Genomic DNA, 111,460 nt, shown 5'->3' with positions numbered 1-111,460 from the left:
CTTCACGAGCGTGGTCTTGCCGGCGCCGTTCTCGCCGACCAGCGCCAGCACTTCGCCCGGTCGCAGGGTGAAGCTCAGGTGCCGAACGGCCCAGTGGCGCGCTCCCGGATACCTGAATCCCGCATTCTCGAAACTGAATCCCTGCAGGATCGGCCTCGGAAATGACAATGCGCCGGGCGCAGACGCAATCTCAGGCTCGATCCGGAAGAAGCCGAACAGGTCGTCCAGGTACAGCGCCTGTCCCGCCACCTGGGACACGCCCAGCAGCAGGCCTTCCAGCAGCCCGCGCAATCGCTGGAACGATCCGGCAAGAAACACCAGATCTCCGATGCTGAACTGGCCGGCCAGCGTTTGCCAGACCAGGTAGGCGTAGGCGGCGTAATAGCCCAGCGTGCCGACGGCGGTAAGCGCACCGCCCCAGCCTGCCCGCCGGACCGCGAGCAGCTTGTTGGCCTGGTAGATGTCGCCTGACAATTTGCGGTAGCGCTCGATCAGGAACGCATTCAGGCCGAAGATCTTCACTTCCTTGGCGGTGTCCACGCTGGCCCCGGTCTGGCGTACGTAATCGAGTTCGCGGCGCTCGGGCGTGCGGGTGAAGGCCAGCGCATAGCTCTGGGCGTTGAAATGGGCCTCGCCGATGAACGCGGGTACCAGGGCCGCCAGGAGCAACAGGATCAGCCAGGGCGCATAGACCATCAACCCGGCGGCGAAGCTGACGACCGTCACCACATCCTGCGCCTGCGCGAACATCATGCTCATCAGCGACATGCGGCCGGCCGCCTGCCGCCGGGCCCGGTCCAGCTGGTCCTGCAACTCGCTGTCCTCGAAATCCTTCAGATCGAGCGTGGCGGCATGCTGCATCAGACGGATGCTGGTCTCGTTGCTGAAGCGTTCGGATAGCAATCCATCGAGCAACGCCACCAGCCGGCCAAGCAGGTCAGCCACGACCGCCAGGCCGAATTCGAGGGCAACCAGCCAACCCAGCCTGCTGAGCAAGCCGCTATCCAGCCATTCCTGCAGGCCGGGCGCTGCCTCGGGAAGCCGCGTGAGGAACACCACCTCGTCGATGATCAGCTTGGCGACATAGAGCGCGATCACCGGCAGCAGCGCGCGGACCAGCCGCAGGGACAGGGTTGCGGTTGTCAGCCCCGGGCTGGTGCGCCAGACAAGCGCAAGAAATGGCGGCAGGTTGCGCAGCGCGCCGACCCGCTCCCGCCAGGTCTGCGACGGCGTCCCCTCGCCCGGCCCGGATCGTTTCGCTTCAGCCATGGCGCGATGATGCCATGGCCGGTATGGATGGACCAAGCGGCGCCGCCACGGTTATGGTGGCGCATGCCCTTGAAATTGCTGATCGCCGATATCTATTCCGCCAATGGCCGTACAGGCATCGTCGCGTCCGGGGGAACAAAGGCCGGGGACATGTTCGACCGGGCGGTCCGGCTGCACCGCCCGGACGCCGAGATCTCGGTGTTGACCTTCGATACGGCGTCGCCCGACATGCCCGGCCCCATCGAGGCGTATGACGGCGTCATCTGGAGCGGGTCGAACCTGACCATTCACCGGCCCAATCCGCTGATCGACGCGCAGATCGAGATGGCGCGCACGGCTTTCGACCGCGGCGTACCGCAATTCGGCGTCTGCTACGGCATCCAGCTCGCCACGGTCGCCGCCGGCGGCAAGGTCGTCGCCAACCCCAACGGCCCGGAAATCGGCTGGGCGCGCGGCGTGACGCTGACCGACGCGGGGCGGAACCATCCCATGTATCGCGGCAAGGTCGACCGGTTCGACGCATTGTGCTGGCACAACGATACAGTCTGGGAATTGCCGGAAAACGCCGACCTGCTGGCCGGCAACGCCCATTCCGATGTCCAGGCCGCGATCCTGCGGCGCGGTCGCGGTGAGTTCTGGGCGGTCCAGTATCACCTGGAGTTCGACAGCGACGAGGTGGCCAGGCTGGTGGGCGGCAACGCACCAGCCCTTGTCCAGGCCGGGACCCTGAGCGAGGAAGGCGCGGCGGCCATTGTCGCCGACATGCAGGCGCTGTCCGCGCTCGCCGCAGACCCATCCGCCGCGCCGGACGCGCTCAAGCCCGTCGTCGATCCGCTGACCCGCACCGCCGAACTGGGCAACTGGCTGGACCGGGTCGACGCACTGGGCGGCCGCTGACATCCTGAAACCGGCATTGCTGTCGAAAACCGGGCTTACGTCTGACCATCTTGTCGGGATACAGTCGCTTCCGCTGAACCGCCAAAGACAACGTGGGAGACGAAACCTTGCGCGCAGCCCCTTTCTTTCCTGGCCAGACCATGAGCACCGCATACGCCGTCACGGTGGATGATATGTCGCTGCATTTCGACCCGGCCAAGCTGACCCCGAAACAGCGCAAGGACGAGGCCGAGAGCGCCGACCTCATGGGCTTCCTGCAGGTGGTCTATATCGGCCTGGGCAAGCCCGCCGACTACGTCATGATGTACGAGGAGTTCGGCGTCGCCCCCTGGCCCGAACGGCTGGCGGCCATCACCGAATTGTTCAAGCGCATGGGCATCGATCCCGTGCCGCCCGAGCACCGGCCGTTGCACCCGAAGACCGATTTCTACCCGTCGATCGCGCGCAACCTGCCGCCGACCGACAGCATCACGCTCTACATGACCAGCGGCACCAACAGCGTGTTGCACAACGATCCCGAAGCCTACCGGGTCAGCCAGAACGTCAACTCCAAGATCCATTTCGCCCGCAACGCACCCGGCTTCGGCATCCCGGTGCCCGAGACCATCGTGCTGACCAAGGGCACGCTGGATGCAGCCGAGGCGCGCGACTTCATCGCCAGGCACGGCAACAAGGTGATGATGAAGATCCTGGGCCTGGCCGGCGCGCGCAACGTCACGACCGTGACCAGCATCCAGGAGGCGAAGGACTACGTCGCCGAATACGAGGACAGCATGGAGCTGATCCTGCAGCAGCGGCTGGATCTGACCCGCTTCACCGAGATGACCGTCGATTTGCGGGTGACGCCGGACGAGATCGTCATCGCCAACGTGCGCAAGATCATGTTCGCCGACGGCGTCTGGGTCGGCAACCTGATCGGCCCCGACGTGATCCTGACTGACGCCCACAGGGAGGTCCTGCTGAACGTGGGCGCCTATGCCCGCGCCCAGGGCTTCGTGTGCCCGGAAGGCATCAATTGCGGCATCGACTATTTCATCGCCGGCGACGAGGTGATGGTCACCGAGATCAACTGCCGTTGGACCGGCGGCCTGTTCCCCACCGAGATGATCCGCAAGGTCGGCGCCCAGAACGAAAGCTGCGTCGCCTTCGTCGACCTGGTGCGCGAGGACAAGTTCAACGACTGGCTGGACTTCATCGACCGCCACCTGTGGAAGGAGACCAAGGGTCCCTTCGCCATGATCCCGCTGGGTTTCAGCCCGATCCCGCAGGTCATCAACGGCGTCGACCATTTCCTGACCTGGCAGGTCGTGGCGGGCGATTTCGACGCGTTCAAGGACGCGCGTCGCAGCGAACTGGGCGACGGCGCGCTGATGCGTGCGGATTCGATCAGCCTGGAATTTAGCTGAGCCGCTGATTTTAATCAGCGGGTCCAAAGCGGTATCCAACCGGCCGCGCCTGCCTTAGGGTTTGGCGCGACCGCTCCACCGCCTATATGGGACCCATGACCAAATATTCCGTTCTCGATCTCTGCCCCGTCGTCGAAGGCGCGACGCCGGCCGACGCGTTCCGCAACTCGCGCGACCTTGCCCAGCATGTGGAGCGGCTCGGCTACGAGCGGTTCTGGCTGGCCGAGCATCACGGCATGCCCGGCGTGGCGAGCGCGGCCACGTCGATCGTCATCTCGCACGTCGCGGCCGGCACCTCGACGATCAGGGTCGGCGCCGGCGGAATCATGCTGCCGAACCACGCACCGCTGGTGATCGCCGAGCAGTTCGGCACCCTTGCCTCACTCTATCCGGGCCGGGTCGAGCTGGGGCTGGGCCGCGCGCCGGGTACCGACCAGATGACCGCGCGCGCCCTGCGCCGGCATCTGGATTCGGATGCCGACGAGTTTCCGCGCGACGTGATGGAACTGATCAACTATTTCCGCGAGCCGGAACCCAATCAATATGTCCGCGCCATCCCCGGCGAAGGCACCCATGTGCCGGTGTGGATACTGGGCTCCAGCCTGTTCGGCGCGTCGCTGGCGGCGGCGCTCGGCCTGCCCTTCGCCTTCGCCTCGCACTTCGCGCCTGCGCAGATGATGCAGGCCATCGATATCTACCGGAGCAAGTTCAAACCGTCCGAGTTCCTGGAAAAATCCTACCTGATGCTGGGCTACAACGTGTTCGCCGCGCCGACCGACGCCGAGGCGCGACTGCTGGCCAGTTCCATGCAGCAGGCGTTCATCGCCATCCGCACCGGCCGCTCGGTCCGGCTGCAGCCGCCGATCGAGAATTTCCAGGATATGCTCGGCCCGTCCGAACTCTACCTGCTGGAGCAGACCCTCGACCGCTCGGCGATTGGCTCCCCCGAGACGGTGCGCAGCACGCTGGAGGATTTCGTCGGCAAGACCGGCGCCGACGAGGTGATGATCGCCTCGCAGATCTACGACCACGACCTGCGCAAACGCTCTTATGCGATTGCCGCAGAAGCCACCGGGTTGATCGCCCCGGTTCAGGAAAAAGCGCCCTGACTAAATACAATTGGAAATAAAACGCACCCTGGCGCCGGTATTCGGCAACAGGCACTGGAACAGTTTGTTAAGAATTTATGAACTGACCTCATTTCCATTGACCCCTCACCGACGGTTCCGCCATTAAGAACGTCCAGGCCTGCCACAGGCCCGCTCCGCCTGCTTGGGAGTTAATCGCGGTGACGGATATCAGCCTGTACGGCGCCGAGCCAGAGGAGCCGGGATTCGATCGCGTACATCCCGGCTGGGTTGCCCGCCGCACCCGGACATCCCGGTTGGCGGGGCGAGAATCGCCCACCGTGATTGTCGGTCGCGCCCACAATTTCCCGGCCAGCTTCGAGGCCATGCTGGTCGGGCTGGATCATGCGTTCCAACCCATCGTGAACAGCCATTCCGGCGTCTGTTTCGGATATGAGGCACTGTTACGCAACGCCGATCGCTATGGTTTCGAGACGGTACAGGACTTCTTCGACGCCTGTTACGCCGCCGGCATCCTGTCCGAAATGGAAGCGGCGCTGCACGAGAAGGCGATCATCAAGTTCTCGCAGCTGCCACACGCCGACCGGGTGAAGCTGTTCCTCAATGTCGACAACCGGGTGATCGACCGTCTGCCATTGCCCGGCAAACCCCTGGACCTGATTCTGGAAACGCTCGGCCTGTCCCGCTCCGGCATCGTCTTCGAGATTTCAGAGCGGCTGCCGGTCCGACAGGACCAGGAGATGCTGCAATCGCTGGAGCGCATCAAGGGAGAGGGCCTGAACATCGCCATCGATGACTTCGGCGTGGGATATTCCGGCTTGCAGCTCCTGTACCGGGTCGAGCCCGACTACATCAAGGTGGACCGCTATTTCATCGAAGGTATCCAGAAAGACAATCGCAAGCGCTTCCTGCTGTCCCACATTGTCGACATAGCTCGCCTGCTCGGCATCTCGGTCATCGCGGAAGGGGTCGAGACCGAGCGGGAATTCCTCGTCTGCAAGGAACTGGGCTGCGATCTGGTCCAGGGCTACCTGGTGCAACGGCCCACGTCGGATGTGGACGCGCTACGCATACATTATGAGGACATCACGACACTCAGCGCGCGCGAACGCCGGCGCCGCACCTCGGATTATCATTTCATCAAGGACAACATGGAAACGATCGAGGCGATCTCGATCGGTACGCCCATGCTGACGGTCCTGCAGAAGTTTTCCGATCGGCCGCGATTCGCCTATTTTCCCGTGGTTGATGCCATGGGCGTTCCGCTGGGTGTAGTGCGCGAGACTGACGTCAAATATTACGTCTATTCCCGGTTCGGCCGCGACCTGCTGTCGAACCGGAGTTTCGCGGTGACGCTGGGCCAGATCGTCAGCAATTGCCCGGTCGTCGACATCAACAGCCGGGCCGAGAAGATCCTCGAGGTGTTCTCGGTCGACAATCCGGCCCAGTGCGCCATCGTCACCGAGAACATGCATTATGTGGGGACGCTCGATGCCCAGTCGCTCCTGGGTATCCTGACCGAAAAGAACCTCGCCCAGGCGCGAGACCAGAACCCGTTGACGCGCATGGCCGGCAACACGCTCATCGAGGAGTTCATTTCCGAGGCGTTGATGGACATCGACGAGCAATACGTCTTCGCGTATTTCGATTTCGACTATTTCAAGCCTTTCAACGACCGTTTCGGCTTTCGCAATGGCGATCGGGCGATCCTGATGTTCTCGGAAATCATGCGGCGGACGCTCCGAGACGCCTCGTTTCTTGGCCATATCGGTGGCGATGATTTCTTCGCCGGGTTCCGCACCACCGCACCGGAGGCCGTTCTGGTCTCCGTCGCCCAGGCCCAGGCTGAATTCGCCCATGAGGTCAGCAGTCTGTATGGCCCGGAAGACCGGGCAGCCGGATCGATCATGGGCGAGGACCGCAGCGGCAAAGCACGCTCGTTCCCGCTGATGCGGGTCAGTGCGGCGGTCGTGCGCATTCCGGCCGAGCGCGGTATCCGCACGACGGAAGAACTTGTCCAGTTGATGACGTCGCTGAAAAAGGACGCCAAGCAGGCGGCCGACAATTTGGGCTATGTTGCGCTGGCCGATCTGGAATCCCGCGTCTAGCGGCTCCGATTCACATTCCGTCATGATTGCGCAAGCCATGCGGGAGGCGTAATGTCGTGCAGCGAGGCTGACGGTTGTCCGTCGGGGGACGGACGGCCTTCCTTCATCCGGCATGTTCCGTGGCGCCATTTGCGCCATGGGTGGGAGACAGCCAATGAATCGCGCAGCCCTCGTCCTGCTCGCATCTGCATTCGCCTTGTTCGCCTTCGAGGCCGCGTCCCAGCAAGAGGACGCCCCTGCCAGACGCCAGGCCGTTCCAGCCGACCGGTTGCAGGCCCAGCCCAACCGCAGCGACGCCGTACGGCAACCCGGCCGTGGCGAAATCATCGGACAGCCCGTCCGCGGTGAGACCATGCGGCAATCCGGGCGACCAGCCGCGACCATCAAGGCCGAGGACGACTCGCCCTATCAAATATCGCGGGGTGCGTTGCAGAAACTCAAACCGGGCATCGCCACCATGAAGACTGTCCAGCAGCCGATGTTCGACCTGCCCTATTTCGGCGACGATCTGGGGCCTGGCGAACGCTACTATGTGGGCAAGAAAATCCATTCCTCATCCGGCACCCAGAAGTGGGGCTATGACGTCGGCGCCATGCGCAAGAAGCCTGGCAGCGACCAGTGGTCCGAGGTCAAGGACGGCACGGACTGGAAGAAAATCAAGAACAGCGACTATTATGTGTGGGGCAAGCCGGTCTATGCCATGGCCGACGGCACCGTGATCCGCTGCTGGCGGAACGCGCCGCAGAACCCGCGTCCGTACAGTTCATCTCTCGGCGACGACTTCGACGAGCCATTCGAGGATCGCGACTGGCTGCACCAGAAATGGCGGGACAAGATGATGTCGGGCGCCGGCAATCATCTGCTGGTGCTGCAGGACAACGGCAATTTGGTGCTCTACGCCCATGCCCAGACCGGGACGATTCCCTCCAGTCTGTGTCCTCACAGCCAGGCGCTCTATTCCAAGACCGAAGCCGACGACGAAGCGGATGTGCCCGCCGCCCAGCAGGCCCGGATCCGCGCCGGAGACAAGCTTTACCTGACTGGCAACAGCGGTAATTCCAGCGCGCCGCATCTGCACGTGCACCAGCAGGACCCGGACGGCAATCCGGTCCAGTTCAAGTTCCGCCGCGGACTGTCGACGCCGGTCATGGACGGCAAGAAAGCCGATATCGACAAGTGGACGCGTTTTGCCGGCAGCCGCATTCCCGACGGGCCCGTGCTGTTCTGGCCGCCCGAGAAGCTCGTGGCCGAGAATTCCCGTCATGGCTACGCTGCTGCCGATTTCCAGCGCTGGTTCGATCATATGGCGGATTCTGGCTATTGGCTGGAGTGGCTCGACGCCTACAGTGTCGGCGGCAAGGCATACCTCAACCATGTCTGGCGGCCGGCCAAGGGGGAATGGCGCGCTTTCTTCCTGCTGGCGCCCGCCGCATATCAGGCCCAGTTCACCAAGGCCGAGAACGAGAAGTTCTTTCCGGTCATGATCGACAGTTCCCTGGTGGGCGGACAGACGCGCTATTCGGTGATATTCGTCAGGAACAAGCCGGGAAAGTATATGGCGCGGCACGGCCTGACCTATGATCAGCACATGGCCGTCATGGACGAGGCCAAGGGAAAAGGCCTCAATCCGGTCAATATCTCGGTCGTTTCGTCTGCCGGCCAGGAACGCTACACGGTGCTGTGGCGCTCGGAGAAAATCGGCAGCTGGGTGGTGAAGTCGAAAATTCCGGAAGGCGGCTATCAGGCGCTCTACAACGCCCAGTCCAGCGAGAACCGCAAGCCCTCCTACGTCAACGCCTACATGGACAATGGCAAGCCCACCTACACGGTGGTGTTCGCGCAGGTTCCAGGCGCCCGGAAGGACCGGCATGGCATGAGTGCGGCCCAGTATCAGGCTGAATTCAACAGCGCAAACCTGCCGACGCGGGCCGTCTCGGGCTATGACGGCGCCCAGCAGAACCACAAGTTCATCGCGTTCTGGCGGCAATAGGACTCGCGCGCCCGGCGCCTGGTGCTCAGGCGCCGAGCGTGGCGCGCAATCTGTCCTGGTAGAAGTCGGCCAGGCCTTCAAGCGCCGCAGCGCAATCGCCGTTGAAAGACGAGCCATGCATGAGCGCCAGGGTCTTTGGCCGGAGTGCTGCCAGAGACCGGATCGTGGGGGCCGTCGACGGCGTCAGCGCCGAGGCGAGGAACACTTCTTCGGCCTGGGCCGCCGGGCCGACAATATCGGCGGAGACCAGCGGCGCCACATCACCCACATGGGTGAACAGGTCGCCGCACAGCAGCGTGCCTGTCACTTCCTCGTACATCACGCCTGCCTCCCAGCCATGCGGCACGTGCGGCGTGTCGATGTAGCGGACCCGTCTGCCGCCCAGATCGAGAACGGTGCCGTCCGCCAACGCTTTCGGCGGCCTGTCGGCCATGTCCTCGAGCGAGACCATGGAAGCGGTCATGCCGTGCGCCACCTCGGCCTGCGGCGCGGCGTCCAGCCAGTCGTTCATGGCGCCGCATTCGTCAGCCTCGATATGGCCAAAGCCAACCCAGCGCAGCCTCTCCACCGGCATCACGCGGGCAAGCGCATCGGCGATCAGCGGAAACATGCGGCGATGGCCGCAATGGAACAGCAACGGCTGGTCGGCATCGATCAGAAACTGGTTGAAGGTGAAGCCGGCGGGCGCCGCCACTTCGGGGACGAACGTGGAAAACCGGTAGATGCGGTCGGCGATTTCGGTGACATGGGTCTGCACGGCGCTCTCCCGTGGATCAGTCCCGCTTCATGGCCGCGCGGGCAATGGCGGCGGGCGATTGTGCCATGTCGATCCAGCCACCGATCATGCCCGCCGTCAAGCCGCCGTCGACAACGATATCGACCCCGTTGAGCCAGCCACAATCGCCCAATGCCACGAAATCGATGATCCTGGCGATGTCGTCGGGTGCCGCGGCCCGGCCGACCTGCGCGTCCAGCCAGGCGACCTGCGCTGCGCCGATCTGTTCGGTGAAATTCCCGGTCAGCCGGGTCAGGGTCGACCCCGGACTGACGCTGTTCACGCGCACGCCGTACGGGAGAGCCAGCCCGGCGCCGCGATAGGTCCAGGCCACGGCGCATTGCTTGGAAAAGGTGTAAGGGTCCCGGTCCCAAAGACCCGTATTGTCCCGGCACCACGCCATGCCGGCGGCGAAATCCGGCGTGTCGAGCAGGCCGTTCACCGCGGCCGCGCGCCTCATCCAGTCACGTCCGGCCGTCGAGGCAATTGTTGTCACGCTGCCGCCTGCCCGGATGCGGGGCAGCATCCGTTCGGTGAGATGGCGCATACCCAGAAAATTGACCGCGACAACCTGGTCTGCAGGCGTGGGGCCGGGAATACCCGCCACATTGACCAGCGCGTCCCAAGGCCCCGGCAGCTTGTCCGGAACCTTGTCCAGTGCAGCCGGATCGGACAGATCGCACGGGATGAACCGGCCGATGCCGTGAACAGGTTCGGCAACGTCGAGTATCGTGATATCGGCCTCTCTGGCGGCCATTCGTGCCGCACAGGCTGCGCCGATGCCGGTGGCACCGCCTGTCATCACTATCCTGGCGGTCATGAGGCTCGTCTCCTGTGCTCGGCAGCGTTTCCTACTCAGGCGCGTCCGGCTGTGCGGGCCCGCGATTGGGTCCGCCTGATCGCCCGCAGCGCCTGTTCGGCAACCTTGCCCCTGTCGATCTTGCCGTTGGCCGTTCGCGGCAGCGCATCCGTATATGCCAGGGCGCCGGGCCGCTTTTCGGCCGGCAAACTGGTCTTGCAGTGCTGCACCAGATCTTCGTGCTGGGGTTCGCCCTTGGCGACGACAAGGGCGACCACTTCGCGGCCGCCCTGACGCGTCGGCAGGCCGACCACGACGACCTCGCTGACCGAGGCATGCACACGCAGCAAGGCTTCGACTTCCGCCGGGTAAATTTCGACGCCGTTGCGGGTGATGATATCGCCGACACGGCCTTTCAGGTGCAGAAACCGGCTGCTGTCGAACATGGCCAGGTCGCCCGGATAGAACCAGCCGTCCCGGTAGCCTTCCTCGCCCGTCTCCTCGGGAACTACATAATTATAGGACGTCGTGGCGCTCCTCAGGCGAAGCCGGCCCACGGTATTGGCCGGCAGTGGATTGCCTTCGCCATCGACGATCTCGACTTCCATGCCGGGTACCGGACGTCCGACACTCTCTGATCGCCGTGCCATGTCTTCGGGGTGCAGGACAGAAACCCAACCCGCCGACGAGGTCCCGTAGAGTTCGTGATAGTGCGCCGTGACACCGGTCAACATGGCCCTTTTGCTTTCCGGCGCCAGCGGCTGTCCGCCACTGACAAGCGCCCGGATCCTGGGGAACAACAAGGCGCCCTTCTGCACGCAGGACAGAAAAACCGAACACAGGTCCGGCATGATCATGGCCACCGCATCGTCGTAGTAGCTGAAGTTGCGCACGATATCGTAGAAGCGCGAGAATTCCGGCAACACCACGACCTTGGCTCCAGACAGAATCTGGTAGAGCAGGAAGGCGTGAAACCCGGCAAATGACATGCTGCCGACCATCAGGACCGTCGGCGGATCCTTCTCGGACAGTATCCCGGTGTTGCCGTAGCCCGCCAGATATTCACGGTAGCGGGCGATCATCTGGCTGTGATGGATGACGACGCCCTTGCTTTCCCCGGTGCTGCCCGACGTGAGATTGGCGAACCATGGATCTCCGGACGTGTCGTCATGGCGCACGTCGCCGTCGCATTGCTGGATTTCAGCGCGCCAGTTGATGTCGATCGGAATGGCGCGCGCACCCCGATAGGTTTTCATGGGCGGCTCGACGAACAGCGTCGAGAACGAAAACTTGCGGGTAATCGCCTCAAGCTGCTTCGGCGTGTGGTTGGGCGATAATTCGAACTTGACGGCGCCGATGCGCAACAGCGCCAGGGACAGGATCAGGTGGTCGGCGCTGTTGGTCATGCGCACACCCACATGGTCACCGGATTTGATCTTCTGCTGCGTCAGCCACACGCTGGTCCGCGCGATGAGGTCGGCGAAGGCAAGGAATGTCAGCGCCGTAGGACCCTCGACAAGCGCGACTGCCGTGGGCTTCGCCCTGGCATGGTCGAAGATCGCGTCCGTGATATTCGTCCAGGCAGACGCCATGTCGGTTGTTCCTCGTAATGGCTATGCGCCGCCGCGTTAAAGGCACGATCACGTGGAGGCCGCCTCAGACCTGTAGCCGTTCCACCGGGTCGCTGCTTGATTCATAGTTCAGCCGCACGGCACCGCGCAACCGAACCGTGGAACCAGCATCCAGGTTGTAGCAGATGGCAAAGGCCCGGCGTGCCGAACCGGGTTCGGGACACCTGCTGCCGGATCGGCTCCTGCTGCTCTGCCGGGGCCGCCCGCCTTACAAAGGATCGATGTCGCCCGCTTGCTGCATGGCATGGAAATCCGTCGCGAAGGTGCCGAGTCCGCCCACAGCGATCGCTGCGCGCATGCCGGCCATCAGGTCCTGATAATATTGCAGATTGTGCCAGGTCATCAGCATGGCCCCGAGGATTTCACCGGCGCGCACCAGATGGGCCAGATAGGCGCGGCTGTAGTGCTGGCAGGCCGGACATGCACAGGCTTCATCGAGCGGGCGCGGGTCATCCAGATGACGGGCGTTGTTGATGTTGACCGTCCCGCGCCGGGTGAACGCCTGGCCGTTGCGGCCCGAGCGCGTCGGCAGCACGCAATCGAACATGTCGATGCCCCGCTGCACCGCGCCCACCAGGTCAGACGGCTTGCCGACGCCCATCAGGTAGCGTGGACGGTCCTGCGGCAACAGCGGCGCGGTGAAGTCGAGGACGTTGAACATCATCTCCTGTCCCTCGCCCACCGCCAGGCCGCCAACGGCATAGCCTTCAAACCCGATGTCCTTCAGGGCGCTCACCGATTCCGTGCGCAGGTCTTCGTGCACGCCGCCCTGCACAATGCCGAACAACGCGTTCTGGGCCGCGTGGGCGCCGCCGGCATCGAACGCATTGCGCGAGCGCCGCGCCCAGCGCATGGACAATTGCATGGATCTTTCGGCCTCGTGCTTCTCGACCGGGTACTTGGTGCACTCGTCGAATGCCATGACGACGTTGGCGCCCAGCAATCGCTGGATTTCCATGCTGCGCTCGGGTGACAGGCTGAACGCCGTGCCGTCGATATGCGACTGGAAGGTGACCCCCTCCTCGTCGATCTTGCGCAGCTTGGAGAGCGACATGACCTGAAACCCGCCGGAATCAGTCAGGATCGGCCCCGCCCAGTTCATGAACCGGTGCAGGCCGCCCAGTGCTGCAATCCGTTCGGCGCCGGGCCGCAGCATCAGGTGATAGGTATTGCCCAGGATGATCTGCGCGCCAGTGGCAGCGACGCTTTCCGGCAGCATGGCCTTCACGGTGGCGGCGGTGCCCACAGGCATGAACGCCGGAGTCTGCACGTCGCCGCGCACGGTATGCAAGGTACCGCGCCGCGCCTGGCCGTCGGTGGCGTGGAGTGCGAAGGAAAAGCTGTCTGTCATGCGCGCGTCGTGTCCGTGGCTATTGCCGGCACGGCCTATCAGACATTCGCGCCGCCGTCAGCCACGATCCCCTCGCCGGTCACGAATGCCGACAGCGGGCTGGCGAGGAACAGGGCGATGCCGCCCATCTCCTCGGGCGTGCCCCAGCGGCGCAGCGGGGTGCGCTTGATGGAGGCTTCGTAAAGCTCAGGATTATCGCGGGTTACCTTGGTCAGTTTGGTGTCGACCAAGCCTGGCAGGATGGCGTTGACGCGGACGCCCGCCCGGCCCCAGGCATTGGCGAGAGTGCGGGTCAAGGTCAAGCCGCCGCCCTTCGAGGCGCTGTAGGCCGGATTGCCCGGCGTCGACCGGAAGCTGGCGACGGAGGTGACGTTGATGATCGACCCCTTGGTCTCGACCAGCATGGGATGGAACCTGGTGCACATGTGCATCATGCCCATGATGTTCACGTCCATCACCTTGCGGAAAGTTTCCATCTCGTATTCCTGCCGCCGGTAGGCCACCGTTCCCGCCGAATTCACCAGAACGTCGAGCCGGTCGATGCCCGGGTCGAAGGCGTCGACGGCCTTGTCGTCGCCCACGTCGAGCTGAAAGAAGCGCATGTCCGCGCAATCGGTATCGTCATAGTCGGCGGCCGAGGCACGCGTGCCGGTGATCACCACCGACGCGCCGCAATCACGGAAACTTCGGGCGATACCGTTGCCGATGCCGCTGGAGCCACCGGTTATGAGCACCGTCTTGCCGGTGAAGTCGAGGGCGTTTCTGAACATGATCCTTCCCGCTTTCCGTGTCGTATGAGTTACAGTTGCGCTGCAATGTAGACGACCAAAAACCGGGGACAATCGAAAACACTCATGCGTATCGGACTCGCTCTGCCACAACTCGGCCTCGCCGCCACGCCCAGGGTCATCAAGCGTTTCGCCATGGACGCCGAGGCCGCCGGCTTCGACAGTCTCTGGGTTCACGAACGTCTTTTCAATCCGCAACATCAGCCGCGCCCCGACGCACCCGGGCAGGACCTTGCACCCATGGAACTGCTGTCTTTCGCGGCGGCGGTGACCAGCAAGATCCGCCTCGGCACGTCGGTGATCACGTTGGGCTATCACCGGCCGATCATGCTGGCCAAGCAGGCGGCCACCCTGGACGTATTGTCGGAAGGCCGCGCCATCCTGGGCATCGGCCTTGGCCTGAGCAAGGAGGAGTACCGGCAGAGCGATGTGGATTTCCATACCCGCGGCAAGCGCAGCGCCGAGTTCATCCACGCACTGCGTGCCTGCTGGAAGACCGACCCCGTCGAGTTTCGCGGCGACTTCTTCGAAATTCCGCCATCCGCCACCAGTCCCAAGCCGGTCCAGCGTAATGCGGCGGGCGAGCCCGCCATCCCGATCATCGGCGGCTTCAGTTCGAAGCCGGGTCAGCGCCGCACCGCCGAGCTGTGCGACGGCTGGCAGACTGCCGGCAAGGATCTCGAGACCGCCATGGCGGACTACGCCGAGGCCAACCGCGCCTCCCAGGAAGATTTCGGCCGTGGCCGCCTGCCCTGCTACTGGCGGGTATGGGCGATTCCACCGTTCTCGAAACGCACCGCGCCGAAGCAGTTGGGCGACCGGATTGTCGCCTACTGGATGGGATCGATCGAGGAAATGGCCGAACAGGTCCGCGCAGCGCGGGACGCCGGTGTCGACGAGGTCATCATGGACAGTAATCGCTTCCTCGACGACGGCACCGAAGATGAATGGGACCGGCAGGTCGACGGGTTTTCGTCACTGGTCAGAGTGGCGCATGGTGAATGATATTTTACGTTAGGAACTTGTCCTAACTAATTGCCAAACTTTGCTGTATTCAGCGTTCCTGTGCGGGAAAGATCAGGCTGGCGTCGCCATAGGAATAGAACCGGTACCCGGCATCGATGGCGTGCCTGTACGCGCCCTTCATCACCTCCAGTCCTGCGAACGCGCTGACCAGCATGAACAGCGTACTCCTGGGCAGATGGAAATTGGTCATCAGTACGTCGACCGCACGGAACCGGTAGCCAGGCGTGATGAAGATGTCGGTCTCGTCCGCGAATGGCTGGATGGTCCCGCTTTCGTCCGCGGCGCTTTCCAGCAGACGCAGCGACGTGGTGCCGACGGCGACGATCCTGCCGCCGTTACGCCGGACATCGTTCAGATGCCTGGCGGTTTCCGGCGTGATCTCGCCCCATTCCGCATGCATCCGATGGTCACGCGTGTCCTCGGCCTTTACCGGCAGGAACGTGCCAGCGCCGACATGCAGGGTCAGGGTCACATGGCCGATGCCGGCTTCGGCCAGGCGGCCCATCAGCCCTTCAGTGAAATGCAGGCTGGCGGTGGGCGCGGCCACGGCGCCGTCACGCGCCGCGAACATGGTCTGATAGTCGGCGAGGTCGCCTTCGTCGGTCGCGCGCTTGCCCGCAATATAGGGCGGCAGCGGCATTTCTCCGGTCTCCAGGATGGCAAGATCGAGATCGCGGCCCGATCGGTCGAACCGCACGAGCAACTCGCCGCCGTCACCCTTCATCATGACCGTCCCGACCAGATCGCCCATATGGATGTCGTCACCCGGCCGCAACCGCTTGCCGGGGCGCGCGAAAGCCTGCCACTCCTGCTCATCGACGCGCTTGTGCAGCAGCAATTCGATCCGCGCCTCGCCGCGCGTGCCATCGGCCCGGCGAATGCCGTAGAGGCGCGCGGGGATCACTCTTGTATCGTTGAACACCATGACGTCCCCGGCGCACAGCAGGCCGGGCAGGTCGGCCACGCCGGCGTCCAGCAACTCATCCTCGCTAATCACCAGCATGCGCGCCGCATCACGCGGCCTGGCCGGACGCAGGGCGATACGGTCTTCAGGGAGATTGAAATCGAAGTCGGAGACTTTCATGGCGCACCGTGAATGCCGGAATGGCTGCCGGAAGTGAAGGACATTCTTTCCCTATTTTACCCGGATGATATTGACAGCATCTTTATACCCGGGTAATTCACCCGGAGGCATCGGGAGTTTGATTTTGCGAACCACGGAACGACATACCTGCACCGCGTTCATCGGCACTGCTCGCATCGCCACTGGCGACTTGACCTGGGTTGCCCTGGCGGTCAAGGAGGCGCTGGAGGCCGACAATGAGGCACAGGCGCTGATTTTCGACGACAGCACCAGCCGCATCATCGAGATCGACTTTCGCGGCAACCGGGACGATGTGCTGCGCAGCGTCGCGGCCCGCGACCTGGCCGGGGAAGCTGCGTCGACTCCCGAAGCGCCGCTGCGCCGGCCGGGACGGCCGAAACTGGGCGTCGTATCCCGCGAGATTACGCTGTTGCCGCGGCACTGGGACTGGCTGGGCAGCCAGCCGGGCGGCGCATCGGTGACACTGCGCCGCCTTGTCGAGGAGGCGCGGCGCTCATCCGATTCCAAGGACAAGGTTCGACAGGCGCAGGACGCCGCCTATCGCTTCATGATGGTGATGGCTGGCGACCTGCCCGGCTTCGAGGAAGCAACCCGTGCGCTGTTCGCCGGCAACCTGGAACAGTTCAGGCATCAGTCGGGCGGATGGCCCGTAGACGTGCGCGATCATGCCTACATGCTGGCCGCGCACGCCTTTGACGAGCGTGCCGCCTAGATCGTATCGGCGGCGATCGTCGCCTTGAGGATGGTGTCCGGGTCGCTGACCGAGCCATTGGCGCGGCTGTCGCCCTTCTTGATGCCGTCCACATGTTCCATGCCGTCGGTCACCTGGCCCCAGGCCGTGTACTGGCCGTTGAGATGCGGCGCATTGGCAAGGCAGATGAAGAACTGGCTGTCGCCGCTGTTCGGATCCTGCGCGCGGGCCATGGAGACCGTGCCCCGGCCATGCTGTATGTCGTTGAATTCGGCCTTCATCTTGCGGCCCGAGCCACCGGTGCCCGTGCCATGCGGGCAACCGGTCTGGGCCATGAAGCCGTCGATCACCCGGTGGAACTTGAGTCCGTCGTAGAAACCCTGGCGCACCAGTTCCTTGATACGGGTGACATGACCTGGCGCCTTGCCGGGCAGCAGTTCGATGGTGACGCGGCCACCCTTGAGGTCCAGGTACAGCGTATTCTCGGCATCCATGATTTCTCTCCTGTTCGGCGGCGCGCGGGCGCCGCTGTGCTATTGTGGCGCGGCTTCGGCCGGCGCGGGTGTGAGAGGCGCAGACGGCCCTCGCTCCTCGGGCGTCAGATCGGCGGCGACCCTGAGCGAGGTGATGCTGTCCGGAAAATCGACCTTGCCATTGTTGCCTTCGGTGCCCTGACGGATCTGGTCCACGGCTTCCATGCCGTCGACCACGCGTCCCCAGACCGTGTACTGGCGGTCCAGCGACCGCTTGGCATTGAGCATGATGAAGAACTGGCTGTCGGCGCTGTCCACGTTGCCGCCCTCGCGGGCCATGGAAACCGTGCCGCGCAGATGCCGCAGGTTGTTGAACTCGTTCTTCATTTCCCGGCCTGACCCGCCCGTGCCGTCGCCCTTGGGATCGCCGGTCTGGGCCATGAAATCGGGGATGACCCGATGAAACTTCAGGCCATCATAGAAGTTCTGGCGTACCAGTTCCTTGATCCGCGCGACATGATTGGGCGCCTTGTCGGGCCGCATCTCAATGACCACCCGGCCATGCGACAATTCCAAGACCAGGGTGTTCTCCAGGTCAAGCGCTTCCCAATCCACGGCGAACGCCGGCAAGCTCGCGCCCATCATCGCCGCGGCCATCATCAGAGTGCGAAACATGCGCATGGTTATTTCTGCTCCTTCAGGCGCGCCAGCGTGCGAGTCTTCACGTCCGGCGGGACGAAGTGTCCGATCTCACCGCCCATCACGGCGATCTCGCGGATCAGCTTGCCGGCGATGGACTGGAGTCCGCTGCTTGCCGCCAGGAACACGGTTTCAACCCCGGGATTGAGCTGGGCGTTCATGCCGTTCATCTGGAACTCGTAGTCGAAGTCGGTAACGCTCCGAAGTCCCCGGACAAGCACCGTTGCCCCCACATCGTCGGCGAACTGGACCACGAGACCGCTGAACGGCCGCACCTCGATGGCGCCGTCGACCTGCAGCCGGCTGGTCTCGAGGCGGACCATTTCGACCCGCTCCTCGAGCGAGAAGACCGGCCCCTTTCCGGCATTGATCGCCACGCCGATCACCAGCCGGTCCACCAACCGCAATGAGCGGCCGATAATGTCCATGTGGCCGTTGTGGATTGGATCGAAGGTGCCCGGATAAAGCCCGACGCGTTCCTTTGCCATGAATATCCTCCGTCTATTCCGCGCTGTCTTCCGTGTCGCCGCCCTCTTCGGAAGCAGCCTCGGACGAGACGTCGTCGTCTTCGGCACCGTCCTCGTCACCCATGTCGGCGAGGCGGGCCACCGACACCACCTTTTCGTCCTCCGCAACCTTGAACAGCGTGACGCCCTGGGTGGCGCGGCCGACGACCCGAATGTCGTGCACGCCCATGCGGATCAACTGGCCGCCATTGCTGGTCAGCATGATCTCGTCACTGTCCTCGACCGGGAAGCTGGCGACGACGTGGCCGTTCCGGCCCGAGGTCTCGATATCGATGATGCCCTGCCCGTCGCGGCCCGATACCCGGTATTCATAGGCGCTGGTGCGCTTGCCGAAGCCGTTCTCGGTGACGCTGAGGATGAACTGCTCCTGCGCCTCCAGTTCGGCCGCCCGGTCTTCCGTGATACCTACGAATTCGATGACAGTGTCATCGGGCTCGCCCGCTTCTTCCCGGCGCTTCGCGGCGCGCTTGGCATTGGCGACGCGCAGATAGGCGTCGCGTTCGTCCACCGATATCTCGTTATGGCGCAGGATCGACATGGAGATGACCTCGTCGCCCTCCGTAAGACGCATGCCGCGCACACCCTCGGAAGAGCGGCCAACGAATACCCGCACCTCGTCGATGGGGAAGCGGATCGCCTTGCCGAAGCGCGCCGACAATAGGATGTCGTCGTCGTCGGTGCAGGGCTGGACCGCGATCAGACGATTACCCTCCTCCAGCTTCATGGCGATCTTGCCGTTCGACATCACATTGGTGAAATCGCCCAGCGTATTGCGCCGGACCGAGCCGCGGGATGTAACGAACATGACATGCATGTCGCCCCAGCTGGTCTCGTCCTCGGGAAGCGGCATGATGGTGGCGATGCCCTCGCCGTCCTGCAGCGGCAACATATTGATCAGCGGCCGGCCGCGGGCCTGCGGTGTGCCGACGGGAAGCTTCCAGACCTTGATCTTGAACACGATGCCCCGGTCGGTGAAGACCAGCAGCGGCGTATGCGTGTTGGCGACGAACAGCTGGGTGACGAAATCCTCGTCGCGGGTCGACATGCCGGAACGGCCCTTGCCACCCCGATTCTGGGCCCGGTAGGTGTTCAGCGGCACTCGCTTGACGTACCCCGCATTGGTGACCGTCACCACCATGTCCTCGGGCGCGATCAGGTCCTCGTCCTCGAAGTCGAACTCGCTTTCCTCGAACGCTGTGCGGCGCGGTGTCGCGAACTTGGTCCTCATATCGACCAGCTCGTCGCGCAGGATGCCCATCAGCTTGGGATGGCTGCGCAGGGTCTCCAGGTAGTCGAGAATGTCGGCGGCCAGACCCTTCAGCTCGTCGCCGATTTCGTCGCGGCCAAGCGCTGTCAGGCGGGCGAGACGCAGGTCCAGGATGGCGCGGGCCTGGATTTCGGACAGCCGGTATTTGCCGTCCACGACCATGTAGGACGGATCGGCCACCAGTTCGATCAGCGGCGCCACATCGTGCGCGGGCCAGTCACGGTCCATCAGCCCCTGGCGCGCGGTGGCCGTGTCCGGTGCGGCCCGGATCAGCGCGATCACTGCGTCGATATTGGCGACGGCGATGGCAAGGCCGACCAACACATGCGCCCGGTCGCGGGCCTTGCCCAGCAGGAACCGGGTGCGCCTGGCAATCACCTCGGCGCGGAACTCGACGAAGGCGGCGATCATCTCCTTGAGCGTCATCTGGATCGGCCGGCCGCCATTCAGGGCCAGCGCATTGACGCCGAACGAGGTTTGGAGCGGCGAGAACTTGTACAGCTGGTTCAGCACCACCTCGGGCACGGCATCGCGCTTCAGTTCGACAACGACGCGGATGCCGTGGCGGTCCGACTCGTCGCGTAGTTCGGAAATACCCTCGATCCGTTTGTTGCGGTGCATTTCCGAGATCTTCTCGACCATGCCCGCCTTGTTCACCTGATACGGGATTTCGGTGATGATGATCGCCCGGCGATCCTTGCGGATGTCCTCGAAATGGACCTTGCCGCGCATCACGACCGAGCCGCGCCCGGTGCGCGCCGCCGAACTGGAACCGGATCGGCCGAGAATGATGCCTCCGGTCGGAAAATCGGGGCCGGGGACAATCTCGAGCAGCCGGTCGTCGGTCACCCCGGGATCGTCCACATATTCGCAGCAGGCGTCGATTACTTCGCCCAGATTGTGCGGCGGAATATTGGTCGCCATGCCCACGGCGATGCCGCCGGCGCCGTTGACCAGCAGATTCGGGAACCGGGCGGGCAGCACCACTGGCTCGCTTTCGGAGCCGTCGTAATTCTCGACGAAATCGACGGTGTCCTTGTCCAGATCGTCGAGCAGCGCCTCGGCCGAGAGCGCCATGCGCGCCTCGGTGTATCGCATGGCGGCGGGCGGATCGTTGTCCATGGAGCCGAAATTGCCCTGGCCGTCGATCAGCGGCAGGCGCATGGAGAAATCCTGCGCCATGCGGACCATGGCGTCATAGACCGACTGGTCGCCGTGGGGATGGTACTTACCCAGCACCTCGCCGACGATACGAGCGGATTTCCTGTAGGCCTTGTCGTGACTGTACCCGTTCTCGTTCATCGCGTGCAGGATGCGGCGATGCACCGGCTTGAGACCGTCGCGTACGTCAGGCAGCGCACGGGACACGATCACGCTCATGGCGTAATCGAGATACGAGCGGCGCATCTCGTCTTCGATGGTGATCATGGGATAGAGGGGGCCGCTGGCGGCAGGCACCTCGTCAGGCGGGTCGGGTGGTAGGTTGGTATCGTCCATCAAGACTAAGGACTGCCTTCCAGAAATGCAGTGCGCCGCGAATGCGCGGCGCAAGATGTGGTAGAGATGAGGTTGCCACTATACCAGCCGCAGGGATGGGGGACAAGGATTCCCGCTCCCTCTAAGCCACTGGTAATGCGCGCTTTTCAGCGCGGCGTCACGGCACGTTGCGGGTCACAACCGTATAGGTGAAGGTGGTCTGCCCCTCGGCCGGCGCACGCACATTCCAGACCGCCATGTTGGCCGCCTCCTTCTGGTGTGGCCGGCTTTCGGCGGTAATCCTCCAGTCGCCCTGCAGCAACTCGACCACGCGGACCTCGGCAGCTTCCTTCTTGCCGTTCTTCACGGTGACTTCCCACGACGATGTGGCTTCGATCAACTGGCCGTTCTGGGCATTGGTTTGACGGAAATCGGTCTGCTTGCGCTTGACGGTGACGTCGAACGCCTGGCCCAGGCTGAGCTCGACTTTCTCATTGCGCGGCGTGTGCCGGATGCTGTCGGCGCCGACGAACTGGACCTGGCCGCGCGAATCGTCCTTGTACACACGCACGGTACCGCCAGGGAGCGGCGTGCCCAGGCCGGACCTGTCGTCGTTCCCGAACTTCAGGGTGATGCTGGCGGGTTGCGGCTGCATGTCCCCGACTCGCGACAGCGACCAATTGCCGCCGCGGCTCTCGAGCACCCGGGTCGCCGTGATTTTCGGGGCCTCGAGCAGCGCAACCTGTTTGGTCTGGTTCTCTGCCAGGGTGATCGAACCCGGCAGCGTATACAGGTGATACTCGAAGAAGGATTCTTCCTGGGGCATCCGCGATGCGCTCATCGTCATCATTTCCATGCCCTTGTCGCGCGCATATCCCCGGGGTGGCGGCGCCTGGTTAACCTGCCCCGCCACGACCTGGACCTGCGCCTGCTCGTAGGGCGTACCGCTGGTGTTGGTAATGCTGATCCAGCCTTGCAGCGACAGCGACTTCTCGTCAGGTGCCAGATTGGCCACATAATCGGCCTTCCAGTCGAGGCCGCCGGTCATATAGGTCAGCATCAGGTCCCGGCTGACCGCGCCCCCCGAATTGACCGCCATGGACAAGGTGGGCCGGGAGCGAAGATTGCCCGGCAGGCTGTCGAAGGTGAGACGCCGGCTGGCGTCCGACGCGCCGCTCATCGTCTCGATGTGGTCTCCCACTTTCAGGACGATGCCGCCATTGGCGCCCAGCAAGGTCGCCGTCTCCACCGTCTCCCGGCCATCCGGCCCCAAGCGATGCAGCTGGACTGTCCGGCCGACGGACTTCTCGAGCAGCTTGTCCGGGCTGAGCAGGTCGAAGTCGAAATTCTGCTCCAGCACGTCGAACGGCGCGTTCTTCAACAGCGCCGTTTCTGCCTGGATCTGCGCCGAAACATCGATGAAAGACACGGTGCTGCGGCCAGCGGGCACGGCGACCGTGCGCGTGTCGCGCACCAGGCCGGTGCCGCCGTTATAGACTGTCAGGCTGAGAGCCTTGCGGTCCTGCAGGGTGACGCTGGCATCTTCCGCCCACGCGGCGCCGCCGCAGGCGGCAGAGACCAGAATGGCTGCCGTCAAAGCCGTTGCGCGCATGAAGTCGTCTCCCATCCATTGGCTGTGCAATGGTCTAGAAGCTATTGCGGTTTGCCGGTACCGCAACATTTTACAGCCCGGTTTTTTGCCGTGCCGGCGATCAGAACGGGATTTCGTCGTCCAGATCGCTGGCGCCGCCGCGGCTGGCGCCACCCGACGAGGAACCGCCGCCATAGCTGTCATCGCGGCTGCCGAAGCCGCCGCTGCCACCGCCGCCGCCGGCGTTGGCGCCGCCGCCATCGTTTTTGCCATCGAGCATGGTGAGTTCGCCGCGGTAGCGCTGCAGGACCACTTCGGTGGTGTAGCGCTCGGCGCCTTCCTTGTCGGTGTATTTGCGGGTCTGGAGCTGGCCTTCCACATAGACCTTCGAGCCCTTGCGCAGGAACCTCTCGGCCACGTCAGCCAGGTTCTCGTTGAAGATCACGACCTTGTGCCATTCGGTGCGTTCCTGGCGATCGCCGCTCTGCTTGTCGCGCCAGGTTTCGGAGGTGGCAAGATTGAGGTTCACCACCTTGCCGCCATTGTTCAGGCTGCGCACTTCGGGATCGCGGCCAAGATTACCCACGAGGATGACTTTGTTGACGCTTCCGGCCATTGGAGGAGCCTTTCGATGATTGAAACTCTGAGGACGCTAGTGTAAACCGGAATGAGAACAAAAAGTAAACATCTCGGATTCGCGGGCACCATGAATCGGGTAACGCTGCTATACCAGATCGAGGCGCTTCATCGCCACCCATGCTTGCCGGCCCGCCCGGCGCCGATCAAAAAAAGAGCGGGATTTATTGGCGGCACGACACCATGTAACCTCGCCTCCGCCGGCCCATGGCCGTCACGGGAAAACCTAGCACACAGCAGAGCCGGCAACGATCCCCGATGAACAAGTACATTACCATTCGCGGTGCCCGCGAGCATAACCTCAAGAGCATCGACGTCATGCTGCCGCGTGACGAACTGATCGTGATCACCGGTCTGTCCGGATCGGGCAAGTCGTCACTGGCGTTCGACACCATCTACGCCGAGGGACAGCGCCGCTACGTGGAAAGCCTGTCGGCCTATGCGCGCCAGTTTCTCGAACTGATGCAAAAGCCCGACGTCGATCATATCGAGGGCCTGTCTCCGGCCATTTCCATCGAACAGAAGACCACCTCGCGCAATCCGCGCTCGACCGTGGGCACGGTGACCGAGGTCTATGATTACATGCGCCTGCTGTTCGCGCGCATCGGCGTTCCCTATTCGCCCGCGACCGGCCTGCCGATCGAAAGCCAGACCGTCAGCCAGATGGTCGACCGGGTGATGGCGCTGCCGGAAGGCACCCGTCTTTACCTGATCGCGCCGGTGGTGCGCGGCCGCAAGGGCGAATACCGCAAGGATCTGGCCGATTTCCAGAAACGCGGCTTCCAGCGGGTCAAGGTCGATGGCGTCATGTACGAGATCGACGACGTGCCGGCGCTGGAGAAGAACATCAAGCACGACATCGATGTGGTGGTGGACCGCGTCGTGGTGCGCGAGGGGTTGCAGCAGCGCCTCGCCGACAGCTTCGAGACCGCGCTTGGCCTGGCCGATGGCCTGGCGATCGCCGAATTCGCCGACGAATCGGCCGAGCGTACCGTGTTCTCGTCGAAATTCGCCTGCCCGGTGTCCGGCTTCACCATCGAGGAGATCGAGCCCCGGCTGTTCTCGTTCAACAACCCGTTCGGCGCCTGCCCGGTGTGCGACGGATTGGGCAGCAAGCTGACCTTCGACCCCAGCCTGGTGATCCCGGATGAGGAAGTCACCATCAAGGGCGGCGCCATCGCGCCGTGGTCGCGGACGGCTGTGCCCTCGCCCTACTACAACCAGACCCTGGAAAGCCTGTCGAAGCACTTCGGCTTTCGCATGACCGCGCGCTGGATGGATCTTCCGGAAGCGGCGCGCAACGTCATTCTTCACGGTTCGGACGGCAAGGCGATCTCCATGGTCTATGAAGACGGCAAGCGCCGCTACGAGACCACGCGGGCGTTCGAGGGCGTCATTCCGAATCTCGAACGGCGCTGGCGCGAGACCGACAGCGCCTGGATTCGCGACGAACTGAGCCGGTTCCAGAATGCCTCGCCCTGCGAGGCCTGCGCCGGCTACAGGCTCAAGCCCGAGGCGCTTGCCGTGAAAATCGACGGCCTGCATGTGGGACAGGTGTCGGAGATGTCGATCCACCATGCCCATGCCTGGTTCGACGGCCTGAACGAAAAGCTGCGCCCCAAGGACCAGGAGATCGCCGCGCGCATCCTGCGCGAGATCGTCGAGCGCCTGGGCTTCCTCAACAATGTGGGCCTGGACTACCTCACCCTCTCGCGCCAGTCGGGCACGCTGTCCGGCGGCGAGTCCCAGCGCATCCGGCTTGCCTCGCAGATCGGCTCCGGCCTGACCGGCGTGCTCTATGTCCTCGACGAGCCGAGCATCGGCCTGCACCAGCGGGATAATCACCGCCTGCTGGAGACCCTGCGCAATTTGCGGGACATGGGCAACACGGTGATCGTCGTCGAGCATGACGAGGACGCGATCCGCACGGCCGATCACGTCATCGACATGGGGCCTGGCGCCGGCGTGCTCGGCGGCACCATTGTCGCCGAGGGCAAGCCCGAGGACATCATGGCCAGCCCCAACAGCCTGACCGGCAAGTACCTGGTCGGCCTCGAACAGATTCCCGTGCCGGCCGACCGCCGCGGTTTTGCGAAATCCAGGCAGCTTGTGTTGAAAGGCGCCCGCGCCAACAATCTCAAGAATGTCACCGCCCACTTCCCGCTCGGCACATTCACCTGCATCACCGGCGTGTCCGGTGGCGGCAAGTCGACGCTGGTGATCAACACGCTCTACGAGGCGCTGGCGCGCACGCTGCACAAATCACGCACCCATCCGGGCGAGCACGATTCCATCGACGGCGTGCAGTACATCGACAAGATCGTCGACATCGACCAGTCGCCCATCGGCCGTACGCCCAGGTCCAATCCGGCCACCTATACCGGGGCGTTCTCGCCGATCCGCGACTGGTTCGCCGCGCTGCCCGAGGCGCAGGCGCGCGGCTACAAGCCGGGCCGCTTCTCGTTCAACGTCAAGGGCGGCCGTTGCGAGGCCTGCCAGGGCGACGGCGTCATCAAGATCGAGATGCACTTCCTGCCCGACGTCTACGTGGAGTGCGATGTCTGCCACGGGAAGCGCTACAACCGCGAGACGCTGGAGGTGCACTACCGCGACAAGAGCATCGCCGACGTCCTCGACATGACCGTCGATGACGGCGCCGACTTCTTCAAGGCCGTGCCGGCGATTCGCGACAAGCTGGTGATGCTGCAGAAGGTCGGCCTGGGCTATATCAAGGTGGGCCAGCAGGCGACGACCCTGTCGGGCGGCGAGGCGCAGCGGGTCAAGCTGGCCAAGGAACTGGCGCGCCGGGCGACGGGCCGCACGCTCTATATTCTCGATGAGCCGACCACCGGCCTGCATTTTCACGACGTGAAGAAACTTCTGGAAGTGCTTCATGCACTTGTGGAAACAGGCAATACGGTTCTGGTTATAGAGCACAATCTCGACGTCATCAAGACCGCCGACTGGATCATCGACATGGGTCCGGAAGGCGGCGACGGCGGTGGCCAGATCGTCGTCGAGGGCACGCCCGAGGACGTGGCCGCCTGCCCGGCCAGTTACACCGGTCAATTTCTCGGGCCGCTCCTGAAAGTGAAGGACCGGCGCAAGCGCGCGTGATGACAAGCCGGGGGCGATGGGCTAAATCACCCCCATGACCAGACCCATACATGTAATCGGCGGCGGATTGGCCGGATGCGAGGCGGCGTGGCAGATCACGCGCGCCGGCGTGCCTGTGATCCTCCACGAAATGCGTCCCGTCCGGATGACCGACGCCCACCAGACCGACGGGCTGGCCGAGTTGGTATGTTCCAATTCGTTCCGCTCGGACGACACGGAAAACAACGCCGTCGGCCTGCTGCACGAGGAAATGCGCCGCTGCGGCTCGCTGATCCTTGCAAAAGGTGACGCCAACCGGGTGCCCGCCGGCGGCGCCCTTGCTGTGGACCGGGACGCGTTCAGCGCCGCGGTGGAACTGGCCGTCCGCGAGGAACCGCTGATCACCATCGAGCGCGGCGTGGTGGAAGCCCTGCCGCCCGAGGATTGGGGCAGCGTTGTCATCGCCACCGGGCCGTTGACCGCCGCGCCGCTGGCCGACGCCATCCGGGCTGAGACCGGTACCGATTCCCTCGCATTTTTCGATGCCATCGCGCCCATCGTCTACAAGGACAGCATCGATTTCTCGAAGGCGTGGTTCCAGTCGCGCTACGACAAGGGCGACGGCGCCGACTATATCAACTGCGCCATGAACGAGGAGCAGTACCGTGCCTTCGTCGCCGCGCTGATCGAGGCGCCCAAGACCGAATTCAAGGACTGGGAGAAGGACACGCCCTATTTCGAAGCGTGCCTGCCGGTCGAGGTAATGGCCGAGCGCGGGCCGCTTACCCTGGCCTACGGTCCGCTGAAGCCGGTCGGCCTGACCAATCCCAACGACCCGACGAAGCGGGCTTTCGCCGTGGTCCAGCTGCGCCAGGACAACAAGCAGGGCAGCCTCTACAACATGGTCGGATTCCAGACCAAGATGAAGCACGCCGCCCAGACCGAGGTATTCCGCACCATTCCCGGCCTCGAAAACGCCCAGTTCGCCCGGCTCGGCGGCATCCATCGCAACACCTTCCTCAACAGTCCCGTGCTGCTAGACCGGGAACTTCGCCTCAAGGCGAAGCCGCATATCCGCTTTGCCGGTCAGGTGACCGGGGTCGAGGGCTATGTGGAAAGCGCCGCCATCGGCCTGCTTGCCGGGCGCTTCGCCGCGGCGCAGGCGTTGGGCAACGATACCGCGCCGCCGCCCGAGACCACGGCGCTGGGCGCCCTGCTCAACCACATCACCGGCGGCCATACGACCGGCCGCGACGTGCCCGACAGCTTCCAGCCGATGAACATCAATTTCGGCCTGCTGCCGCCGCCGGAGGAACGCGTCCGCAAGAACGAGCGCAAGCGGTTCGTGGCGCACAGGGCCTTGCGGGATCTGGATGTCTGGCTGGGTGTGCCGGCGCGGGACGCCGCCGAATAGGCGGGCCTAGAACTTCCTGGTGAGGCCGGCCCAGACAAGCCTCAATTGCCGGCCCAGCGCGCCGCGTTCGTAGTTCACATGATCCGGCACGTATCTGCTGCTCTCGAGGCATGCCAGGTAGCCGTCGGCAAGGCAGGCCAGCCGGAGGATCGGTTTCACCTCGGATGATGCGGACTGTCCCTTCTGACGGGCGCAGATCAGATGGGCGCGGGCACGGTCGCCGATCCGGCGGAGGATGCGTGAAAGCGCCCGGGTCTGCTCCTGGTCGGGTACCAGCGGGTCTACCAGCCCTTCCTCGCGCATCAGATCGGCAGGTACGTAAACGCGGCCATGGTGCAGGTGCCAGGGCAGCGCCCGCACCAGCCCGGTCAGAGCCCAGGCGATACCCACGTGCCGCGCTGCCTCGAGCGCACCGTTGCATGCGCCCACACTCAGTGCCGCAAGCGCCTGAATGCCGCCGCCGGTGCGCTCCGCATAGGCCTCGAGTTGCTGCATGGTCTGGGGCTGTTCATCATAGAGGTCACCCTCGCGGGCATCGATCAGATCGAGCAGCGCCTTTTGCGGCAGGTCCCGCCGGTTCAGCAGATCCGCAAGCGCCCTGACCACCTCGTGTTCGCGGCACTGGCCACGGTAGAGCTCCTCGACCGTCTCGCGCCACCATTGCAGCCGGATCTCGCCCAGCGCCGGCTCGGTCACCACTTCGCGGGTCTTGGCCACCTCGACGTTGAAGGCGAAAAGACCGAACAGGCCGGGCCGGTCATCCGTCCGCGCATGGAGCACGGTGAGGTATCGGTCATGATCGCTGCGCCGCACGATCGACGCGCATTGATAGGTATGGTTGGCCAGTGCCTGCATGCGTGCTTTTTAATCCGAATTCCTGCTGCCGCACAGAGCCTCATTAGGGGTCATGCGCCTTGTTCCCCCATCATCTTGTGGTATTATTCCGGCCCTAAGAGGCAAGGGACGCTCGGGGCCTCTGAACTAGAGCCAAAAAGGGGAGAAACAATATGTCAAAGATCACCGACTCGTTACCAATTACAATTGTCAGTGGATTCATCCTGACGATCATCATGGTTTTCGTCGGTCAGCATACCATTACCGGCTCCCTGTCCATGGGTCCGGCGGTCGACGTGCCGATGTACGTGTCGTTCCTCGATCGCTGGCTGCACGTCATCAGCGGCGTGATGTGGATCGGCCTTCTGTGGTACTTCAACTTCGTCCAGATTCCGGTCATGCCGAAGGTTCCCGACGAACTGAAGCCGGGCATTTCCAAGCACATCGCGCCCGAAGCCCTGTTCTGGTTCCGCTGGGGCGCCATGGCCACCATCATCACCGGTCTGCTGCTGGCGCTGTTCAGCGGCTATCTGTTCGACGCCCTCGCACTGCGCCACGGCATCGGCTACGGCATCTGGTTCGGCATCATCATGTGGTTCAACGTCTGGTTCATCATCTGGCCGAGCCAGAAGATCGCGCTGGGCATGGTTGACGCGGATCCCGCCGCCAAGCCGAAGGCCGCCGCGCGCGCGAAGATGTTCTCGCGTATCAACACCCTGCTCTCGATCCCCATGCTCTATGCCATGCTGGGGCAGATGCATGGCGGTTTCGACTTCTGATCGAACCCGTTCACGGCAGTTCAAAGGGCGCCTTCGGGCGCCCTTTTTTTGTCTGCGGGATGTTGTGAGGACGAAGGCGGGGAACTACGCCACCGGGAGCAGCGCCGCCGCAATCAGCCGCCCGTCGAGCAGCAGGACGTTGAAGGTCCGGCAGGCGGCACCGGTATCCATGAGATCGATGGCGATGCCGTGTTCCTCGCGGATACGCCTGATCAGCGCGCGGTCCACGGGCGCCATGCTCTTGCCGGTGCCCAGCAGCAGCACATCGATTTCTCCGGCGGCCTCGATGGCCGGCCGGAAGCTTTCATAGGTGATATCCGACGCACAGGTTGCCTGCCAGGATACGATGCCCGACGGCAGCACCAGGATCGATTCCTGATAGCGCTTGCCGGCGACCCGAAAGCCGCCGTCGCCATACCCCTGGATCAGGAACCGGCCGCCCTGTGCCTGTTCCTCGATCCGCATGTCAGTCGGCGTCGTTGGCCGGCTTCTTCGCGGCCACGGGCTCTTTCACCGGCTCGCCCTTGGAACGAACGTCGCCGATGGTCGCCGTGACAAGACGGACCTGGGTATTGGGAGCGATCTCGACGACCACTTCCTCGCCGCTCTCGACCTTCACGACCTTGCCGATGATTCCGCCCGCGGTGACGACCGTGTCGCCCCGGCGCATGGCGGCAAGACGCGCCTTGTGCTCCTTCGCCCGCTTCTGCTGCGGGCGGAACACGATGAAATAGAACACCGCGAACATCAGGATTATGAAAAAGAACGGTTCGAGCTGCTGCATTTCATGCTCCTGCTGGCGGTTTGGCCGGACTATACCCACGCGCGGCGCAATTGCAAACCACACGTCGGATATGCCGGGCTGACGGTTGGCCCGGCGGCGGCCTGCGTGGTAACGTCCCGCCGCCTTGACCCTTTTGGGATGCGACCGTGAACGAAACAAGCAATTCCAGCGAACTCCTTGCCGCGCTTCAGCGCATCGCCGACGCGCTGGAGCGGCAATCGCCGCCACCAATCGAGGCGCTGTCGCTAAGTGCGGCGGACGCGTTCATCTGGCATCCCGATCCGGACCGGCTGACACCCGTGCCTGCGGTGAACCGTGTGGACTTCGATCTGCTGCGCGGCATCGACCGGGTACGCGACATCCTGCTCGACAACACCAGGCGATTCGCCAGCGGCTTTCCCGCCAACAACGCCTTGCTGTGGGGCGCGCGCGGCATGGGCAAGAGTTCGCTGGTCAAGGCAGTCCACGCCCAGATCAACGCCGACAATCCAGGCGCCCTTGCCCTGGTGGAAATCAACCGCGAGGACATTCCCACCCTGCCCCGGCTTCTCCACGGCCTGCGTGATCAGACCCGGCGGGCGGTGCTGTACTGCGACGACCTGTCGTTCGATCACGACGATACCACCTACAAGTCGCTGAAGGCGGTTCTGGAAGGCGGCCTGGAAGGCCGGCCGGAGAACGTGATTTTCTACGCCACGTCGAACCGCCGCCACCTCATGCCCCGCGACATGATCGAGAACGAGCGCTCGACGGCCATCAATCCGGCCGAGGCGGTCGAGGAGAAAATCTCGCTGTCCGACCGGTTCGGCCTGTGGCTGGGCTTCCACACCTGCACACAGGACGATTACCTGGCGATGATTGCCGGCTATTGCGAGCGCTATGGCCTGACCGGCGACGAGGAGCAGATTCGCGCCGACGCGCTGGAATGGTCGGTCACGCGCGGCGCCCGCTCGGGCCGGGTCGCCTGGCAGTTCATCCAGGATCTGGCGGGACGGATGGGCCGGACGCTGGGCTGAGGCCTACTTCCCGGGCAGCGCGTAGGCGATGATGTAGTCGCCGAACGGGCTGGCCAGCGCGATATGTCCGCCGGCGGCGATCACCACGAATTGGCGTCCGCTGGACGGCGAGATGTAGGTCATCGGCGTAGCATGGCCGCCGACCGGCAGCCTCGCCTTCCACAGAACGTCGCCGGTCTTCTGGTCGACGGCGCGCAACGACCGCTCGGTGCTGGCGGCGATGAACACCAGACCGCTCCGCGTGCTGACCGACCCGCCGATGGCCGGCACGCCCATGGTCAGCGGCAGCATGGAGGGAATGCCCCACGGGCCATTGTCCCTCGCCTCGCCGAACGGCTCCGACCAGATCACCTTGCCGGTGCCCAGATCCACCGCCGTCAGCGATGCATAGGGCGGATTGACGCAAGGCACGCCGACGGGCGACAGGAACGCGCCGGTTTGGGCCGCGAATGGCGTCCCCGCCTGCGCCTGCGGCATGCCGGGGACCAGACCCTCGGCGCCGGGCTGCAGTCCCATCCGGTCGGCTTCCTCGCGCGGGATGAGCTGGGTGTAGTTGGGCATCCGGCTCCAGTTGACGATCATGATCTGGCGTACCGGGTCGACCGATACCCCGCCCCAGTCGATACCCCCCAGATAACCCGGATTGGTGATCGTCGGCTTTATGCCCGGCGGAGTCATCGTGCCATCGTAGCGCGCCTGGCGGAATTTGATCCGGCACCACAGCTGGTCGAAGGGCGTCAGCCCCCACATGCTCTTTTCGGTCAGCTCGGGTCCCGCAAAATCCGGCATGCCGGTAGAGAACGGCTGGGTCGGCGACAGCCACTCGCCCGGCGCCGGGTCCTGCGGCACCTCGCGTTCTTCCACTGGCTTCAACGGACGCCCTGTCCGGCGGTCGAGCACGAAGATCTGCCCCCGCTTGGTCGGCTGGATCAGCGCCGGTACAGGCTGGCCGCCGATCTGCAGGTCGACCAGTGTCGGCTGGGAGGCCAGGTCATAGTCCCAGATATCGTGATGGACCGTACGGTAGAGCCAGCGCAGCGCGCCGGTCTCGGCCTCGAGCGCCAGCACCGCGCTGGTGAATTTCTCGGATTCAGGGGTGCGGTGCGCCCCCCAATAGTCAGGCGTGGCATTCCCCATTGGCGCATAGACCAGCCCCAGTGCCTCGTCGGCACTCATCGGCGCCCAGGAATTGGGTGTGCCCAGCGTGTAGGTTTCTCCGGACGGCGGCTCGCCGTGATATTCGGGCCGTCCCGGATCGAACGCCCAGGAGAAGGCGCCGGACACGGCGTCATAGGCCCGGATCACGCCAGGCGGCTCGTCCACATGCTGGTTGTCGGCGACCCAACCGCCCATCACGACGCGACCGCGTATGATGACCGGCGCCGAGGTGACGTAATAGTAATTCGGCTTCACCTGCCCCATACCGGTCTTCAGGTCGACCATGCCACCGTCGCCAAAGTCAGCGCAGGGCTTGCCAGTGCGCGCGTCGAGCGCGACCAACTGGGCAGTGGCCGTGGCGGTGAAGATGCGCTCGGCGCATGCGCCAGAGCCGGCTGGCACCTTGTAGTAGGTGACGCCCCTGCAGGTGCGGCGACGGTCGTTTGGCGCGGCCGGCTCCCAGCGCCAGCGCTCGGCACCGGTTTCGGCATCGAGCGCGATCACCTGATTGGTGGCGGTGCAGACATAGAGGCTGTCGCCGACCATCAGCGGCGTGACCTGAAGGTGAGACTTCAGGGTCTCCCCCGGATTGGTGCGGTAGACCCAGGCCTGTTTCAACTGGGATATGTTGGCCGGCGTGATCTGGTCCAGCGGAGAGTATCGGCTGCCGCCAAGATCGTTGCCGTAATGAGGCCACTCGCCATCGGCCGCCCAGGCAGAGATGGCCAGTACCGGCACGGTGACGGCGAGAGCCAGGAAGGAAATGACGCGCATCGGTCCGGTTCCCATCAGGTCAGTCGGTGCCGCACCCATGGCGTCAGCAGCCACAGGCCGAGTATCGTCCACAGCAACACACGGGGCATCAGTTGCCAGCCATCCAGTCCGACTTCCCAAAGCGCCCAGCCCCATGTGCCAATCAGCATCAGCAGATAGAGCCACGCGCCGGCGCGCCGCCCGCGCCACAGCAGGATGGCCGACACAAGCAAGGCAAGCCCGGCAATCACGTAATAGGGCGAGCCGTCAAGCAGCGCGAGCAGTCCCCCGCCGACCAAGAGGCAGGCGCCCAGCAGCAGGAGTATGAAGGCGAAGATTCGCGGCGGCCGAACCGGGTGCACTTGCGGCGCAGTCATGTCGATCATCGAACCTCCCCGGTTCGTCATGGCGCACGCTTGGTGCCGCGTGCTTGAAGCCGCCGCCACTGTATCCGGAACGATCGGCTAGCCGCCATGGAAACCTGCGGCCTCTTCACAAGGCCGGACACAGGCGGCGCGTGTCAGACCGGCGGCAGAAATTGCGCGGGATTGACCGCTTTGGCGCCCTGGCGCAACTCGAAATGCAGCTGCGGCTTGCTCACCAGGCCGCTTGCGCCGGCCCGGGCGATCACCGCGCCCCGGTTGACCGCCTGTCCCTGCCTGACCAGGATATCGTCATTGTGAGCATAGGCCGACACCCAGCCCCGGTCGTGGCGCAGCAGGATCAGGTTGCCAAAACCCCTCAATTCGTTCCCCGCATAGGCGACCGTGCCCGGTGCGGCGGCAAGCACCTCGGTGCCGCGTGAGACGAGAATGTTGATGCCGTCGTTGCGCATGCCGCCTTTCTTGTCGCCGAAGGTGGAAATCACCTTGCCCCGGACGGGCCAGATAAAGCCTCCGGCCAATGCACTGCCGCCGGCAGCGCCGCTGGCGGCGGCCGGCAGGACATCGGCGACCGACGTGGCAGGTTCGAGAGTGTCGCCGGAACGGGCCGGAATGACCAAAATCTGGCCTATGACGATGCCGCGGGACTCATCGATGCCGTTGGCGGCCATCAGGCTTGGAATGTCGACGGAATAGCGCCGCGAAATGTTGTAGAGCGTGTCGCCGGGAACCACCGAATGGTGGTCACCGCCCGGGATTTTCAGTTTCTGCCCGATCTTCAGCGTGAACGGCGGCTGCAGTCCATTGAGTTCAATGATTTCACGGGCATTGACGCCGTGGCGCCGCGCAATGGCATAGACCGTGTCACCCTGCTGCACGGTCACGGTCCTGCCGACCAGCACGCCGCCGGGAGCCGACGGTGCCGGTGACACCGGCTTTGCCGCTTTGGACGGCGCGTAGGAGTTGCCGCCATAGGACGGGCGCTTCGGTGGCGGCGCTGCCGTTCCGCCGCCCGGTACATCGTCCAGCGTGGTGACGCCGACAGCCGCCTTGACCGGCGGGGGCACGTCGATCGGGTAGGCAGCGTCAGGCTTGTCCGCAGGCTCGGGCACAGGGAACGGCGCGTTTGGCCCCCGCGCCTGCACCTCGGGCGGTACGTAGCGGTATTCGATGTCGCGGCTTTCGCACGCCGCGAGGGCGGCCAGGGACATGGCCGCGACGATTCCGCAAATCCTTCTGAAATTCAATCGCATGGCACTGATCTTAGAAACTAAGAGGCCCGGCATCAATCGCCGCCATGCCGGAATCGTCCCGCGCGTTATCCTTCGGTGCCGTCCAGCATGGGCACGAAGCGAACCGGCATCAATGGCGAGGCCTCGAAGGAGTCGCCGCGGCGGATCACCCTGGTGATGGTCTGATTGCCGGTCAGACCGATCGGGATGATCATCATGCCGCCTTCGGTGAGCTGCTTGACCAGGTTCATGGGCACGACCGGCGCTGCCGCGGTGCCGATGATGCGGTCGAAAGGCGCGACTTCCGGCCATCCCTTGAACCCGTCGCCGAACCTGGTCACCACATTGGTGAGCTTCAGTTCCTTGAAACGCGCGGAGGCTTCCTTGAGCAGGTCGCGCTGACGCTCGATGGTATAAACCCGGCGCACTAGGGGCGAGAGCACGGCGGTCTGGTACCCGGATCCCGTACCGATCTCCAGCACCAGCATGCGTCGCTGCAATTCAAGCGCCGCCGTCATGAACGCCACCACATAGGGCTGCGATATGGTCTGTCCGCAGGCGATCGGCAGCGCCGTGTCCTCATAGGCGCGGTCGCGAAAGGCGTCGGGCACGAACATGTCGCGCGGTACGCTCTCCACTGCCGACAGGACCGCCGTATCGTTGATGCCGGCGCGCCGGAGTTCCATCAACAGCCGGATCTTCTTCGAAGGATCATACACCGCCTGCGGCCTCCTCCGCGGCCCGAGTCAGGCGCTGGCGTGCCGCCTCATGGGTAAGATCGAGATGCAGCGGCGTCACCGCCACCCTGCCGCTGCGAACCGCCTTGATGTCGGTCCCGTCGATCAGATGCTCCCGGGAACGGCGATAGCCGATCCAGTAATAGGTCTCGCCCCTCGTATCCACCCGCTCGTCGAACTGGATGTCGGCTGGGTCGCGCTGGCCCTGAACGGTAATCTCCATTTCGGTCACGGCGCCGCGGCGTGCATCCGGGAAATTGACGTTCATCAGGATTTCCGGCGCCCAGCCGACCGAGGCCAGCCAGCGGATGACCCGCTCCATGGCGTCCTCGGTACCTTGCCAGTCCATTTCGGTGGCGCCCGGATAGACCGACTGGCTGAGCGCGATCGACGGGATACCCAGCAAGGTGCCTTCCATGGCGGCGGCGACGGTACCCGAATAGGTCACGTCCTCGCCCATGTTGGCGCCCCGGTTTACACCGGACAACACCAGCGTCGGCCTTTTGTCCGGTATGATCCTGTTCACGCCAAGCAGCACGCTGTCCGTCGGCGTGCCGCGCACGGCAAAGCGCCGCTCGTCGATCTGCCTGAACCGAAGTGGCTGGGTCAGGGTCAGCGAATGGCCGGTGCCGCTCTGCTCGTATTCGGGGGCCACGACCCAGACATCGTCGCTCAGCCGGCGCGCGATCCGCTCCAGGATCTCGATGCCGTCCGCGCTGTAACCATCGTCATTGGTAACAAGGATCCGGTGCTGGGAGAGGTCGAAGTCGACGTCGGGCAACGGGAATATTGTCATCTCAGCGTCCACCGATCGCCTCGAGCCCGCCCATATAGGGCTTGAGCGCCTCCGGTATTGCAACGCTGCCGTCGGCGCGCTGGTAGTTCTCCAGGACGGCGATCAATGTCCGGCCCACCGCGAGCCCCGATCCATTGAGCGTGTGGACGAAGCGGGTATGCTTGTCGCCTTCCTCGCGGAAGCGCGTCTTCATGCGCCGGGCCTGGTATTCGCCGGTGTTGGAGCAGGACGAGATTTCCCGATAGCGGCCCTGCCCCGGCAACCACACTTCCAGATCATAGGTTTTGCGCGCACCCGCGCCCGTATCGCCCGAGCACAGGATCATGACGCGGTAGGCCAGACCCAGCCGTTTCAGAACTTCCTCGGCGCAGGCGGTCAATCGCTGGTGCTCGGCCTCGGACTCCTCGGGCCTGGTGATGCTGACCAACTCGACTTTCTTGAACTGGTGCTGACGGATCATGCCGCGGGTATCCTTGCCGGCCGCCCCGGCCTCCGACCGGAAGCAGGGCGACAACGCGGTCACGCGGATCGGCAGGTCCGCAGCGTCAATGATCTGCTCCCTGACCAGATTGGTCAGCGTCATCTCCGACGTCGAGATCAGCCAGAAATCGTTGGTCGTATGGAACATGTCTTCGGCGGACTTGGGCAACTGGCCGGTGCCATAGGCGGCTTCGGTCCTGACCATCAGCGGCGTATCGCACTCCGTATAACCGGATTCGGTGGTGTGCAGATCCAGCATGAAGGCGCCGATCGCCCGCTCCAGCCTGGCAAGCTGCCCTTTCAGCACCACGAAGCGTGAACCGGACATCCGCGCGGCAGCGTCGAAATCCATCAATCCCATGCCTTCGCCCAGCGCCACATGGTCCCTGGGCTCGAAATCGAATGCGGGCGGTTCGCCGACGCGGCGCAGTTCCACGTTGGCATCTTCATCGGGGCCGTCCGGCACGTCGTCGTCGAGATGGTTCGGTATGCTCGCCAGCACGTCGTCCAGTTCGGCCTGCAAGGTGCGCTCGCGCTCCTCGCCTTCCTGAATCTCGGATTTCAGCGCGCCAACCGCATCCAGGATCGCCTGGACATCCTCGCCCTTCGATTTGGCGATGCCGATTTCCTTCGACTTGGTATTGCGTTCGGCCTGGGCCTCCTGCAACCGGGTCTTCAGTTGACGCAGCGAAGCGTCGAGCGCGACCACCTGGGCCGACATGGGCTGACGGCCACGCCGTGCGAGGCCCTTGTCGAGGATATCAGGGTTCTCTCGGATCCATTTAATGTCGAGCATGAAGGCAATTCCGCTTGGCGGTGGACAGCCTGTATAGCCGGGAGGCTGCGCTCAGTCCAGCCACGGGCCGGGCTAAATTTGGGCGGCTGCCGCCCGCTTCTTCTCCGCCAGACGCACCATGAAGATCGATGCCTCGTAGAGAAGGCAGACCGGCAGCGCCAGCGAGCATTGGCTGAAAATGTCGGGCGGGGTCAGAATGGAGGCAACGACAAAGATCAGGATGATGGCATATTTGCGTTTGTCCCGCAGCCAGGCCGAATTGATGATGCCGACATGGCCCAACAGGGTCAGCGCCACCGGCATCAGGAACATGACGCCGAACGAGAAGATCAGCTTCATCGACAGGTCCAGGTACTCGTTGACCTTGCCCTCGAACTCGATCGGCAATCCGCCGGCTTCGGCGCCCGGCGTCTGGAAGCTGAGGAAAAAGCTCCAGGCCAAGGGAAACACGACGTAATAGGCCATGGCCGCACCCACCGCGAACAGGACCGGCGTGGCGGCCAGGAATGGCAGGAAGGCGCGGCGTTCATTCTTGTAGAGGCCGGGCGCGACGAACGCCCATACCTGGATGGCGACAAGCGGGAACGACAACATGATGGCCGCGAAGAACGCCACCTTGATCTGAACCAGCATCGCCTCCGTCAGGCCGGTATAGATCAGCCTCCGGCCCGGCTGGTCATGCAAGGCGTCCGACAGCGGCCGCACGAGGAACTCATAGATGTCCATGGCGAAATACAGGCAGATGCCGAACACCACCACGAATCCGATCACCGAATAGATCAGGCGCTTGCGTAGCTCGATCAGGTGCTCGATGAGCGGCGCCCGCGACCCCTCCAGCTCGTCCTCTTCGCCGATGCCTGTTTCCTCGGTCACGGCGTTCCCTGCCCTTCGGGTTTGGGCGCAGGTTCGGATGACGCGGTTTCCGTGCCGGAGGCATCGCCTGGACGCTCGGAGCCGGGAATCCCGGGACTGGCAGGAACCGGCGCGGGCGCGGCATCTGCCGCCGTGTCGGGCGCGGCCAGCTCCGGCGTTTCGGGTGCCACCTTGGGATCATTGACGACCACGGGCTTGTTCGTGCCCACGGGATCAAGCAGATCGTCGAAATTGCCCTGCCCCTTCATGGCGCGGCGCGTCTTTTCGACCGCGTCGCGCAATTCCTGAAGCTCGGATTCACGGACGTAATCGTTCACCGTCCCCATGAACTCGTCGACCATGCGCCGCATCCGGGCGATGGTCCGGGCGAAGCCGCGCACCACGCGCGGCAAATCCTTCGGCCCCACGATCACCAGCGCGACGATCACAATCACCAGAAGTTCGGGAAGGCCGACGTCAAACATGGATTACGCTTGCGGCTGGTTCAAGTTTTGGCCGCGTCGTCCTTGCGCGGCGTCACGTCGGTCAGCGAGGCGTCCTGGTCAAGCTGACGGGTGCCCTGCGCATCGGCGGCCGGCGGCGGATCGTCGTCCTCGGCCATGCCCTTGCGGAAACTCTTGATCCCCTTGGCCACGTCGCCCATGACACCCGAGATCTTGCCCCGCCCGAAAAGCAGGACCACGATCACGACGATGATGAGGATTTCTGTCCAGCCCAGATTGAACACGCTCTACTCCGGTTGCTGAGAAACGGCGGCGTCCATGCGCCAATTGCCAGACAAATAGGCCTGAACGGACGCCAGCACAAGATGAACCCTTCAGGGCCGGCCGGCTTCCACCGGATCATCGAACGGCAGCGGCACGTCGGCCTCGGTGTCTTCCTCCTCACCGTCGACGGGCAGCAGGCGAAAGGCGTCCGGCGGCTCGGCATCCAGCAGGCCGGCGGCCTTGAGTTCGTCGATCCCCGGCAAATCCCTGGCCGACTCCAGTCCGAATTCGACCAGAAACGCCTTGGACACGCCATAGGTCACCGGCTTGCCCGGTGTCTGGCGCCTGCCCATGATCCGCACCCAGCCGATTTCCATCAGCAGGTCGATGGTGCCCTTGCTGACGGACACGCCGCGCACATCCTCGATCTCGGCGCGGGTGACGGGCTGATGGTAGGCGATGATCGCCAGGGTTTCCTGGGCCGCCCGTGACAGCCGGCGTTCCTCTTGCACTTCCTGTTGCAGCAGAAAGGCGAGGTCGGCCGCTGTCTGGAACATCCACTTGTTGGCGCGCCGCACCAGATTGACGCCGCGCCTTGCATAGGTTTCCTGCAACTCGGCCAGCAGCGGACCGACGTCGGGATGTCCTGGCAGCCGCTGGACGATGCTTTCCTCGTCAAGCGGTTCGGCGGCCGCAAACAGGAGCGCCTCGACCATGCGCAGATGTTCCAGGTGCTCCGTCATTCATCCTGTCCCGCTGCCCTGACCCGCGACCTTATCATCAAGGGACCGAAGGTCTCGGTCTGGTGCAATTCCAGCTTTCCTTGCCTGGTGTATTCCAGCGCGGCCGCGAAGGTCGAGGCGAGCGCGGATCTGGACAGCGCCGGATCGCTCTCACCGGCTGGCAGGAACTGCCTCAGACTGGTCCAGTCGGGAACGAACCCCACCAGCCGCTCCAGCCGCCGCAACGCCTCTTCCATGGTGAACACCGGCCGGCGGCGCACCTGGTAATCACTGTTCTCGCCGCGCGCCTTCAGCGCCGCATAGGCCCGCAACAGTCCATAGAGGTCGGCGATATAGGCCGACTTGCGGATCACCCTGATACCTTCGGGCATGCCGCGCAGGAAGACATCCCGGCCCACCCGGTGGCGCGACATCAGCACCGAGGCGCGTCCCCGCATGGCCTCGAGACGGCGCAGGCGAAACGCCAGCTGCGCCGCCAGATCCTCGCCGGTGGGTTCGTCGCCGGACGCTTCCTCGGGCAGGAGCAGGCGAGATTTCAGGTAAGCAAGCCATGCCGCCATCACCAGGTAGTCGGCGGCAAGTTCCAGCCGGATCCGGTGCGCGGCGGCGATGAACTGCAGATATTGTTCGGCAAGTTGCAGGATCGAGATGGCTGCCAGGTCCACCTTCTGGCTTCGGGCCAGCATCAGCAGCACGTCGAGCGGCCCTTCCCATCCGTCGATGTTCAGCACGAACTGATCCACCACCGGACGGGACGGCTCCTCGAAGGAAATGACGCTGCCCGAAGGGTCGCTCATTCATGCCTCAGACGAACAGGAACATCTTGTCGATCGCAGTATACAGGAATTTCACCACCGGTTGGATGATTGCCCACACCGGGTGCCAATTGGTGCCGAACGCGGCATTGATCAGCGACGGCACGAGGAGCAGGCCGAAGATGATGAGCAGGCCATATCTTTCCGTCTGCGCCAGCGGCCTGGCCAGTGCATGAGGCAGCAACCCCACCGCCACCCGTCCCCCGTCCAGCGGCGGCAACGGGATCATGTTGAACACCATGAGCACCACATTGGCCGCGATGCCGATCTGCGCCATGTCGGCGAACCAGATCTGGAGGTCGCCGGACATGTAGGCCCCCAGATTCGACAGGATCGCCCAGCCAATGGCCATGAAAAGGTTCACGGCCGGCCCGGCCGCCGCCACCCACACCATGTCGCGCTTGGGATTTTCGAGGTTCATGAAATTCACCGGCACCGGCTTGGCGAAGCCGAAAGGCGGCAAGCCGGTGAGCAGCAGTATTCCCGGCAGCAGGACGGTGCCGAAAGGGTCCACATGGCGCAGCGGATTGAGCGTAAGCCGCCCTGCCCGCGCGGCGGTATCGTCGCCGTGCTGCCGGGCGACGAAGCCGTGCGCGACCTCGTGCACGGTGATCGCCAGCACTACGGGGATAATGGCGGCCGAGATCAGATAGAGGGTTTCATTCATGTTTCGGCCCGGGCGAGCAGAGCGTCTCTCTCGCGCACACCCGCATCCCGGTCGAACGGCCTGGGAGGCGCCAGAAAGCCCATCGCCCTCTTCAACCGCCGCAAGGTCGCCGGTGAGGCGCGCTCCAGACCTCCGGCGACGGCAACCATGTCGTCGTAATCGCCATTGCAGTGCAGCGCCAGGTCGCAGCCGGCCTGTTGCGAAGCGAAGGCCCGTTCGGCCAGCGTGCCGCTGAGCGCCTGCATGTTCAGGTCGTCGGACATCAGGACGCCATCGAAGCCGATGGTCTTGCGGATGATCCGATCGATCACCGCGCGCGACGTGGTGGCCGGGTAGTGTGGGTCCAGATCGGCATAGATTACGTGGGCGGTCATGGCGAATGGCGCATCGCGCAGTGCCTTGAACGGTGCAAAATCGGTTCGCCGCAAGGTTGCTGCCTTCGTGGCGACAACCGGCAGTTCGATATGGGTGTCGGCCGACGCCCTGCCGTGTCCGGGAATGTGCTTGATCACCGGCAGCACACCGCCGTCGATCAGGCCCGCGCACGCCTCGCGCCCCAATGCCGCGACCGTGGAGGCGCTCCGTGCGTAGGCCCGGTCGCCGATGACCTCGTGACCGCCCCGCGCCGGAATGTCCAGCACCGGCAGGCAGTCGATGTTGATTCCCAGATCGTGCAAGTCCGCCGCGATCAGGCGAGAATTGAGGTAGAGGGCGCGGCGGGCGTTATCCGGATCGACATCGAACAGCTTGCCGAACACGGCGCCGCGCGGATAGGCCGGCCAGTGGGGCGGGCGCAGGCGTGCCACTCTTCCCCCTTCCTGATCGATCAGTACCGGGCACGGCTGGACTGCCGCCAGGGGCCGAAGCGAGTCGACAAGCGCCCGCACCTGGTCCGGGTCGGCAATGTTGCGGGCAAACAGGATAAACCCGAACGGCTTGACCTTCTCGAAGAAGACCCGCTCGCGGTCCGTCAGCGAGGTTCCGGAAACGCCGAAAATGGCGGGGCAGAGCGTAGGATCAATTGGCATTGACGATGCAATCCCGTCCCTGGTCCTTGAGTTGGCCGCAAACGTCCGTGGCGGCACCGCGGTCGGCAAAGGGACCGATCACCAGCCGATAGAGATCGCCTTTGCCGGGGGCATTGAACTTGATCACTTGCGGGATCAGTCCGTCGACGATAGAGCCCTGCTTGCGCTGGACCTGCGCCCAGGAGTCCATGGCGCCCTGCTCTGTGCCATAGGCGCCGAGCTGTACCACCGGCGACTTGGCGCCCGCGGGTTTGGCCTCGACGATCTGCGGCACCACCGGTGCGGCGTCGGTCGCTGCAGGCAATGCGGCCTGAGCCTGAGAAGAGTCCGGCTGCTGCACGGGCACCGGCGCCGGGGACGTACCATCCGCCTTGGCGGCGGGTGCTGTCGTCTCACCATCCGGCGAAGCTGCCTGGCCCGCCTGCTGCACGGCGGTGGCAGGCGCCTGATCCGCTGCCGGTGCAGCCGCAGTGGCCGGGGCGCTCGGCCTGGGCGGCGGCGGTACGAATTTGCGGACAGCGACGGGTTCGGGCCTGGACTGCGGGACTTCAGGGCCATCGCCCAGAAACTCCTCGGTCTCCATGGTCCGGCCCACGGCCTCGTTGAACACCAGCTTGTCCTGGTCTGGAATGATCTCGCCGCCGGGATTTTCCGGCTTGGTCTTGTAGGGCACAGGATCGGCCTCGACCGTGCGGACCGGTCCGCTTGGCCCGGAGCGGCCGCCCGAATAGGCATACCAGACCACGCCAACGAAAAGCGCCAGGCTGAGCACCGCGACGGCCCATTTCCACCAGGCGCCGCCTTCGGTCACCTCGGGCTCAACGTCCCAGCGCGACTCATCGTCCTGCAGGAAGTCGCCGTCGGGCCGATATGGCACTATCGCATCTCCTCCGCGGGTGTCACGCCGAGCACACCGAGCCCGGACGCGATCGTCAGCGCCACGGCCTGAACCAGCGCCAGCCGGGCTGTCGTCAGCGAGGGATTGTCTGCCTGGATGAAGCGCAGTGCCGGATCCTCGTTGCCCCTGTTCCAATAACTATGGAAGGAAGCGGCAAGGTCATAAAGATAAAACGCAATCCGGTGCGGCTCGTGCGCCAGCGCCGCCGCCTCGACCGCCCGCGGCCAATCGGCGAGCACCTTCATCAGCGCCAGTTCCGCCTCGTCCGAAAGCGCGGACAGGTCGGCCCGGCGCAGCGCATCGCCGGCAAGATCCAGGTCCGGCATCGACGACGCCGCCATCCGGTATACCGAGCAGATTCGGGCGTGCGCGTACTGGACGTAGAACACCGGATTGTCGCGCGACTGTTCCACGACCTTGGCAAAATCGAAGTCCAGCGGGGCATCGTTCTTGCGGGTCAGCATGATGAAGCGGACCACGTCCTTGCCCACCTCGTCGACCACTTCCGCAAGGGTCACGAAGCTGCCGGAGCGCTTGGACATCTTTACCGGCTCGCCATTCCGGGTCAATCGGACCAACTGGCACAGCCGCACGTCGAGTTCGCCGGCGCCGCCGGTGACCGCTGTAACCGCCGCCTTCATCCGCTTGACGTAACCGCCGTGATCGGCGCCCCAGACATCGATCATCTGGCGAAAGCCCCGGTCGAACTTGTCCTTGTGGTTGGCGATGTCGCTGGCGAAATAGGTCCAGGAACCGTCCGACTTCTTCAGCGGCCGGTCCACATCGTCGCCGAACTCGGTGGCGCGGAACAGGGTCTGGGGCCGCTCCTCCCAATCGTCGGGCAACTTGCCCTTGGGCGGCTCCAGCACGCCGGTATAGACCAGCTGCCGCGACGACAGGTCCTCCAGCACGTTCTCGACCTGGCCCTTCTCGACCAGCGCCCGTTCGGACGTGAAAACATCGAAACGGATGCCAAGGGCGGCCAGATCATTGCGGATCATCGCCATCATGGCGTCGATGGCCGCGTCACGCACCGACGGCAGCCATTCGCTCTCCGCCTGGTTCAGCCAGCGGTCTCCGTGTTGCTTGGCCAGGGCCTGCCCGACGGGAACCAGATAATCGCCCGGATAGAGACCTTCGGGGATGTCGCCGATGTCTTCGCCAAGCGCCTCGCGGTACCGCAGAAATGCGGAACGCGCCAAAACGTCTACCTGGGCGCCCGCGTCATTGATGTAGTATTCGCGGGTGACCTCGTAACCGGCCTTGTCCAGCAACGAGCAGAGCGCATCGCCGAACACGGCGCCGCGGCAGTGCCCCACATGCATGGGGCCGGTGGGATTGGCCGAGACGTATTCGACATTCACCTTCTCGCCGCCGCCGGCGCGGCCATCGCCATAGGAGGTTCCGTTCTCGAGAATATGTTCAATTACAGAGTGATATAACTCATTTCTCACCCTGAAATTGATGAACCCCGGCCCGGCGATCTCGCTTGCCGTGACATCTGCGTCGTCCGCGAATCCGGCGACGATCAGATCCGCGAGGTCGCGTGGCTTCATGCCGGCGTCGCGGGCAAGCACCATGGCCGCATTGCTCGCCATGTCACCATGGGAAGCATCGCGCGGCGGTTCGGTGGCGATGCGCGATGTATCGAGGCCGGCGGGCAGCTTGCCTTCGGCGGCCAGCGCGTCAATGCGGGCGGCGATCCGTTCGCGGAAGGTTTCGAAAATGTTCATGCGCGGGCCGTTCCGAATAGACGTTCGTGTTCCATCAGCGCGAAGCGATCGGTCATGCCGGCGATGAAATCGGCGACGGCCCGTGCGCCGGTCTCGGCGCTGTGGCCCATCACCGCCGCTTCATGTTCCGCCGGTAACTCACTGGGCTCCGCCATATACCGGTGAAACAGGTCGCCCACAACATGCTTGGCGCGCTTGGCCTCGGCCGCAACGTGCGGATGCCGGTACATGTGCTCCATCAGAAAGGCCCGCAAGACCTTCTCGCAGGCCTTCATTTCTTCGGAGAACGCGATGACCGGCGCGCCGAGTTCTCGGACCTGCTGCGCCGTGTCTACCCGTGCCTCGTCAATACGCCGGCAGGATTCGCGCATCAGGTCGCTCACCATCAGGTCGATCATCCGCCGGACCATCTCGTGCTTCAGCCTCGAGCCGTCCAGGCCCGGATAATGCTGGCGCAGGCCCGCCAAAACCGGGCCGACCAGCGGCAGGTCGCTGAGGTCGCCCAGCGCGAACAGACCGGCACGCAGGCCATCGTCGATGTCATGATTGTTGTAGGCGATATCGTCGGCCAGGGCCGCCACCTGCGCTTCGGCGCTGGCAAAGGTATGGATCTCGAGATCGTGCCTGCCGAGATAGTCCTGGAGAAGCGGGTCGAGAAAGGCCTCCTCGCCCTTCCGGCATAGTGGGCCATTGTGCTTGGCGATGCCCTCCAGCGTCTCCCAGGTCAGGTTGAGACCGTCGAACTCGGCATAGCGCTGCTCGATGGAGGTCAGCAGACGCAGCGAGTGGATGTTGTGGTTGAAGCCGCCATAGGGCTTCATGACCGCCGCCAGCCCATCTTCGCCGGAATGGCCGAACGGCGGATGTCCGAAGTCATGCGCCAGTGCCAGCGCCTCGGCGAGATCCTCGTTCAGCCCGAGGAACCGGCTGATCGAGCGGGCGATCTGCGACACTTCAAGGCTGTGGGTCAAGCGGGTGCGGTAGTAATCGCCCTCGTGATAGACGAAGACCTGGGTCTTGTGTTTCAGCCGCCGGAAGGCCTTGGAATGGATGATGCGGTCGCGGTCGCGCTGGAATACGGTGCGGAATCGGCTTTCTTCTTCGGGGTACAACCGGCCCCGCGAGTCTTCGGGCCGTGACGCGAAGGGGGCCATGTCGCCGTAGGGCTTTACGATCCGATCCAAAAACGGGCTCCGATTGACAACCGGCCAAGTGCGCCTACATTAGGCACACAGCGAGTTAGAGACGTTCTAAGGGACAAGATGAGCGAGTCGCAACTGGTATCCGTCACGGAAAGCGCCGCCCGGCGCATCGCCGCCCTGATCAAGGACGACGGCGGTGACACGGCATTGCGAGTCGCCGTCAATGGCGGCGGCTGCTCGGGCTTTCGGTATGACTTCACCTTCGACGACGCCCGGCAGGACGACGACCTCATCATCGAGAAGGACGGTGCCGTGGTGCTGATCGATGCCATGTCCCAGCTCTACCTGGCCGGCGCCGCCATCGACTTTGTCGAGGACGTGATCGGCTCGAGTTTCCAGATCGTCAACCCGAACGCCACGTCGTCCTGCGGTTGCGGCAGTTCGTTCTCGATCTGAAACTAGCCCCGTTTACCTCCGGGCCCTATCACCTTGCCGCGTTTGAAGTTTTTGTGACGGTCTCATTGACCGTCCCGGCGCCATAACTGCGCCAATTTTCCCATTCATAAAGACACTCGACGGGGAACGAACCGGCGCCTCGCTGGTTATCGAAGCCTCGCCGCATTTTCACTCGGCGTATCACGTCAATTACGGGAAGACTATCATGAGCACCGGGGAAAATTTCGCCGCCGCAATCTCTCATTGGCTGATCGAGCCCCGCACCGCGCGGGTTGGTGACCTGACGCCCTTTCGCCGCATGATCGTCGCCGCCGACAGTGCCGCGGCCGCACGCCAATATGCCGAACATTGGCGAATGACCCGTCCCTATTCGATCACCGGCCCTTTTACCGACCAGCGCCATTACGTTGTCAGGCGTCTGCCCGGCCAATTGGTTGACGAGCCTCGCCGCGACGCCGGGGTTGTCCACTCCGAAATGGCGCAGGCATAATCTACGGAACCACGCAGACGAACACGTCATCTCCATCGACTCGGACAGGATAGACAGGCAACGATCCGGTTGTAGGGCCCGATATTAGGGCACCGGTACCAATGTCGAATACCGCATAATGCAGCGCGCATTCCACCGTCCCCTGCTCGACAAATCCGCTGTCCAGGCATTGCCCCTCATGCGGGCAATGGCCGCTGGTCGCGTGCACCTTGCTGTCGATCAGGTAGAGCGCCAGGGTCCGGCTGCCGACCGTGACCATATTGACCCGGTCCTCGGTCAGATCGTCGAGTCTGGCGGCCCAGATCCAGCTACTCACCCGAACGATCCCCCTCATCCATACGCAGCAGGTGACGGACGGCGTTGGCCACGAAAAGCGCCCAGCCCGGGTCGCCAACTAGATCACCTGCAAGTGCCTCGTGATGAGCCAGCCCTGCCATGAAGATATGGATAAAGCTTTGCATGTAGAGGGGGTTCATGCCCGCTGGCAGCTCGCCATGGGCGATGCTGTCCGCGAGGCCCTGCTTCAGCCGCTCGGCGGCTCCGGTCACGAAATTGCGGGCCAACGCGGCCACGTCCGGATCGATGGCTGCCGCCGAGTACATTTCGCCGATCAGCCGTCGCAGCATGTGGAAATCCGCCGCCGTCAGAAGCGCGGCTGATTCCGGAAGGGTCTCGACGGCGCCGCGCGCGTCATGCCGCGACAGCGGCGACTGTGCCACCGCCTCGGTGAAAACAGTGACGAGCAGCTGCGCCTTGCTCTCGAAGTGGCGATAGACCGCTGGTTCGGTCACCCCAACGCGCTCGCCCACCGCTTTCATCGTGGTTTCACGATAGCCGCGTTCTGCGATCAGTTGGCTCGCCTCGGCGATAATTCGATGCCGGGTGCCGACGCCGCGCGATACCGGTTCGATAATTCTGGTCATGATCATTCCAATGCTTGTTAGTTATTACTAACTCAAATAAAAGGTGTCAACGGACTCTGGGAGTGGAGCAATGACCATGAACTGGTACCACTACACACCGCATCTGCCCGAACTGATCGATGACCCCTATCCTGCCTATGTCTGGCTGCGCGAGCATTCGCCGGTTCATCACGTGGAAAGCGAGGGCATCTGGGCGATCAGCCGCTATGCGGACATCGCCGAGGTGGTGCGGGACGACAAGGTGTTCTCGAATGACGAGGGCGTCGGCTATAGCCGGAACAAGTCGGGGCTCGGCCTGACCGGAATCGACCGGCCGCACCACACAACGCTGCGCCGACAGATGCTGCAGCACTTCTCGCGCGCATCGGTGGGCCAGCACAAGATGCGCGCCGAAGCTCTTCTGAATGAGTTGCTGGACGAAATCATCGACGTGCCCGGCGCCAACCTGGCGCAGAAAATTTCCATGCCGTTCCTCGCCCGGCTGGTCGGCGAGTGGATGGGCATTCCCCCGACCGACATCAAGTTCGTCAATGACGGCGCCACGGCAGCTTCGCTGGTGATGGCAGGCGATTTTTCCGACGAACCCGTCAAGACGCTCGCCTGCTTCGGCCGCTATTTCGACGCCATGGCGCTGCAGCAGGAGGCGGCACGCGATGCCGGCGCTTTCTGCCCCGGCCAGCTGCGTACCCTGAGCGATGCGTTGTTCACACCGACGCCGGATGGCTACGAACTGACTCATGATGAGACCGCGCAGATGCTGGCTCTGCTTGCCGTCGGGGGCAACGAGACCACGGCCCAGTTTCTGTCCGCCGTGGCCGGTTTCCTGGCGGAACAACCAGATATCTTCGAGACCATCCGGGCCGATCGCCGCCTGGTGCCTGCCGCCACCGAGGAACTGCTACGCTACCTGTCACCGGTGCAGGGCCTGTTCCGTAACACGCTGTCGGAATATGACCTCAATGGCACGGTGATCCCGTCCGACGTCAAGGTCCTCCTGCTCTACGCGTCCGGCAACCATGACCCGAGTCACTATGAAAACCCCGGCGAATTCCGCCTGGACCGGTTCCCCCGCGGCGTCGGCGACGCGGACCATCTCAGCTTCACCGAGGGCATTCACAAATGCCTGGGCGCCCATCTGGCGCGGCTGATGATCGGCGTATTCATCAACGGCCTGTGCGACCGGGTGAAGACCATCGAACTGACCGGTCCCATGGAACGCTCTCCCAACGCTCTGGTGCGGTGCATCGAACGTCTGCCCGTGCATCTGCACCCAGCCTGAGGGCACGTCATGGAATTCTTTGCCAACCTTCCCATGCCGCTCGCCGGCAACCCCGCCGACTGGGCGCGCGAGCGCGAGGCCGAAGGCTGGCACGGCATCTGCGCCAGCGATCATCTATGGGTAGGCCAGACCGTCTATCCACACGTATTCGTGGTGCTGTCGGCCATGGCCGCCGCGACAACTCGCATCCGTCTGACGTCCTCCTTCGCCAACAACCTGTTCCGTTCGCCGGTAGAGTTCGCCCAGGCCAGCCTGACACTCAACTGGTTGTCGGGCGGCCGGTTCGAACCGGGTTTGGGTGCCGGCTGGATGTGCCAGGAAATGACCGCCACGGGGCGCGTGTTTCCTGATGGCCCGACCCGCGTCAGCATGTACCGCGAGGCGCTGGTGATCGTGCGCGACCTGCTGCGCACCGGCACCTGCCGCTTCAAGGGCGAGTATTACAACATCGACATCACCGACCCGCGGATGGCCTGTGTGATGGATCCGCCGCCCGACCTGATCGGCTCGGCCAGCGGGCCGCGGGCGCTGCGCGAAATCACGCCGCTGGTTGACCGGCTGGAGATCACGGCGAGTGGCCGGGCGCTGCGCGGCGGCGCGCTCGACATGGCGGCCTATGCCAGCATCACCGAGCACGAAGTCCGCGAGGCTGTTGCCAGGGCCCGCGCGGTGCGCGAGGACGTGCCCATCGGCACCTATATCATGATCGCCGCCGGCGACGACCCTAGGGTGCGCGGCATGGAGACGGCGCTGGGCGGCAACTTCTTTTTCGCGTTTTGTCGGTCAGCCCGAAAACGTGGCGCAGGCGCTGCTCGATCTGGAAGACCTCGGCTTCGACCGGGTCCAGCTTACGCCGGTCTCTCCCGGCTCGCTGACGGCCGTCGGCCCGCATCTGGGGCTGGGCTGAGCCGTCCGGTCTGCTAACATGCGCCCTCGTCGATGCGAGGGAAGATGATGAAGATTGCCACCTGGAATGTGAATTCGGTGAAGGCGCGCCTGCCGCGCCTGCTGGAATGGCTCAAGGAATCCAGCCCGGACGTGGCCATGCTGCAGGAGATCAAGGTGGTCGACGAGGGCTTTCCCTCGATGGAAATCGCCGATCTTGGCTACAACATCGTCACCCACGGCCAAAAGACCTACAACGGCGTCGCCATCCTGTCGAAGCACCGGCTGGAGGATGTCGCAATGGGCCTGCCCGGCAATGACGGCTCGGACGTCCAGGCGCGCTATCTGGAAGCGTTCACCGGCGGCGTGCGCGTGGGCTGCATCTACCTGCCCAACGGCAATCCCGCACCCGGCGAGAAATACGACTACAAACTGGCCTGGATGGACCGGCTCGTGGCGCACGCCCGCGAGTTGCTGACATGGGAGGAACCGCTGGTGCTGGGGGGCGACTACAATATCTGCCCGGCCGACGAGGATGTCTGGAGCCCCGGCGCGTTCGCAGGCGACGCGCTGTGCCTGCCGCAAAGCCGCAACCGCTTCCGGCAACTGATGAATCTGGGCTACACGGACGCCATCCGGGCATTCCATCAGGGGCCGCTTTATTCCTACTGGGATTACCAGGCGGGCGCATGGGAGAAGGATCACGGCCTGCGAATCGATCACCTTCTGCTGTCACCCCAGGCCGCGGACCGGCTGACTTCGGCGGACGTCGACCGCGCCCCGCGCGGCCGGGAAAAGCCATCGGACCACACGCCGGTGTGGTGCGAACTGGACATCTGAAGCCGTTTCTCCGCTTGCGGCTTTGTCTCCCTCGCTTAATCTGGCCCAGGCAAATGGGAGACATCAGTTGAATGGATTGCGTTTTCTGGCGATGGCATGGCTGAGTCTGATCGCCGCCGCGTGTTCGGACGACCAGACCGCAGGACAGGCGACCGAAGGTTCCAGGATTCACATCAGCTTCGCCACGGACTGGCGCGCGCAGGCCGAACAGGGCGGCTTCTACCAGGCGCTGGCGACCGGTGAATACGAAAAGCGCGGAATCGACGTCAGCATCATGCAGGGCGGCCCGGCGGTGAACGTGCCGCAATTGCTCGCGTCCGGCGCGGTCGACCTGGGTATGGGCTCGAACAGTTTCATCGTCATGAACCTGGCCGCCGAGGAGGTCCCGGTGAAGGCCGTCGCGGCCTTCATGCAGAAGGATCCTCAGGTGCTGATCGCCCATCCGGGCCAGGGCATCGCCTCCATCGCGGACATGAAGGGGCGCCCGATCCTGCTGGGCGATGCGTCGGTCACCGCGTTCTGGGTGTGGCTGAAGGCCAAGTACGGATTCACCGACGACATGGTCCGCAAATACACCTTCAATCCCGCGCCGTTCATCGCCGACGAGACCGCTATCCAGCAGGGCTATGTGACGAGCGAGCCCTATACCATCGAGAAACAGGCCGGCTTCGCGCCGGAGGTGTTCCTGCTGGCGGACGAGGGCTATCCCGGCTACGCGGCCATGGTGCTGGCCCCCGACGCACTGATCGCCAGGAATCCCGAAGCCGTCCGTGCCTTCGTCGAAGGCTCGGCTGCCGGTTGGCAGAGTTACCTCAATGGCGATCCCGCGCCCGGTGACGCGCTGATCCTGCAAGACAATCCGGAGGCAACACCCGAATTGCTGGCGCAGGCCCGCGAGAAAATGAAATCCTATGGGATCGTCGAGTCTGGTGACGCCGTGAGCGGCGGTATCGGCGCCATGACCGACGCACGCTGGGCCGAGTTCTTCAGTATCGCCACCGCGCAAGGCGTGTATCCCAGCGACCTGGACTACAGGAACGCCTACACCCTCGAATTCCTTAAGCCCGCCGCGCCCTGATGGAGACCGCCTCCCTCGCCGCCGTCGAGGTCGAATATCCGGACCGGGGCAAGGCGCTCGGCCCGTTCGACCTGGCGGTCGCGGAAGGCGAGATCGTCGCACTGGTCGGGCCGTCGGGCTGCGGCAAAAGTACCGCGCTCCGGTTGCTGGCCGGCCTGGAGCCGCCAAGCCGCGGCACGGTCACCAGGGCGCCGGGCCGGGGCGAAACCTCACTGGTGTTCCAGTCCCCTACCCTCATGCCGTGGGCGACCGCGCTGGCCAATGCCGCCCTGCCGCTCGACCTCGAAGGTGCAGACAAGGCAAGTGCGCGACGGCAGGCAGCGGATGCGCTGGCGCGCGTGGGACTTTCCGGCGCACTGGCCGCCAAGCCGGCGCAACTTTCCGGCGGCATGGCCATGCGCGTATCGCTGGCGCGCGCGCTGGTGACGGAACCCCGATTGCTGCTGCTCGACGAGCCCTTCGCGGCCCTCGACGAGATCACGCGGCGCGATCTGGCCGCGGACATTCATCGCCTGTGGGCCGAGACCCGGCCTGCCGTCATCTTCGTCACCCACAATGTCGAGGAAGCGGTGTACATGGCCTCGAGGGTCGTGGTGATGAGCGCCTCGCCGGGGCGCACCTTCAGTGTCACGCAAACCGACCCGGTTTTCCCAAGGCCGGCGCATTTCCGGACCACGACAGAGTTCCGCTCGGCCGTGGAAGCCATCTCCCGCGATCTCGCGGCCAGCATGGGCCGTGAAGCATGAACCGGGCTGCCCTGGACGTCGCCGCGCCGCTGGTGCTGATCGCCGTCCTGCTGGCGGGCTGGGAGGCAGCCTGCCGGATATTGGCGATCCCCAGCTACTTCCTGCCGCCGCCGTCAGAAATTGCCGCAGCCGCGATCGATGGCGCGCCGGTGCTGATCTCGTCCGCCTGGAACACGCTGTCGATGGCCCTCAAGGCGCTGGTGACGGCGAGCATCCTGGCCTGCGGTACGGCCCTTGTCGTCGCACTCAACCAGACGCTCGAAAAAGCGGTGCAGCCGCTCGCCGTGGCGTTGCAGGTAACGCCGGTGATCGCCATCGCGCCGCAAGTGGTCATCTGGGCCGGCCTTGCCCATCCAGAACGCGCCATCGTCGCCCTGGCCGTGATCGTGGCGTTCTTCCCCATCTTCTCCGGCGCCCTGACCGGATTGAAGGCTACCGATCCTGACCTGGAGCGGCTGTTCGACCTGTATGGCGCGGGGCGCTGGCAACGCCTGTGGCGGCTGCGCATCCCGTCATCGATTCCGTTCGTGCTGGAGGGTCACAAGGTGGCGGGCGGCCTGGCGGTCATCGGCGCGGTGGTCGCCGAATTCGTCGCCGGATCCGGTGGTGCCCAGGGTCTCGCGTGGCGCATCCTGGAATCCAGCAATCGCCTGCAGACCGCCCGCACCTTTGCCGCGGTGATCGTGCTGGCGATCATGGGTGCGCTGCTGCACGCCGCGCTGCGCATGGCGGAGCGGTCCATCCTGAGGCGGCTGCGCGGCCGCTAGGTATCGTCTCCCGGCTTGCGCCGGGTCAGGAAGAAGCCCACCAGACCACCCGCGAGCACGACACCGGCGCCCAGGACGATCATCATCAGCATGTTCCCGCCGCCTCCGCCATCCGACGCGTCCATGCCCATGGCTGGCACCATGGGAGGGATATCGCCGGCCGCCGGCAGGGCTGGTGGAGATGGATGGCCGCCGTTCATGCTCACCAGGTCGGCCATGGCATCCTGCATGTCCTCGACCATGTCGGTGTAGGTTTCGGCGCCTTCGAAGGGCTGATAGGCATTCACGGTTACGATATGGTTGCTGATCACGGTCATGCCGATGACGCAGGCGACGTTCTGCATTTGGCCCGTCATGCCCTGGGACAGGTGCAACCCGGAATAGAGCGCGGCATCATCCCTTGCCAGCAGGCCAAGGCTCCTGACCTGGCCCATCTGGAAAGTGTCCTGCTGCAGAACCTGACCGACCCGCTGCTCGATGGAGTCTTTCTGGCCGTCGAGAACCCCCTGCAGGTCGGCGCCCGCCGCCACCTTGCTCATCTCCTCGATGACCTGTGCGCGGGTGTAACCGGTCGCGGGTATCACCTGGCCGTTGGATAGCGGCAGCAGCACGATGGTCCAGCGTGTGATTGGCTGGGCCATGCCTTGCCTCACGCTGGCAAGGACGTCGCATTCTATGAAAAGCGCCAGCAGGTTGTTGGACCCCGCATACATCTGCTGCATGGTCGCGAAGTAGCCTGCGTCGAACTGGCTTGCCGACGGCTCGATGCGGCATTGGCCCTCCGGCGGATCCATGGCCATGCTGGTGCCGGGAACGATCGGGATGGTGGCGGCGAACACCGGCAAAGCCATGGCCAGCCCGAGGACGCACAGCGCCCGGCCGGCCCATGACGTGAAGACGTGAGTCCTGCCCATGTCATTCCCCTCCTGATGCGCCGCGAGGGAAGTCTATCACGCAGCCCGGGCCTCAGATATCCGCGTAGACGTGGGTCTCGGCCGCGCCCCCGGGATGGGTCACCGCTCCCTTCCACGCCGGGCCGACGAGCTGGGCATATTTCCACAGTGCGCCCGACTGGTACTGGTTGGCCCGAGGCGTCCATGCCTTGCGGCGAGCCTCCATTTCTGCCGCATCAACATCCACTTCAAGCGTGCCCGCTTCGGCGTCGATGTGAATGACGTCGCCATCCCGCAGCAGGCCGATTGGCCCGCCCAGCGCCGCCTCAGGCCCGACATGGCCGATGCACAGGCCGCGCGTGCCGCCAGAGAACCTGCCGTCGGTAATCAGCGCGACCTTGGAGCCCATGTCCTGACCGACGATGGCCGCCGTGGTCGACAACATCTCGCGCATTCCCGGTCCACCCTTCGGACCTTCATAACGGATCACGATGACATCGCCCTCGCCATAGGCGCCGGCCTGCACCGCCTCGAACGCGGCTTCCTCACCATCGAAGCAGCGGGCGCGCCCGGTGAACTTCAGGTTCTGCGTGCCGGCGACCTTCACGATCGCTCCCTCGGGGGCCAGGTTGCCGGTCAGCCCCACCACGCCGCCGGTGGGCGTGATCGGATTGGTATAGGGCCGCATGACGTCCTGCTCGTCGTTCCAGCGCACGCCGGCCAGATTTTCGGCGATGGTCTTGCCGGTAACCGTCATGCAGTCGCCGTGGATATAGCCGCCATCCAGCAGGGTCCGCAGCAGCATCTGGATGCCGCCCGCTTCCCACATGTCCTTGGCCACGTATTTCCCGCCGGGCTTCATGTCGGCCAGATAGGGCGTGCGCTTGAAGATCTCGGCCACGTCCTGCAGCGTGAACTCGATGCCCGCCTCGTGGGCGATGGCCGGCAGGTGCAGGCCGCCATTGGTCGACCCGCCGGTCGCCGCGACGACGACGGCGGCGTTCTCCAGCGACTTGTGGGTCACGATGTCGCGCGGCCGGATATTGCGCGCAATCAGTTCCATGACCGCCACGCCGCTGTCATAGGCGAACTGGTCGCGGGATTCGTAAGGCGCCGGTGCGCCGGCCGACCCGGGCAGCGCCAGGCCGATCGCCTCGGACACGCAGGCCATGGTGTTGGCGGTAAACTGGCCGCCGCACGAGCCCTCCGACGGGCAGGCCACGCATTCCAGCTTGAACAATTCCTCTTCGTCCATGTTGCCGGCCGAGAACTGGCCGACGGCCTCGAACACATCGACAACGGTGACGTCGCGGCCGTGGAACCGCCCCGGAAGAATGGAGCCGCCATACATGAACACGGACGGCACGTTCAGCCGGACCATGGCCATCATCAGGCCGGGCAGCGACTTGTCGCAGCCGGCGAAGCCGACCAGCGCGTCATAGCAGTGCCCGCGCATGGACAACTCGACCGAATCCGCGATCAGATCGCGGCTGGGCAGTGACGAATACATGCCCGCATGGCCCATGGCGATGCCATCGGTGACGGTGATGGTGGTGAATTCGCGGGGCGTGCCGCCCGCCGACCAGACGCCGTCTTTCGCAACCTTGGCCTGGCGCATCAGCGCGGTATTGCAGGGCGCGGATTCGTTCCAGGTGGTGCACACACCCACAAGCGGCTGATGGATCTGCTCGTCGGTCAGACCCATGGCGTAATAGTAGGACCGGTGCGGCGCCCGCGTCGGGCCTTCCGTCACATGCCGGCTGGGCAATCTGGATTTGTCAAAACGGTGCGCGTCCATGTGGTTCTCCCGCCGGGCCTAAGATGGCGACAGCCTAGCACGTGAGGGAGACGTTGGGTGAACCGCTAGACCAGCGCGTCGAGTCGGACGATGGCCTCGTTCAGCGTCGCCACGAGTTGAACCATTTCCTCGCGACGCTCGCGCTGCTCCTCGACCACGGCCTCTGGCGCCTTGGCCACGAATCCGGGGTTGTTGAGCCGGCCATCCAGACTCGCCATCTCCTTGTTCGCTTTCTCGATCTCCTTGCGGAGACGCGCTTTCTCGGCGTCGAAGTCGATGACGTCCGCGAGCAGCAGGCCCAGCGTCGCCTCGCCCACCGGAATCTGCACGGTGCCGCGCGGAAACGATTCGACGGTCTCGACCCTGTCGATGCGCGCCAGCCGGGTGATGACCGGCTGCAGTACCTCGGACTGGTCGGTCAGGGCGGCGAACGCGCCGGTTTCCGATTGCTGGACGGCAACGGCGATCTTCGCGCCGGGCGGCACGTTCATTTCGGTGCGGACAGTGCGGACACGGGTGATCAGGTCGATCACGGCTTCGATCTCGCGGCCCGAGGCAGCATCGGCAAGGTCGGTGCGCGGCAGGGGCCAGTCCGCCAGGATCAGCAGATCGTCATGGGTCTGGCGCCACAGATATTCGGTGATGAATGGCATGAACGGATGCAAGAGGCGCAGGATCTGCTCCATGGCCCACGCCGTCGTGCCGCGGGTCTCGGCCTTCACCGTCTCGTCGCCGCCGCCCAGCAGCGGTTTGGTGAATTCGAGGTACCAGTCGCAGAAGTCGCCCCAGACGAACTGGTAGAGCGCGTTCGCCGCCTCGTTGAACTTGTAGGCCTCCAGCGCCTCCGTCACGGTGGCGGTGGTCGCCATGACCTTGCCCGCCAGCCAGCGGTTGACCGGTTGCCGGCTGGTTGCCGGGTCGAATCCCGAGGTGTTCAGCGCGTCATTCAGGCCGCAATAGCGGTAGGCGTTCCACAACTTGGTGCCGAAGTTCCGGTAGCCCTCGACCCGCTGCTTCGACAGCTTGATGTCCCTGCCCTGCGCGGCCATCGCCGTGAGGGTGAAGCGCAGCGCATCGGCGCCATATTCGTCGATGAGCTGGAGTGGATCGATGACGTTGCCTTTCGACTTCGACATCTTCTGGCCCTTCTCATCGCGGACCAGCGCATGGATGTAGACCGTGTGAAACGGCACTTCTTCCATGAAGTAGATGCCCGACATCATCATCCGGGCGACCCAGAAGAAGATGATGTCGAAGCCGGTGACCAGCACGTCGGTCTGGTAATGGCGCTTCAGCTCGGGCGTCTGTTCGGGCCAGCCCAGCGTGGAGAACGGCCAGAGCTGCGACGAGAACCAGGTGTCGAGCACGTCCTCGTCACGCGTCAGCGTCTCGTCCTTGCCGTAATGGATGCGCGCCTCGGCGGCCGCCTCCTCCTCGGTGAGCGCCACGAACACCTTGTTGTCCGGGCCGTACCAGGCCGGAATCTGATGTCCCCACCAGAGCTGGCGCGAGATGCACCAGGGCTGGATATTGCGCAGCCACTCGAAATAGGTTTTTTCCCAGTTGCGCGGCACGAACACAGTCTGGCTGCGTTCGACAGCCTCGATCGCCGGCTTGGCCAGGGTGGCCGCGTCCACGTACCACTGGTCGGTCAGCCACGGCTCGATGACCACGCCGCTGCGGTCGCCGTGCGGCACCGAATGCAGGTGATCGTCGATCTTCTCCAGCAGGCCGAGCGCGTCCAGGTCTTCGATCACCCGGGCTCGGGCCTTGAACCGCTCCATGCCGCGATAGGCCTCTGGCACGTTTTCATTGAGGTGCGCCGACGCATCCAGAATGTTGATCATGGGCAGGGCGTGGCGGCGACCGACCTCGAAATCGTTGAAGTCGTGGGCCGGCGTGATCTTGACCGCGCCCGAACCGGTTTCCGGATCGGCGTAATTGTCGGCGACGATGGGAATCTGGCGGCCGGTCAGCGGCAGCTCGACCATCTTGCCGATCAGGTCCCGGTAACGCTCATCGTCCGGATGCACCGCAACGGCGGTATCGCCCAGCATGGTCTCGGGCCGCGTGGTCGCGACGACGATGAAACGCCCCGGCTCGCCGGCGATGGGATAGCGGAAATGCCAGAGATGGCCCTTGATCTCGCGAAGCTCGACCTCGAGGTCGGAAATGGCCGTCAACAGCTTCGGATCCCAGTTGACCAGCCGCTTGTCCTTGTAGATCAGGCCGGCGCGGTACCAGTCGACGAACACCTTCTGGACCGCCTCGCTGAGGCCTTCGTCCATGGTGAAACGCTCGCGCGACCAGTCGCAGCTGGCGCCCAGGCGGCGAAGCTGGTTGATGATGGTGCCGCCGGATTCTTCCTTCCAGGACCAGACCCGCTTCAGGAATTCGTCGCGGCCCATGTCCTGGCGGCCGATATTGCCCTGCTCGGCAAGCTGGCGCTCGACCACCATCTGGGTGGCGATCCCGGCATGATCGGTGCCGGGCTGCCACAGCACGTCGCGGCCACGCATGCGCTCGAACCGCACCAGCACGTCCTGCAGGGTGTTGTTGAGCGCGTGCCCCATATGCAGGCTGCCGGTGACGTTCGGCGGCGGAATGACAATGGTGTACGGCTTTGCGTCCGGTCGCCGGCCAGCGGCAAACGCCCCCGACGTTTCCCAGTCGTTGTAAATTTCGGGTTCAACCTCGGCGGGTCGAAAGACTTTATCCAGCATCGCGGGCACGCTTCTCGACTGATCTCGGATTCGGCGGGGGTTTTACCGGGAAACCGCCCGCGACTCCAGCAGTCAGCGTGCGAGCCGACGGATTTCAGCCTGAACGATGTCCTCGACGAGTCGCGGCAGGTTGGCGTCGAGCCATTCCTTCAGCATCGGTTTCAGCATGGCGCGCACCACGCCTTCAAGCGTATTGGAGTCGCCTTCGTAGCCTGAAATCAGCGTCTGGGCGAACTGGTCGAACGCTGCGCTGGTCTTGATGGCGGCTTCGGGTGACAGGATCCGTTCGTTCGGAGCGTCCATGGATGCAACCTCTTCATGCGGTTCGTGGGCCATGCCGTCGGTCAAACTCTCCGATGCGGCAGTGGTCGACTCGATGCCGGTGTCAGGCTCATCAAATGCCTGCCCCGTTGCAGGCGGCGGCGTGTCCGCAAACCGGGTGACGTCCTGGGCATAGGGTTCGCCATTCTCGTGCTCGACCACCTGCGACGCGAATCTCAGTCCGGCCATGATCGGCTCCTGATCCAGCGGCGAGGTATCGACCGGCGCCACCGCCGGCTGTTCTGGCGGATGGGGCACATCGGCGGTGTCGGCTGGCGGCGGCGCATCGTCCTCGATGGCGAATTCGGCATCAAGATCCAGCAGTTCCTCGGGCTGATCGCCGTCCAGATCGGCGATCCCTGCTTCGGGCGGCGCGTCCCAGGGCGGCGTCACGTCGGACAGCACCGTCTCCTCGTTCACGCTGATACTGTCCTCCGGCAATTCATCCACGAGGTCCAGCACCTCGTCATCGGCCTGGCGCCCTTCGGACGATACGCCGGCGTTGCGGTCGGCACGGGTGGAATCCATGCCGTCCTGATCCTGCGCGATCATCTTGCGAATGGACGCGAGGATGTCTTCCATCGACATTTCTTCAGCGGGCCTGTTGTCAGCTTTGCTCATGACCGATCTCGTGGACGACTGATGTTGCGGCGGATGCCCAGCCGACCGTCATCACTATACGCCGGGTTGCTCGCCGCTGACACGGAAAACATTCAAATGGCCGTGTTTGCCAGCCTTTAGTGAACTATCCGCAGGTTTACGATGAACTGAGGCAGCGTTAGTCGCCGGTGCCCCAGCCAAACCAGCTTCCGGTGGCATGGTCGTAATATTGTTCCGGGTCGTAGCGCTCGACGGGCAGGTTCAGAGACTCGGCCGTTGCCCTTCCCAAGGCGGAAAGAAGCTGGAATGACGCCACATATTCCTCGCGCTGGGCACGCACCAGTTCCACCTCGGCGTCGAGTGCCTCCTGTTCGGCATCCAGAACATCGAGCGTGGTGCGCGAGCCCACTTCCTGCTCCTGCCTCACCCCTTCGAGGGCGATCTTGTTGGCCTCGACCTGCGACTTGCTGGACTCGATGATGGCCCTCGCCGCGCGCAGCCTCTCCCAGGCATTGCTGACCGCTTCCCGAATCTCGCGCTCGGTTTCGATCGCCTGCATGCGGCGCTGGGAATTGATCTGCTTGGCCTGGCGGATCCGCGAACTGGTGACGCCCGCCGCGTAGATCGGCACGGTCGCCCGCGCCATGATGCTCTGGGTGCCGGACGAGAATCCCTGGACGAACTGATCCTCCTGGTACTGGTATTGCGCCACCAGGCTGACCTCGGGCCCCAATTCGGACTTCGCGGTGCTGATCGCCTGCCGGGCCGCTTCTTCCTCGAGCCGGGCAGCCTTCAGTTCCGGATTTTCGGCCAGCGCGATCTGGATCGCATTGGCCTCGGATGTCGGCATCGCGCCCATCGGCTCCGGTTGCTCCAGCGTGCCCGGTGCATTGCCGACGATGCGTTCGTACGCCGTGCGGCTTGCGGTCAGATCCGCCTCGGCCGCAGTACGGCTGGAAATGGAACCGGACATGCGCGCCTCGGACTGCGCGACGTCGGTGCGGGTAATCTCGCCGACCTCGAACCTGTCGCGCGATGCCCCCAGCTGGCGGTCCAGCACCTGGACGTTGTTGCGGCGAAGCTCGAGCACGGCCTGATCGCGCAGCACATCCATATAGGCGGCAACGGTGATCAGCAGCACATCCTGCTCGGTGGAGACGAGGTCGCTGCGCGCTGCTTCGACCCGAGTCTTCGACTCCTTCACTGCATTGAAGGTTCGGAAACTGCGGAAAATCGGCTGTTCCAGCGAGACCGCCGCGGTGATCGGCGTCAATGTCTGCTTGCCGCCTGTCGGCGAGAAGAAATTCCGGCTTCGCTCCTTGGTGATATTCGCCTGTCCGGTGATTGCCGGACGATAGCCGGAAAGCGCTTGGGAGACGTTCTCGTCTTCGGCCCTCACCCCGGCCCGCTGCGCTTCGAGAATCGGATTGTTCTGGTAGGCCGTGGCCAGCGCTTCCCTCAGCGTTTCGGCCTGCGCGGGCACCGCGCCCAGCGCGATGGCGGCAACGCCGATGGCGAGCCGCTTCGTCAATCTACCCGTCGTCAAATGACCCCACTCCTCACTGGCCTGCGCCGGTTCGTGCGCAGGGCTGCGCGATACCATACGAGGCCTTGGGCCTCTCTAAAACACAAAACCGGCTTCGCGGGCGAACCCGGGCAACGGCGGCAGGCCGGCGTCGAACAATTGACGATGGCCGATGACGCCGCCCTTGCGGGAAGAAAGGGTTGCCTTGCCGATTCCCCGCCCGGCTAGCACCGCGACCAGGCGTCCACCCTCGTTGAGTTGATCAAGCAACGCGGCGGGAACCTCGTCGACCGACCCTTCCAGCACGATGACATCGTAAGGTGCCTGCGCCGCGTAACCACCGGCCAGCGGCACGGTGACGACAGCCGCGTTATCGACGCCGTTGGCGGCAAGGTTTGCCGTCGCCTGGGCGGCCAGCGCCTCATCTTCCTCGAGAGCGACGACGACGCCAGCGAGATTCGCCAGGATGGCGGCCGAATATCCCGCGGCGCAGCCCACATCGAGCACCACGTCGGTGTCGCGCACCGCGGCGGCCTGAAGCAGGCGGGCAAACACCATGGGCGCAATCACATAGCGGCCCGGCGCAACCGGAGCATCTTCATCCATATACGCCACGCCGCGCAGCGATGGAGGAAGGAACGCCTCCCGCGGCACCGTCCCCATCGCCTCGACTAGGCGGGCGTCGGTCACCTTGTTGGGCAACAACTGGGAATCGACCATCTGCTTGCGCGCGGCTGCGAAGTCGGTCATCGGCGTATCCTGCTCAATGGATGCGGCGCGGAATGACGCACCGCTGCATCGTCTGTTTCGCGGGATTTATATCGCTGGCGGCCGGGGCTGACAATCACACGATTGTCGGGCCTGCCCTGCTCTGCTATAGACCCCGCCAGCACCACTGGCGGCGACGTGGCGGAGTGGTTACGCAGCGGACTGCAAATCCGTGTACGCCGGTTCGATTCCGGCCGTCGCCTCCAAAACCCACTCGACGGGTTAATTGCCGGCAAAAGGCAAAACACGCTTTGCAAGCCGGTGTGGCTTTGCTAAACACACGCCGCGCCGGGCACCACCCCGGAGCGGATCACTGGTCCCCGGTAGCTCAGCTGGTAGAGCACGCGACTGTTAATCGCTAGGTCGTTGGTTCGAGTCCGACCCGGGGAGCCAATAAGAGAAGGGTCAGCCGCGAGGCTGACCCTTTTTCTTTTACCTTGGCGCAGACCGGCCTTGTGGCTGCGGCTCGATCAGGCCGTGGACTTGCGTCCCAAGCCGATCTTCATGGCCAGCTCCCGCCGCCGGGCGGCATAGTTCGGCGCCACCATGGGATAGTCGGCCGGCAGGTTCCAGCGCTGACGGTATTGCTCGGGACTCAGATTGAACGACGTCCGAAGATGCCGCTTGAGCATCTTCAGCTTCTTTCCGTCTTCCAGGCACACGATGTAATCCGGCGTCACCGAACGGCGCGGATTGACCGCGGGCTTCAGTTCGTCGGCAGGCGCCTCGTCCGGCGTGCCGCCCAGGCGATTGAGCGTCGCGAACACGACCTCGACCAGACGCGGCAGGTCGGCGGCGGACACGGCATTCTTGATCACATGCGAGGTGACGATCTCGGACGTCAGAGCAAGCAGTTCCAGATGATCTATTTCGTTATGGTCGGGCATGTCACTCCTAGGGTTGAATGCTCGACCCTCGCACATATTACTGCGCGTAATCCACCTATATTTGGATATTATTACTAATATTTCTGTTTTTTATTTCTTATTTTGATGCCACGCCGGTCGAATTCAGATTTTTCAATGACTTGCACAATAGGACCCAAACCCGAATGTCGGTTGGTCGAGCGCCAGAGCGCAGCGTTGACCATGATCGAGCGGCAGGCGGCGCGAGCGTTGGCTTGATTTTTCCGGCGAACTGTTCTTATTTGGTTCCCGTTCCGCAGCGATCTCAAGCCGTCCATGACCGCCCCGATCCGCAAGATCATCCATATCGACATGGACGCCTTCTATGCGTCGGTGGAGCAGCGCGATGATCCCGATCTCCGGGGCAAGCCCGTTGCCGTCGGCGGCCCCAGCAAGCGCGGCGTGGTGGCGGCGGCCAGTTACGAGGCGCGAGCCTTCGGCGTGCGCTCGGCCATGCCGTCGGTGACGGCGGCACGGAAATGCCCGGAACTGGTGTTCGTGAAGCCCCGATTCGACGTCTACAAGCAGGTCTCGCGGCAAATCAGGGAGATATTCGCCCGGTACACGCCGCTGATCGAGCCGCTGTCGCTCGACGAGGCCTATCTGGACGTCACCGAGAATCTGAAGGACAATCCGTCGGCGACCCTTATTGCCCGTGAAATCCGCGCGCAGATTTTCGAGGAAACCGGCCTCACAGCCTCGGCCGGCGTGTCCTACAACAAGTTCCTGGCCAAGATCGCCTCCGACTACCGCAAACCCAACGGCCAGTTCGTCATCACGCCCGATGTGGGCGAAGCCTTCGTCGGTGAACTGAAAGTGGGAAAATTCCACGGCGTCGGCCCGGCAACCGCCGAGAAGATGAACAAGCTGGGGATATTCACCGGCGCCGATCTCCGCGCCCTGCCCCTGGATGTGCTGCAGCGGCATTTCGGCAAATCGGGGGCCTGGTATTACGCGATCTCGCGCGGCGAGGACCAACGATCGGTAAAGCCGAACCGCCAGCGCAAATCGGTGGGTTCGGAAACCACGTTCTTCGACGATCTCGGCGATCCGGCCGAAATCGAGGATGGCGTCATCGCCATGCTCGACGATGTCTGGAGCCATTGCCAGACAGGCGGTTTCACCGGCCGGACGGTCACGGTCAAGATCAAGTTCGCGGACTTCCAGATCATCACCCGCAGCCGCTCGCTCGCGTATCCGATCACGGCACGCGCCCAGCTTGAACAGACGGCCATTTCCCTGGTGCGCGGCACCTATCCGCTGCCCAAGCGGGTCCGGCTGCTGGGCGTTACGCTGTCGAATCTTGAACAGGACGAGGCGCCTTCACCAACGCCTCAGCTTGATCTGGGGCTGCTTTAGGGAAGGTCAGCACTACGCGCAGGCCGGGACCGGCATCTTCCAGCGTGAGCCGGATGTTATGCAGCTTGGCGATGGCGGCGACCAGGCTCAGCCCCAATCCGTTGCCCGGCGTGGTGCGGCTTGCCTCGAGCCGGACGAAACGGTCGAACACCCGGTCCCGGGACTCGGCCGGAATACCGATACCGCGATCCTCGATCGTGATGCGCAACCGGCCGCCAGTCCGCTCGAGCCGCAAACGGACCGGGGTGCCCTCGGGCGTGTGTTTCATCGCGTTTTCGATCAGATTCGACAGCATCTGAAGGATCAGCGCACGGTCCCCGCGCACCTCGATACCGGGTGGGATATCGGTTTCGAATCGCCGTCCCTCCTCCTCCGCCAGCGGACCATAGGCCTCGCTGAGCGTCCCGAGCATGTCGGAGAGCGCCACCGGGGAAAACGTCTTGGCCGACATGGCCCCTTCAACCTGCGCGATGCTGAGGATGGCATTGAAGGTTTCCAGGATGCCGGCACTTTCCTCGATCGCCAGATCGAGCGCCTGGGCGCCTTCGATCGTGTCCGTGCCGGCGTCCCGTGCTTCTTCCAGCCTGCGGCTGAGCCGGCTGAGCGGCGTACGGAGATCATGGGCGACGTTATTGGTCACCTCGCGGGTCTCGGTCACCAGAAAATCGATGCGGTCCAGCATGGCGTTAAGGCTGGCGGCAAGACGGTCCAGTTCGTCATGGGTACCGCGGGCATCCACGCGGCTGTCGAGCTGGCCGCCCATTATGTCGATGACCGTCGAAGTGATGTCATTGATGCGGCTCAGGAAGCGGCGGGTCATCAGGGCACCGATACCGCCGCCCAGCAGCACGGCCCCGGCCAGCGTGCCCAGCGCGGCGCGTGTGAACAGGCTGTTGATGGCCTCGCGCCAGACCGGCTCGACGCCCACGGTCAGGATGGCGCCATTGGGAACGGTAACGGTGCGGGCGACGATTTCGATCTGTTCGTTCACCCCCTGTGTGTTGACCACGACACTCATGTTGTGGTCGCCAACGCTGTTCGGCACGTCAAGCAGACTGCCCGCCAGTACATTGCCCTGCCCGTCCGTAAGCCGATAGAACGTGCGCAGCTTGACGTGAGACCGGCCCTTGATCTCGATATCGTCGATCACCTGGCCGATGCCGCCGAACCGGTAAGCGTCCTCCAGTTCCTCAATGCGCGCATCGACCTGCTCCCTGACGTCCTGATCGAGAGTGCGGACCTCGATCAGATAAAGGGTGGCCAGCAGGATGATGGTGGAGAGCAGATAGAGCGCGACATAGAGCAGCGTGAACCGGACGCCGGTTGAGCGGAAGGCATCAATCCGGCGCATGAATGCTGTAGCCCGCGCCTCGCACCGTGTGAATCAGCGGCGTGTCGGCATCCCGGTCGATCTTGGACCGGAGCCGGCTCATATGCGTCTCGATGATCTTCGTCTTCGGGTCGAAGTGAAAATCCCAGACGTGTTCGAGCAGCATGGTGCGAGTCACCACGTCGCCGGCATTGCGCATCATGTATTCCAGCAGCTTGAATTCCTGCGGTTGCAGTTCCACCACGCGGCCGGCACGCCTTACCTGGCGGCGGCGCAGATCCATCTCCAGGTCGCCGACCTTCAGAACCGGCTCGACCTTGGCCAGCACCGGACGGCGCCCCAGCGCATGCACGCGGGCCGCCAGTTCAGAAAAGGCGAACGGCTTGACCAGATAATCGTCGGCGCCGGCATCCAGGCCCTCCACCCGTTCGTTCACGCCATCGAGCGCCGTGAGAAACAGCACCGGGGTCTTCACGCCGGCGATCCTGATGTTCTTCAGGATCGTGACGCCATCCAGTTCGGGCAGCATCCGGTCCAGCACGATCACGTCATAGGGAGAGTTGGTGGCCATGTGCAGGCCCTCGCCCCCCGTATCCACCTTGTCGACGGTGTGGCCAAGTTGCCCCAGACCGCGGGCCACATAGGTCAGCGTATCGATATCGTCTTCAACTACGAGTATTTTCATCGGCTGCCAAATCCCCTGAATCCTCTCGCGGTACAGATAGTCATTTGTCTTAACATTCTCAATGGTTGCAATATGACTTCTGACCCTTGTCAGAGGTTACCATATGTTTGATATTTGATGAATACTTGACCCGCCAAGGAATGCAGGCACGTCACCGCCCATTTGCTCCGGGCCGGGCACCGGCCTTGACCGGCATGGCCGCATCCCGCGCCTTGCAATTCTGACCGGTCCGCAGGAAAGTCGTCTGACAGAAATGACGGGAGACAGCTGATGGGATACGATCTGCAGAAGGTACCGGCGCAGGTTTTGCCGCACACCACCTATCAGGAATACCTCGACAAGGACCGGCACGAACCCGCGCGCAGCCTGCGCGAGGTGGGGAACACCGATCTCGGCACGGACGACGTCGACAAGCGCCGCTATATCGATCGGACCTGGTACGAGCAGGAAAAGAAGATCTGGGATCATGTCTGGCAGGCGGCGTGCCGCGAGGAGCACATTCCTGATCCTGGCGACTTCCATGTCTACGATATCGGCACCCGCTCCTATCTGATCGTTCGCACCGAAGACGGCAGCATCAAGGCCTATCCCAACGCTTGCCTGCACCGCGGCCGCAAGCTGCGGCTCGAATCCGGCCATGTGGACAAGTTCCGCTGTCCGTTCCACGGCTTTACCTGGACGCTGGAGGGCGACATCGCTCATGTGCCGTGCGAGTGGGATTTCCCGCAGGTCCAGAAGGATGAATTCCATCTGCCCGAGGTGCATGTGGGCACGTTCGCGGGCTGGGTATTCATCAATCCGGATGCCGACCCCATGCCGCTGGAGCAGTTTCTCGACCCGATCTGGCGCCACTACGAGCCCTATGCCTGGGACCAGTCCTATCTGGGTGTCCACGCGGGCAAGGTGCTGAAGGGCAACTGGAAGATCATCCAGGAAGCCTTCATGGAAGCGTTCCATTCGCTCGACACCCATCCGCAGATTCTCGGCAGCGTCGACGATTTTGGCTGCCAGTACGACGTGTGGGACGGCAAGCCCCATGTCAACCGGATGATGGCCGCATTCGCGGTGCCCAGCTCCTATGTGGTCGACCAGGTCACCGAACAGGATGTGCTCGACGAATGGATGGGCCGCAAATGGGACGATGGCGACAAGATCGTCCTGAAGGAAGGCGAGACCGCCCGGACCAAGACTGCCGACCTGAAGCGCGAGCAGACCGAGGCGCAGCTCGGCTACAAGATCCCCGAACTCTCGGACGCCGAACTGGTCGATGGCTGGTACTACGTGGTGTTCCCCAACTTCATGCTGTGGGGCGGCTTCGGCCCGAATATGTGGTACCGGTTCCGACCCTGGAACGACAGCCACGAGGAAACCTTGATGGAGGTGGGCTACATCATGCGCCACCCCAAGGACCAGCCCAAGCCGGCGCCCATGCCCATGATCATGCTGGACATCAACACCAAGTGGGACAGCGTCGAGGCCCTGGGAGGGCTGGGTTTCGTGCTCGACCAGGACACGACCAACATGGCTGCCATCCATGACGGACTGAAGGCCTCATTCAAGCCGGGGGTGACGCTTGCCTCCTATCAGGAACAGCGCATCCGTCACTTCCACCAGACGCTCGACACTTATATGGAGCGTTACGCGAACACCTGACAGCAGCCACGTCCCGGCAAACAAAAGGGCCGCTCCTTTCGGAGCGGCCCTCGCACAGGGTCCGAAAAGCCGGCTGGGGGGATTAGCCGATCCGCTCGAGACTCCTGATTGTGCACTTCTGATCGCGCACCAGCACGGCGCCGAACTTGTCGAACGAGCCGCCCGGCGAGGTTACGAACCCGACGGTGTCGCTGAACGGCAGCGAGTGGCAGTTGTTCAGGAACGTCGCGCGGTACTTGTCGCCCGACGTGGTCGTGATGACCATCGAGCGGCTGGATTCCGCCTTCCAGTCCTTGATCGAGCCGAAATTGGCGAAACTGATCGACGCCGACGGGCTGGCATTGGCACTGTTGAGGCCGATGAACAGCCCCGTCACGATGCCAACGGTCAAGATTGCAGCGGCGAACTTCGGGATAATGTTGGTCCTCTGCTTCATTGCTTTCGTCCTTGTTTCACGGCGGCAGGTCGATGAAATTTTCTGCGCCGGTTAAGATCCGGTTGTAAGTCCGCGCCCCTGAACACGGCATTAATCCGCCGTTTAGCCGGCATTCATCTTGTTTGGATTGTCTGCGCCCCCCCGATGGCGCTATCTACGAGGCATGAACGAGATACATGCGGTGATCCTGCTGAGCGGCGGACTTGATTCCGCGACCTGCCTGGCCATGGCCAAGGCGGAGGGCTATATCTGCCATGCGATCTCGTTCCGCTATGGCCAGCGCCATGCCGTGGAACTGGAGGCGGCGCGCCGCGTGGCGGCATGGGCCGATGCCGCCGAACACCTCATCATCGACATCGACCTGCGCCAGTTCGGTGGTTCGGCCCTGACCGACGATATTGCCGTGCCCAAGGGCCGCAGCACCGCCGAAATGAGTGATGGAATCCCGATCACCTACGTGCCGGCGCGCAACACCATTTTTCTGTCCTATGCCCTTGCATTGGCCGAAGTGCGCGGCTCCAATGACATCTTCATCGGCGTCAACGCCCTTGATTACAGCGGCTATCCCGACTGCAGGCCAGCCTTCATCGAATCCTATCAGCACACGGCGAACCTGGCGACGCGCGCCGGTGTCGAGGGCAAGCGGCCGCTGCGCATACACACCCCGCTGATGGATATGCACAAGGCCGAGATCATCACCGCCGGCACCGCGCTCGGCCTCAATTACGCCATGACGGTCAGCTGCTACGATCCCGCGCCTGACGGGGGCGCATGCGGCCAGTGCGATTCGTGCAGCCTGCGCAAGAAGGGCTTTACCGAAGCCGGCATTCCCGACCCGACGCGCTACGCATCCGCAAGCAGCCAACCATGACCTATGCCGTCAAGGAGCTGTTCTACACGCTGCAAGGGGAAGGCGCGAATGCGGGCCGCCCGGCGGTGTTCTGCCGCTTCGCCGGCTGCAATCTGTGGACCGGGCGCGAGCAGGACCGGGCCGATGCGGTCTGCACGTTCTGCGATACCGATTTCATCGGCACCGACGGACCCGGCGGCGGCAAGTTCGCGGCACCTGTCGACCTGGCGCACGCGGCGGCGGCCCGATTGCCCGAAGGTGTCTCGTCCACGGGCATGCTGGTTGTCTGCACTGGGGGCGAGCCCTTGCTCCAGCTGGACGCGCCACTGATCGACGCCTTCCATGCCGCCGGATTCGAGATCGCGGTAGAGACCAACGGCACCATCGAAGCGCCGGCCGGCCTGGACTGGATCTGTGTCAGCCCCAAGGCGAGCGCACCGCTGAAGCAGACCAGTGGCCATGAACTGAAGCTGGTGTTCCCGCAGGAAGCCGCCCTGCCGGAACGCTTCGCGTCCCTCGCCTTCCGGCACTTCTACCTGCAGCCGATGGACGGACCGTCACGCGAGCAAAACACCGAAGCGGCCACGGCCTATTGCCTGGCGCACCCGCAATGGCGCCTGTCGCTGCAAACCCACAAGATGATCGGCATTCCATAAGCCCGGTGACACCGTCATCCAGGCTGCAGGAGGGCCGTCAATCTGCTGAAAGGCGTAAAACCTAGCCTCGGCCCCGGTAAGTCGGCACACCCTGGTCAGGAATCCAGACACCTTCGGGCGCGGCGCCGGTCTGGTAGAAGACGTCGATGGGAATGCCGCCGCGCGGATACCAGTAGCCGCCAATGCGCAGCCATTTGGGTTCGGTCGCCTCGACGATCCGGCGGGCAATGGCCACCGTGCAGGCTTCGTGAAACGCGCCGTGATTGCGGAAACTGGAAAGAAACAGCTTCAGCGATTTCGATTCGACGATGACAGCGCCCGGCACGTAGTCGATCACCAGATGCGCGAAATCGGGCTGCCCCGTCACCGGGCACAGCGACGTGAACTCAGGCGCCGTGAAACGAATCAGATAGGCGGCGTCCTGGTGCGGATTGGGCACCACCTCGAGCACCGCCTCGTCGGGCGATTTCGGAAGGGCGGTCTGGTGGCCAAGTTGTTCGAGCGGCGTATATGAGTCTTCAGACATGGGGAGACCTTTCGAATGCCTTCATTAACCCATATCGCCCTGCATTGCGAAGACCTCGACGCGTCGATCGCCTTCTACCGCGACTATTGCGGCCTCCATATCAGCCACGACCGCGCCGACGACCATGGCCGCGTGGTGTGGATGGCGGAACCCGGCAAGGAACACCAGTTCGTCATCGTCATGATCTCGGGCGGCAAGCCCCATCAGCAGGCGGAAGGAGACTTCAGCCACCTGGGATTCGCCATGGAAAGCCGCAAGGCGGTGGATGCGATCGCCGCGCGCGCCGAGGCCGAGGGCCTGCTGGCGTGGCCGCCGCGCGACGAGGCCTATCCGGTCGGCTATTATTGCGGGATCCGCGCCCCGGACGGCAACGTGGTCGAGTTCAGCTACGACCAGCCGCTCGGCCCCGGCGCCGGTCAATCCATGACGGCGCATGCGGATGCTTGAACGGCTCGGAGCCAGTCTCTAAGTTGTCCCTTCCTGCCCACTGAACCGGCCGCAGAGATGACCGTCCGCAAAGACTTCGTCGATACCATCGGCAATACGCCCCTGATCCGCCTGAACCGCGTCTCCGACGCGACCGGCTGTGAGATTCTGGGCAAGGCCGAGTTTCTCAACCCGGGCGGCTCGGTCAAGGATCGCGCGGCCTGGGGAATCATCAAGGACGCCGAGGAAAGGGGACTGCTGCGCCCCGGCGGCGTCATCGTCGAGGGCACCGCCGGCAATACCGGCATCGGGCTGGCGCTGGTGGGCAATTCCCGCGGCTACAAGTCCGTCATCGTGATCCCCGACACCCAGAGCCAGGAAAAGATGGACATGCTGCGGCTTTGCGGCGCCGATCTTCGTCCGGTACCTGCGGTGCCGTACAAGGATCCCAACAATTACGTGAAGCTGTCGGGCCGGTTGGCCGAGGAGATCGCCCGCGCCAATCCCAATGGCGCCATCTGGGCCAACCAGTTCGACAATCAGGCCAATCGCCGCGCCCATTACGAGACGACGGGTCCCGAGATCTGGGAGCAGACCGACGGCAAGATCGATGGATTCATCTGCGCCGTCGGCACCGGCGGCACGCTGGCCGGCATCGGCATGTTCCTCAAGGAACGCAAGAGCAACATCAAGATCGGCCTGGCCGATCCCGAAGGTGCGGCATTGTTTGAATATTATGCCCACGGCGCGCTGAAGTCCGAAGGCACCTCGATCACCGAAGGCATCGGCCAGGGCCGCATCACCGCGAACCTGGAGGATGCCCCCATTGATTTTCCGTACCGGATTCCCGATGCGGAAGCGCTGCCGCTGATCTTCGACCTGCTCGAATTCGAGGGATTGTGCCTCGGCGGATCGACCGGCATCAACGTCGCCGGCGCCGTCCGCCTGGCGAAGGAACTGGGGCCGGGCCACACCATCGTCACCGTGCTTTGCGATTACGGCACCCGCTACCAGAGCAAGCTGTTCAATCCCGCATTCCTGCATGACAAGGGCCTGCCCGTGCCCCATTGGCTGGAGGCCTAGATGACTGCCGCCATCGATCCACTGGTGTCCACGGACTGGCTTCTGGAGCATCTGGAGCAGCCGGATCTGCGCATCGTCGATGCCAGCTGGTACATGCCCGACCAGAACCGCAATCCGCGCGCCGAATACGCTGCCGAACACATACCCGGCGGGGTATTCTTCGATATCGATGAGGTCTGCGACCTGGACAATCCGCTGCCGCACATGCTGCCGCCGCCGGAGAAGTTCGCGAGCCGCATGCGCAGGCTCGGCCTGGGCGACGGCAACCGCATCGTGGTCTATGACGGCTCGGGCCTCTTCAGCGCCGCCCGGGTCTGGTGGATGTTCCGCGTGTTCGGCCACGAGGATGTATCGGTGCTCGACGGCGGCCTGCCGAAGTGGAAAGCCGAAGGCAAGCCCCTGGCCGATCTGCCGGAGATGTCGCGCGAGCGCCATTTCACCGCCCGCATCAACCGCACCATGGTGCGCGAGGCCGACCAGATCATGGCCCACCTCCGGGATGGCCATGAGCAGGTACTCGATGCTCGCAGTCCCTCGCGCTTCAGCGCCCAGGAACCCGAGCCGCGTCCCGGTATCCGCAGCGGCCACATCCCCGGAAGCCGAAATGTCCACTACCGCACCCTGTTGAACGATGACGGCACAATGCTGGGGCGCGACGACCTGCGCAGGGTATTCATCGAGGCCGGCGTCGACCTCAACAAGGGCATCGTGACCACCTGCGGGTCGGGCATCACCGCCGCCATCCTGGCGCTGGGCCTGCACATGCTGGGCCACCGCCGCGTTTCGCTCTATGACGGCTCGTGGTCCGAATGGGGCAGCCGGACCGACCTTCCCGTCGAAAGCTGAGATGAAGAAGCCCACGCGGATCGTCCAGAGCGGCCGCGGTGGCAAATACGCGCCCGGCATGATCAATGTGCCGGTCTATCACGCCTCCACGATCGTGTTCCCGACCGTCGCCGAACTGCGGCAGGCCGTGGCCCGGCGCAATGCCCAGGTGCTGTATTACGGCCGGCGCGGCACGCCGACACAATGGGCGCTGGCCGACGCCATTACCGATCTGGAGGGCGGCGCAGGCTGCGTGCTTTACGGTTCGGGGCTTGCCGCCATCACCGCGTCGATCCTGGCTTTCGTCAAGACCGGCGATCACCTGCTGATGACCGACAGTGTCTACGAGCCGACACGGGCCTTTTGCGACAACGTGCTGAAGGGCCTGGGCATAGAGACCACCTATTACGACCCGCTGCTCGGCGGCGCCATCGCCGGATTGATGCGCCCCAACACGACGATCGTGTTCACCGAATCCCCGGGCTCGCTGACCTTCGAGATCCAGGACATTCCCGCCATCGCCGCGGCGGCCCATGCCGCCGGCGCGGTCGTGCTCAACGACAATACCTGCGCCTCACCGCTCAATTTGCGGGTCCTGGACCTGGGCGCCGACGTGGCGATTCACTCGCTGACCAAATATGTGGTGGGCCATTCGGACGCCATGCTGGGCGCGGCGGTCGCCAATCAGGCAAATTTGGCCCGGTTGCAACGGGGCGGCTATCTCCATGGCCACGCCGCATCCCCGGACGATTGCTATCTGGCACTGCGGGGCCTTCGGACCCTGGAGCCGCGCATGAAGCAAGGCGGGGCGACGGCGCTCAGACTGGCCAACTGGCTGAAACAGCGGCCGGAAGTCGACCGCGTGTTGCATCCGGCCCTGCCCGATTGCCCGGGCCACGATATCTGGCGCCGCGACTTCACCGGCACGTCAAGCCTCTTCTCCATCGTCCTGAAGCACGGCAGCGATGCAGCCATTTCGGCCATGCTGGACGGCTATCGGCACTTTGGGATCGGCTTCTCCTATGGCGGGTTCGAAAGCCTGGTGCTACCGTCAAATCCGTCGGGCGTCAGGACGGCGACGACCTGGACCGGCCCCCTTATTCGCTTCCATGCCGGCCTCGAAGATCCGGACGATCTTATCGCGGATCTGGAAGCAGGCCTTGAAAGGTTCAACGCGGCGCTATGACAGAACCGACCATCGCCATCGAAAGCCCCGATCAGCCCGACGTGAAGACCATGTTCGAAGAGGCGCGGGCGCTGTACATCAACAATTATCCCGACGGGCGCAACCGCCTGCCGACCATTGCCGAACTGAGCCAACCGGACACGCTGTTCTGGGTGGTGCGCGAGAATGGGAGAGCAATCGGCTGCGGCGCGCTGACCCGCCACGACGGATGGGCCGAGATCAAGCGCATGTATGTGGTCGTGGACTCGCGCCGCAGGAACATCGGCGCACTGATCCTGGACACGATCGAGGACTATGCCGAGAAAACGAACATCCCGGTCGTCCGGCTCGAGACCGGCGAGCGCCAGAGCGCGGCAATCAGCCTGTACCGCTCACGCGGCTACAAGTCACGCGGACCGTTCGGCGACTATGCCGACGCCGACAACTGCCTGTTCATGGAAAAGCAGCTGTAGCATCTGCTGCTATCGGATGGTCGCCCCTTGCGGCCACACCATGTTCTGCATCAGCGCCGCCACCCGCCCGCGCATGGTTTCGGCATTGGATGCCGGATAGGCTGCCGTGAACCTCACCAGGACATCGGGCTGCATGCGGAAGACATGCAGCGTGGCAAAGGCCTGCTCCCCGTTCGCACGTACCGAGAACACGCCCATGGTGCCTTGCATCCGGCGCGGGCCCTGAACCACCGCTATCGGACCGGCGGTGATCTCGCGGGCATCGGGAAACTGGTCGAGGATTTCCTGCCGCGACAGCTTGAACTGCTCGTCGATGCTGCGGCCCTGGTTCATCGTCAGATGCGCCGTGACGAATGACGGCGTGTCCGATGGCTTGGCCCGGGCGTCGTCGACCGCATAGGTCACCGACGCGTCCAGCCCCAGGGCGTCATAGGTTTCCTTCCCCGACTCGGCGAGCCCGGCAACGGTCTCGGGAAGGACCGCCCCGGACGCCTTGTGGACAAGACCTCCTGGCACCCTGTCCTGCGACCACGCCATGCTGTCGAGGCGGGCAGAGACCTTCGCAGCCTCCTCGGCCATTTCGTTGGCCCTGGAGTCGTTGCCCAGGCCCTTGGCCGCCTCGAAGCGGATCATCAGCGCCAGCAGCATGGCCTGGTCGCGGGATTCAGTAACCTTGGACAGTTCGGAGATGACCTGCACGGCGGTGGCGTCGGCCTCGTCGAACCGGCCATCGCCAAGCTGGATCCGCGCCAGGTAGATCAGCGCCGCTGCGCGGTCCTGTGTGCCCAGATCGCCGGCAAGCGCCTTCAGGAACGCCGCCTCGGCATCTGCCAGTTCGCCCTGCTCCAGCAACTCGACCGCGTGTCCCAGCGATCCTGTCGATGCTTCTTCCGCCGCCAGAGGCTGTGCCGCGGCCAGCAGCAAACCGGCTCCCAGCAGCATGACGTGCAGCCGGGTACGAAGCGCGCTCATGTCCGGCTTACCGGAAACGCTGGCAGGGATAGTTGTTGCCGCCGCGTGTCATGTTGTCGAGCATGGCGGTGTTGCTGTCGGAATACTCCGAACAGGACTTGAAGTTGCTGTCGCTGTCGCCGAGATAGCGTCCACCGCCGTCCATGCGGCCCCAGCGATTGTAGCCCAGGCGATTGTCGCCGGCGCCGCCGAACGCCCCCGACCCGCCGCTGAACTGGACCCGGAAGTTTGGATCGCTCTGTGGGTCCACCTGTTGATTGAACGAATTGCTCTGGGTGAAGCCCATGCCCGCATCCTGCATCTGTCCCGGTGTGATCACCTGGAACGCGCCGGCGGCGCCCATCGGCAGCAGGGCAATGATCGTAGCAGCGATCAGCTTATTCATGGCGATCTCCTAACCTGCTTTACAATTAGCACAGAAACCAACGAGTTCAACGGTCTGGCTGCGCGCGTCGAATCCTTTGGCAGCGGCTTTCCGGCGCAGTGTCTGGCGCACCTCGTCATCATCCATTTCCGTCACGTTGCCGCATTCCCGGCAGATCAGGAACTGTCCAGTGTGGAATTCCTTGGGATGGATGCAGCCCAGATAGGCGTTCATGCTCTCGATCCGGTGGACCAGACCGTTCTCGATCAGAAAATCCAATGCCCGGTAGACCGTGGGCGGCGCCGGCTTGCGCGCGCCGTCGCCAAGCTTTCCAAGGATGTCGTAGGCGCCGACCGGACGATGCGACGACCACACCAGCTCGAGCACGCGGCGGCGCAGCGGCGTCAGGCGGGCGCCGCGCTCGACGCACAAAGACTCGGCGGTTTCCAGTGCATCATCGACGCAGGCGCTATGATCGTGACCCGTCGGATGGATATGCAGGGCGGCGTCCGTCATCGGGCTCCTTAATCCTGTGTGGCCTGATACAGTGTATCATACTACATAAGGCGCCGTTCAATCGAGAGAAGCCGCGGAAAGGCATGACGATGACCGCCGTCCAGGACGACGCGCTTGCGCTGGTGAAATTCGACGACAAGGGGCTGGTGCCGGCCATCGCCCAGCAGCACGACACCGGCGAAGTGCTGATGATGGCGTGGATGAACGAGCAGGCGTTGCGCGCCACGCTCGACAGCGGCGAGGTCCATTACTGGTCCCGCTCGCGCGGCAACCTCTGGCACAAGGGCGAGAGCTCGGGCCAGATCCAGAAGCTGGTGGATTTGCGCATTGATTGCGACGGTGACACCCTGCTGCTGCTGGTCGACCAGACCGGCGTCGCCTGCCACACCGGACGGCGAAGCTGCTTTTTCCGGGCCGTGCGGCCAGGCGGCGTCGCCGAGACCGAGCCGGTGCTCGTGTCGCCGGATACGCTCTACGGCGGATGAGCTGCCGGCGGCAGTGACGGAGGACACTCGAATCAGTACGCTCGCGCCATGCCGCTGCTGACCCCGTTCGAGACCGAGGCCCTGTTGCTGTCGCTGAAGGTAGCGGTGGCGGCGGTGGCGTGCAGCCTGCCCTTCGCCATCGCCATCGCCTGGCTGCTGGCCCGCAAGGACTTCCCCGGCAAGTCGGTGGTCAACGCACTGGTGCACTTGCCGCTGGTGGTACCGCCCGTGGTGATCGGCTACCTGCTGCTGGTGACTCTCGGACGCCGCGGCATCGTTGGCGCATGGCTGGACGAAACATTCGGCATCGTCATCGCCTTCACCTGGATCGCGGCTGCCGTCGCATCGGGCGTGATGGCCTTTCCGCTGATGGTCCGCGCCATCCGGCTGTCGATCGAGGCGGTCGATGTCCGGCTCGAATCCGTCGCCCGCACCCTGGGCGCCTCGCACGCGCGGGTGATGATGAGCGTGACGTTGCCGCTCACCCTGCCCGGCATCATCGCCGGCATCGCCCTAGGCTTCGCGCGCTGCCTCGGGGAATTCGGCGCAACCATTACCTTCGCGTCCAACATTCCGGGCGTCAGCCGTACCCTGCCGCTGGCGCTTTACACCACCCTCAACATGCCGGGAGGCGAAGCCAATGCGCTGCGGCTGGTTGTGCTGTCGGTGGTGCTGGCCTTCCTGGCGCTGGGGCTCTCGGAGTTGATGGCGCGGCGGGTGACGCGGATGGTCACGGGCATCGGATGAGCGAAATCGCCATAGATATCGGCCTGCGCCGGGGCAAATTTTCGTTGTCGGCGACGTTTGCCGCCGGCCCGGGCATCACGGCGCTGACGGGCCCGTCGGGCGCCGGGAAATCCACCGTTGCGAGCGCAGTCGCCGGCCTCGTGCGGCCCGAACGCGGCCGTATCGAGGTGCGCGGCCAGACCCTGTTTGATGCCGCAGGCCGGGTCAATGTCCCGGTCGCCGACAGGCGGATCGGATACGTGCTGCAGGATGCATTGCTATTTCCGCACCTTTCCGTGCGCCAGAACCTGACTTTTTCGCGCCGGAGGGGGAATCTCGCGCTTGGCCAGGTGACAGAAATCCTTGGTATCGCCCCCCTGCTCGAGCGTCGCCCCGCCGGACTTTCCGGCGGCGAACGCCAGCGCGTCGCCATTGGCCGGGCGCTGCTGTCCGGGCCATCGTTGCTGATCATGGACGAACCGCTCGCCGGCCTCGATGCTGCGCGCCGCGCCGAACTGTTGCCGTTCATCGAAACGCTGCGCGACACGCTTTCGCTGCCCATCCTTTACATCACCCATAATTGGCCGGAGATCATCAGGCTGGCGGATACGGTGGTGCTGATGGAACAGGGCGAGGTACGCGCCGCCGGCCCACTCCAGTCGATTCTGGCGGCGGGCGATGCCAGACTGCGCCATCTGGTGCCGGACGGTTCGGTGATCGAGGCGACGCCCACCAAAGGCGATGTGGACGGGTTGTGTCGCTTCGCGACCGCCGCCGGCCCGCTGTTCCTGCCCCGCGCCAGTGTTTCCGGCGGCAAGGTCCGGCTGTTCATCGACGCCCACGACGTCGCCATCGCGCTGGAGGCGCCCCAGGGCGTTAGCGTGCAGAACGTGCTGAGCGGAACCATCGAAGAGCTGGCCGTACTGGACGAATCGCACCTTGATCTTCGTCTCTCGCTGGCAGGACAGCAGACGATCCGCGCCCGGATCACCCGACATGCGGGTGCGCAGCTTGGACTCGCAGCGGGCATGACGGTGTTCGCCCTGATCAAGTCCGTGTCTTTCGATCGCCGACTGCAATTTCGGGGTATCGAATAGTTTCCCCAAGATTAGCATTTGGATACTACAGTTGTAATTTGTTCATCAACCGTACAGACTCAAAAAGCCATAGTATTGCTTGACGATGACCAAACTCGTCGAGTCAAACATTGGAGAGAAAGCACGATGAACAGGCTTACGAAAATTCCGATGATTGCGGCATTTTCCGCCATCGTCGCGACTTTCAGCGTCACGACGGAAGCGTCGGCGGAGCGCGGTGACGGACGCCACTATTCCCAGAACAAGGGTAATCGTGGCGACGATGTTCGCGCCGGCAGCGCCCATCGCGGCACCGAAAAATATCGTGGCAGCAACCACAAGCGCTCCTACGGCGGCAACCGTGAATACCGAGGCAATCGGGATCACAACGCGCGCCGGAACACCCACAAGGCCACCCGGGACGCACGGTCCAGCCGCAGCGCCCATACCGCCAGCCGGGAGGCGAGATCCGACCGGAAGGCATACAGATCCAATCGAAACTACAGTTCCAGCCGGAATGCCTATAGCGCCAGCCGAGACTATCGCTCGGACAACCGGCGCGGCAACGACCGGCATGTGAGCACCAACCGCTATCGCAATGACAACTGGCACAGCCGTCACAACCGGCACGGTGACCGCCGGTCCTACAACAGCCGTAACACCCGGCCGCATTACGGGCACAGCTATCGCGCCAACAACCGCTACGACTACAGCCGCTCATGGCGCGACCGGAATTATTTCTGGAACAACCGCCAGCACTGGAACTCGTGGCGCCCGTATTACGGCCCCATCTGGAGCGGCTACCGTCATTCCTACTGGAACGACCGCGGCTGCGTCCCCGTCACCCGCTATTGGGCTTGGGATGGCCGCCCGGCCCTGGTTGGCGGCATCCAGTGCTACAACCCCTACGGTGTCGCCTACATCGTCGACAACCACTACTACCCGCTGAACTACTACTAAGGCACGCGCCGGCCTCCGCCGGTCCGAGAGACCGCCGCAACACCGCGGCGGTCTTTTCGCATTCGGGCCGCAATCACGAACCACTTGCTCACACGCACGGCAGGGTTATCTTCTACATTCAGCAAGCGTTCATCCACGTGCCGGATAATTGCAGCATCGAACATGTGATTGGCGGGAGAGTGCCATGGTAAACCTGAAGAAGCTTACGATCGCCGCGGCGAGTGCCGCTGTACTTGCCACCGCAGTCGTGCCGTCACAGGCGATAGCGCGCGGGTGGCATCATGGTGGATATCATGGGCATCATGGCCATGGAGGCAGCGCCTGGCCGTTTGCCCTTGTCGGCGGACTTGCCGCCGGCGCACTGATCGCCTCCGCTGCCAATGACCGCGACGATCGCTATTACGGACGTCCTGTGGCCTACGCGCCGCCAGCGCCGGCCTATTACGCGCCGCAGCGGCCCTGCAGCGTGGTTAACCGGCTGGAGGACGTCGAGGGCTACACCGTCAAGATGGCCGCGACCATGTGTTACGATTCCAGCGGCCGCGCCTACATCGTCAAGGGCAGCGAGCACCCGGTCGACGACGCCTACGACTACTAATCCTGGAATCAGCCTATCGGACGGCCGGCTTGATGCCGGCCGTTTTGATTCCGGCGCGTTGTTTCGCGTTTCACCGCCGCCGAATCCCGTCTATCAAGGCTATCCCTCCCTGGACGGATAGGCCGCATGTCAGACACCTTGATCGAAATCCCCCCAGGCTTCACGCCACTGCGTTTTCGCAGCGCCTATCTTGGGTTCCTGGGTCCCTTCTACGAGGCGCTGCGCGACGGCCAGGCCATTGTGGGTCTGCCGCTCGAGGAAAAGCACATGAACCTGCGCGCCATGGCTCATGGCGGCGTGCTTGCCACCCTCGCCGACGTCACGCTCAGTTTCACCCTCGTCACGGCAGATACGTCGCTGCAAGCGGTGTCCACCGTCAGCCTGACCACAGACTTCCTCGGCACGGCCAAGCTCGGCAATTGGGTCGAAGGTTCGGGGACGATCGACCGGATGGGTGGCAACCTGGCGTTCGTCCATGGCAAGATCACCTCCAACGGGGTGCCGGTGGCCACCATGAGCGGCGTGTTCAAATTATACTGGCCTGAATGACCCCCGCGCCGAGCGACTTCGACGGGCAGTTTCATATCGCTGGTTTTCCGATAGACTCGCGGCCGTGAGAGATCCAGTCACACCGCGTGGCCGCTATGAGGCCGTTGGCACCGAAGGCCGGCTCGCCGCTATCGTCAGCGGTGTTCTGGCTGTTGTCGTCATGCTCGGCGTCATCGCGGCCATCTTCCTCTTCCTGATCAAGGCAACGGAAAATGCACAGGAGCCTGCTGCCGACGCAGCCGGTAAAACGCACGCCGGCCCTGCGGCGGCGGCCAAGGGACCGCAGGAAGCGGCTGCCATGGCCGATTGCCCGAATTGTCCCATCATGGTCACCATCCCGCCGGGCATGTTCCTGATGGGGGTGCATGCCGAGGAGGCGGATGCCGACAACGTCCCCGCCATGCAGCGGCAGGCGGAACAACCCCTTCACGGCGTGACCGTGCGCGATCCCATCGCCCTGGGGCAGACTGAGGTTACCCGCGGCCAGTTCGCCGTCTTCGTGGCCGAGACCAATCATCAGTCGCTGGGATGCATGGTCAACGACGGTAGGTCGTGGATAATCGACCGCACCAAGAGCTGGCGCGACCCAGGCTTTTCACAGGACGACCAGCACCCGGTGGTCTGCGTCAATTACGAGGACGCCGAGGCGTATACGGCCTGGCTGACGCGCAAGACGAGCAAGCGATACCGCCTGCCAACCGAGACCGAATGGGAATACGCGGCACGTGCCGGTGCCGCGAACGGAAAGCCCTGGGGCGAGATACCCGCCCTTGCCTGCGCCCACGGCAAGGTTGCCGACCGCAGTCACGCGGCGCGTTTCAGCCGCAAAACCGCACTCATGTTTTTTCCCTGCGAAACCGGCTACGCGTTCACCGCGCCGGTGGCCCACTACCAGGCCAACGGCTTCGGCCTGTTCGACGTGTACGGCAACGTGCGGGAGGTCGTCGCTGATTGCTGGAACCCGAATTATTGGGGAAAGGGCATCGGCACGAAAGCGCAGCGCTCGGGCGCTAGCGACACCGCCGTGTTGCGAGGTGGCGGCTGGTACGACGCCCCCTCCAATATTCGCCCTGCCCGGCGGTTTCGTGCGGACCGGTCGCTGCGCCGCGCTGACCAGGGCTTCCGCGTGGCAAAGGACTTGCCGGTCACGGTGAACTGACCATGTGGCGCCGGAAGAAGCCGCCACAGTCAGGCAGCACGGGCCGTGTCTATTATTACCGCATGCGGACCCCCGAGAAGCGCCTCGAAACTGCCGTCAAGCTGGCGGCGCTGATGGCGCTGATCGTCGTTGCCGGTCTGATCATCGCCTACTGGTCGGTAGCCATTTTCGGGCCCGGGAGCGAGCCCGAACAGGCAGCCATCCTTGCCGCACCACCCTCATCCGAACCGGCGGATAATCCACCGCCACTCGCGGACCTGGATGATGGCGTCAGCCTGGTCCGGGATTGCGCCGGCTGCCCGCCGATGGTGATCGTGCCAGGCGGCAGCTTCATCATGGGCTCGCGGCTTGACCAGACGTCCGCCGGGAACGCCGCGTTGCCGGTCATGGAGTCCGAAATGCCGGCCCACGGCGTGACCATCCCCTCTCGCTTTGCCCTGCAGCGAACCGAAGTTACCCGGGGTCAGTTTGCGCTATTCGTGCAGGCCACCGGCTACCAGGTGGTGGGATGCACGATATTCGATGGCACGTCCTGGGTGCTGGATCGTGCCCGAAACTGGCGCGACCCGGGATTTTTTCAGGACGACGACCACCCGGTCGTCTGCGTCAGCCTGCAGGACGCCCGGGCCTACACGGAATGGCTTTCGGCAAAGGCCGGCGTCCGCTACCGCCTGCCCACGGAAAGCGAGTGGGAATACGCGGCGCGTGCCGGGAACACAGGCGCGTATCTCTGGGGCGGCGACCAAACCGCAGCCTGCGCCTACGCCAATGCGGCGGACGCCAGCCTCCTGGGCCAGTTCAAGGGCCGCGCGCTCGATCTGTTCTTCGCCTGCGACGAGGGGCACGTGTTCACCGCGCCTGTCGGAAAGCTCAGGGCGAACACGTTCGCGCTGCATGACATGATGGGCAATGCGCGCGAGATCACCGCCGATTGCTGGAACGCCACCTACAGCGGCGCGCCTGGCGATGGATCGGCCCGGGACACCGGCGATTGCGGCGCAGTGGCCAGTCGCGGCGGCGGCTGGTTCGACCCGCCTCCGAACATGCATACCGCACGCCGGCTGAAGATGCCGTCATCTGAAAGACGCAGCGACCAGGGATTCCGTGTCGCCCGGGACGTCGCCCCGGACACCAGCCTACCTATCCGTCGATGATGGCGACCTCGTCGCCTTCGGATATGGTATCGCCTACCGCAACCAGGATCTCGACGATTTTCCCGCTCGTCGGCGCGGCCACAGGGATTTCCATTTTCATGGATTCCAGGATCAGGATGGCATCGTCCTCGGCGACGTCGTCCCCCGGATTCGCTTCGATCGAAACCACCTTGCCCGGGATTTCGGACTCGACCCTGATCTGCGCCATGAAGCTCTCCCTGTGTTCTTCCCCACGTCTTTTCTAAAGACGCACAGAGACAAGTCAACGGCGCTGTCAGCGCTTTCGGAAAACCACCGACAGATTGCCGGCCGGCATATCGATGACCGGATCCGGCTGCAATGCCGATGTGGCAGCCTCGGCGATCACGTCCTCGAGGTTACGCAGGCCCCACGCGGGATTGCGCCGCCTGAGGCTTTCGTCAAACGCCGGATCGTTGGCCGTACGCCACTGGCCGTCCACCTTGTAGGGGCCATAAAGGAACAGCACGCCTCCCGCCGGCAGCAATCTGCCGGCAGCGGCCAGCAGGCTCACGCACGCGGCCCACGGCGCGATATGAATCATGTTGATGTTGACGATGGCCGCCAGAGCCGGGTCGCACGGCTGCTTTTCAACCGGCCAGGGTTCCTCCATCACATCCAGCGCCAGCGGCGGCCGTAACCATTCAGACGGCGCCGCGTCAATCCAGGCGGCAATGCTGGCGCGCAGCTTCGGGTCGGGCTCGCTCGGCTGCCATATACGGGGCGCAAGCGCCGGCGCGAAATGAACGGCGTGCTGTCCGGTGCCGCTGGCGATTTCCAGCACGGTGCCGGCGGGCGGTAGAACCTTGCGCAGAACCGCCAGTATCGGCTCCCGGTTCCGGGCCGACGCTTCCCAGGTCTGGCGCTCGTCACTCATCGAACAAACCCGTCGGCAGGCCGTCGATGCTGCGAACATTCTTGCGCGCCCGGTAGTCGCGCAGTCCGTCTTCACCTTTCTTCTCCGCCCATTTCACCAGGGTCGGACGCTCCCGGTTCAGGTCATATTGCGGCACGCCATAGCCGCAGGAGGTTTGCGCTTCGTCGATGTCTATCACGACGATCTGGCGCGTGCCGGGAATGGACGGGAACAGGGCGATCAGCCGCTCGAAATCCGCCGAGCCCGGCCTCGCCACCCTTCCCTTGCCGAAAATCCGCATGATCCGCGCGGTTCCGCCGAAGCTGCACCACATGACGGTAATCCGGCCATTGTCGCGCAGATGCGCCGCCGTCTCGTTGCCGCTGCCGGTCAGGTCGAGATAGCAGGCCGTGGTGTCGTCGATCACCCGAAAGGTATCCATGCCCTTGGGTGACAGGTTCACCCTGCCCTCGCCGGGCGCGGACGCAACAAAGAACAGGTGCTGCTCGGCGATGAACGCCTTCAACGCGTCGTCGAGGCGCGGATAGAACTGGGCCATGGCTACTTTCCGTAGGTGATGCGGTAGATGACGCCGGCATAGTCGTCGGACACCAGCATAGAGCCATCTGGCAGCAGTTTCACGTCCACAGGCCGGCCCCACGCACGCCCCCGGTCGAGCCAGCCGGTAATGAAGGGGCGCACGCCGGTTACCTTGCCTGCGGCGTCCATCTGGATGTCCATCAGCCGGTAGCCGATGGGGACAGTGCGATTCCATGACCCATGATGCGCCACGATGGCATGATTTCTGTAGGACGCCGGAAACATGGAGCCGGTGTAGAACGCGAACCCCAATGCTGCGGAGTGCGCATTGAATTCGGCCACCGGGAACTGCGCGTCCGCAGGCGGTTGCTGTTGCATGAAATCCCTGGTGCGCGCCTTGCCGCCGCCATACCACGGAAACCCGAAGTTCTGTCCCTTCGCTTTCAGCACGTTCAGTTCTTCCGGCGGCGTGTTGTCGCCCATCATGTCCGCGCCGTTGTCCGTGAAATACATCGCCCCGGTAACCGGGTGGAACGCGACGCCAACGGAGTTACGCAGACCGGTTGCCATTTTCTCGGCCTTGCCGGTATCGGGATCGAGCCGGATGATGGTTCCCTCCAGCCCCTCGGGCATGCACACATTGCACGGACTACCGAGCGTCACATAGAGTGCGCCATCGGGGCCGGCCGCCATGTAGCGCCAGCCGTGATGGGCCTTGTCGGGCAGATCCGGGCCGATCGTCACCGGCCGCTGTGCGGGCTTTGCCGGGTCGAATGCCGCGTTGCCCCAGCGGATCACCCGGCGCTGCTCGGCGATGTAGAGCACGCCATTCAACAGGGCGACTCCATTGGCCACCGACAGATTTTTCGTGACCGTGACCGTCTTGCCAGCCTTGAAGGTCTGCTTGTCGAACGGCACGGCAAAGACCTCCGAGCTCATGGTGCCGACGACGACAAACCCGTCACCGACTGTCATGGAGCGGGCGCCGTCGACCTCGGCCCAGACAGCGATGCCGAAGCCCGCCGGCAGCGTGAGCTTGTCCAAAGGCAACTCGGCTGCCCTCGCATTCGCCATGCCGGCGACCAGCACGAAGACCAGTGCAAACCCTCTCAAAATCACCAAACCACTCCCGCCATGAAACTGCCCCACCCGCAATCCGTCGATTTAACGGCCCACTGGCGCTATATAGGTCTGCGACCGACCTCGGGAAACACCGGCCATGGCCAAGATTCGCAATCCGTTCAAATCGATAGGCACCCGCGCCCAGGGCTGGTTCCTGACTGGCGTGCTGACGCTGATCCCGGTCTGGATTACATGGGTGATCTTCACCTTCATCCTGGATCGGCTCTCGGCCCTTGGGCGCCCGGCCGCGCGCAAGGTGACCGAATATCTTGGCCCCATGGCCGGCTGGTTCGCCGGTGACGCCATGCAGACCGCGCTGGCGCTGGTATTGACCCTGGCTGCCATCATGCTGATCGGCTGGGCCACCAGCCAGTTCATCGGTGCGCGGCTGCTGGTGTTGTTCGACAGGATCATGCAGTGGATTCCGCTGGTCGAAAAAATCTATGGCGCCAGCAAGAAGCTGCTGGCCGCGATGCAGCAAAAACCCGACGGCGTGCAGCGCGTGGTGCTCATCTCGTTCCCCCACAAGGACATGAAAGTGGTCGGGATCGTCACAAGAACGCTCACCGACGTGGATACGGGCGAGAAGATCGCGGCCGTCTATGTGCCGACAACGCCCGTGCCGACGTCAGGCTATCTGGAACTGGTGCCGCTCGACCGGGTCACCTCCACCGACTGGACCCTCGACGAGGCCATGACCTTCATCATTTCCGGCGGCGCTGTCTCACGCGAGACCATCAATTTCCGCCATAGCAGCGGGTCGCCCATCTCGCTGGCGGAAGCACTCGGCGAGACCAAAGAACCCTAGGCGGGAAACCGCCTTCTCAGCCAATCGAGCAGAATCCCGTTCAGTTCGTCCGGATATTCCTGTTGTGTCCAATGCCCGCTGTCCTTGATCTCGCGGCATTCCAGATCAGCGACGCAAGCCGCCATGCCCTTGTCCAGATCGGGAATGCTTGCCGTCGCCAGATCGTTGCCTGCCCGTACGAACAGCGCCGGCACGTCGATCTGCTGTGGGCAATGCGCCGTCGTCGCCCAGTTCCGGCTCCAGTTGCGGTACCAGTTGATCGGTCCGGTGAAGCCGCTGCGCTTGAAGGTATCGGCAAAGACGCGCAACTCGTCCTCGCCGACAATGCGCGCCGTGTCCCACGGCCCCTGCTTCACCCGGGCGACCAGATCCGGAACGCGGTCGGCATTCGAGAGCTTCTTGAAGTCATCGAGAGAGATGGGATTCTTGCGCATCAGCACGTCGAACACCCGGTAGGGATCGGAATCGAAAACCTCGTCGGCCTCGTGCGAATCCTGGAAGTTGACGATGTACATCCGGTCGCCGAATGCCTTGCGGAACATGTCGATGGGATCGACCGGGCCACGCGGCAGAAATGGCACGCCGACGCCGATGATTCCGGCCACGCGGCTCGGATGAAGCAGCGGTACCTGCCAAACCACAAGCCCGCCCCAGTCGTGTCCGCAGAAAATTGCCTTCTCGATGCCGAAATGGTCGAGCAGGCCGGTCAGGTCGCCGGTGAGGTGATGAATGTCGTACTCAACGACATCCGCAGGCTTGCTGCTCTCGCCGTAGCCGCGCTGGTCTGGCGCGATGACATGGTACCCGGCCGCCGCAAGCACCGGGATCTGGTGCCGCCAGGACCACGCCAGCTCCGGAAAGCCATGGCACAGCACAATCGGCACGCCGTCCTTCGGTCCTGCCTCGTGCACGGCCAGCTGGACGCCGTTGGTCTCGATCAGGCGCGCTGCGGGAAAATCCATGGCTTCCTCCTTGTCTGGACAGCAAGCCTAAGACTTTCCGCGAACCACGCGCAACATCTTGTTACCGAACGGTATCTAGTGCGTGAAGGTGATGATGATCTTGCCGGTGTGCAGCTTCTCTTCCATCCGCGCATGTGCCTCGTTGGCCTTTTCCGCGGGAAACACGGAATCGACCACGGGACGCACCCCGCCATAGTCGAACATCGGCCAGATGCAGCGCTTCAACTCGGCCATCAGCGCGCCCTTCTCGGCCACCGTGCGGGTGCGCAAGGTCGAACCGGCGATGGTCAGGCGCTTCATCAGGATGGTCGAGAGCTTCAGGTTCACATCGTTGCTGCCCAGCATGCCGACACTTACCAGCCGGCCATCCTGCTTCAGCAGATCCAGGCTCTTCTGGATATAGTCTCCGCCAATAATATCCAGGACGACATCGACCCCCTCGCCGTTGGTGAAGGCCATCACCTCGTCGGAAAAGTCGTGGGTCTTGTAGTTGATCGCCTTGTCGGCCCCGATGGCTTCGCACTTGGCGCATTTCTCGTCGCTGCCGGCGGTGACGATGACTTTCGAGCCCAGACCCTTGGCCACCAGGATCGCCGTTGTGCCGATGCCCGACGCGCCGCCATGGATCAGCACCGTGTCGCTGGGACGCAGGTGGCCGCGTTCGATCATGTTGGTCCAGACCGTGCAGAACGCCTCGGGCACCGCGGCCCCTTCGGCCATGCTGAAGCCGCGCGGCAAGGGCAGCACCTGCGGCGAGGGTGCGACCGCATATTGGGCGTAACCGCCGCCGGCCAGCAACGCGCAGACCGGGTCGCCAACATTGAACCGATTGGCGCCGCTGCCCACCTTGGCGATGGTGCCCGCAACCTCCAGCCCCATGATCGCATCCGGCTTGTCGGACCAGCCCGGATAGGACCCGTTGCGCTCCAGCGTATCCGCCCAGTTCAGCGCGGCCGCCTCGACCTTGATGAGGACTTCGCCTTCGCCCGGTTCGGGCGTGGGCACGCTTGCCAGGCGCAGGACGTCGGGTGCGCCGGTCTCGGCGAAAACGACAGCGGTCATGGTGTTCGGAATGGTATCGCTCATGGTAATTCCCCTGTTTCGAGCCCAGACCCTACATGCCCGCATGAAGGGCGCACAGACGAAATCATGCAATTCCTGTGGAAAAGCGGCTAAGCTCCGGGCTTGCGCAAGGAGGAAACTGCATGATCCGTCCACTTCGTGTCCTGGGTGCCCTCGCGACCGCCGCGATCGGGGTGCTGATGGTGCCTTTCACCGTCAACGACGCCAACGCCGCCACGGCCCAGTCGGCGTACGATTTCGAGTTCGTCTCCATCGAGGGCGACCCGATGCCCCTGAAGACCTATCAGGGTAAGGCCATGCTGGTCGTCAATACCGCCTCGTTCTGCGGCTATACGCCGCAATACAAGGGTCTTGAGGCGGTCTGGAAGGCCTACAAGGACAAAGGGCTGGTGCTGGTTGGCGTGCCGTCCGACAGCTTCGCGCAGGAGTACGACGACAACACCAAGATCAAGAAGTTCTGCGATGCCAACTACAGCATCACCTTCCCGCTGACCGAGAGCAATCCGGTGACCGGCAAGAATGCACATCCGTTCTACAAATGGGTGCGTGAAGCGGGCGGACGGACGGCGGTGCCAAGCTGGAACTTCAACAAGGTTCTGATCGATTCCGAAGGCCGCTTCGTCCGGACCTTCAAATCCGATGTGACGCCGGACTCGGCTGAACTCCAGGCTGCCCTCACCAAGGCATTGCCCAAGGCCACCAGCTTCCCGCAGCATTGATGCAGGCCGCGCGGCCGGTCCGTCTGGACCGCGCCGCGACCTTCTGGGGCGCATGCTTCATTCGCGGCGACGAAGTTGAGCGCCATGTCGAAATCCCGCAGCTTCATATAATAACCGTCCAAGGCAATGGTTTGCGCATCACGGCCAACGATCTGGATCATCAGGATCAGGTCTACAGCGCAGGCTCGTTGGAGGATTCGCCGCCAAAGCCCTCCTCGCCACACAATAGGTTGCTGCCTCTTCAGCCAATGACGGATTGCGGTTAGCCGAGTATTGCGCAACACTGAATTGTGGAAATCCTGGGAGAGACAATTTCATGGGTATGGTCAAAGAGTTTCGCGAATTCGCGGTCAAGGGCAATGCGATCGATCTCGCGGTCGGTGTCGTCATCGGCGCGGCGTTCGGCGGCATCGTCACCTCGCTGGTTAAGGACGTCATCATGCCCGTCGCCGGTTACCTGACCGGCGGAGTCGATTTCTCGAACTACTTCATCAATCTGTCCGGCGGCGAATACGACACCTTGCAGGCGGCGACCGAAGCGGGTGCCGCCACCGTAAACTGGGGCGTGTTCGTCAACACGATCATCAACTTCCTGATCGTCGCATGGGCGATCTTCCTGATGATCAAGGCCATGAACCGCATGCGCCGCAAGGAAGAAGCAGCCCCCGCCGCGCCGCCCGCACCCAGCAAGGAAGAAGTGCTGCTGACCGAAATCCGCGATCTGCTCGCGAAGAAAGCCTAGTACCGCCATCAGGGATGAGGTGCCTGCCGGTCGGGCAGGCACCACCCTCGCCTCCCCTCGACTCGCCATTCCCATAGCCGGAAGCCCGCTTCCCGCTGGTTCTCGCTGCGCGTTCGCCTCATCTGCGACGGATTCCTGGCAATTTGAGCCCGACGTGACAGTCCTGACACGGGCGGGGTTGAATCTTCGCATACCGTTGACTAATTTGCAGGTCACCAGGCCGGGCCCCTCTGGCAGCGTGTCGCTGTGATGTCGGACTGGATCAAGCCAGTGGTCCGCGCATGCCCTATTCACACTCTGCCGCTCCCCGCTCCAGCAGGTTCCCCGAGGCTCGGCCATGAGCGACCTGTTCTCACCCGAAGTCCTCGCTGCCTTCCTCCAGGTCATCATGATCGACCTGGTGCTGGCGGGCGACAACGCCATCGTCATCGGCCTGGCTGCTGCCGGCCTGCCCAAGCAACAGCGTGCCAAGGCGATCCTGATCGGCGTGCTGGCGGCCACGGTGCTCCGCATCATCTTTGCGCTGCTCACCACCAAGCTGCTGGCGATCATCGGCCTGCTGCTCGCTGGCGGCGTGCTGCTGCTATGGGTGTCGTGGAAAATGTGGCGCGAGCTGCAGATCTCCACCCAGGACGAGACAAACGCCGCCGAGGCGCTGACCGATTCCGACCTGAACCATGACGGCGCGATCGCCAAGGGCGCGCCGCGCAAAAGCTTTGCCCAGGCCGCCTGGCAGATCGTCATCGCCGACGTATCCATGTCGCTCGACAATGTGCTCGCCGTCGCTGGCGCCGCGCGGGAACACCCTTATGTCCTGATATTCGGCCTGATCCTGTCGATCGCCCTGATGGGCCTGGCCGCGTCGTTCATCGCCCGTCTGCTGCAGAAGCACCGCTGGATCGCCTATGTGGGCCTGCTGGTGATCCTCTATGTGGCGCTGGACATGATCTATCGGGGCGCCGTCGAAGTCTGGCCGCACGTCAACGGAAGCCTGTAGCGCCGCCGCGTGCATGATTCGGCACCGGCCGTCTCGTGCACCACGCGGTCGGCCGTGGGCAACGTCATCCATTGCCCCTGCCGCACCTTCATCACGACCTGCAGCTGACTATTAATTCGCCGGTTCCTGCTCGGTGTCCGGTGCGCCCGAATCAGTATCGTTCGTGGAAGCGTTATCGCCCTCACGCCGCTGCTGCTTTTCCAGCTTCTTCTGTGCCTTGGAGCGGTTCCGCTCGGCGCGCTGATGATTGTAGTTGGGCTTGGAAACCATGTGTCCCTCGGATTCTGGGCGCGGCTCGAAGCTGCCGCGAAGCGCGGTGCCTTGATGACACCTGGTGCGGGCGCACCGCAGTAATCGGGCGGCCCCATGCAACGCAGCCGGGTGCACTCGACGATGGCCGTCTATACCACATGAAGATGGCGATGGCCCAATAGTCGCGGAGAACCCCGGCAACCTCAAGTGATCGGAACCCTTGTTCGCAAGGTCGGGCTGCTCTCTGCCAGTGACTGTCAACGCGACCATTGGTGTCGTGGAAGCACGCCATTTCGTCGCCGGCGAGGACACGGAAAGCCACGTGCTACTTGATCCCCGGTTCGGCCTTCCGCCCGTCAGACAGCCGCCCCTGGCGTTGCACGGCGGTGAACGGCGGCGCTTCATCGGGCTATGCGGACGGCGCAGGCGCGGCATCCGCCACGGCACAGCGGCGTGAAAGAACTGCGTCTATCCCGCCTACACCGCCAACCAATCGGCCACAGCACCACGGAGACGGTGTTCAAGCACTACGACAGTGAATTGGGCGCCGATGCGGCCTGCCAAGCACGGATTTGGCTTTCGCGCGGAACTGATATTCGACCCGCTCTACCCCGAACGAGTAAGGGCATTAAAAAGTCTGATGCTGGGGGGTGGTTTGGTGATCCCTACGGGAATCGAACCCGTGTTTACGCCGTGAAAGGGCGTCGTCCTAACCGCTAGACGAAGGGATCATCGCGGAGCCCGGTTTCTACATACTGGCCCCTACCGGGTCAAGGGGGTTTAGGCCTCGGTTTCGCATCAGAAAATCTGGGCGGCGTCATCGATCATCAACTGGCATTCCAGACGGCCCATCCAGCGGTCGGCGCGCAGGTGGCCGGCGATGTGCAGCGCCTCGCCCTTGCCCGCCGCCGTCAGCAGGCCCGGACCCAGCGGGCCTTCCATGGCGCGGAACGCAATGGCCTTCAGCCGGCCGCCGTCCCTGCCCGACAGGATGCAGCGCACGTGATTCTCACCGACCACGTCTGCCTTCACCAGCCTGGCCTGCGGCAGCACGAAGCGCGGTTCGCGGTGACCCGAACCATAGGGTCCGGCCTGTTCCAGAACTTCCACGAGGCCGGGTGTGGCGCCCATGACCGTAAGCAGCGCGTCGACGCGCAAGCCGCGGGCTTCTTCCGCGTTGCCGGCGCGGCCGCCCAGATGCGCGTTGAAGAATGCCTTCAGCTCGTCAATGCGATCCTCTCGAACGGTCAGGCCGGCCGCCATGCTGTGGCCGCCGCCGTTTTCCAGCAGGCCAGCCTGGGCCGCCGCGCGCACGGCACCGCCCAGATCGACGCCGGGGACCGAGCGCCCCGATCCCTTGCCAATGCCGCCATCGATGGCGATGACAAAGGTCGGGCGGCGATACTTGTCCTTCAATCGGCCCGCAACGATACCGATCACGCCGGGATGCCAGCCGTGCGACGCCACCACGACGATGGAATCCGCGCAATCGCTGCCAACGCAGGCGATGGCGTCGGCCTGAACCGCCTGCTCGATGGCCTTGCGCTCTTCGTTGAAGCCATTCAGTTCGGCCGCGATCCGGCCGGCCTCAATCGGATCTTCCGTATTGAGCAACCGGGTGCCCAGGTCCGCGCGACCGACGCGCCCGCCCGCGTTCACCCGCGGACCGAGCACGAATCCGGCATGATAGGTCCCGGGCGGCTCGGTCATGCCGCCCACATCACCCAGTGCGGCGATCCCGGCATTGCCGCGCTTGCGCATCACCTTCAGTCCCTGCGATACGAAGGCGCGGTTCAGGCCCTTCAGCGGCACCACGTCGCACACCGTGCCTAGCGCGACCAGATCGAGCCAGTCGAGCGGATTGGGCCGCTGCCTGCCGCTGAACCAGCCGGCGGCATCCAGCGCGCTGTTGACACCAGCGACCAGCAGGAACGCCACGCCCACGGCCGCCAGATTGCCGAACTGGGCGCGCAGGACTTCGTCTTCGTCCTGCCGGTTGGGATTGACCATGGCCGTGCAGGGCGGCAGCGCGGCATCGGCCTGGTGGTGATCGACCACGATGACATCCAGCCCCATCAGCCGGGCCGCGGCCAGCGGTGCAGTCGCGGTGGTGCCGCAATCGACGGTGACGACCACCGCCGCGCCCTGCTCCTTCAGCAGGCGCATGGCCGCTTCATTGGGGCCATAGCCTTCGCGGATCCGGTCGGGGATGTAATAGGCTGCCTCGCCGCCCACGGCGCGCAGGAACCGCAGCATCAGCGCCGTCGAGGTGGCGCCATCCACGTCGTAGTCGCCGAATACGGCGATTTTCTCGCCGGCGGTGATGGCGCGGACAAGACGCGCGATCGCCACATCGAGGTCGCGCAGCGCCGGCAATGATGGCAGCAGCGCGCGGATGGTGGGATTGAGGAAAGCGGGGGCGTCATCGACAGCCACACCGCGCGCCAGCAGCACGCGCGCAACGACATCGGGAATCGAATGGCGCTGGGCGCAGGCCTGGACCAGACGCTCGTCGGCCTCGGCCATGTGCCAGGACTGGCCGGTCAGGGAATTCCGGACACCGAGGATCGGAGGCTGATCGGTGTCGGTGTCCGCCATCTTATCTCTTGCCGCGGTGCTGAGTCTTGATGGTGCGGATAGTTTGCGACCAGGACCGCATCACGATGGTTTCGGTGGTGCAGCCGCCGGGAATCAGGCGGACGCCTTCCAGCATGGAGCCGTCGGTCACCCCGGTGGCCGCGAAGATCACGTCGCCCGAGACCATGTCCTCGAGGCAGTACTTGCGGCTCAGGTCCTTCACGCCCTGCTTGGCTGCACGGGCCTTCTCGTCATCGGTCTTGAACAGCAGCCGCCCCTGAATCTGGCCACCAATGCTGCGGAGCGCGGCGGCCGCCAGCACGCCTTCCGGCGCGCCGCCCGAGCCGATATAGATATCGATGCCGGTATTCGGATCGGTGGTCGCGATGACACCGGCGATATCGCCGTCACCGATCAGGTGGATGCGGGCGCCGGCGTCGCGCACTTCGCGGATCAGTTCGGCATGCCGCGGCCGGTCGAGGATACAGGCCGTCAGTTCGCCGACCGGAACGCCCTTGGCCTTGGCGAGCGCCTCGAGATTTTCCTTCGGCGACTTGTCCAAGTCGACCAGATCCCTGGCGTAGCCGCCGCCGATGGCGATCTTGTCCATATAGACGTCGGGCGCGCGCAGCATGGTGCCCGCCTCGCCGATGGCGATCACCGCCAACGAGTTCTGCATGGCCTTGGCCGCGATGGTCGTGCCTTCCAGGGGATCCAGCGCAATATCCACCTTGGGGCCGCCGCGGCCCACTTCCTCGCCGATATAGAGCATGGGAGCCTGGTCGCGCTCGCCTTCGCCGATCACCACCACCCCGGATATGTCGAGACTGTTCAGCTGGGTGCGCATGGCATCGACGGCAGCCTGATCGGCCGCCTTCTCGTCACCCCGGCCAACGAGGCGCGCGGCGGCAATGGCGGCAGCTTCCGTGACCCTGACGATTTCCAGAACCAGCATGCGGTCCAGCGCCGACTTGATATCCATCTTTTTGTTCACTTGCCCTGCCTTCTTCAACGCCGCTGTTTAGCTTTAGAATGTTTCAATACGGATAACTTCCGGCTTTTCCGCGATAAAGGGCAGCTTCTCTATCCGCGCCAGCGCCCGAAGCATACTGGTTTCGCCCACCTCATGGGTCGTCATCACGAAGCTTACCGGTTGCCCAGAGCCATTGGGACGCTGCAGCAGTTCCTCCATGGACACGGCTTCATCTCGCAGCGCCGCGGCGATCTCGGCCACCACGCCCGGCTGATCGGCCACCGAAAGTCGCACATAATAACGGCCTTCATGTGCATCCATCGCCAGGTTTTGCGTGCCCCGCATCCCGTCGACCGGCGGCATCAGCACCGGATGAACATTGCCACGGGCAATATCGATCAAATCGGCGACCACGGCCGACGCGGTCGGGCCGGCGCCGGCGCCGCGCCCCTGATAGATCGACTGGCCGACGAAATCACCTTCGGCGACGACGGCGTTGAACACGCTGTCCACCTGCGCGATCGCCTTGTCGGCGGGAACCAGGCTAGGATGGACGCGCTGCAGCAAACCCTTTTCGCTCAGCGCCGCGATCCCCACCAGCTTGATGCGGTAACCGAGTTCGGACGCGAACTCGATATCCATCGGCGTGATATGCCTGATGCCTTCGACGAATATGGATTCGAAGTCCAACGGAGCCCCGAACGCGACACTGGTCAGGATCGCCAGCTTGTGTGCCGTATCGATACCGTCCACGTCGAAGCTCGGGTCGGCTTCGGCATAACCCAGCTGCTGCGCCTCGGCCAGCACATCCTCGAACGCCCGGCCGGTATATTCCATCTCGGTCAGGATATAATTGCAGGTGCCGTTCAGGATGCCGTAGATGCGCGACAGGCCGTTACCGGCCAGCCCTTCGCTCAGCGCCTTGATGATGGGAATGCCGCCGGCCACCGCAGCCTCGAATCGCAGGGCCGCGCCCTGGCTGGCGGCAATGCCGGCAAGCCGTGTGCCATGTTTGGCGATGAGCGCCTTGTTGGCGGTCACGACCGGCTTTCCAGCCGTCAGTGCGGCCTCGACCAGATCTGCGGCGGGGCCGTCGGCACCGCCGATCAGTTCCGCGATCACGTCCACATTCGGATCGGCGGCAAGCGCCACCGGATTGTCATGCCAGGAAATATCCTCGAGCGACAGGCCGCGGTCGCGTTCACGGTTACGGGCCGACACCGCGGTGACCGTGATCTCCCTGCCGCAGCGCTGGGCGATCAGTGCGGCATGCCGGTTCAGCACCTGGATCACGCCGCCGCCTACCGTACCGAGGCCGGCGACCCCGACGCGGAGCGGGCGGCTCATGCGTTCACCGCCTTCAGTTCCTGCACACCGCTGCCGAAGAATTTGCGAACGGCACGCGCGGCCTGACGGATACGCTGCTCGTTCTCGACGATGGCAATGCGCACATGCCCGTCGCCATACTCGCCAAAGCCGATGCCGGGCGCGACGGCGACGGCCGCCTCCTGCAGCAGCAGCTTGGCGAACTCGTTCGACCCCAGATGGGCGTACTGCTCCGGTACCGGCACCCAGGCAAACATGGTCGCTTCCGGACTGGGAATGTCCCAGCCGGCCTGGGCGAAACTGGAAACAAGGACGTCGCGGCGGTGCTTGTAGATTTGGCGCGCCTCCTCGACACAATCCTGCGGGCCGTTGAGCGCGGCAGTCGCGGCCACCTGGATCGGTGTGAACGCGCCATAATCGAGATACGACTTGATGCGCGCCAGGGCCGAAATCAGCCGCGCATTGCCGGCGGCGAAGCCGATGCGCCAGCCCGGCATGGAATAGGTCTTGGACATGGACGTGAACTCGACCGCCACGTCCCGCGCACCCGGCACCTGCAGGATCGACGGTGGCGGCACGTCGTTGAAATAGATCTCGGCATAGGCCAGATCCGACAGCACGTAGAGATTGTGCTTGCGGCAGAAATTGACGACCTCGGCATAGAAGTCCAGATCGACCACCCGCGCCGTCGGGTTGGCCGGGAAGTTCAGCACGACGGCCATGGGCGCCGGCACCGAGTGCTTCACCGCATGGGCGAGGCCCCGCATGAAGTTGGCGGTAAAATCGCCTTCCAGCGGAAACGGCAGGTGCCGGATCGCCGCGTCGGCGATGATGAAGCCGAAGGCGTGAATCGGATAGGACGGATTCGGCACCAGGATGACGTCGCCGGGCGCGCTGATCGCCGACGCCAGATTGGCCAGGCCTTCCTTCGATCCGAGGGTCACGATCACCTCGGTTTCCTGGTTCAGCTCGACGCCGAAACGGCGGCCGTAATAGTTGACGAATGCCTTGCGCAGGCCCGGCACACCGCGCGACTGCGAATACCGGTGGGTGCGCGGATTCCTGACCGTCTCGACCAGCTTGTCGACGATGTGCTGAGGCGTCGGCAGATCGGGATTGCCCATACCGAAGTCGATCACGTCCTCGCCACGAGCTCGCGCGGCTGCCTTCATCGCGTTGACTTCCGCGAAGACGTAGGGAGGCAGGCGTTTGATGCGGTGAAACTCGGAGGACATGGTTCCTTACTTTCGCTAGGGAAGCACTCTAATAGCAGGGTGCCCGATCAAGTCAAAGCGCATCGTGCCGCGCTTTTCCGGGGCATATCTGATGCGCCGGAATAACGGGTGCACGCGATTGATTCCGGGTTACTTTTCACTGCCGCACCATTTCAGTAAGGTATGGGCAAGGAACGGAGGAACTCCAATGACGTCGCGCGACAACGGATCCGGTCAAGCAGGCTACAGCCCCGAGCTGGCGGAAAACCTGGGCCATATCGCGATGGAGTATCAGAAGCTCCTCACCGAATTTCTCCGCAAGCCACAGGCAAAGTCCGACGTCCCCGGTTTCGATCCGGTGAAGATGTCCGATGCCTGGGTTGAGCTGGCCTCCAGCTGGATGAACAATCCGACCAAGGTGATCGAGGCCCAGCTCGAGCTGTGGCGCGACTTGATGGTGCTGTGGCAGAACATGGCGCTGCGCGCCGTCGGTCAGGAACCGCCACCCGTCGCCTCGCCTGCGCCGGGCGACCGCCGCTTTGCAGGTGAGGACTGGACCAAGAACCAGATTTTCGATTTCATCAAGCAGTCCTACCTGGTCACGTCGCGCTGGTTCACCAACACCATCCGCGACACCGACGGGCTGGACGAGCGGACCCAGAAAAAGCTGGAGTTCTTCTCCAAGCAATTCGTCGACGCCATGTCGCCCACCAACTTTGTGCTGACGAATCCCGACGTGCTGCACGAGACGTTCGAAACCGGCGGCGAGAACCTGATCCGCGGCCTGAAGAACGTGTTGAAGGACCTGGATCGCGGCAAGGGCCAGCTGGCCATTTCCATGACCGACTTCGATGCCTTCGAGGTGGGCCGCAACGTGGCCACGACTCCGGGCAAGGTGGTGTTCCAGAACGACGTGATCCAGCTGATCCAGTATCTGCCGACCACCGAGACCGTGCTCAAGACACCGCTGATGATCATGCCGCCATGGATCAACAAATATTACATCCTGGACCTGCAGCCGAAGAACTCGTTCATTCGCTGGGCGCTGTCCGAAGGCCATACTGTTTTCGTGCTGTCATGGGTCAACCCCGACGAGAAAACCGCCAAGAAGACCTTCGAGGATTATATGATCGAGGGGCCGCTGGCGGCGCTCGATGCCATCGAAAAGGCGACCGGGGAACGCAAGGTCAACGCCATCGGCTATTGCATCGGCGGCACCCTGCTCGCCTGCACCCTCGCCTATATGGCGGCCAAGGGTGACGACCGGATCAATTCGGCCACGTTCTTCACGGCGCAGGTGGACTTCACCGAGGCGGGCGACCTGTCGGTCTTCATCGACGACGAGCAACTCGAGGTTCTCGACAAGCAGATGGCCGAAAAGGGTTATCTCGACGCCAGTTCCATGGCGACGACCTTCAACATGTTGCGCTCCAACGATCTGATCTGGTCGTTCGTGGTGAACAATTACCTGATGGGCAAGGATCCGATGCCCTTCGACCTGCTGTACTGGAACTCGGATTCCACGCGTATGCCGCAGGCGCTGCACAGCTATTACCTGCACCGCATGTACCACGAGAACAGCCTGGTGACGCCCGGTGCCATCGTGCTGGACGGCGTGCCCATCGACCTGACCAAAATCAAGACGCCGATCTACATGCAGGCCGGCAAGGAAGATCACATCGCGCCGTACAAGTCAGTGTTCAAGGGCGTGAACCATTTCTCCGGGCCGACCAAGTTCATGCTGGCTGGCTCAGGCCACATCGCCGGCGTGATCAATCCACCCTCGGCCAACAAGTACAATTACTGGGTCAACGACAAGAACCCGAAGACGCTGGAAGAGTGGATGGCCGGCGCTGTGGAGCATCCCGGCTCCTGGTGGCCCGACTGGCAGGCCTGGGTTGCGAAGAAATCCGGCAAGAAAGTACCAGCCCGGGTGCCCGGCGATCGCGAACTGACCGTGATCGAGGACGCGCCCGGCAGCTATGTGACCAGTTCCCGGCCGGCGGCATAGGGTTTCATGCTCCCATGCGCCGCCATCCCCGCGGGTGGCGGCGCGCGGTGGTACAGGGGCCAGCCGGTGGCTAGCGATCCGACAGCCGGACCTGCTGGAACTGCCCATGCAGAACGGTCATGAATACGGCCAGCCCACGCAGATGGGCCGGGTCGCCGGTGGTGAGATAGCGCACGGAACCCTGCCCCGGTTCGGCGAAGTCGGGCCGGCGCCGCAGGTAATCGGTCAGTGCCTCGGCGATCAGATCGGGCTGCGAGAGAATGTGCGTTCCCTCGGGCAGACCACGGGCGAACAGGTGGCGAACCAGCGGATAGTGCGTGCAGCCGAGCACCGCCGCATCGGGCGCGAATCCCCTGTGGCCATCCAGCGCCGCGGCGACCCACGTCTCGATAACGTCCAGCAAAACGCGCTCAGGCGCGCCTTCCTCGATCATCCCGGCCAGATTGGGGCACGCCTGCTGGACAATGGCGCAGCCGGGCGCGCGCTTGTTCACTTCTTCCAGGTACGCACGGCTTTCGATGGTCTTGGTCGTGCCGAACAATACGACGCGGGCATACCGCAGCACGTCGTCCTCGTGCGGTTCCTCCCGATGCCATGGCACGCCGGCCAGGGCCTCGACCATGGGCACGAGAACGCCGAGCACGCGGTTCCGGGGATAATGCGCCGGCAGCCAGTTCTGCTGGATGGTGCGCAGCGCCACTGACGCCGCCGTATTGCAGGCGATGACCACAAGCCGGCAGCCCGAGCGCATGAGAAAATCCACCGCCTCGGTGGTGTACGCGACGATGTCCGCATTGTCCCGTTCGCCATAGGGTGCGCGAGCATGATCGCCGAGATAAAGGAACGATTCGTCCGGCAGCGCCTCGACCAGCGCTTTAAGCACCGTGAGGCCGCCGGAGCCGGAATCGAAAACACCGATCATGCGGATCAGCGGCCCATATATTCTTTGCCGCGCTGGACATAGCCCAGCGTCAACTTGCGGTGGTGAGCGATTTCCTCGGGTTTAAGGTCCCGCATATAGGTAGCGGGACGGCCCGCCCACAGCTGGCCTTTCGGCACGCGCTTGTTGGGCGTGACCAGGGAGCCGGCGCCGATCATGGCGCCCTCCTCGACCACCACATTGTCCATGATCGTGCTGCCCATGCCGACCAGGACGCCATCCTCGATCGTGCAGCCATGCAGCAGGCACATGTGGCCGATCAGCACGAAATTGCCGATCGTCGTGCCGTACCGTCCTTCGGTCACATGCACAACCGAGCTGTCCTGCAGGTTCGATGAATGCCCCATGCGAATGCGGTGGACGTCGCCGCGCATGACGCAATTGAACCATATCGTGCAGTCGGCGCCGATCTCGACGTCGCCTACAATACGTGCGCCGTCGGCGACGAAGACCGTCGGATCGATCCGGGGCACGATGCCCAGATAGGGAATGATCTGGCCGGCCATCAGGGGAACATGGGCTGCTGGCCAAGTCCGGTCGACTCGGCCAGGCCGAACATCACGTTCATGTTCTGCACCGCCTGTCCCGAGGCGCCCTTTACCAGATTGTCGATGGTCGAGACGATGATCGCCCGGCCGGAACGGCGGTCCGCAACCACGCCGATCAGGGCATGGTTGGAGCCCAGCACATGGCGTGACGCCGGCACCTGGCCGAAGGGGAGCACGCGTATGAAGGGCTCGCTTTCGTAGCCCGCCGACAACGTGTCGTGCAGGTCCTCGGCGGTGACGCCGTCCATCATCTTCACATAGATGGTCGCGAGGATGCCGCGGTTCATGGGAACGAGGTGCGGCGTGAAGGCCACGACCAGATCCTCGCCTGCCGCCTTGGACAATTCCTGCTCGATCTCCGGGCCATGACGATGATTGGCGACGCCATAGGCGTGGATCCCGGTCGAGACTTCGGTGAACAACGTCCCTTCCTTGGGCGACCTGCCGGCGCCGGTCGCGCCGGACTTGGCGTCAATGACGATGTCGCCGGGCTCGATCTGGCGTGCGGCCAGCAGCGGCGCCAGCGGCAGGATCGAACTGGTCGGGTAGCAACCCGGGCACGCGACGAGGTCCGCCGCCCTGATCTGCTCCCGCGCCAGTTCGGTCAGGCCATAGACGGCCACCTTCTGCAACGACGGCGCAAGATGCTCGTGGCCATACCATTCGGCATAGGTATCGACGTTCTCCAGCCTGAAATCGGCCGACAGGTCGATAACCTTCACCGGCTTCGATATCTCGGCGACGTAATCCTGGCGGGTCTCGATCACCAGTTCGTCGATCAGCGTGTGGCCGGTCTTGTGCATGAGGCCCCGGATCACGTCCTGGGTGGTGCCGTGCGGCAGGCAGCAGAACACAACGTCCACCTCGACGCCGGCCCATTCCACCTGCTCGATACTCATCAGGTCAGGCAAGTCCAGGGAACCGAATTGGGGGAACACCGTCTCCAGCTTTTCACCGGCGCGGCGGTCGGCGGTCAACACGACGATTTCCACGTTGGGGTGCTGGCTGAGAAGCCGCACCAGTTCGGCGCCGGTATAACCACTGGCGCCGAGAATTGCTGCTCTGATGGTCTGTGTCGTCATCGGTCCGTCCCTGCCTGGAATGCGCGAACCCTAGGAGCCTCGATCGGCCCAATCAAGCGCATCACTGTAACACAAAGAAAAAGGGCCTCCCGCCAGCGCGGAAGGCCCCAATTCCAGATTGGCCTTGCGCCTAGCGCTTGGAGAACTGGAAGCTACGGCGGGCCTTGGCCTTGCCGTACTTCTTGCGTTCGACGACGCGCGAGTCACGGGTGAGGAAGCCGCCGTCCTTCAGCGGCTTGCGCAGCGTGGGTTCATAGAGCGTCAGCGCCTTGGAAATACCGTGCCGCACCGCGCCGGCCTGACCCGACAAGCCGCCGCCGACGACCGTGGCAACCACGTCGTACTGATTGTTGCGGTCGGCGACCTCGAAGGGCTGGCGCAGGATCATGCGCAGCACCGGACGGGCGAAGTAGGTGTCCTGGTCACGGCCATTGACGGTAACCTTGCCTGAACCCGGCTTCAGCCAGACGCGGGCAATGGCGTTCTTGCGCTTGCCGGTCGCATAGGAACGGCCCTGGGCGTCGATTTCCTGCTCGTACTTCGGAGCCGCGGTCTCCTGCGAGGTGGCGGCGCCCAGATCCTTCAGATCGGTGATGGTATCGGACATTACGCGTTCCTCTTGTTCTTAGGATTGCGGCTGGCGAAATCGAACACCGCCGGCTGCTGCGCTTCGTGCGGGTGCTCGGCGCCGGCATAGACGCGCAGCTTGCGCATCTGGTCGCGGCCGAGCGGACCACGCGGCACCATGCGCTCGACGGCCTTCTCGATGACGCGTTCCGGATGGGCGCCGTCCAGAATCTTGGCGGCGGTACGGCTCTTGATGCCGCCCGGATGGCCGGTATGCCAGTAATACACCTTGTTCTCGCGCTTGCGGCCCGTCAGGTGAACCTTCTCGGCATTGATGATCACGACGTGATCGCCGCAATCGATATGCGGGGTATAGGTCGGCTTGTGCTTGCCGCGAATGATCTTCGCGACCTCGGAAGCGAGACGGCCCAGCACGACGCCTTCGGCGTCGATTACCAGCCACTTTGCCTCGACCTCGGAGGGTTTGGCGGAATAGGTTTTCATCGGTCGGTCCTTGAATAAGGGGCTTCACGCGCCCCTGGATCGTCGGCGGCGAAGTATGGCGATTTACAAACACAAGTCAACAGGATAGCATTCAATTTTCACCTGTTAAAACAACACCTTAAAAATATGGTATTTAACTACCACACATTCGGGCGCTATTTTCCGGGCGTGCCGGCCGTTTCCGCCTCGATCCACGACAAATAGGCCGGATTTCCCGCATCGATGGGCCAGGAAACGATGCATGGCACCTCGTAGGCGTGCAACGCCCGTACCCTTGCCGTAAGCGCATCAAACAGTGAGGCCCGGGTCTTGGCGACCAGCGCCACCTCGGTATCGTGCCGGACAGCGCCCTCCCAGCGGTACACCGATTGGACCTCGCCCAGGATGTTGACGCAGGCGACGAGCCGGTCCTCGACCAGCGCTGACGCGATACGGTCGGCCTCGGCGGCCGATGACGCCGTCATGTAGACCGTGACATATCCACTCATGGTTTCCTCACCCGGTGCAGGGCGTACAAGGACGCCGTCAGCAAAGCGAGCCCGCCGGCCTGGTGAAACACGGCGAGCCACGCCGGCACATAGGGCAGAACGAGTACGGTGACGATGCCGGCGACGACCTGAAACAGCGTCGCCAGAGCCAGCAGATGTGCCGGTGCTCCCTTCTCCCGATTGAACCACCACCAAACACCCACCAGCAGCGTGATCAGGTATGCCAGCATGCGGTGGTTGAACTGGACGATGCGGTGATCCTCGAACATGCCGGGCCACAACGGCGGATCGGTCCATATGCCGGCCGGGATGAACCGGCCGTTATCCATGGCCGGCCAGGTGTTGTAGATGAAGCCGGCATCGATGCCCGCCACGAACGCGCCCGCCAGGATCTGCAGAAAAATCAGTCCGGTGAGCACACCGCAGAACGGCGCCAGACGCCCAGGCGCCGGCCTGAGCAGGCCGAATATCAGCCAGACCATGTACCCGTAGATTCCGAAGGCAATGCCCAGATGGGCGGCGAGCCGGTACTGGCTGACATCGGGCCGGTCGACCAGCCCGCTCGCCACCATGTACCAGCCCATGAAGCCTTGCAGCCCACCGAGCCCCAGCAACAGCCAGAGCCGTGGCTTCAGTGGCCCTGGAATCTGGCCACGCCACAGCATCCAGAAGAACGGTACGGCGAACGCCAGACCGATCAGGCGGCCGAGCAGACGGTGCAGATACTCGAACCAGAAAATTGTCTTGAAGTCGGCAACGGTGAAGTCGCTGTTCTTCTTCTGGAACTCGGGCGAGGTCTTGTACTTGTCGAATTCGGCCTGCCAGGCGCTGTCCGACAGCGGCGGCAAGGTGCCGGTAACCGGACGCCATTCGACGATCGACAACCCGGATTCGGTGAGCCGCGTCACACCGCCCAGCAGCACCATGATGACGATCAGGGCGGCGACGGCGATGAGCCAGCGGATGATGCGGGTGCGGTCCTGGAGGGTCGGGCTGCTGGCTGCGGTCATTTCGGGGGCCTCGAAGTGAACCGGGGCCGGCGCAAGGCCGGCCCCGTGAACTGGTCGGAGTGGCCGGATTTGAACCGACGACCCTCACACCCCCAGTGTGATGCGCTACCAGGCTGCGCTACACTCCGTTAGACGCCTCGTCGAGGACGATACCCTCGGTTCGAAGCGGGCGCACTATAATGCCAGCCCGCGACGGGATACCAGCCCTAATGTTGCATGAAAGTCAGCGAGTCAGCATTCCCCGGATTTCATCCAGTTCGGCGAGCAGACGCTGCAGATTGATGCCATCCTGATTTTCATCCCGAACGATCTCGGCCGCATCGAGCGGTGCGGCGAGCGACGGCGCTGGCGCAGGCGATGCAGCCGGAACGGCACCCTCTTCCCGGCCGCCATTGGCCACCGAGCGCACACCGCGCTCCTTCAGCACCTTCTGCACGCCCTTGATCGTATAGCCGTCCTCGTACAGGAGCCGGCGAATGCCGCGCAGCAGCAGCACATCTTCGGGACGGTAGTAGCGGCGCCGGCCGCCGCGCTTCAACGGACGGATCTGGGTGAACTTGCTTTCCCAGAAGCGCAACACGTGCTGCGGGACGGTGAGCTCGTCCGACACCTCGCTGATGGTGCGGAACGCGTCCGGCGACTTGCGCGGCGCGCTGCGCCCGTCGCTATTTTCCTGGTCCGATGCCATTCAATAGCGGCTTACGACGGACGGGTCGCGCTGGCGACAATGGACTTGAGGACCTGGCTGGGCCGAAACACCAGCACGCGGCGTGGTCCGATCGGCACCTCTTCGCCGGTCTTGGGGTTGCGTCCGGTGCGGCCGCCCTTCTTGCGTACAACGAAGCTGCCGAACGAAGAAATCTTCACGCTCTCGCCCTCGACCAGCTTGTCGGAGATGATGTCCAGCACCCTCTCGACCAACTCTGCCGACTCATTGCGAGACAGGCCTACTTCCTGATAAACGGCCTCGCTCAGATCCGCTCTCGTTACGGTATTTCCGCTCATTGCCTGCACCTATTCCCCGAAGTGATGGGAAATAGGTTAGGCATTGCCGTTAAGCCAGTCAATATAAAAGGAAATTCCCGGCAACTAACAAGCCGGATTAATTGTCACCGAACCGCAAGCAGCAGGCTACCAGCGAACCAGACTGGCCCCCCAGGTGAATCCGCCCCCCATGGCCTCGAGCAACAGCAGATCGCCGCGTTTGATCCGGCCGTCGCGGACCGCAGTATCGAGCGCCAGAGGAACAGATGCGGCCGAGGTATTGCCCTGGTCCTGTACCGTCATCACCACCTTGTCCGTCGAGACGCCCAGCTTCCTGGCCGTGGCATCCAGAATGCGGCGATTGGCCTGATGAGGCACGATCCAGTCGATATCCGAAGGAGATAAATCAGTTCCCTCGAAAACCTCTTCAACAATGTCTGCCAAGTTATTGACAGCATGTTTGAATACATCTTTTCCACGCATTCTCACCTTGCCCGTCGTCTGGGTCGTGGACGGGCCGCCATCGACATAGAGAAGATCGTGCTTGGTGCCGTCACTGCGCAGCTTGCTGGCGATGATGCCGCGGTCGCCCGCGCCCGTCTCGCCGCTCACCACCACCGCCCCGGCGCCGTCGCCGAACAGCACGCAGGTCGTGCGGTCTTCCCAGTCGAGAATGCGCGAGAAGGTCTCGGCGCCGATCAGCAGCAGGTTCTTGGCCATGCCGCCGCGGATCAGATTGTCGGCAATGGACAAGCCGTAAACGAAGCCGGAGCACACCGCCTGGATGTCGAAGGCCGCGCCGCGAGTTATGCCCAGGCCGGCCTGCACTTTGACGGCGGTCGCAGGGAAGGTTTCGTCGGGTGTGGCGGTGGCGACGATCACCAGATCGATGTCGTCGACGCCGAGACCCGCGTCCGCGATGGCACGCCTGCCCGCCGCCATGGCAAGGTCCGACGTATATTCGCCATCGGCGGCGATATGCCGCTGACGTATACCGGTGCGCTCGACAATCCAGTCATCGCTGGTGTCGACGAATTCGGACATCTGAGCATTGGTGACGATGCGCTCGGGAAGGTAGGACCCGACACCGGCGATCACGCTTCTGGTGCCGCTCACGGTGCCACCACCTGTGCGGGCGCCGCGGGACGCTGGCTGCCATAGTGAGCCATATCCCCGGCGATCTTGCCGTTCAGGTCGCCCTGCGCCAGATCCCTGGCCACGGCAATCGCGCTCGCAATGCCGGCGGCATTGGCGCCGCCATGACTTTTGACCACCAGTCCGTTCAGCCCCACTAACATGCCCCCGTTATGCGTATTGGGATCGAGATGGGCGCGCAGCGTGCGGAGAGCGCCGCGGGCCATGAGATAGCCCAGCATAGACATGGGCGAATTCCGGAACGCCCGCCGGAACAGATCGGCGATCAGCATGGACGTCCCTTCGATAGTCTTCAGTGCCACATTACCGGTAAATCCATCCGTAACATAGACATCGGCGCTGCCCTGCCCCAGATCGTTGCCCTCGGCGAAGCCGACGAACTCGAACATCAGGTCGGCCGCGCGCAATTCCTCGGCGGCCTGCTTGACCTCCTCGTTGCCCTTGAGATCTTCGGTGCCGATGTTGAGCAGCGCCACCTTGGGACGGCTGAGCCCCAGCACAACGCGCGCATAGGCGGCGCCCATGACGGCGAACTGCACCAAATTCTCGGACGAGCACTCGACATTGGCGCCGAGATCGAGCATGGCGCTTTCGCCGCGCCGCGTGGGAAGCAAGGTAACCAATGCCGGCCGGTCGATGCCGGGCATTGTCCGCAGGATAAACTTCGAGAGCGCCATCAGCGCGCCGGTGTTGCCGGCCGACAGCGCTACGTTGGCGGTTCCGTCGCTGACCGCCTGAATGGCAAGCCCCATGCTCGACGTCCGGCCCTTGCGCAGGGCCTGACTGGGCTTCATGGCGCCATCCACAACGGATTCGGAATGGACGATGGAGCAGCAATCCTTCAGACGGGCCCTTTGGGCAAGGCCCGCCTCAAGCTGCGGGCCATCGCCGAACAGAACATAGCGCAGGTCCGGATGCCGTTCCCGCGCCAGTTCAGTGCCGTCCAGAATGACGCCCGGGGCTTGGTCTCCGCCCATGGCGTCAAGGGCGATCGTCAGGGCGCCAGCCAATGTGACATCCCCCGCACCCGTTGCTTAGAAGGTCTCGGTCGCCTCGGTAACCTCGCGGCCGTCATACTGGCCGCATGCCCCGCAGACATGATGCGGCAGCTTGACCTCGCCGCAATTCGGGCACTCAACGGACTGAGTGCGCACGAGCGCATGATGCGAACGGCGCATATTCCGTTTCGAGGGCGTGGTTTTTCTTTTCGGTACCGCCATCTGTCGAACTCTTGCTACTTAGCGCCCCGACCACCGGGGCAACGTTTAGGCGCCAGAACATACTCAGAATTCTACGCGCTTCAAGTTTTGTCTTTCAGTTTCTTCAACACGGCGAAAGGATTCGGCTTCACGACGTCTGCGGAATCGACTTCTTCGGGCAAAGCGGGCGCCTGGGCCCCCGGCGCACGGGGATAGGGATCAAGCGCAATAGCCAGATATTGCACGCAGATTTCACCCAGGTCGACGATTCCCTCCTCGGCAATCTCCAGATCGTCCTCGTCGGCGTCGATTTCGACCTCGGTCCGCTTGTCGGATTCGTCCTCGGTCAGCAACCGCACATGGATTTCCTCGTCGATCGCCGCGTCGACCGGGTCACCCGTGATAATGCATCTCTGGGTAAGTGCCGCGGTCATCCGCCCGTTGAATATCGCCGAGCGCCCGCGGCGCAGCGGATCGAGACGGCCGCGCACAGCGAAATCCGCAACCGCGAGCAAGTCGAGACGGCGGGCGATCGCGTCACGCTCCGCATCGCTCGGGCTGATTTCGATATGACGTCCGCCATCGGGAAGGCTGACTATGTCGAATGGACGGTGCAATTCAGGACGATTGCTCTCGGTCATGGCGAGTCTCCCGGGGCCGGCCCGAAATTCACCTCGCCCGCCATCAGGGCGGCAATCGGGAACGACCTCAATGCAGTGTTTTCCCGGCGCATATAGGCCGCCAGATGGTCCAGCGCGGCGGGCGCGGGCGCCGCATCGCGGTAGACATTTCGTGTCAGCGCCTCCTCGAGCGCAGCACCACCCTCTTCCAGGGCCTCCTCATAGGCCTTGACCCGGCCCATGAACGCCTTGCCCATGGCGCGGACCCTGCGGCCAATGCCCATGTCGCCGACACCCATCTCGCGCAGCGAGCGGTCCATGTCCGCGAACATTTCATCGAACAGCACCTGAGACAGCGCCTCGCCATCTGGACCGCCGTCGCGCAGCCGCCGCATGATCAGAAAGGCATGGACAACGATCATGTCGAAACGGCCATCGATCGTGTCCGGAACGCCGCATGTGGTGTAGAAGCCAGTGCGCCGCGATTGATTCACGGCGGTATTGTAGAGCGCGTTCGCCCGGAGCTGATCGGGCGAGGGCATGAATGCCCGGCGGATATTCTTCAGGAACTGCAGCATAGCCTAATCCACGAGGCGATCGCCCAACCGGCGCGGACGTTGACAGTGCCGGGGTGCGATGCCATTTTCTAGCCCAGCGAATAGGCCCTTGGCCGGGCGCCGTCAACCGGCGCCGGCATCTCGATTAAAGAGTGAGTTGGTGAACAGACAGACGCTTCTCGTTGCACTGGGTCTGACGGTGGCCTGTACGGCCATGCTGTCAGGCTGCGCCAAGACCGTTGATACGCGCGGTTATCTGATGGACGAGGACGTGATCACCGAGATCCGTCCGGGCGTCGACAACCGCGCCTCCGTACTGGCGGCGCTGGGTACGCCTACCGTGCCTGGAACCTTCGATGACGAGAACTGGTATTATGTGACCAGAACGCAGGAGAGCTGGGCATTCTTCCGCCCCGACGTGGTGGACAACCAGGTTCTGCAGGTCTCGTTCGACCAGTCTGGCAACGTCAAGGAAATCTCCCGCGCCGGCATGGAAGCAGCCCGCGAGGTGAGCCCGGTCGGCGACAAGACGCCGACCCGCGGCAAGGAGCTGGGCTTCTTCGAGCAAATCTTCAGCAATATCGGTCGCTTCAGCGGTCCCGGCCCGGCATCGCCTGGTAACTAGGCGTTCCGCAGCTGGGCGCGTTCGCTCCCGGAGCGTGCCTTGAGCGTGGGATATCCCTGCCCTTGGCACGGGTCGCTTGGCGTTCGGTCAGCATGGCCCCGCATGATGGGGCCTTGAAATCCTGCCGCTGCGCCAGTCCTTGCACCACCAGTAAATCGTCCCGGAATGTATTCCGGCACGCAGGCAAGGAAAAAGGGCCCGGCGGTTTCCCACCGGGCCCTTTCCTGTAATGCGCCTGCCCTATGCGTTGCGCGCCAGGATGGCGAGCAGCAGCAGAGCCACGATGTTGGTGATCTTGATCATCGGGTTGACGGCCGGGCCGGCGGTATCCTTGTAGGGATCGCCGACCGTATCGCCCGTCACCGCGGCTTTGTGGGCTTCCGAGCCCTTGCCGCCATGATGACCGTCCTCGATGTACTTCTTCGCATTGTCCCACGCGCCGCCGCCGGCGGTCATGGAAATGGCGACGAACACGCCGGTGACGATGACACCAAGCAGCATGGCGCCCAGCGCCGCGAAGGCATCCGCCTGTCCGGCAATGGCATTGAAGAGGAAATACACCGCGATCGGCGACAACACCGGCAGCAGCGACGGGATGATCATCTCCCGGATCGCCGCCTTGGTCAGAAGATCGACCGAACGGGCATAATTGGGCTTGGACGTGCCCGCCATGATGCCGGGGTTTTCACGGAACTGGGTCCGGACTTCCTCGACGATGGCGCCGGCCGCGCGGCCGACCGCCATCATGCCCATGGCGCCGAACAGATAGGGCAACAGGCCGCCGAGCAGCAGACCGACCACCACATAGGGGTTGGACAGGCTGAAGTTCACGGTCACGTCGTTGAAGAAGTGAGCCAGATCCTCGGTATAAGCGGCAAACAGCACCAGCGCGCCAAGACCGGCCGAACCGATCGCATAGCCCTTGGTGACCGCCTTGGTGGTGTTGCCGACGGCGTCCAGCGCGTCGGTGACCTTGCGTACTTCCGGCTCCATGTCGGCCATCTCGGCAATGCCGCCGGCGTTATCGGTCACCGGGCCATAGGCGTCGAGGGCAACGACCATGCCGGCAAGTGCCAGCATGGTGCTGACGGCGATGGCGATGCCGAACAGGCCGGCAAAGCTGTAGGTGATGATGATGCCGGCGCAGATAACCAGCGCCATCGGCGCGGTCGCTTCCATGGAGACGGCAAGACCCTGGATCACATTGGTGCCGTGGCCCGTCGTCGATGCCTGAGCAATGCTCTTCACCGGGCGGAAGTTGGTGCCGGTGTAATATTCGGTAATCCAGATCAGCAGGCCGGTGATCACCAGGCCAGTGACACCGCAATAGAACAGCGACATGGCGGTGAACGCGTTGCCGTTGACCTCGAAAGCCGCATCCATGCCGCCAAGAATGTACTCGGTCAGCGGGTAGAGTGCGATCAGCGACAGCACCGCCGTGGCGATGAAGCCCTTGTACAGTGCCCCCATGATGTTGTTGGAGCTGCCCAGACGGACAAAG

117 protein-coding genes and 4 tRNA genes (2 of these 121 cut by a window edge) are annotated in these 111,460 nt (G+C 63.8%); 45 read left to right on the top strand and 76 right to left on the bottom strand.

The window, feature by feature from the left end; all coding sequences use genetic code 11:
• Positions 1–1,269: the 5' portion of an ABC transporter ATP-binding protein gene (locus WJU21_RS01140; protein ID WP_346321542.1), read on the bottom strand. 606 nt of this gene lie to the left of the window's left edge; only the first 1,269 of its 1,875 coding nucleotides appear in the window; it begins with the start codon at positions 1,267–1,269; its stop codon lies beyond the left edge, outside the window.
• A gap of 69 nt (positions 1,270–1,338) precedes the next feature.
• Here WJU21_RS01140 and WJU21_RS01135 point away from each other — a divergent pair, with 69 nt between their 5' ends.
• From WJU21_RS01135 to WJU21_RS01115, 5 genes are all read left to right on the top strand, one after another.
• A complete protein-coding gene (locus WJU21_RS01135) occupies positions 1,339–2,166 on the top strand; it encodes a type 1 glutamine amidotransferase (protein ID WP_346321541.1) in 828 nt (275 codons plus the stop codon).
• 140 nt (positions 2,167–2,306) lie between these two features.
• On the top strand, positions 2,307–3,572 hold the full coding sequence (locus tag WJU21_RS01130; RefSeq protein WP_346321540.1) for a hypothetical protein: 1,266 nt from the start codon (positions 2,307–2,309) through the stop codon (positions 3,570–3,572).
• Positions 3,573–3,667: 95 nt separating this feature from the next.
• Positions 3,668–4,681: an LLM class flavin-dependent oxidoreductase gene (locus tag WJU21_RS01125; protein WP_346321539.1), complete on the top strand. Its 1,014-nt coding sequence runs from the start codon at positions 3,668–3,670 to the stop codon at positions 4,679–4,681.
• A 179-nt stretch (positions 4,682–4,860) separates the two neighbouring features.
• The gene (locus WJU21_RS01120) at positions 4,861–6,768 is read left to right on the top strand and encodes an EAL domain-containing protein (RefSeq protein WP_346321538.1); all 1,908 of its coding nucleotides are present in this window, start codon (positions 4,861–4,863) and stop codon (positions 6,766–6,768) included.
• Between the two features lie 154 nt (positions 6,769–6,922).
• Positions 6,923–8,758 carry a hypothetical protein gene (locus tag WJU21_RS01115; RefSeq protein WP_346321537.1) on the top strand — a complete coding sequence of 612 codons (1,836 nt, stop codon included), beginning with the start codon at positions 6,923–6,925 and terminating at the stop codon, positions 8,756–8,758.
• Positions 8,759–8,783: 25 nt separating this feature from the next.
• On the opposite strand, the gene WJU21_RS01110 is transcribed toward WJU21_RS01115, so the two are convergent.
• From WJU21_RS01110 to WJU21_RS01090, 5 genes are all read right to left on the bottom strand, one after another.
• Positions 8,784–9,515 carry an MBL fold metallo-hydrolase gene (locus tag WJU21_RS01110; protein ID WP_346321536.1) on the bottom strand — a complete coding sequence of 244 codons (732 nt, stop codon included), beginning with the start codon at positions 9,513–9,515 and terminating at the stop codon, positions 8,784–8,786.
• Positions 9,516–9,531: 16 nt separating this feature from the next.
• Complete coding sequence (locus tag WJU21_RS01105; protein ID WP_346321535.1) at positions 9,532–10,353, bottom strand: SDR family oxidoreductase; 822 nt, start codon at positions 10,351–10,353, stop codon at positions 9,532–9,534.
• A gap of 35 nt (positions 10,354–10,388) precedes the next feature.
• Positions 10,389–11,924, bottom strand: a complete 1,536-nt coding sequence (locus WJU21_RS01100) for a class I adenylate-forming enzyme family protein (RefSeq protein ID WP_346321534.1) — start codon at positions 11,922–11,924, stop codon at positions 10,389–10,391.
• A 247-nt stretch (positions 11,925–12,171) separates the two neighbouring features.
• Positions 12,172–13,314 (bottom strand): tRNA guanosine(34) transglycosylase Tgt, encoded by a 1,143-nt coding sequence (tgt, locus tag WJU21_RS01095; RefSeq protein WP_346321533.1) that lies wholly within the window; start codon positions 13,312–13,314, stop codon positions 12,172–12,174.
• Positions 13,315–13,352: 38 nt separating this feature from the next.
• Entirely contained in the window at positions 13,353–14,084 is a 732-nt protein-coding gene (locus tag WJU21_RS01090) for an SDR family oxidoreductase (RefSeq protein WP_346321532.1), read from the bottom strand.
• Positions 14,085–14,168: 84 nt separating this feature from the next.
• Between WJU21_RS01090 and WJU21_RS01085 the strand changes: the two genes are divergently transcribed.
• Positions 14,169–15,107, top strand: a complete 939-nt coding sequence (locus WJU21_RS01085; RefSeq protein WP_346321531.1) for a TIGR03619 family F420-dependent LLM class oxidoreductase — start codon at positions 14,169–14,171, stop codon at positions 15,105–15,107.
• Between the two features lie 49 nt (positions 15,108–15,156).
• On the opposite strand, the gene queA is transcribed toward WJU21_RS01085, so the two are convergent.
• Positions 15,157–16,212: a tRNA preQ1(34) S-adenosylmethionine ribosyltransferase-isomerase QueA gene (gene queA / locus WJU21_RS01080; RefSeq protein WP_346321530.1), complete on the bottom strand. Its 1,056-nt coding sequence runs from the start codon at positions 16,210–16,212 to the stop codon at positions 15,157–15,159.
• Between the two features lie 124 nt (positions 16,213–16,336).
• Here queA and WJU21_RS01075 point away from each other — a divergent pair, with 124 nt between their 5' ends.
• Positions 16,337–16,945 (top strand): DUF2239 family protein, encoded by a 609-nt coding sequence (locus tag WJU21_RS01075; protein WP_346321529.1) that lies wholly within the window; start codon positions 16,337–16,339, stop codon positions 16,943–16,945.
• Here the strand turns inward: WJU21_RS01075 and WJU21_RS01070 are convergent.
• The 6 genes from WJU21_RS01070 to ssb all read right to left on the bottom strand — a co-directional run bounded on the left by WJU21_RS01070 (position 16,942) and on the right by ssb (position 23,573).
• Positions 16,942–17,418 carry a peptidylprolyl isomerase gene (locus tag WJU21_RS01070; RefSeq protein WP_346321528.1) on the bottom strand — a complete coding sequence of 159 codons (477 nt, stop codon included), beginning with the start codon at positions 17,416–17,418 and terminating at the stop codon, positions 16,942–16,944. The two genes, WJU21_RS01075 and WJU21_RS01070, sit on opposite strands and share 4 nt — an antisense overlap.
• A gap of 39 nt (positions 17,419–17,457) precedes the next feature.
• The gene (locus tag WJU21_RS01065; protein ID WP_346322429.1) at positions 17,458–18,057 is read right to left on the bottom strand and encodes a peptidylprolyl isomerase; all 600 of its coding nucleotides are present in this window, start codon (positions 18,055–18,057) and stop codon (positions 17,458–17,460) included.
• 23 nt (positions 18,058–18,080) lie between these two features.
• Positions 18,081–18,584 (bottom strand): pantetheine-phosphate adenylyltransferase, encoded by a 504-nt coding sequence (gene coaD / locus WJU21_RS01060; protein WP_346321527.1) that lies wholly within the window; start codon positions 18,582–18,584, stop codon positions 18,081–18,083.
• Positions 18,585–18,597: 13 nt separating this feature from the next.
• A complete protein-coding gene (gyrA, locus tag WJU21_RS01055) occupies positions 18,598–21,318 on the bottom strand; it encodes a DNA gyrase subunit A (protein WP_346322428.1) in 2,721 nt (906 codons plus the stop codon).
• A 226-nt stretch (positions 21,319–21,544) separates the two neighbouring features.
• On the bottom strand, positions 21,545–22,978 hold the full coding sequence (locus WJU21_RS01050) for a DUF4139 domain-containing protein (RefSeq protein WP_346321526.1): 1,434 nt from the start codon (positions 22,976–22,978) through the stop codon (positions 21,545–21,547).
• A 100-nt stretch (positions 22,979–23,078) separates the two neighbouring features.
• Entirely contained in the window at positions 23,079–23,573 is a 495-nt protein-coding gene (ssb, locus tag WJU21_RS01045; RefSeq protein ID WP_346321525.1) for a single-stranded DNA-binding protein, read from the bottom strand.
• A 278-nt stretch (positions 23,574–23,851) separates the two neighbouring features.
• Between ssb and uvrA the strand changes: the two genes are divergently transcribed.
• Positions 23,852–26,710: an excinuclease ABC subunit UvrA gene (gene uvrA / locus WJU21_RS01040; RefSeq protein WP_346321524.1), complete on the top strand. Its 2,859-nt coding sequence runs from the start codon at positions 23,852–23,854 to the stop codon at positions 26,708–26,710.
• 34 nt (positions 26,711–26,744) lie between these two features.
• Complete coding sequence (gene trmFO / locus WJU21_RS01035; RefSeq protein ID WP_346321523.1) at positions 26,745–28,103, top strand: methylenetetrahydrofolate--tRNA-(uracil(54)-C(5))-methyltransferase (FADH(2)-oxidizing) TrmFO; 1,359 nt, start codon at positions 26,745–26,747, stop codon at positions 28,101–28,103.
• A gap of 6 nt (positions 28,104–28,109) precedes the next feature.
• Here the strand turns inward: trmFO and WJU21_RS01030 are convergent, their stop codons facing one another.
• The gene (locus tag WJU21_RS01030; RefSeq protein WP_346321522.1) at positions 28,110–28,958 is read right to left on the bottom strand and encodes a squalene/phytoene synthase family protein; all 849 of its coding nucleotides are present in this window, start codon (positions 28,956–28,958) and stop codon (positions 28,110–28,112) included.
• A gap of 152 nt (positions 28,959–29,110) precedes the next feature.
• On the opposite strand from WJU21_RS01030, the gene WJU21_RS01025 reads away from it, so the two are divergent.
• Entirely contained in the window at positions 29,111–29,716 is a 606-nt protein-coding gene (locus tag WJU21_RS01025; protein ID WP_346321521.1) for a urate hydroxylase PuuD, read from the top strand.
• Positions 29,717–29,800: 84 nt separating this feature from the next.
• Here WJU21_RS01025 and WJU21_RS01020 read toward each other — a convergent pair whose 3' ends face one another.
• Positions 29,801–30,181 (bottom strand): Mth938-like domain-containing protein, encoded by a 381-nt coding sequence (locus tag WJU21_RS01020; protein ID WP_346321520.1) that lies wholly within the window; start codon positions 30,179–30,181, stop codon positions 29,801–29,803.
• Between the two features lies 1 nt (position 30,182).
• Positions 30,183–30,500: a preprotein translocase subunit YajC gene (gene yajC / locus WJU21_RS01015; RefSeq protein ID WP_346321519.1), complete on the bottom strand. Its 318-nt coding sequence runs from the start codon at positions 30,498–30,500 to the stop codon at positions 30,183–30,185.
• A gap of 146 nt (positions 30,501–30,646) precedes the next feature.
• Between yajC and WJU21_RS01010 the strand changes: the two genes are divergently transcribed.
• A complete protein-coding gene (locus WJU21_RS01010; RefSeq protein WP_346321518.1) occupies positions 30,647–31,516 on the top strand; it encodes an ATP-binding protein in 870 nt (289 codons plus the stop codon).
• Positions 31,517–31,519: 3 nt separating this feature from the next.
• Here WJU21_RS01010 and WJU21_RS01005 read toward each other — a convergent pair whose 3' ends face one another.
• The 16 genes from WJU21_RS01005 to WJU21_RS00930 all read right to left on the bottom strand — a co-directional run bounded on the left by WJU21_RS01005 (position 31,520) and on the right by WJU21_RS00930 (position 46,499).
• The gene (locus WJU21_RS01005; protein ID WP_346321517.1) at positions 31,520–33,448 is read right to left on the bottom strand and encodes a pyrroloquinoline quinone-dependent dehydrogenase; all 1,929 of its coding nucleotides are present in this window, start codon (positions 33,446–33,448) and stop codon (positions 31,520–31,522) included.
• 14 nt (positions 33,449–33,462) lie between these two features.
• Complete coding sequence (locus tag WJU21_RS01000) at positions 33,463–33,813, bottom strand: hypothetical protein (RefSeq protein WP_346321516.1); 351 nt, start codon at positions 33,811–33,813, stop codon at positions 33,463–33,465.
• A gap of 134 nt (positions 33,814–33,947) precedes the next feature.
• The gene (locus WJU21_RS00995) at positions 33,948–35,021 is read right to left on the bottom strand and encodes a LysM peptidoglycan-binding domain-containing protein (protein WP_346321515.1); all 1,074 of its coding nucleotides are present in this window, start codon (positions 35,019–35,021) and stop codon (positions 33,948–33,950) included.
• Positions 35,022–35,128: 107 nt separating this feature from the next.
• Complete coding sequence (locus WJU21_RS00990; RefSeq protein WP_346321514.1) at positions 35,129–35,761, bottom strand: protein-L-isoaspartate(D-aspartate) O-methyltransferase; 633 nt, start codon at positions 35,759–35,761, stop codon at positions 35,129–35,131.
• The gene (gene surE / locus WJU21_RS00985) at positions 35,754–36,575 is read right to left on the bottom strand and encodes a 5'/3'-nucleotidase SurE (RefSeq protein ID WP_346321513.1); all 822 of its coding nucleotides are present in this window, start codon (positions 36,573–36,575) and stop codon (positions 35,754–35,756) included. The genes WJU21_RS00990 and surE overlap by 8 nt, the downstream gene beginning before the upstream one ends.
• A gap of 1 nt (position 36,576) precedes the next feature.
• Positions 36,577–37,851 (bottom strand): serine--tRNA ligase, encoded by a 1,275-nt coding sequence (gene serS / locus WJU21_RS00980; RefSeq protein WP_346321512.1) that lies wholly within the window; start codon positions 37,849–37,851, stop codon positions 36,577–36,579.
• A gap of 72 nt (positions 37,852–37,923) precedes the next feature.
• A complete protein-coding gene (gene tatC, locus WJU21_RS00975; protein ID WP_346321511.1) occupies positions 37,924–38,724 on the bottom strand; it encodes a twin-arginine translocase subunit TatC in 801 nt (266 codons plus the stop codon).
• Complete coding sequence (gene tatB, locus WJU21_RS00970) at positions 38,721–39,188, bottom strand: Sec-independent protein translocase protein TatB (RefSeq protein WP_346321510.1); 468 nt, start codon at positions 39,186–39,188, stop codon at positions 38,721–38,723. Before tatB ends, tatC begins: the two co-directional genes overlap by 4 nt.
• Positions 39,189–39,208: 20 nt before the next feature.
• A complete protein-coding gene (gene tatA / locus WJU21_RS00965) occupies positions 39,209–39,451 on the bottom strand; it encodes a twin-arginine translocase TatA/TatE family subunit (RefSeq protein ID WP_346321509.1) in 243 nt (80 codons plus the stop codon).
• Positions 39,452–39,541: 90 nt separating this feature from the next.
• On the bottom strand, positions 39,542–40,174 hold the full coding sequence (gene scpB / locus WJU21_RS00960) for an SMC-Scp complex subunit ScpB (RefSeq protein ID WP_346321508.1): 633 nt from the start codon (positions 40,172–40,174) through the stop codon (positions 39,542–39,544).
• Complete coding sequence (locus WJU21_RS00955; RefSeq protein ID WP_346321507.1) at positions 40,171–40,971, bottom strand: ScpA family protein; 801 nt, start codon at positions 40,969–40,971, stop codon at positions 40,171–40,173. The genes scpB and WJU21_RS00955 overlap by 4 nt, the downstream gene beginning before the upstream one ends.
• A gap of 7 nt (positions 40,972–40,978) precedes the next feature.
• The gene (locus WJU21_RS00950) at positions 40,979–41,656 is read right to left on the bottom strand and encodes a site-2 protease family protein (protein ID WP_346321506.1); all 678 of its coding nucleotides are present in this window, start codon (positions 41,654–41,656) and stop codon (positions 40,979–40,981) included.
• Complete coding sequence (gene nagZ / locus WJU21_RS00945; protein WP_346321505.1) at positions 41,653–42,684, bottom strand: beta-N-acetylhexosaminidase; 1,032 nt, start codon at positions 42,682–42,684, stop codon at positions 41,653–41,655. Before nagZ ends, WJU21_RS00950 begins: the two co-directional genes overlap by 4 nt.
• Positions 42,674–43,561 (bottom strand): SPOR domain-containing protein, encoded by an 888-nt coding sequence (locus tag WJU21_RS00940; protein ID WP_346321504.1) that lies wholly within the window; start codon positions 43,559–43,561, stop codon positions 42,674–42,676. The genes nagZ and WJU21_RS00940 overlap by 11 nt, the downstream gene beginning before the upstream one ends.
• Positions 43,561–45,315 (bottom strand): arginine--tRNA ligase, encoded by a 1,755-nt coding sequence (argS, locus tag WJU21_RS00935; RefSeq protein WP_346321503.1) that lies wholly within the window; start codon positions 45,313–45,315, stop codon positions 43,561–43,563. Before argS ends, WJU21_RS00940 begins: the two co-directional genes overlap by 1 nt.
• Positions 45,312–46,499 (bottom strand): deoxyguanosinetriphosphate triphosphohydrolase, encoded by a 1,188-nt coding sequence (locus WJU21_RS00930; RefSeq protein ID WP_346321502.1) that lies wholly within the window; start codon positions 46,497–46,499, stop codon positions 45,312–45,314. Before WJU21_RS00930 ends, argS begins: the two co-directional genes overlap by 4 nt.
• Positions 46,500–46,577: 78 nt before the next feature.
• On the opposite strand from WJU21_RS00930, the gene erpA reads away from it, so the two are divergent.
• Both erpA and WJU21_RS00920 read left to right on the top strand, forming a co-directional pair.
• The gene (gene erpA / locus WJU21_RS00925; RefSeq protein WP_346321501.1) at positions 46,578–46,913 is read left to right on the top strand and encodes an iron-sulfur cluster insertion protein ErpA; all 336 of its coding nucleotides are present in this window, start codon (positions 46,578–46,580) and stop codon (positions 46,911–46,913) included.
• A 205-nt stretch (positions 46,914–47,118) separates the two neighbouring features.
• Positions 47,119–47,403: a hypothetical protein gene (locus WJU21_RS00920; protein WP_346321500.1), complete on the top strand. Its 285-nt coding sequence runs from the start codon at positions 47,119–47,121 to the stop codon at positions 47,401–47,403.
• Between the two features lies 1 nt (position 47,404).
• Here the strand turns inward: WJU21_RS00920 and WJU21_RS00915 are convergent, their stop codons facing one another.
• Together WJU21_RS00915 and WJU21_RS00910 are read right to left on the bottom strand one after the other, a co-directional pair.
• Positions 47,405–47,719 carry a Rieske 2Fe-2S domain-containing protein gene (locus WJU21_RS00915; RefSeq protein ID WP_346321499.1) on the bottom strand — a complete coding sequence of 105 codons (315 nt, stop codon included), beginning with the start codon at positions 47,717–47,719 and terminating at the stop codon, positions 47,405–47,407.
• Complete coding sequence (locus WJU21_RS00910) at positions 47,712–48,326, bottom strand: helix-turn-helix domain-containing protein (protein ID WP_346321498.1); 615 nt, start codon at positions 48,324–48,326, stop codon at positions 47,712–47,714. Before WJU21_RS00910 ends, WJU21_RS00915 begins: the two co-directional genes overlap by 8 nt.
• A gap of 76 nt (positions 48,327–48,402) precedes the next feature.
• Between WJU21_RS00910 and WJU21_RS00905 the strand changes: the two genes are divergently transcribed.
• The 6 genes from WJU21_RS00905 to WJU21_RS00880 all read left to right on the top strand — a co-directional run bounded on the left by WJU21_RS00905 (position 48,403) and on the right by WJU21_RS00880 (position 53,921).
• Positions 48,403–49,605 carry a cytochrome P450 gene (locus tag WJU21_RS00905; protein ID WP_346321497.1) on the top strand — a complete coding sequence of 401 codons (1,203 nt, stop codon included), beginning with the start codon at positions 48,403–48,405 and terminating at the stop codon, positions 49,603–49,605.
• A gap of 9 nt (positions 49,606–49,614) precedes the next feature.
• Positions 49,615–50,529, top strand: a complete 915-nt coding sequence (locus WJU21_RS00900; RefSeq protein WP_346321496.1) for an LLM class flavin-dependent oxidoreductase — start codon at positions 49,615–49,617, stop codon at positions 50,527–50,529.
• A 30-nt stretch (positions 50,530–50,559) separates the two neighbouring features.
• Positions 50,560–51,330: an exodeoxyribonuclease III gene (locus WJU21_RS00895; RefSeq protein ID WP_346321495.1), complete on the top strand. Its 771-nt coding sequence runs from the start codon at positions 50,560–50,562 to the stop codon at positions 51,328–51,330.
• Between the two features lie 67 nt (positions 51,331–51,397).
• Complete coding sequence (locus WJU21_RS00890) at positions 51,398–52,408, top strand: ABC transporter substrate-binding protein (RefSeq protein WP_346321494.1); 1,011 nt, start codon at positions 51,398–51,400, stop codon at positions 52,406–52,408.
• Positions 52,408–53,154: an ABC transporter ATP-binding protein gene (locus WJU21_RS00885; protein WP_346321493.1), complete on the top strand. Its 747-nt coding sequence runs from the start codon at positions 52,408–52,410 to the stop codon at positions 53,152–53,154. Before WJU21_RS00890 ends, WJU21_RS00885 begins: the two co-directional genes overlap by 1 nt.
• The gene (locus WJU21_RS00880) at positions 53,151–53,921 is read left to right on the top strand and encodes an ABC transporter permease (RefSeq protein WP_346321492.1); all 771 of its coding nucleotides are present in this window, start codon (positions 53,151–53,153) and stop codon (positions 53,919–53,921) included. Before WJU21_RS00885 ends, WJU21_RS00880 begins: the two co-directional genes overlap by 4 nt.
• On the opposite strand, the gene WJU21_RS00875 is transcribed toward WJU21_RS00880, so the two are convergent.
• The 6 genes from WJU21_RS00875 to WJU21_RS00850 form a co-directional block, all read right to left on the bottom strand.
• Positions 53,918–54,835, bottom strand: coding sequence for a hypothetical protein (locus WJU21_RS00875; RefSeq protein ID WP_346321491.1), 918 nt, complete (start codon positions 54,833–54,835; stop codon positions 53,918–53,920). The two genes, WJU21_RS00880 and WJU21_RS00875, sit on opposite strands and share 4 nt — an antisense overlap.
• 52 nt (positions 54,836–54,887) lie before the next feature.
• Positions 54,888–56,612, bottom strand: coding sequence for a dihydroxy-acid dehydratase (gene ilvD / locus WJU21_RS00870; RefSeq protein WP_346321490.1), 1,725 nt, complete (start codon positions 56,610–56,612; stop codon positions 54,888–54,890).
• Positions 56,613–56,677: 65 nt separating this feature from the next.
• On the bottom strand, positions 56,678–59,335 hold the full coding sequence (locus tag WJU21_RS00865; RefSeq protein WP_346321489.1) for a valine--tRNA ligase: 2,658 nt from the start codon (positions 59,333–59,335) through the stop codon (positions 56,678–56,680).
• Positions 59,336–59,407: 72 nt separating this feature from the next.
• Complete coding sequence (locus tag WJU21_RS00860; protein WP_346321488.1) at positions 59,408–60,277, bottom strand: DUF2497 domain-containing protein; 870 nt, start codon at positions 60,275–60,277, stop codon at positions 59,408–59,410.
• A gap of 157 nt (positions 60,278–60,434) precedes the next feature.
• Positions 60,435–61,802 (bottom strand): TolC family outer membrane protein, encoded by a 1,368-nt coding sequence (locus WJU21_RS00855; protein ID WP_346321487.1) that lies wholly within the window; start codon positions 61,800–61,802, stop codon positions 60,435–60,437.
• A gap of 75 nt (positions 61,803–61,877) precedes the next feature.
• Complete coding sequence (locus WJU21_RS00850; RefSeq protein ID WP_346321486.1) at positions 61,878–62,531, bottom strand: protein-L-isoaspartate O-methyltransferase; 654 nt, start codon at positions 62,529–62,531, stop codon at positions 61,878–61,880.
• 150 nt (positions 62,532–62,681) lie between these two features.
• Between WJU21_RS00850 and WJU21_RS00845 the strand changes: the two genes are divergently transcribed.
• Positions 62,682–62,755 (top strand) — tRNA-Cys (locus tag WJU21_RS00845).
• Between the two features lie 111 nt (positions 62,756–62,866).
• Positions 62,867–62,942, top strand: a tRNA-Asn gene (locus tag WJU21_RS00840).
• 77 nt (positions 62,943–63,019) lie between these two features.
• On the opposite strand, the gene WJU21_RS00835 is transcribed toward WJU21_RS00840, so the two are convergent.
• Positions 63,020–63,436 (bottom strand): MucR family transcriptional regulator, encoded by a 417-nt coding sequence (locus tag WJU21_RS00835; protein ID WP_346321485.1) that lies wholly within the window; start codon positions 63,434–63,436, stop codon positions 63,020–63,022.
• A 294-nt stretch (positions 63,437–63,730) separates the two neighbouring features.
• Between WJU21_RS00835 and dinB the strand changes: the two genes are divergently transcribed.
• Entirely contained in the window at positions 63,731–64,813 is a 1,083-nt protein-coding gene (gene dinB, locus WJU21_RS00830; protein WP_346321484.1) for a DNA polymerase IV, read from the top strand.
• Here the strand turns inward: dinB and WJU21_RS00825 are convergent.
• Together WJU21_RS00825 and WJU21_RS00820 are read right to left on the bottom strand one after the other, a co-directional pair.
• Entirely contained in the window at positions 64,743–66,164 is a 1,422-nt protein-coding gene (locus WJU21_RS00825) for an ATP-binding protein (RefSeq protein WP_346321483.1), read from the bottom strand. The genes dinB and WJU21_RS00825 overlap by 71 nt on opposite strands.
• Positions 66,151–66,828, bottom strand: a complete 678-nt coding sequence (locus tag WJU21_RS00820) for a response regulator transcription factor (protein ID WP_346321482.1) — start codon at positions 66,826–66,828, stop codon at positions 66,151–66,153. Before WJU21_RS00820 ends, WJU21_RS00825 begins: the two co-directional genes overlap by 14 nt.
• A gap of 270 nt (positions 66,829–67,098) precedes the next feature.
• Here WJU21_RS00820 and WJU21_RS00815 point away from each other — a divergent pair, with 270 nt between their 5' ends.
• Positions 67,099–68,481 (top strand): aromatic ring-hydroxylating dioxygenase subunit alpha, encoded by a 1,383-nt coding sequence (locus WJU21_RS00815; RefSeq protein ID WP_346321481.1) that lies wholly within the window; start codon positions 67,099–67,101, stop codon positions 68,479–68,481.
• Positions 68,482–68,563: 82 nt separating this feature from the next.
• On the opposite strand, the gene WJU21_RS00810 is transcribed toward WJU21_RS00815, so the two are convergent.
• The gene (locus WJU21_RS00810) at positions 68,564–68,917 is read right to left on the bottom strand and encodes a DUF6491 family protein (RefSeq protein WP_346321480.1); all 354 of its coding nucleotides are present in this window, start codon (positions 68,915–68,917) and stop codon (positions 68,564–68,566) included.
• Between the two features lie 163 nt (positions 68,918–69,080).
• Here WJU21_RS00810 and queC point away from each other — a divergent pair, with 163 nt between their 5' ends.
• Both queC and queE read left to right on the top strand, forming a co-directional pair.
• Positions 69,081–69,788, top strand: a complete 708-nt coding sequence (queC, locus tag WJU21_RS00805) for a 7-cyano-7-deazaguanine synthase QueC (protein WP_346321479.1) — start codon at positions 69,081–69,083, stop codon at positions 69,786–69,788.
• Positions 69,785–70,423, top strand: a complete 639-nt coding sequence (queE, locus tag WJU21_RS00800) for a 7-carboxy-7-deazaguanine synthase (protein ID WP_346321478.1) — start codon at positions 69,785–69,787, stop codon at positions 70,421–70,423. The genes queC and queE overlap by 4 nt, the downstream gene beginning before the upstream one ends.
• Before the next feature lie 61 nt (positions 70,424–70,484).
• Here queE and queF read toward each other — a convergent pair whose 3' ends face one another.
• On the bottom strand, positions 70,485–70,949 hold the full coding sequence (gene queF, locus WJU21_RS00795; RefSeq protein ID WP_346321477.1) for a preQ(1) synthase: 465 nt from the start codon (positions 70,947–70,949) through the stop codon (positions 70,485–70,487).
• Positions 70,950–70,964: 15 nt separating this feature from the next.
• Here queF and WJU21_RS00790 point away from each other — a divergent pair, with 15 nt between their 5' ends.
• From WJU21_RS00790 to WJU21_RS00770, 5 genes are read left to right on the top strand one after another with little or no spacing between them, the layout of a single operon-like run.
• Positions 70,965–71,396, top strand: a complete 432-nt coding sequence (locus tag WJU21_RS00790; protein ID WP_346321476.1) for a VOC family protein — start codon at positions 70,965–70,967, stop codon at positions 71,394–71,396.
• Positions 71,397–71,453: 57 nt separating this feature from the next.
• Complete coding sequence (locus WJU21_RS00785) at positions 71,454–72,458, top strand: cysteine synthase A (RefSeq protein WP_346321475.1); 1,005 nt, start codon at positions 71,454–71,456, stop codon at positions 72,456–72,458.
• Positions 72,459–73,304: a 3-mercaptopyruvate sulfurtransferase gene (gene sseA / locus WJU21_RS00780; protein WP_346321474.1), complete on the top strand. Its 846-nt coding sequence runs from the start codon at positions 72,459–72,461 to the stop codon at positions 73,302–73,304.
• Position 73,305: 1 nt separating this feature from the next.
• Positions 73,306–74,469 (top strand): cystathionine beta-lyase, encoded by a 1,164-nt coding sequence (gene metC / locus WJU21_RS00775; protein ID WP_346321473.1) that lies wholly within the window; start codon positions 73,306–73,308, stop codon positions 74,467–74,469.
• Positions 74,466–74,921 (top strand): GNAT family N-acetyltransferase, encoded by a 456-nt coding sequence (locus WJU21_RS00770; RefSeq protein ID WP_346321472.1) that lies wholly within the window; start codon positions 74,466–74,468, stop codon positions 74,919–74,921. The genes metC and WJU21_RS00770 overlap by 4 nt, the downstream gene beginning before the upstream one ends.
• A 9-nt stretch (positions 74,922–74,930) precedes the next feature.
• Here the strand turns inward: WJU21_RS00770 and WJU21_RS00765 are convergent, their stop codons facing one another.
• The 3 genes from WJU21_RS00765 to WJU21_RS00755 are packed head-to-tail and all read right to left on the bottom strand — an operon-like array spanning position 74,931 to position 76,773.
• On the bottom strand, positions 74,931–75,893 hold the full coding sequence (locus WJU21_RS00765; RefSeq protein WP_346321471.1) for a hypothetical protein: 963 nt from the start codon (positions 75,891–75,893) through the stop codon (positions 74,931–74,933).
• 7 nt (positions 75,894–75,900) lie between these two features.
• Positions 75,901–76,278, bottom strand: coding sequence for a hypothetical protein (locus WJU21_RS00760; protein WP_346321470.1), 378 nt, complete (start codon positions 76,276–76,278; stop codon positions 75,901–75,903).
• A gap of 9 nt (positions 76,279–76,287) precedes the next feature.
• Positions 76,288–76,773: a transcriptional repressor gene (locus tag WJU21_RS00755; RefSeq protein ID WP_346321469.1), complete on the bottom strand. Its 486-nt coding sequence runs from the start codon at positions 76,771–76,773 to the stop codon at positions 76,288–76,290.
• 89 nt (positions 76,774–76,862) lie between these two features.
• Here WJU21_RS00755 and hisI point away from each other — a divergent pair, with 89 nt between their 5' ends.
• From hisI to WJU21_RS00715, 8 genes are all read left to right on the top strand, one after another.
• Positions 76,863–77,258: a phosphoribosyl-AMP cyclohydrolase gene (gene hisI / locus WJU21_RS00750; protein WP_346322427.1), complete on the top strand. Its 396-nt coding sequence runs from the start codon at positions 76,863–76,865 to the stop codon at positions 77,256–77,258.
• A 48-nt stretch (positions 77,259–77,306) separates the two neighbouring features.
• On the top strand, positions 77,307–78,005 hold the full coding sequence (gene modB / locus WJU21_RS00745; RefSeq protein ID WP_346321468.1) for a molybdate ABC transporter permease subunit: 699 nt from the start codon (positions 77,307–77,309) through the stop codon (positions 78,003–78,005).
• Positions 78,002–79,081, top strand: coding sequence for a molybdenum ABC transporter ATP-binding protein (modC, locus tag WJU21_RS00740; RefSeq protein ID WP_346321467.1), 1,080 nt, complete (start codon positions 78,002–78,004; stop codon positions 79,079–79,081). The genes modB and modC overlap by 4 nt, the downstream gene beginning before the upstream one ends.
• A gap of 126 nt (positions 79,082–79,207) precedes the next feature.
• Entirely contained in the window at positions 79,208–80,020 is an 813-nt protein-coding gene (locus WJU21_RS00735; protein ID WP_346321466.1) for a hypothetical protein, read from the top strand.
• Between the two features lie 184 nt (positions 80,021–80,204).
• Positions 80,205–80,618: a hypothetical protein gene (locus WJU21_RS00730; protein WP_346321465.1), complete on the top strand. Its 414-nt coding sequence runs from the start codon at positions 80,205–80,207 to the stop codon at positions 80,616–80,618.
• Between the two features lie 126 nt (positions 80,619–80,744).
• Entirely contained in the window at positions 80,745–81,167 is a 423-nt protein-coding gene (locus WJU21_RS00725) for a PaaI family thioesterase (protein WP_346321464.1), read from the top strand.
• A 64-nt stretch (positions 81,168–81,231) separates the two neighbouring features.
• Positions 81,232–82,326 carry an SUMF1/EgtB/PvdO family nonheme iron enzyme gene (locus tag WJU21_RS00720; RefSeq protein WP_346321463.1) on the top strand — a complete coding sequence of 365 codons (1,095 nt, stop codon included), beginning with the start codon at positions 81,232–81,234 and terminating at the stop codon, positions 82,324–82,326.
• 113 nt (positions 82,327–82,439) lie between these two features.
• Positions 82,440–83,480, top strand: coding sequence for a formylglycine-generating enzyme family protein (locus WJU21_RS00715; protein WP_346321462.1), 1,041 nt, complete (start codon positions 82,440–82,442; stop codon positions 83,478–83,480).
• On the opposite strand, the gene WJU21_RS00710 is transcribed toward WJU21_RS00715, so the two are convergent.
• The 4 genes from WJU21_RS00710 to WJU21_RS00695 form a co-directional block, all read right to left on the bottom strand.
• Positions 83,467–83,688, bottom strand: a complete 222-nt coding sequence (locus WJU21_RS00710; RefSeq protein WP_346321461.1) for an acetyl-CoA carboxylase biotin carboxyl carrier protein subunit — start codon at positions 83,686–83,688, stop codon at positions 83,467–83,469. The genes WJU21_RS00715 and WJU21_RS00710 overlap by 14 nt on opposite strands.
• A gap of 66 nt (positions 83,689–83,754) precedes the next feature.
• Positions 83,755–84,375, bottom strand: coding sequence for a DUF938 domain-containing protein (locus WJU21_RS00705; protein WP_346321460.1), 621 nt, complete (start codon positions 84,373–84,375; stop codon positions 83,755–83,757).
• A complete protein-coding gene (locus WJU21_RS00700) occupies positions 84,368–84,913 on the bottom strand; it encodes a pyridoxamine 5'-phosphate oxidase family protein (protein WP_346321459.1) in 546 nt (181 codons plus the stop codon). Before WJU21_RS00700 ends, WJU21_RS00705 begins: the two co-directional genes overlap by 8 nt.
• 2 nt (positions 84,914–84,915) lie before the next feature.
• Positions 84,916–86,013, bottom strand: coding sequence for a PQQ-dependent sugar dehydrogenase (locus WJU21_RS00695; RefSeq protein WP_346321458.1), 1,098 nt, complete (start codon positions 86,011–86,013; stop codon positions 84,916–84,918).
• 100 nt (positions 86,014–86,113) lie between these two features.
• Between WJU21_RS00695 and WJU21_RS00690 the strand changes: the two genes are divergently transcribed.
• Positions 86,114–86,824 carry a DUF502 domain-containing protein gene (locus tag WJU21_RS00690; RefSeq protein WP_346321457.1) on the top strand — a complete coding sequence of 237 codons (711 nt, stop codon included), beginning with the start codon at positions 86,114–86,116 and terminating at the stop codon, positions 86,822–86,824.
• Here the strand turns inward: WJU21_RS00690 and WJU21_RS00685 are convergent.
• Together WJU21_RS00685 and WJU21_RS00680 are read right to left on the bottom strand one after the other, a co-directional pair.
• A complete protein-coding gene (locus WJU21_RS00685) occupies positions 86,821–87,786 on the bottom strand; it encodes an alpha/beta hydrolase (RefSeq protein WP_346321456.1) in 966 nt (321 codons plus the stop codon). The genes WJU21_RS00690 and WJU21_RS00685 overlap by 4 nt on opposite strands.
• A gap of 75 nt (positions 87,787–87,861) precedes the next feature.
• On the bottom strand, positions 87,862–88,872 hold the full coding sequence (locus WJU21_RS00680; RefSeq protein ID WP_346321455.1) for an NAD(P)H-quinone oxidoreductase: 1,011 nt from the start codon (positions 88,870–88,872) through the stop codon (positions 87,862–87,864).
• Positions 88,873–88,991: 119 nt separating this feature from the next.
• Between WJU21_RS00680 and WJU21_RS00675 the strand changes: the two genes are divergently transcribed.
• The 4 genes from WJU21_RS00675 (at position 88,992) to WJU21_RS00660 (ending at position 91,327) form a co-directional block, all read left to right on the top strand.
• Positions 88,992–89,588, top strand: a complete 597-nt coding sequence (locus tag WJU21_RS00675) for a glutathione peroxidase (RefSeq protein ID WP_346321454.1) — start codon at positions 88,992–88,994, stop codon at positions 89,586–89,588.
• Complete coding sequence (locus tag WJU21_RS00670) at positions 89,588–89,854, top strand: hypothetical protein (protein WP_346321453.1); 267 nt, start codon at positions 89,588–89,590, stop codon at positions 89,852–89,854. The genes WJU21_RS00675 and WJU21_RS00670 overlap by 1 nt, the downstream gene beginning before the upstream one ends.
• 56 nt (positions 89,855–89,910) lie before the next feature.
• Complete coding sequence (mscL, locus tag WJU21_RS00665; protein WP_346322426.1) at positions 89,911–90,330, top strand: large conductance mechanosensitive channel protein MscL; 420 nt, start codon at positions 89,911–89,913, stop codon at positions 90,328–90,330.
• A 337-nt stretch (positions 90,331–90,667) separates the two neighbouring features.
• A complete protein-coding gene (locus WJU21_RS00660) occupies positions 90,668–91,327 on the top strand; it encodes a TerC family protein (RefSeq protein ID WP_346321452.1) in 660 nt (219 codons plus the stop codon).
• 111 nt (positions 91,328–91,438) lie between these two features.
• On the opposite strand, the gene WJU21_RS00655 is transcribed toward WJU21_RS00660, so the two are convergent.
• The 6 genes from WJU21_RS00655 to WJU21_RS00630 form a co-directional block, all read right to left on the bottom strand.
• The gene (locus WJU21_RS00655) at positions 91,439–91,597 is read right to left on the bottom strand and encodes a hypothetical protein (protein WP_346321451.1); all 159 of its coding nucleotides are present in this window, start codon (positions 91,595–91,597) and stop codon (positions 91,439–91,441) included.
• 638 nt (positions 91,598–92,235) lie between these two features.
• Positions 92,236–92,310 (bottom strand) — tRNA-Glu (locus tag WJU21_RS00650).
• Between the two features lie 67 nt (positions 92,311–92,377).
• A complete protein-coding gene (gene recJ / locus WJU21_RS00645; protein WP_346321450.1) occupies positions 92,378–94,177 on the bottom strand; it encodes a single-stranded-DNA-specific exonuclease RecJ in 1,800 nt (599 codons plus the stop codon).
• A gap of 1 nt (position 94,178) precedes the next feature.
• Positions 94,179–95,150, bottom strand: coding sequence for a class II fructose-bisphosphatase (glpX, locus tag WJU21_RS00640; RefSeq protein ID WP_346321449.1), 972 nt, complete (start codon positions 95,148–95,150; stop codon positions 94,179–94,181).
• Positions 95,151–95,183: 33 nt separating this feature from the next.
• Positions 95,184–96,476 carry a homoserine dehydrogenase gene (locus tag WJU21_RS00635; RefSeq protein ID WP_346321448.1) on the bottom strand — a complete coding sequence of 431 codons (1,293 nt, stop codon included), beginning with the start codon at positions 96,474–96,476 and terminating at the stop codon, positions 95,184–95,186.
• The gene (locus tag WJU21_RS00630) at positions 96,473–97,690 is read right to left on the bottom strand and encodes an LL-diaminopimelate aminotransferase (RefSeq protein ID WP_346321447.1); all 1,218 of its coding nucleotides are present in this window, start codon (positions 97,688–97,690) and stop codon (positions 96,473–96,475) included. The genes WJU21_RS00635 and WJU21_RS00630 overlap by 4 nt, the downstream gene beginning before the upstream one ends.
• A gap of 187 nt (positions 97,691–97,877) precedes the next feature.
• Between WJU21_RS00630 and phaC the strand changes: the two genes are divergently transcribed.
• Positions 97,878–99,680, top strand: coding sequence for a class I poly(R)-hydroxyalkanoic acid synthase (gene phaC, locus WJU21_RS00625; RefSeq protein ID WP_346321446.1), 1,803 nt, complete (start codon positions 97,878–97,880; stop codon positions 99,678–99,680).
• Between the two features lie 70 nt (positions 99,681–99,750).
• Here phaC and murI read toward each other — a convergent pair whose 3' ends face one another.
• The 15 genes from murI to WJU21_RS00550 all read right to left on the bottom strand — a co-directional run bounded on the left by murI (position 99,751) and on the right by WJU21_RS00550 (position 109,355).
• The gene (murI, locus tag WJU21_RS00620) at positions 99,751–100,602 is read right to left on the bottom strand and encodes a glutamate racemase (protein ID WP_346321445.1); all 852 of its coding nucleotides are present in this window, start codon (positions 100,600–100,602) and stop codon (positions 99,751–99,753) included.
• A 5-nt stretch (positions 100,603–100,607) separates the two neighbouring features.
• Positions 100,608–101,126 (bottom strand): gamma carbonic anhydrase family protein, encoded by a 519-nt coding sequence (locus tag WJU21_RS00615; RefSeq protein WP_346321444.1) that lies wholly within the window; start codon positions 101,124–101,126, stop codon positions 100,608–100,610.
• A complete protein-coding gene (gene argC, locus WJU21_RS00610; RefSeq protein WP_346321443.1) occupies positions 101,126–102,250 on the bottom strand; it encodes an N-acetyl-gamma-glutamyl-phosphate reductase in 1,125 nt (374 codons plus the stop codon). The genes WJU21_RS00615 and argC overlap by 1 nt, the downstream gene beginning before the upstream one ends.
• 130 nt (positions 102,251–102,380) lie before the next feature.
• Positions 102,381–102,857: a 30S ribosomal protein S9 gene (gene rpsI, locus WJU21_RS00605; protein ID WP_346321442.1), complete on the bottom strand. Its 477-nt coding sequence runs from the start codon at positions 102,855–102,857 to the stop codon at positions 102,381–102,383.
• Positions 102,857–103,321 carry a 50S ribosomal protein L13 gene (gene rplM / locus WJU21_RS00600; protein ID WP_346321441.1) on the bottom strand — a complete coding sequence of 155 codons (465 nt, stop codon included), beginning with the start codon at positions 103,319–103,321 and terminating at the stop codon, positions 102,857–102,859. Before rplM ends, rpsI begins: the two co-directional genes overlap by 1 nt.
• 155 nt (positions 103,322–103,476) lie before the next feature.
• A complete protein-coding gene (cutA, locus tag WJU21_RS00595) occupies positions 103,477–103,809 on the bottom strand; it encodes a divalent-cation tolerance protein CutA (protein ID WP_346321440.1) in 333 nt (110 codons plus the stop codon).
• Positions 103,806–104,819: a COX15/CtaA family protein gene (locus WJU21_RS00590; protein ID WP_346321439.1), complete on the bottom strand. Its 1,014-nt coding sequence runs from the start codon at positions 104,817–104,819 to the stop codon at positions 103,806–103,808. Before WJU21_RS00590 ends, cutA begins: the two co-directional genes overlap by 4 nt.
• A gap of 51 nt (positions 104,820–104,870) precedes the next feature.
• Positions 104,871–104,947 (bottom strand) — tRNA-Pro (locus tag WJU21_RS00585).
• Positions 104,948–105,042: 95 nt separating this feature from the next.
• Entirely contained in the window at positions 105,043–105,507 is a 465-nt protein-coding gene (locus WJU21_RS00580; protein WP_346321438.1) for a MerR family transcriptional regulator, read from the bottom strand.
• An 11-nt stretch (positions 105,508–105,518) separates the two neighbouring features.
• Positions 105,519–105,824: an integration host factor subunit alpha gene (locus tag WJU21_RS00575; RefSeq protein WP_346321437.1), complete on the bottom strand. Its 306-nt coding sequence runs from the start codon at positions 105,822–105,824 to the stop codon at positions 105,519–105,521.
• A 126-nt stretch (positions 105,825–105,950) separates the two neighbouring features.
• Positions 105,951–106,919: a beta-ketoacyl-ACP synthase III gene (locus WJU21_RS00570; RefSeq protein ID WP_346321436.1), complete on the bottom strand. Its 969-nt coding sequence runs from the start codon at positions 106,917–106,919 to the stop codon at positions 105,951–105,953.
• Positions 106,916–107,968, bottom strand: a complete 1,053-nt coding sequence (plsX, locus tag WJU21_RS00565) for a phosphate acyltransferase PlsX (RefSeq protein ID WP_346321435.1) — start codon at positions 107,966–107,968, stop codon at positions 106,916–106,918. The genes WJU21_RS00570 and plsX overlap by 4 nt, the downstream gene beginning before the upstream one ends.
• Positions 107,969–107,992: 24 nt before the next feature.
• Complete coding sequence (gene rpmF, locus WJU21_RS00560; protein WP_346321434.1) at positions 107,993–108,178, bottom strand: 50S ribosomal protein L32; 186 nt, start codon at positions 108,176–108,178, stop codon at positions 107,993–107,995.
• Positions 108,179–108,258: 80 nt separating this feature from the next.
• Positions 108,259–108,798 carry a DUF177 domain-containing protein gene (locus tag WJU21_RS00555; protein WP_346321433.1) on the bottom strand — a complete coding sequence of 180 codons (540 nt, stop codon included), beginning with the start codon at positions 108,796–108,798 and terminating at the stop codon, positions 108,259–108,261.
• Positions 108,795–109,355: a ubiquinol-cytochrome C chaperone family protein gene (locus WJU21_RS00550; RefSeq protein ID WP_346321432.1), complete on the bottom strand. Its 561-nt coding sequence runs from the start codon at positions 109,353–109,355 to the stop codon at positions 108,795–108,797. The genes WJU21_RS00555 and WJU21_RS00550 overlap by 4 nt, the downstream gene beginning before the upstream one ends.
• Positions 109,356–109,494: 139 nt before the next feature.
• On the opposite strand from WJU21_RS00550, the gene bamE reads away from it, so the two are divergent.
• A complete protein-coding gene (gene bamE, locus WJU21_RS00545; protein WP_346321431.1) occupies positions 109,495–109,959 on the top strand; it encodes an outer membrane protein assembly factor BamE in 465 nt (154 codons plus the stop codon).
• A gap of 240 nt (positions 109,960–110,199) precedes the next feature.
• Here the strand turns inward: bamE and WJU21_RS00540 are convergent, their stop codons facing one another.
• Positions 110,200–111,460, bottom strand: partial view of a sodium-translocating pyrophosphatase gene (locus WJU21_RS00540; protein ID WP_346321430.1) — the 3' portion only. 833 nt of this gene lie beyond the right edge of the window; 1,261 of the gene's 2,094 nt are visible here — the last part of the coding sequence; its start codon lies off the right edge, out of view; it ends in the stop codon at positions 110,200–110,202.

The organism is Emcibacter sp. SYSU 3D8 (assembly GCF_039655875.1).
In the GTDB taxonomy this organism is placed as follows: domain Bacteria; phylum Pseudomonadota; class Alphaproteobacteria; order SMXS01; family SMXS01; genus RI-34.
This window is presented reverse-complemented; position numbering and strand designations above follow the sequence as displayed.

What these genes read in the sequence shown, in the direction of transcription:
- WJU21_RS00865 (WP_346321489.1), bottom strand. Translation starts at nt 59,335, where the DNA reads ATGCTGGATAAAGTCTTTCGACCCGCCGAGGTTGAACCCGAAATTTAC.
- WJU21_RS00885 (WP_346321493.1), top strand. Translation starts at nt 52,408, where the DNA reads ATGGAGACCGCCTCCCTCGCCGCCGTCGAGGTCGAATATCCGGACCGG.
- WJU21_RS00685 (WP_346321456.1), bottom strand. Translation starts at nt 87,786, where the DNA reads ATGGATTTTCCCGCAGCGCGCCTGATCGAGACCAACGGCGTCCAGCTG.
- uvrA (WP_346321524.1), top strand. Translation starts at nt 23,852, where the DNA reads ATGAACAAGTACATTACCATTCGCGGTGCCCGCGAGCATAACCTCAAG.
- WJU21_RS00555 (WP_346321433.1), bottom strand. Translation starts at nt 108,798, where the DNA reads ATGACCGAGAGCAATCGTCCTGAATTGCACCGTCCATTCGACATAGTC.
- rpsI (WP_346321442.1), bottom strand. Translation starts at nt 102,857, where the DNA reads ATGTCCGATACCATCACCGATCTGAAGGATCTGGGCGCCGCCACCTCG.
- cutA (WP_346321440.1), bottom strand. Translation starts at nt 103,809, where the DNA reads ATGAGTGGATATGTCACGGTCTACATGACGGCGTCATCGGCCGCCGAG.
- WJU21_RS00875 (WP_346321491.1), bottom strand. Translation starts at nt 54,835, where the DNA reads ATGGGCAGGACTCACGTCTTCACGTCATGGGCCGGCCGGGCGCTGTGC.
- sseA (WP_346321474.1), top strand. Translation starts at nt 72,459, where the DNA reads ATGACTGCCGCCATCGATCCACTGGTGTCCACGGACTGGCTTCTGGAG.
- queA (WP_346321530.1), bottom strand. Translation starts at nt 16,212, where the DNA reads ATGAAAGTCTCCGACTTCGATTTCAATCTCCCTGAAGACCGTATCGCC.
- WJU21_RS00895 (WP_346321495.1), top strand. Translation starts at nt 50,560, where the DNA reads ATGAAGATTGCCACCTGGAATGTGAATTCGGTGAAGGCGCGCCTGCCG.
- erpA (WP_346321501.1), top strand. Translation starts at nt 46,578, where the DNA reads ATGAGCGAGTCGCAACTGGTATCCGTCACGGAAAGCGCCGCCCGGCGC.
- argS (WP_346321503.1), bottom strand. Translation starts at nt 45,315, where the DNA reads ATGAACATTTTCGAAACCTTCCGCGAACGGATCGCCGCCCGCATTGAC.
- WJU21_RS01090 (WP_346321532.1), bottom strand. Translation starts at nt 14,084, where the DNA reads ATGTTCAGAAACGCCCTCGACTTCACCGGCAAGACGGTGCTCATAACC.
- serS (WP_346321512.1), bottom strand. Translation starts at nt 37,851, where the DNA reads ATGCTCGACATTAAATGGATCCGAGAGAACCCTGATATCCTCGACAAG.
- queC (WP_346321479.1), top strand. Translation starts at nt 69,081, where the DNA reads ATGAACGAGATACATGCGGTGATCCTGCTGAGCGGCGGACTTGATTCC.
- WJU21_RS01050 (WP_346321526.1), bottom strand. Translation starts at nt 22,978, where the DNA reads ATGCGCGCAACGGCTTTGACGGCAGCCATTCTGGTCTCTGCCGCCTGC.
- WJU21_RS00815 (WP_346321481.1), top strand. Translation starts at nt 67,099, where the DNA reads ATGGGATACGATCTGCAGAAGGTACCGGCGCAGGTTTTGCCGCACACC.
- WJU21_RS00785 (WP_346321475.1), top strand. Translation starts at nt 71,454, where the DNA reads ATGACCGTCCGCAAAGACTTCGTCGATACCATCGGCAATACGCCCCTG.
- WJU21_RS00700 (WP_346321459.1), bottom strand. Translation starts at nt 84,913, where the DNA reads ATGGCCCAGTTCTATCCGCGCCTCGACGACGCGTTGAAGGCGTTCATC.
- rplM (WP_346321441.1), bottom strand. Translation starts at nt 103,321, where the DNA reads ATGAAAACCTATTCCGCCAAACCCTCCGAGGTCGAGGCAAAGTGGCTG.
- queE (WP_346321478.1), top strand. Translation starts at nt 69,785, where the DNA reads ATGACCTATGCCGTCAAGGAGCTGTTCTACACGCTGCAAGGGGAAGGC.
- coaD (WP_346321527.1), bottom strand. Translation starts at nt 18,584, where the DNA reads ATGGCAAAGGAACGCGTCGGGCTTTATCCGGGCACCTTCGATCCAATC.
- WJU21_RS00810 (WP_346321480.1), bottom strand. Translation starts at nt 68,917, where the DNA reads ATGAAGCAGAGGACCAACATTATCCCGAAGTTCGCCGCTGCAATCTTG.
- WJU21_RS00630 (WP_346321447.1), bottom strand. Translation starts at nt 97,690, where the DNA reads ATGTCCTCCGAGTTTCACCGCATCAAACGCCTGCCTCCCTACGTCTTC.
- mscL (WP_346322426.1), top strand. Translation starts at nt 89,911, where the DNA reads ATGGTCAAAGAGTTTCGCGAATTCGCGGTCAAGGGCAATGCGATCGAT.
- dinB (WP_346321484.1), top strand. Translation starts at nt 63,731, where the DNA reads ATGACCGCCCCGATCCGCAAGATCATCCATATCGACATGGACGCCTTC.
- metC (WP_346321473.1), top strand. Translation starts at nt 73,306, where the DNA reads ATGAAGAAGCCCACGCGGATCGTCCAGAGCGGCCGCGGTGGCAAATAC.
- modB (WP_346321468.1), top strand. Translation starts at nt 77,307, where the DNA reads ATGCCGCTGCTGACCCCGTTCGAGACCGAGGCCCTGTTGCTGTCGCTG.
- WJU21_RS00690 (WP_346321457.1), top strand. Translation starts at nt 86,114, where the DNA reads ATGGCCAAGATTCGCAATCCGTTCAAATCGATAGGCACCCGCGCCCAG.
- murI (WP_346321445.1), bottom strand. Translation starts at nt 100,602, where the DNA reads ATGATCGGTGTTTTCGATTCCGGCTCCGGCGGCCTCACGGTGCTTAAA.
- WJU21_RS00680 (WP_346321455.1), bottom strand. Translation starts at nt 88,872, where the DNA reads ATGAGCGATACCATTCCGAACACCATGACCGCTGTCGTTTTCGCCGAG.
- WJU21_RS00955 (WP_346321507.1), bottom strand. Translation starts at nt 40,971, where the DNA reads ATGAGCGACCCTTCGGGCAGCGTCATTTCCTTCGAGGAGCCGTCCCGT.
- WJU21_RS00575 (WP_346321437.1), bottom strand. Translation starts at nt 105,824, where the DNA reads ATGAGCGGAAATACCGTAACGAGAGCGGATCTGAGCGAGGCCGTTTAT.
- WJU21_RS00550 (WP_346321432.1), bottom strand. Translation starts at nt 109,355, where the DNA reads ATGCTGCAGTTCCTGAAGAATATCCGCCGGGCATTCATGCCCTCGCCC.
- WJU21_RS01085 (WP_346321531.1), top strand. Translation starts at nt 14,169, where the DNA reads ATGCGTATCGGACTCGCTCTGCCACAACTCGGCCTCGCCGCCACGCCC.
- WJU21_RS00715 (WP_346321462.1), top strand. Translation starts at nt 82,440, where the DNA reads ATGGCGCTGATCGTCGTTGCCGGTCTGATCATCGCCTACTGGTCGGTA.
- WJU21_RS00950 (WP_346321506.1), bottom strand. Translation starts at nt 41,656, where the DNA reads ATGAATGAAACCCTCTATCTGATCTCGGCCGCCATTATCCCCGTAGTG.
- WJU21_RS00760 (WP_346321470.1), bottom strand. Translation starts at nt 76,278, where the DNA reads ATGAATAAGCTGATCGCTGCTACGATCATTGCCCTGCTGCCGATGGGC.
- WJU21_RS01020 (WP_346321520.1), bottom strand. Translation starts at nt 30,181, where the DNA reads ATGCGGATCGAGGAACAGGCACAGGGCGGCCGGTTCCTGATCCAGGGG.
- WJU21_RS00635 (WP_346321448.1), bottom strand. Translation starts at nt 96,476, where the DNA reads ATGAGCCGCCCGCTCCGCGTCGGGGTCGCCGGCCTCGGTACGGTAGGC.
- WJU21_RS01030 (WP_346321522.1), bottom strand. Translation starts at nt 28,958, where the DNA reads ATGCAGGCACTGGCCAACCATACCTATCAATGCGCGTCGATCGTGCGG.
- tgt (WP_346321533.1), bottom strand. Translation starts at nt 13,314, where the DNA reads ATGACAGACAGCTTTTCCTTCGCACTCCACGCCACCGACGGCCAGGCG.
- WJU21_RS00905 (WP_346321497.1), top strand. Translation starts at nt 48,403, where the DNA reads ATGAACTGGTACCACTACACACCGCATCTGCCCGAACTGATCGATGAC.
- WJU21_RS01025 (WP_346321521.1), top strand. Translation starts at nt 29,111, where the DNA reads ATGTCAAAGATCACCGACTCGTTACCAATTACAATTGTCAGTGGATTC.
- WJU21_RS00615 (WP_346321444.1), bottom strand. Translation starts at nt 101,126, where the DNA reads ATGGCCGGCCAGATCATTCCCTATCTGGGCATCGTGCCCCGGATCGAT.
- WJU21_RS00655 (WP_346321451.1), bottom strand. Translation starts at nt 91,597, where the DNA reads ATGGTTTCCAAGCCCAACTACAATCATCAGCGCGCCGAGCGGAACCGC.
- WJU21_RS00995 (WP_346321515.1), bottom strand. Translation starts at nt 35,021, where the DNA reads ATGTCCCTGGCCGCCCTCGCGGCGTGCGAAAGCCGCGACATCGAATAC.
- ssb (WP_346321525.1), bottom strand. Translation starts at nt 23,573, where the DNA reads ATGGCCGGAAGCGTCAACAAAGTCATCCTCGTGGGTAATCTTGGCCGC.
- WJU21_RS00580 (WP_346321438.1), bottom strand. Translation starts at nt 105,507, where the DNA reads ATGGCATCGGACCAGGAAAATAGCGACGGGCGCAGCGCGCCGCGCAAG.
- WJU21_RS00770 (WP_346321472.1), top strand. Translation starts at nt 74,466, where the DNA reads ATGACAGAACCGACCATCGCCATCGAAAGCCCCGATCAGCCCGACGTG.
- WJU21_RS00730 (WP_346321465.1), top strand. Translation starts at nt 80,205, where the DNA reads ATGGTAAACCTGAAGAAGCTTACGATCGCCGCGGCGAGTGCCGCTGTA.
- WJU21_RS01115 (WP_346321537.1), top strand. Translation starts at nt 6,923, where the DNA reads ATGAATCGCGCAGCCCTCGTCCTGCTCGCATCTGCATTCGCCTTGTTC.
- modC (WP_346321467.1), top strand. Translation starts at nt 78,002, where the DNA reads ATGAGCGAAATCGCCATAGATATCGGCCTGCGCCGGGGCAAATTTTCG.
- WJU21_RS00725 (WP_346321464.1), top strand. Translation starts at nt 80,745, where the DNA reads ATGTCAGACACCTTGATCGAAATCCCCCCAGGCTTCACGCCACTGCGT.
- phaC (WP_346321446.1), top strand. Translation starts at nt 97,878, where the DNA reads ATGACGTCGCGCGACAACGGATCCGGTCAAGCAGGCTACAGCCCCGAG.
- WJU21_RS00860 (WP_346321488.1), bottom strand. Translation starts at nt 60,277, where the DNA reads ATGAGCAAAGCTGACAACAGGCCCGCTGAAGAAATGTCGATGGAAGAC.
- WJU21_RS00900 (WP_346321496.1), top strand. Translation starts at nt 49,615, where the DNA reads ATGGAATTCTTTGCCAACCTTCCCATGCCGCTCGCCGGCAACCCCGCC.
- WJU21_RS01070 (WP_346321528.1), bottom strand. Translation starts at nt 17,418, where the DNA reads ATGGATGCCGAGAATACGCTGTACCTGGACCTCAAGGGTGGCCGCGTC.
- WJU21_RS00705 (WP_346321460.1), bottom strand. Translation starts at nt 84,375, where the DNA reads ATGAGTGACGAGCGCCAGACCTGGGAAGCGTCGGCCCGGAACCGGGAG.
- gyrA (WP_346322428.1), bottom strand. Translation starts at nt 21,318, where the DNA reads ATGATCACCATCGAAGACGAGATGCGCCGCTCGTATCTCGATTACGCC.
- surE (WP_346321513.1), bottom strand. Translation starts at nt 36,575, where the DNA reads ATGACAATATTCCCGTTGCCCGACGTCGACTTCGACCTCTCCCAGCAC.
- WJU21_RS01065 (WP_346322429.1), bottom strand. Translation starts at nt 18,057, where the DNA reads ATGATGGCCGCGGCGATGATGGGCGCGAGCTTGCCGGCGTTCGCCGTG.
- nagZ (WP_346321505.1), bottom strand. Translation starts at nt 42,684, where the DNA reads ATGCCAATTGATCCTACGCTCTGCCCCGCCATTTTCGGCGTTTCCGGA.
- yajC (WP_346321519.1), bottom strand. Translation starts at nt 30,500, where the DNA reads ATGCAGCAGCTCGAACCGTTCTTTTTCATAATCCTGATGTTCGCGGTG.
- WJU21_RS01100 (WP_346321534.1), bottom strand. Translation starts at nt 11,924, where the DNA reads ATGGCGTCTGCCTGGACGAATATCACGGACGCGATCTTCGACCATGCC.
- rpmF (WP_346321434.1), bottom strand. Translation starts at nt 108,178, where the DNA reads ATGGCGGTACCGAAAAGAAAAACCACGCCCTCGAAACGGAATATGCGC.
- WJU21_RS00880 (WP_346321492.1), top strand. Translation starts at nt 53,151, where the DNA reads ATGAACCGGGCTGCCCTGGACGTCGCCGCGCCGCTGGTGCTGATCGCC.
- WJU21_RS00835 (WP_346321485.1), bottom strand. Translation starts at nt 63,436, where the DNA reads ATGCCCGACCATAACGAAATAGATCATCTGGAACTGCTTGCTCTGACG.
- WJU21_RS00910 (WP_346321498.1), bottom strand. Translation starts at nt 48,326, where the DNA reads ATGACCAGAATTATCGAACCGGTATCGCGCGGCGTCGGCACCCGGCAT.
- WJU21_RS00755 (WP_346321469.1), bottom strand. Translation starts at nt 76,773, where the DNA reads ATGACGGACGCCGCCCTGCATATCCATCCGACGGGTCACGATCATAGC.
- WJU21_RS00735 (WP_346321466.1), top strand. Translation starts at nt 79,208, where the DNA reads ATGAACAGGCTTACGAAAATTCCGATGATTGCGGCATTTTCCGCCATC.
- WJU21_RS00590 (WP_346321439.1), bottom strand. Translation starts at nt 104,819, where the DNA reads ATGACCGCAGCCAGCAGCCCGACCCTCCAGGACCGCACCCGCATCATC.
- WJU21_RS00670 (WP_346321453.1), top strand. Translation starts at nt 89,588, where the DNA reads ATGCAGGCCGCGCGGCCGGTCCGTCTGGACCGCGCCGCGACCTTCTGG.
- recJ (WP_346321450.1), bottom strand. Translation starts at nt 94,177, where the DNA reads ATGGCGGACACCGACACCGATCAGCCTCCGATCCTCGGTGTCCGGAAT.
- trmFO (WP_346321523.1), top strand. Translation starts at nt 26,745, where the DNA reads ATGACCAGACCCATACATGTAATCGGCGGCGGATTGGCCGGATGCGAG.
- scpB (WP_346321508.1), bottom strand. Translation starts at nt 40,174, where the DNA reads ATGACGGAGCACCTGGAACATCTGCGCATGGTCGAGGCGCTCCTGTTT.
- WJU21_RS00850 (WP_346321486.1), bottom strand. Translation starts at nt 62,531, where the DNA reads ATGACCGACTTCGCAGCCGCGCGCAAGCAGATGGTCGATTCCCAGTTG.
- WJU21_RS01005 (WP_346321517.1), bottom strand. Translation starts at nt 33,448, where the DNA reads ATGCGCGTCATTTCCTTCCTGGCTCTCGCCGTCACCGTGCCGGTACTG.
- WJU21_RS01130 (WP_346321540.1), top strand. Translation starts at nt 2,307, where the DNA reads ATGAGCACCGCATACGCCGTCACGGTGGATGATATGTCGCTGCATTTC.
- queF (WP_346321477.1), bottom strand. Translation starts at nt 70,949, where the DNA reads ATGTCTGAAGACTCATATACGCCGCTCGAACAACTTGGCCACCAGACC.
- WJU21_RS00660 (WP_346321452.1), top strand. Translation starts at nt 90,668, where the DNA reads ATGAGCGACCTGTTCTCACCCGAAGTCCTCGCTGCCTTCCTCCAGGTC.
- WJU21_RS01000 (WP_346321516.1), bottom strand. Translation starts at nt 33,813, where the DNA reads ATGATCGACATGACTGCGCCGCAAGTGCACCCGGTTCGGCCGCCGCGA.
- WJU21_RS01105 (WP_346321535.1), bottom strand. Translation starts at nt 10,353, where the DNA reads ATGACCGCCAGGATAGTGATGACAGGCGGTGCCACCGGCATCGGCGCA.
- WJU21_RS00920 (WP_346321500.1), top strand. Translation starts at nt 47,119, where the DNA reads ATGAGCACCGGGGAAAATTTCGCCGCCGCAATCTCTCATTGGCTGATC.
- argC (WP_346321443.1), bottom strand. Translation starts at nt 102,250, where the DNA reads ATGACGACACAGACCATCAGAGCAGCAATTCTCGGCGCCAGTGGTTAT.
- WJU21_RS00710 (WP_346321461.1), bottom strand. Translation starts at nt 83,688, where the DNA reads ATGGCGCAGATCAGGGTCGAGTCCGAAATCCCGGGCAAGGTGGTTTCG.
- WJU21_RS00790 (WP_346321476.1), top strand. Translation starts at nt 70,965, where the DNA reads ATGCCTTCATTAACCCATATCGCCCTGCATTGCGAAGACCTCGACGCG.
- WJU21_RS01125 (WP_346321539.1), top strand. Translation starts at nt 3,668, where the DNA reads ATGACCAAATATTCCGTTCTCGATCTCTGCCCCGTCGTCGAAGGCGCG.
- WJU21_RS00675 (WP_346321454.1), top strand. Translation starts at nt 88,992, where the DNA reads ATGATCCGTCCACTTCGTGTCCTGGGTGCCCTCGCGACCGCCGCGATC.
- WJU21_RS00820 (WP_346321482.1), bottom strand. Translation starts at nt 66,828, where the DNA reads ATGAAAATACTCGTAGTTGAAGACGATATCGATACGCTGACCTATGTG.
- WJU21_RS00825 (WP_346321483.1), bottom strand. Translation starts at nt 66,164, where the DNA reads ATGCGCCGGATTGATGCCTTCCGCTCAACCGGCGTCCGGTTCACGCTG.
- WJU21_RS00765 (WP_346321471.1), bottom strand. Translation starts at nt 75,893, where the DNA reads ATGAGCGCGCTTCGTACCCGGCTGCACGTCATGCTGCTGGGAGCCGGT.
- ilvD (WP_346321490.1), bottom strand. Translation starts at nt 56,612, where the DNA reads ATGGACGCGCACCGTTTTGACAAATCCAGATTGCCCAGCCGGCATGTG.
- tatB (WP_346321510.1), bottom strand. Translation starts at nt 39,188, where the DNA reads ATGTTTGACGTCGGCCTTCCCGAACTTCTGGTGATTGTGATCGTCGCG.
- hisI (WP_346322427.1), top strand. Translation starts at nt 76,863, where the DNA reads ATGACCGCCGTCCAGGACGACGCGCTTGCGCTGGTGAAATTCGACGAC.